107 protein-coding genes, 1 other RNA gene, 1 pseudogene and 1 other annotated feature (1 of these 110 running past the window's edge) are annotated in these 115,343 nt (G+C 51.0%); of the genes and pseudogenes, 43 read left to right on the forward strand and 66 right to left on the reverse strand.

Annotated features, from left to right (window positions below):
* Positions 1 to 153: 153 nt before the first annotated feature.
* Positions 154 to 496, reverse strand: a pseudogene (locus ACJHW7_RS14120) (HigA family addiction module antitoxin).
* 137 nt (positions 497 to 633) lie between these two features.
* Here ACJHW7_RS14120 and ACJHW7_RS14125 point away from each other — a divergent pair.
* Both ACJHW7_RS14125 and ybaK read left to right on the forward strand, forming a co-directional pair.
* Positions 634 to 1,428 (forward strand): TraB/GumN family protein, encoded by a 795-nt coding sequence (locus ACJHW7_RS14125; protein WP_000365132.1) that lies wholly within the window; start codon positions 634 to 636, stop codon positions 1,426 to 1,428.
* A 203-nt stretch (positions 1,429 to 1,631) separates the two neighbouring features.
* Positions 1,632 to 2,111 (forward strand): Cys-tRNA(Pro)/Cys-tRNA(Cys) deacylase YbaK, encoded by a 480-nt coding sequence (gene ybaK / locus ACJHW7_RS14130; RefSeq protein ID WP_000186631.1) that lies wholly within the window; start codon positions 1,632 to 1,634, stop codon positions 2,109 to 2,111.
* Between the two features lie 36 nt (positions 2,112 to 2,147).
* Here the strand turns inward: ybaK and ushA are convergent, their stop codons facing one another.
* Complete coding sequence (gene ushA, locus ACJHW7_RS14135; protein ID WP_000771768.1) at positions 2,148 to 3,800, reverse strand: bifunctional UDP-sugar hydrolase/5'-nucleotidase; 1,653 nt, start codon at positions 3,798 to 3,800, stop codon at positions 2,148 to 2,150.
* A 217-nt stretch (positions 3,801 to 4,017) separates the two neighbouring features.
* On the opposite strand from ushA, the gene fsr reads away from it, so the two are divergent.
* Together fsr and ybaL are read left to right on the forward strand one after the other, a co-directional pair.
* Positions 4,018 to 5,238, forward strand: a complete 1,221-nt coding sequence (gene fsr, locus ACJHW7_RS14140; RefSeq protein WP_001251608.1) for a fosmidomycin MFS transporter — start codon at positions 4,018 to 4,020, stop codon at positions 5,236 to 5,238.
* Positions 5,239 to 5,475: 237 nt separating this feature from the next.
* Positions 5,476 to 7,152: a YbaL family putative K(+) efflux transporter gene (gene ybaL, locus ACJHW7_RS14145; RefSeq protein WP_000546229.1), complete on the forward strand. Its 1,677-nt coding sequence runs from the start codon at positions 5,476 to 5,478 to the stop codon at positions 7,150 to 7,152.
* A gap of 132 nt (positions 7,153 to 7,284) precedes the next feature.
* Here ybaL and gsk read toward each other — a convergent pair whose 3' ends face one another.
* Entirely contained in the window at positions 7,285 to 8,589 is a 1,305-nt protein-coding gene (gene gsk / locus ACJHW7_RS14150) for an inosine/guanosine kinase (protein ID WP_000671574.1), read from the reverse strand.
* A 151-nt stretch (positions 8,590 to 8,740) separates the two neighbouring features.
* Between gsk and aes the strand changes: the two genes are divergently transcribed.
* Positions 8,741 to 9,700 carry an acetyl esterase gene (aes, locus tag ACJHW7_RS14155; RefSeq protein ID WP_000801832.1) on the forward strand — a complete coding sequence of 320 codons (960 nt, stop codon included), beginning with the start codon at positions 8,741 to 8,743 and terminating at the stop codon, positions 9,698 to 9,700.
* Here the strand turns inward: aes and hemH are convergent.
* From hemH to ACJHW7_RS14195, 8 genes are all read right to left on the reverse strand, one after another.
* On the reverse strand, positions 9,697 to 10,659 hold the full coding sequence (hemH, locus tag ACJHW7_RS14160) for a ferrochelatase (RefSeq protein ID WP_001250088.1): 963 nt from the start codon (positions 10,657 to 10,659) through the stop codon (positions 9,697 to 9,699). The two genes, aes and hemH, sit on opposite strands and share 4 nt — an antisense overlap.
* Positions 10,660 to 10,894: 235 nt before the next feature.
* Positions 10,895 to 11,539, reverse strand: coding sequence for an adenylate kinase (gene adk / locus ACJHW7_RS14165; protein ID WP_001220233.1), 645 nt, complete (start codon positions 11,537 to 11,539; stop codon positions 10,895 to 10,897).
* 180 nt (positions 11,540 to 11,719) lie between these two features.
* Positions 11,720 to 13,594: a molecular chaperone HtpG gene (gene htpG / locus ACJHW7_RS14170; RefSeq protein ID WP_000678208.1), complete on the reverse strand. Its 1,875-nt coding sequence runs from the start codon at positions 13,592 to 13,594 to the stop codon at positions 11,720 to 11,722.
* 109 nt (positions 13,595 to 13,703) lie between these two features.
* Entirely contained in the window at positions 13,704 to 14,309 is a 606-nt protein-coding gene (gene recR / locus ACJHW7_RS14175) for a recombination mediator RecR (RefSeq protein WP_001195025.1), read from the reverse strand.
* Positions 14,309 to 14,638, reverse strand: a complete 330-nt coding sequence (locus ACJHW7_RS14180; protein WP_000467098.1) for a YbaB/EbfC family nucleoid-associated protein — start codon at positions 14,636 to 14,638, stop codon at positions 14,309 to 14,311. Before ACJHW7_RS14180 ends, recR begins: the two co-directional genes overlap by 1 nt.
* 52 nt (positions 14,639 to 14,690) lie before the next feature.
* Positions 14,691 to 16,622, reverse strand: a complete 1,932-nt coding sequence (dnaX, locus tag ACJHW7_RS14185) for a DNA polymerase III subunit gamma/tau (RefSeq protein ID WP_000122008.1) — start codon at positions 16,620 to 16,622, stop codon at positions 14,691 to 14,693.
* Positions 15,294 to 15,358 (reverse strand) — a sequence feature (DnaX frameshifting element). (Overlaps the previous gene by 65 nt.)
* Before the next feature lie 128 nt (positions 16,623 to 16,750).
* Complete coding sequence (gene apt / locus ACJHW7_RS14190) at positions 16,751 to 17,302, reverse strand: adenine phosphoribosyltransferase (protein WP_000127356.1); 552 nt, start codon at positions 17,300 to 17,302, stop codon at positions 16,751 to 16,753.
* Positions 17,303 to 17,454: 152 nt separating this feature from the next.
* Positions 17,455 to 17,832 carry a DUF454 family protein gene (locus ACJHW7_RS14195; RefSeq protein ID WP_001188905.1) on the reverse strand — a complete coding sequence of 126 codons (378 nt, stop codon included), beginning with the start codon at positions 17,830 to 17,832 and terminating at the stop codon, positions 17,455 to 17,457.
* A gap of 69 nt (positions 17,833 to 17,901) precedes the next feature.
* Between ACJHW7_RS14195 and priC the strand changes: the two genes are divergently transcribed.
* Both priC and rsmS read left to right on the forward strand, forming a co-directional pair.
* Positions 17,902 to 18,429 (forward strand): primosomal replication protein N'', encoded by a 528-nt coding sequence (priC, locus tag ACJHW7_RS14200; RefSeq protein WP_000844848.1) that lies wholly within the window; start codon positions 17,902 to 17,904, stop codon positions 18,427 to 18,429.
* 13 nt (positions 18,430 to 18,442) lie between these two features.
* On the forward strand, positions 18,443 to 18,604 hold the full coding sequence (gene rsmS, locus ACJHW7_RS14205; RefSeq protein WP_000051146.1) for a pleiotropic regulatory protein RsmS: 162 nt from the start codon (positions 18,443 to 18,445) through the stop codon (positions 18,602 to 18,604).
* A gap of 211 nt (positions 18,605 to 18,815) precedes the next feature.
* Here rsmS and mscK read toward each other — a convergent pair whose 3' ends face one another.
* Both mscK and acrR read right to left on the reverse strand, forming a co-directional pair.
* Positions 18,816 to 22,178: a mechanosensitive channel MscK gene (gene mscK, locus ACJHW7_RS14210; protein WP_410233563.1), complete on the reverse strand. Its 3,363-nt coding sequence runs from the start codon at positions 22,176 to 22,178 to the stop codon at positions 18,816 to 18,818.
* Positions 22,179 to 22,305: 127 nt separating this feature from the next.
* Positions 22,306 to 22,953: a multidrug efflux transporter transcriptional repressor AcrR gene (acrR, locus tag ACJHW7_RS14215; RefSeq protein ID WP_000101737.1), complete on the reverse strand. Its 648-nt coding sequence runs from the start codon at positions 22,951 to 22,953 to the stop codon at positions 22,306 to 22,308.
* A 141-nt stretch (positions 22,954 to 23,094) separates the two neighbouring features.
* Here acrR and acrA point away from each other — a divergent pair, with 141 nt between their 5' ends.
* The 7 genes from acrA (at position 23,095) to pdeB (ending at position 31,646) form a co-directional block, all read left to right on the forward strand.
* The gene (acrA, locus tag ACJHW7_RS14220; protein WP_001295324.1) at positions 23,095 to 24,288 is read left to right on the forward strand and encodes a multidrug efflux RND transporter periplasmic adaptor subunit AcrA; all 1,194 of its coding nucleotides are present in this window, start codon (positions 23,095 to 23,097) and stop codon (positions 24,286 to 24,288) included.
* A gap of 22 nt (positions 24,289 to 24,310) precedes the next feature.
* Complete coding sequence (gene acrB / locus ACJHW7_RS14225) at positions 24,311 to 27,460, forward strand: efflux RND transporter permease AcrB (RefSeq protein WP_001132469.1); 3,150 nt, start codon at positions 24,311 to 24,313, stop codon at positions 27,458 to 27,460.
* A gap of 545 nt (positions 27,461 to 28,005) precedes the next feature.
* Positions 28,006 to 28,380: an Hha toxicity modulator TomB gene (tomB, locus tag ACJHW7_RS14230; protein WP_000344800.1), complete on the forward strand. Its 375-nt coding sequence runs from the start codon at positions 28,006 to 28,008 to the stop codon at positions 28,378 to 28,380.
* Positions 28,381 to 28,405: 25 nt separating this feature from the next.
* Positions 28,406 to 28,624: an HHA domain-containing protein gene (locus ACJHW7_RS14235; RefSeq protein WP_001291435.1), complete on the forward strand. Its 219-nt coding sequence runs from the start codon at positions 28,406 to 28,408 to the stop codon at positions 28,622 to 28,624.
* Positions 28,625 to 28,794: 170 nt separating this feature from the next.
* Positions 28,795 to 29,346 (forward strand): maltose O-acetyltransferase, encoded by a 552-nt coding sequence (maa, locus tag ACJHW7_RS14240; protein WP_000102564.1) that lies wholly within the window; start codon positions 28,795 to 28,797, stop codon positions 29,344 to 29,346.
* A gap of 115 nt (positions 29,347 to 29,461) precedes the next feature.
* On the forward strand, positions 29,462 to 29,932 hold the full coding sequence (locus tag ACJHW7_RS14245; RefSeq protein ID WP_000136192.1) for a YlaC family protein: 471 nt from the start codon (positions 29,462 to 29,464) through the stop codon (positions 29,930 to 29,932).
* Between the two features lie 163 nt (positions 29,933 to 30,095).
* Positions 30,096 to 31,646, forward strand: a complete 1,551-nt coding sequence (gene pdeB, locus ACJHW7_RS14250) for a cyclic-guanylate-specific phosphodiesterase PdeB (RefSeq protein ID WP_001299455.1) — start codon at positions 30,096 to 30,098, stop codon at positions 31,644 to 31,646.
* A 41-nt stretch (positions 31,647 to 31,687) separates the two neighbouring features.
* Here pdeB and ACJHW7_RS14255 read toward each other — a convergent pair whose 3' ends face one another.
* Both ACJHW7_RS14255 and ffs read right to left on the reverse strand, forming a co-directional pair.
* Positions 31,688 to 32,041, reverse strand: a complete 354-nt coding sequence (locus ACJHW7_RS14255) for a DUF1428 domain-containing protein (RefSeq protein ID WP_000878140.1) — start codon at positions 32,039 to 32,041, stop codon at positions 31,688 to 31,690.
* Between the two features lie 119 nt (positions 32,042 to 32,160).
* Positions 32,161 to 32,257, reverse strand: an RNA gene (gene ffs, locus ACJHW7_RS14260) — signal recognition particle sRNA small type.
* A gap of 162 nt (positions 32,258 to 32,419) precedes the next feature.
* Here ffs and ACJHW7_RS14265 point away from each other — a divergent pair.
* A complete protein-coding gene (locus ACJHW7_RS14265; protein WP_000409911.1) occupies positions 32,420 to 32,731 on the forward strand; it encodes an MGMT family protein in 312 nt (103 codons plus the stop codon).
* Positions 32,732 to 32,761: 30 nt separating this feature from the next.
* On the opposite strand, the gene ACJHW7_RS14270 is transcribed toward ACJHW7_RS14265, so the two are convergent.
* Entirely contained in the window at positions 32,762 to 33,334 is a 573-nt protein-coding gene (locus ACJHW7_RS14270; RefSeq protein ID WP_000779826.1) for a YbaY family lipoprotein, read from the reverse strand.
* Between the two features lie 217 nt (positions 33,335 to 33,551).
* Between ACJHW7_RS14270 and tesB the strand changes: the two genes are divergently transcribed.
* Positions 33,552 to 34,412: an acyl-CoA thioesterase II gene (tesB, locus tag ACJHW7_RS14275; RefSeq protein ID WP_000075876.1), complete on the forward strand. Its 861-nt coding sequence runs from the start codon at positions 33,552 to 33,554 to the stop codon at positions 34,410 to 34,412.
* A gap of 48 nt (positions 34,413 to 34,460) precedes the next feature.
* Here the strand turns inward: tesB and amtB are convergent, their stop codons facing one another.
* The 6 genes from amtB to cof form a co-directional block, all read right to left on the reverse strand.
* Positions 34,461 to 35,747, reverse strand: coding sequence for an ammonium transporter AmtB (gene amtB, locus ACJHW7_RS14280; protein WP_000685029.1), 1,287 nt, complete (start codon positions 35,745 to 35,747; stop codon positions 34,461 to 34,463).
* 29 nt (positions 35,748 to 35,776) lie between these two features.
* Positions 35,777 to 36,115 (reverse strand): P-II family nitrogen regulator, encoded by a 339-nt coding sequence (gene glnK / locus ACJHW7_RS14285; protein ID WP_000780338.1) that lies wholly within the window; start codon positions 36,113 to 36,115, stop codon positions 35,777 to 35,779.
* Between the two features lie 180 nt (positions 36,116 to 36,295).
* Positions 36,296 to 38,077 carry a SmdB family multidrug efflux ABC transporter permease/ATP-binding protein gene (locus ACJHW7_RS14290; RefSeq protein WP_001256180.1) on the reverse strand — a complete coding sequence of 594 codons (1,782 nt, stop codon included), beginning with the start codon at positions 38,075 to 38,077 and terminating at the stop codon, positions 36,296 to 36,298.
* Positions 38,070 to 39,842, reverse strand: a complete 1,773-nt coding sequence (locus tag ACJHW7_RS14295; protein WP_001235609.1) for a SmdA family multidrug ABC transporter permease/ATP-binding protein — start codon at positions 39,840 to 39,842, stop codon at positions 38,070 to 38,072. Before ACJHW7_RS14295 ends, ACJHW7_RS14290 begins: the two co-directional genes overlap by 8 nt.
* A gap of 29 nt (positions 39,843 to 39,871) precedes the next feature.
* A complete protein-coding gene (gene decR, locus ACJHW7_RS14300; protein WP_000884589.1) occupies positions 39,872 to 40,330 on the reverse strand; it encodes a DNA-binding transcriptional regulator DecR in 459 nt (152 codons plus the stop codon).
* 152 nt (positions 40,331 to 40,482) lie between these two features.
* The gene (gene cof, locus ACJHW7_RS14305) at positions 40,483 to 41,301 is read right to left on the reverse strand and encodes an HMP-PP phosphatase (RefSeq protein ID WP_000113027.1); all 819 of its coding nucleotides are present in this window, start codon (positions 41,299 to 41,301) and stop codon (positions 40,483 to 40,485) included.
* 99 nt (positions 41,302 to 41,400) lie between these two features.
* Here cof and ACJHW7_RS14310 point away from each other — a divergent pair, with 99 nt between their 5' ends.
* Together ACJHW7_RS14310 and queC are read left to right on the forward strand one after the other, a co-directional pair.
* Positions 41,401 to 43,101 carry an SgrR family transcriptional regulator gene (locus ACJHW7_RS14310; RefSeq protein WP_001238237.1) on the forward strand — a complete coding sequence of 567 codons (1,701 nt, stop codon included), beginning with the start codon at positions 41,401 to 41,403 and terminating at the stop codon, positions 43,099 to 43,101.
* A gap of 64 nt (positions 43,102 to 43,165) precedes the next feature.
* Entirely contained in the window at positions 43,166 to 43,861 is a 696-nt protein-coding gene (gene queC, locus ACJHW7_RS14315) for a 7-cyano-7-deazaguanine synthase QueC (protein WP_000817229.1), read from the forward strand.
* Positions 43,862 to 43,912: 51 nt separating this feature from the next.
* On the opposite strand, the gene fadM is transcribed toward queC, so the two are convergent.
* The 9 genes from fadM to bolA all read right to left on the reverse strand — a co-directional run bounded on the left by fadM (position 43,913) and on the right by bolA (position 54,241).
* Positions 43,913 to 44,311, reverse strand: coding sequence for a long-chain acyl-CoA thioesterase FadM (fadM, locus tag ACJHW7_RS14320; protein WP_001194534.1), 399 nt, complete (start codon positions 44,309 to 44,311; stop codon positions 43,913 to 43,915).
* 93 nt (positions 44,312 to 44,404) lie between these two features.
* On the reverse strand, positions 44,405 to 44,776 hold the full coding sequence (locus ACJHW7_RS14325; RefSeq protein ID WP_000680312.1) for a helix-hairpin-helix domain-containing protein: 372 nt from the start codon (positions 44,774 to 44,776) through the stop codon (positions 44,405 to 44,407).
* 150 nt (positions 44,777 to 44,926) lie between these two features.
* Positions 44,927 to 46,798 carry a peptidylprolyl isomerase gene (ppiD, locus tag ACJHW7_RS14330; RefSeq protein WP_021556563.1) on the reverse strand — a complete coding sequence of 624 codons (1,872 nt, stop codon included), beginning with the start codon at positions 46,796 to 46,798 and terminating at the stop codon, positions 44,927 to 44,929.
* Between the two features lie 191 nt (positions 46,799 to 46,989).
* Positions 46,990 to 47,280, reverse strand: a complete 291-nt coding sequence (hupB, locus tag ACJHW7_RS14335) for a nucleoid-associated protein HU-beta (RefSeq protein ID WP_254892905.1) — start codon at positions 47,278 to 47,280, stop codon at positions 46,990 to 46,992.
* Positions 47,281 to 47,470: 190 nt separating this feature from the next.
* Positions 47,471 to 49,825, reverse strand: a complete 2,355-nt coding sequence (gene lon / locus ACJHW7_RS14340; protein WP_001295325.1) for an endopeptidase La — start codon at positions 49,823 to 49,825, stop codon at positions 47,471 to 47,473.
* Between the two features lie 187 nt (positions 49,826 to 50,012).
* Positions 50,013 to 51,287: an ATP-dependent protease ATP-binding subunit ClpX gene (gene clpX, locus ACJHW7_RS14345; RefSeq protein ID WP_000130305.1), complete on the reverse strand. Its 1,275-nt coding sequence runs from the start codon at positions 51,285 to 51,287 to the stop codon at positions 50,013 to 50,015.
* Positions 51,288 to 51,412: 125 nt separating this feature from the next.
* Positions 51,413 to 52,036 carry an ATP-dependent Clp endopeptidase proteolytic subunit ClpP gene (gene clpP / locus ACJHW7_RS14350; protein ID WP_000122253.1) on the reverse strand — a complete coding sequence of 208 codons (624 nt, stop codon included), beginning with the start codon at positions 52,034 to 52,036 and terminating at the stop codon, positions 51,413 to 51,415.
* 245 nt (positions 52,037 to 52,281) lie between these two features.
* Complete coding sequence (gene tig, locus ACJHW7_RS14355; protein ID WP_001717767.1) at positions 52,282 to 53,580, reverse strand: trigger factor; 1,299 nt, start codon at positions 53,578 to 53,580, stop codon at positions 52,282 to 52,284.
* Between the two features lie 343 nt (positions 53,581 to 53,923).
* Complete coding sequence (gene bolA, locus ACJHW7_RS14360; RefSeq protein WP_000973448.1) at positions 53,924 to 54,241, reverse strand: transcriptional regulator BolA; 318 nt, start codon at positions 54,239 to 54,241, stop codon at positions 53,924 to 53,926.
* 304 nt (positions 54,242 to 54,545) lie between these two features.
* Here bolA and ACJHW7_RS14365 point away from each other — a divergent pair, with 304 nt between their 5' ends.
* The 8 genes from ACJHW7_RS14365 (at position 54,546) to ACJHW7_RS14400 (ending at position 63,412) form a co-directional block, all read left to right on the forward strand.
* Complete coding sequence (locus ACJHW7_RS14365) at positions 54,546 to 55,124, forward strand: lipoprotein (protein ID WP_001295326.1); 579 nt, start codon at positions 54,546 to 54,548, stop codon at positions 55,122 to 55,124.
* 43 nt (positions 55,125 to 55,167) lie between these two features.
* Positions 55,168 to 56,643, forward strand: a complete 1,476-nt coding sequence (gene ampG / locus ACJHW7_RS14370; RefSeq protein WP_001717766.1) for a muropeptide MFS transporter AmpG — start codon at positions 55,168 to 55,170, stop codon at positions 56,641 to 56,643.
* Positions 56,644 to 57,103: 460 nt separating this feature from the next.
* Positions 57,104 to 58,051, forward strand: coding sequence for a cytochrome o ubiquinol oxidase subunit II (gene cyoA / locus ACJHW7_RS14375; RefSeq protein ID WP_001239441.1), 948 nt, complete (start codon positions 57,104 to 57,106; stop codon positions 58,049 to 58,051).
* A gap of 21 nt (positions 58,052 to 58,072) precedes the next feature.
* Positions 58,073 to 60,064, forward strand: a complete 1,992-nt coding sequence (cyoB, locus tag ACJHW7_RS14380) for a cytochrome o ubiquinol oxidase subunit I (RefSeq protein ID WP_000467180.1) — start codon at positions 58,073 to 58,075, stop codon at positions 60,062 to 60,064.
* Positions 60,054 to 60,668 carry a cytochrome o ubiquinol oxidase subunit III gene (locus ACJHW7_RS14385; protein WP_000179819.1) on the forward strand — a complete coding sequence of 205 codons (615 nt, stop codon included), beginning with the start codon at positions 60,054 to 60,056 and terminating at the stop codon, positions 60,666 to 60,668. The genes cyoB and ACJHW7_RS14385 overlap by 11 nt, the downstream gene beginning before the upstream one ends.
* Positions 60,668 to 60,997 carry a cytochrome o ubiquinol oxidase subunit IV gene (locus ACJHW7_RS14390; protein ID WP_000019869.1) on the forward strand — a complete coding sequence of 110 codons (330 nt, stop codon included), beginning with the start codon at positions 60,668 to 60,670 and terminating at the stop codon, positions 60,995 to 60,997. Before ACJHW7_RS14385 ends, ACJHW7_RS14390 begins: the two co-directional genes overlap by 1 nt.
* Before the next feature lie 11 nt (positions 60,998 to 61,008).
* Entirely contained in the window at positions 61,009 to 61,899 is an 891-nt protein-coding gene (gene cyoE / locus ACJHW7_RS14395; RefSeq protein ID WP_000971336.1) for a heme o synthase, read from the forward strand.
* A 148-nt stretch (positions 61,900 to 62,047) separates the two neighbouring features.
* A complete protein-coding gene (locus ACJHW7_RS14400) occupies positions 62,048 to 63,412 on the forward strand; it encodes an MFS transporter (protein WP_021556562.1) in 1,365 nt (454 codons plus the stop codon).
* 127 nt (positions 63,413 to 63,539) lie between these two features.
* On the opposite strand, the gene yajQ is transcribed toward ACJHW7_RS14400, so the two are convergent.
* Positions 63,540 to 64,031: a nucleotide binding protein YajQ gene (gene yajQ, locus ACJHW7_RS14405; protein WP_001138904.1), complete on the reverse strand. Its 492-nt coding sequence runs from the start codon at positions 64,029 to 64,031 to the stop codon at positions 63,540 to 63,542.
* A gap of 167 nt (positions 64,032 to 64,198) precedes the next feature.
* On the opposite strand from yajQ, the gene panE reads away from it, so the two are divergent.
* On the forward strand, positions 64,199 to 65,110 hold the full coding sequence (gene panE, locus ACJHW7_RS14410) for a 2-dehydropantoate 2-reductase (RefSeq protein WP_000705865.1): 912 nt from the start codon (positions 64,199 to 64,201) through the stop codon (positions 65,108 to 65,110).
* A complete protein-coding gene (yajL, locus tag ACJHW7_RS14415) occupies positions 65,073 to 65,663 on the forward strand; it encodes a protein deglycase YajL (RefSeq protein ID WP_001276325.1) in 591 nt (196 codons plus the stop codon). The genes panE and yajL overlap by 38 nt, the downstream gene beginning before the upstream one ends.
* A gap of 53 nt (positions 65,664 to 65,716) precedes the next feature.
* Here yajL and thiI read toward each other — a convergent pair whose 3' ends face one another.
* Entirely contained in the window at positions 65,717 to 67,165 is a 1,449-nt protein-coding gene (gene thiI / locus ACJHW7_RS14420) for a tRNA uracil 4-sulfurtransferase ThiI (protein ID WP_001612508.1), read from the reverse strand.
* Between the two features lie 205 nt (positions 67,166 to 67,370).
* Here thiI and xseB point away from each other — a divergent pair, with 205 nt between their 5' ends.
* From xseB to espY3, 5 genes are all read left to right on the forward strand, one after another.
* Positions 67,371 to 67,613 carry an exodeoxyribonuclease VII small subunit gene (xseB, locus tag ACJHW7_RS14425; protein ID WP_001124935.1) on the forward strand — a complete coding sequence of 81 codons (243 nt, stop codon included), beginning with the start codon at positions 67,371 to 67,373 and terminating at the stop codon, positions 67,611 to 67,613.
* On the forward strand, positions 67,613 to 68,512 hold the full coding sequence (ispA, locus tag ACJHW7_RS14430) for a (2E,6E)-farnesyl diphosphate synthase (protein WP_000347217.1): 900 nt from the start codon (positions 67,613 to 67,615) through the stop codon (positions 68,510 to 68,512). The genes xseB and ispA overlap by 1 nt, the downstream gene beginning before the upstream one ends.
* 24 nt (positions 68,513 to 68,536) lie before the next feature.
* Complete coding sequence (gene dxs, locus ACJHW7_RS14435) at positions 68,537 to 70,399, forward strand: 1-deoxy-D-xylulose-5-phosphate synthase (RefSeq protein WP_000006815.1); 1,863 nt, start codon at positions 68,537 to 68,539, stop codon at positions 70,397 to 70,399.
* A 54-nt stretch (positions 70,400 to 70,453) separates the two neighbouring features.
* Positions 70,454 to 71,428, forward strand: a complete 975-nt coding sequence (gene yajO / locus ACJHW7_RS14440) for a 1-deoxyxylulose-5-phosphate synthase YajO (RefSeq protein WP_001199817.1) — start codon at positions 70,454 to 70,456, stop codon at positions 71,426 to 71,428.
* Between the two features lie 230 nt (positions 71,429 to 71,658).
* A complete protein-coding gene (gene espY3 / locus ACJHW7_RS14445) occupies positions 71,659 to 73,230 on the forward strand; it encodes a T3SS effector pentapeptide repeat protein EspY3 (RefSeq protein WP_021556561.1) in 1,572 nt (523 codons plus the stop codon).
* Between the two features lie 176 nt (positions 73,231 to 73,406).
* On the opposite strand, the gene pgpA is transcribed toward espY3, so the two are convergent.
* From pgpA to nrdR, 6 genes are all read right to left on the reverse strand, one after another.
* Positions 73,407 to 73,922, reverse strand: coding sequence for a phosphatidylglycerophosphatase A (gene pgpA / locus ACJHW7_RS14450; protein ID WP_000154043.1), 516 nt, complete (start codon positions 73,920 to 73,922; stop codon positions 73,407 to 73,409).
* A complete protein-coding gene (gene thiL, locus ACJHW7_RS14455; RefSeq protein ID WP_000742111.1) occupies positions 73,900 to 74,877 on the reverse strand; it encodes a thiamine-phosphate kinase in 978 nt (325 codons plus the stop codon). The genes pgpA and thiL overlap by 23 nt, the downstream gene beginning before the upstream one ends.
* A gap of 77 nt (positions 74,878 to 74,954) precedes the next feature.
* Positions 74,955 to 75,374 (reverse strand): transcription antitermination factor NusB, encoded by a 420-nt coding sequence (gene nusB / locus ACJHW7_RS14460; RefSeq protein WP_000801125.1) that lies wholly within the window; start codon positions 75,372 to 75,374, stop codon positions 74,955 to 74,957.
* Between the two features lie 19 nt (positions 75,375 to 75,393).
* Positions 75,394 to 75,864 (reverse strand): 6,7-dimethyl-8-ribityllumazine synthase, encoded by a 471-nt coding sequence (gene ribE, locus ACJHW7_RS14465; RefSeq protein ID WP_001021161.1) that lies wholly within the window; start codon positions 75,862 to 75,864, stop codon positions 75,394 to 75,396.
* Positions 75,865 to 75,952: 88 nt separating this feature from the next.
* On the reverse strand, positions 75,953 to 77,056 hold the full coding sequence (gene ribD, locus ACJHW7_RS14470) for a bifunctional diaminohydroxyphosphoribosylaminopyrimidine deaminase/5-amino-6-(5-phosphoribosylamino)uracil reductase RibD (RefSeq protein WP_001154827.1): 1,104 nt from the start codon (positions 77,054 to 77,056) through the stop codon (positions 75,953 to 75,955).
* Between the two features lie 3 nt (positions 77,057 to 77,059).
* Positions 77,060 to 77,509, reverse strand: a complete 450-nt coding sequence (gene nrdR, locus ACJHW7_RS14475) for a transcriptional regulator NrdR (protein WP_000543535.1) — start codon at positions 77,507 to 77,509, stop codon at positions 77,060 to 77,062.
* 150 nt (positions 77,510 to 77,659) lie between these two features.
* On the opposite strand from nrdR, the gene ACJHW7_RS14480 reads away from it, so the two are divergent.
* Complete coding sequence (locus ACJHW7_RS14480) at positions 77,660 to 78,199, forward strand: DUF3251 domain-containing protein (protein ID WP_001362411.1); 540 nt, start codon at positions 77,660 to 77,662, stop codon at positions 78,197 to 78,199.
* Positions 78,200 to 78,497: 298 nt separating this feature from the next.
* Positions 78,498 to 79,382 carry a nucleoside-specific channel-forming protein Tsx gene (gene tsx, locus ACJHW7_RS14485; RefSeq protein ID WP_001295328.1) on the forward strand — a complete coding sequence of 295 codons (885 nt, stop codon included), beginning with the start codon at positions 78,498 to 78,500 and terminating at the stop codon, positions 79,380 to 79,382.
* A 37-nt stretch (positions 79,383 to 79,419) separates the two neighbouring features.
* On the opposite strand, the gene yajD is transcribed toward tsx, so the two are convergent.
* From yajD to queA, 6 genes are all read right to left on the reverse strand, one after another.
* Positions 79,420 to 79,767, reverse strand: a complete 348-nt coding sequence (gene yajD, locus ACJHW7_RS14490) for an HNH nuclease YajD (protein WP_000974813.1) — start codon at positions 79,765 to 79,767, stop codon at positions 79,420 to 79,422.
* Positions 79,768 to 79,895: 128 nt separating this feature from the next.
* Positions 79,896 to 80,867 (reverse strand): protein translocase subunit SecF, encoded by a 972-nt coding sequence (gene secF, locus ACJHW7_RS14495; protein ID WP_000046637.1) that lies wholly within the window; start codon positions 80,865 to 80,867, stop codon positions 79,896 to 79,898.
* Positions 80,868 to 80,877: 10 nt separating this feature from the next.
* Positions 80,878 to 82,725: a protein translocase subunit SecD gene (gene secD / locus ACJHW7_RS14500; RefSeq protein WP_000934822.1), complete on the reverse strand. Its 1,848-nt coding sequence runs from the start codon at positions 82,723 to 82,725 to the stop codon at positions 80,878 to 80,880.
* 27 nt (positions 82,726 to 82,752) lie between these two features.
* Positions 82,753 to 83,085, reverse strand: a complete 333-nt coding sequence (gene yajC, locus ACJHW7_RS14505) for a preprotein translocase subunit YajC (protein WP_000007629.1) — start codon at positions 83,083 to 83,085, stop codon at positions 82,753 to 82,755.
* 22 nt (positions 83,086 to 83,107) lie between these two features.
* Positions 83,108 to 84,235 (reverse strand): tRNA guanosine(34) transglycosylase Tgt, encoded by a 1,128-nt coding sequence (tgt, locus tag ACJHW7_RS14510; RefSeq protein ID WP_000667319.1) that lies wholly within the window; start codon positions 84,233 to 84,235, stop codon positions 83,108 to 83,110.
* 54 nt (positions 84,236 to 84,289) lie between these two features.
* A complete protein-coding gene (queA, locus tag ACJHW7_RS14515; RefSeq protein WP_001266503.1) occupies positions 84,290 to 85,360 on the reverse strand; it encodes a tRNA preQ1(34) S-adenosylmethionine ribosyltransferase-isomerase QueA in 1,071 nt (356 codons plus the stop codon).
* Between the two features lie 92 nt (positions 85,361 to 85,452).
* Here queA and acpH point away from each other — a divergent pair, with 92 nt between their 5' ends.
* Entirely contained in the window at positions 85,453 to 86,034 is a 582-nt protein-coding gene (acpH, locus tag ACJHW7_RS14520; protein WP_001009882.1) for an ACP phosphodiesterase, read from the forward strand.
* 20 nt (positions 86,035 to 86,054) lie between these two features.
* Here acpH and ACJHW7_RS14525 read toward each other — a convergent pair whose 3' ends face one another.
* The 6 genes from ACJHW7_RS14525 to phoB all read right to left on the reverse strand — a co-directional run bounded on the left by ACJHW7_RS14525 (position 86,055) and on the right by phoB (position 94,818).
* Entirely contained in the window at positions 86,055 to 87,440 is a 1,386-nt protein-coding gene (locus ACJHW7_RS14525) for a hypothetical protein (protein ID WP_072847825.1), read from the reverse strand.
* A gap of 187 nt (positions 87,441 to 87,627) precedes the next feature.
* A complete protein-coding gene (malZ, locus tag ACJHW7_RS14530; RefSeq protein WP_410233564.1) occupies positions 87,628 to 89,445 on the reverse strand; it encodes a maltodextrin glucosidase in 1,818 nt (605 codons plus the stop codon).
* Positions 89,446 to 89,600: 155 nt separating this feature from the next.
* On the reverse strand, positions 89,601 to 90,974 hold the full coding sequence (gene proY, locus ACJHW7_RS14535) for a proline-specific permease ProY (RefSeq protein WP_001295329.1): 1,374 nt from the start codon (positions 90,972 to 90,974) through the stop codon (positions 89,601 to 89,603).
* Between the two features lie 75 nt (positions 90,975 to 91,049).
* Positions 91,050 to 92,369 carry a branched-chain amino acid transporter carrier protein BrnQ gene (gene brnQ, locus ACJHW7_RS14540; RefSeq protein WP_000149639.1) on the reverse strand — a complete coding sequence of 440 codons (1,320 nt, stop codon included), beginning with the start codon at positions 92,367 to 92,369 and terminating at the stop codon, positions 91,050 to 91,052.
* A gap of 406 nt (positions 92,370 to 92,775) precedes the next feature.
* Positions 92,776 to 94,071 (reverse strand): phosphate regulon sensor histidine kinase PhoR, encoded by a 1,296-nt coding sequence (phoR, locus tag ACJHW7_RS14545; protein WP_021556556.1) that lies wholly within the window; start codon positions 94,069 to 94,071, stop codon positions 92,776 to 92,778.
* Between the two features lie 57 nt (positions 94,072 to 94,128).
* Positions 94,129 to 94,818 (reverse strand): phosphate response regulator transcription factor PhoB, encoded by a 690-nt coding sequence (phoB, locus tag ACJHW7_RS14550; protein ID WP_000113933.1) that lies wholly within the window; start codon positions 94,816 to 94,818, stop codon positions 94,129 to 94,131.
* Between the two features lie 189 nt (positions 94,819 to 95,007).
* Here phoB and sbcD point away from each other — a divergent pair, with 189 nt between their 5' ends.
* The 3 genes from sbcD (at position 95,008) to araJ (ending at position 100,660) form a co-directional block, all read left to right on the forward strand.
* The gene (sbcD, locus tag ACJHW7_RS14555; RefSeq protein WP_001221320.1) at positions 95,008 to 96,210 is read left to right on the forward strand and encodes an exonuclease subunit SbcD; all 1,203 of its coding nucleotides are present in this window, start codon (positions 95,008 to 95,010) and stop codon (positions 96,208 to 96,210) included.
* Positions 96,207 to 99,350 carry an exonuclease subunit SbcC gene (sbcC, locus tag ACJHW7_RS14560; RefSeq protein WP_021556555.1) on the forward strand — a complete coding sequence of 1,048 codons (3,144 nt, stop codon included), beginning with the start codon at positions 96,207 to 96,209 and terminating at the stop codon, positions 99,348 to 99,350. Before sbcD ends, sbcC begins: the two co-directional genes overlap by 4 nt.
* A gap of 125 nt (positions 99,351 to 99,475) precedes the next feature.
* Positions 99,476 to 100,660 carry an MFS transporter AraJ gene (gene araJ / locus ACJHW7_RS14565; RefSeq protein WP_032154063.1) on the forward strand — a complete coding sequence of 395 codons (1,185 nt, stop codon included), beginning with the start codon at positions 99,476 to 99,478 and terminating at the stop codon, positions 100,658 to 100,660.
* Between the two features lie 142 nt (positions 100,661 to 100,802).
* Here araJ and mak read toward each other — a convergent pair whose 3' ends face one another.
* Positions 100,803 to 101,711: a fructokinase gene (gene mak / locus ACJHW7_RS14570; RefSeq protein WP_001219315.1), complete on the reverse strand. Its 909-nt coding sequence runs from the start codon at positions 101,709 to 101,711 to the stop codon at positions 100,803 to 100,805.
* A gap of 124 nt (positions 101,712 to 101,835) precedes the next feature.
* Between mak and rdgC the strand changes: the two genes are divergently transcribed.
* The gene (gene rdgC, locus ACJHW7_RS14575; RefSeq protein ID WP_001298537.1) at positions 101,836 to 102,747 is read left to right on the forward strand and encodes a recombination-associated protein RdgC; all 912 of its coding nucleotides are present in this window, start codon (positions 101,836 to 101,838) and stop codon (positions 102,745 to 102,747) included.
* Between the two features lie 77 nt (positions 102,748 to 102,824).
* On the opposite strand, the gene ACJHW7_RS14580 is transcribed toward rdgC, so the two are convergent.
* The 7 genes from ACJHW7_RS14580 to ACJHW7_RS14610 form a co-directional block, all read right to left on the reverse strand.
* The gene (locus ACJHW7_RS14580; protein WP_000194199.1) at positions 102,825 to 103,280 is read right to left on the reverse strand and encodes a hypothetical protein; all 456 of its coding nucleotides are present in this window, start codon (positions 103,278 to 103,280) and stop codon (positions 102,825 to 102,827) included.
* Positions 103,277 to 105,556, reverse strand: a complete 2,280-nt coding sequence (locus ACJHW7_RS14585; RefSeq protein ID WP_122987900.1) for a DUF2773 domain-containing protein — start codon at positions 105,554 to 105,556, stop codon at positions 103,277 to 103,279. Before ACJHW7_RS14585 ends, ACJHW7_RS14580 begins: the two co-directional genes overlap by 4 nt.
* Positions 105,557 to 105,699: 143 nt before the next feature.
* Entirely contained in the window at positions 105,700 to 105,984 is a 285-nt protein-coding gene (gene ppnP, locus ACJHW7_RS14590) for a pyrimidine/purine nucleoside phosphorylase (RefSeq protein ID WP_000941942.1), read from the reverse strand.
* 71 nt (positions 105,985 to 106,055) lie between these two features.
* Complete coding sequence (locus ACJHW7_RS14595; protein ID WP_001276403.1) at positions 106,056 to 106,733, reverse strand: AroM family protein; 678 nt, start codon at positions 106,731 to 106,733, stop codon at positions 106,056 to 106,058.
* A gap of 257 nt (positions 106,734 to 106,990) precedes the next feature.
* Entirely contained in the window at positions 106,991 to 107,182 is a 192-nt protein-coding gene (gene yaiA, locus ACJHW7_RS14600; protein ID WP_001142439.1) for a protein YaiA, read from the reverse strand.
* 49 nt (positions 107,183 to 107,231) lie between these two features.
* Positions 107,232 to 107,756, reverse strand: a complete 525-nt coding sequence (gene aroL / locus ACJHW7_RS14605) for a shikimate kinase AroL (protein ID WP_021556551.1) — start codon at positions 107,754 to 107,756, stop codon at positions 107,232 to 107,234.
* A 182-nt stretch (positions 107,757 to 107,938) separates the two neighbouring features.
* Positions 107,939 to 108,397 (reverse strand): YaiI/YqxD family protein, encoded by a 459-nt coding sequence (locus tag ACJHW7_RS14610; RefSeq protein WP_000158159.1) that lies wholly within the window; start codon positions 108,395 to 108,397, stop codon positions 107,939 to 107,941.
* A 119-nt stretch (positions 108,398 to 108,516) separates the two neighbouring features.
* Between ACJHW7_RS14610 and proC the strand changes: the two genes are divergently transcribed.
* The gene (proC, locus tag ACJHW7_RS14615; protein WP_001295331.1) at positions 108,517 to 109,326 is read left to right on the forward strand and encodes a pyrroline-5-carboxylate reductase; all 810 of its coding nucleotides are present in this window, start codon (positions 108,517 to 108,519) and stop codon (positions 109,324 to 109,326) included.
* A 16-nt stretch (positions 109,327 to 109,342) separates the two neighbouring features.
* Here the strand turns inward: proC and adrA are convergent, their stop codons facing one another.
* From adrA to ACJHW7_RS14640, 5 genes are all read right to left on the reverse strand, one after another.
* The gene (gene adrA / locus ACJHW7_RS14620; RefSeq protein ID WP_000484048.1) at positions 109,343 to 110,458 is read right to left on the reverse strand and encodes a diguanylate cyclase AdrA; all 1,116 of its coding nucleotides are present in this window, start codon (positions 110,456 to 110,458) and stop codon (positions 109,343 to 109,345) included.
* A 101-nt stretch (positions 110,459 to 110,559) separates the two neighbouring features.
* Positions 110,560 to 110,880, reverse strand: coding sequence for a phosphate starvation-inducible protein PsiF (gene psiF / locus ACJHW7_RS14625; protein WP_001295332.1), 321 nt, complete (start codon positions 110,878 to 110,880; stop codon positions 110,560 to 110,562).
* 118 nt (positions 110,881 to 110,998) lie between these two features.
* On the reverse strand, positions 110,999 to 112,414 hold the full coding sequence (gene phoA / locus ACJHW7_RS14630) for an alkaline phosphatase (protein ID WP_001301493.1): 1,416 nt from the start codon (positions 112,412 to 112,414) through the stop codon (positions 110,999 to 111,001).
* Between the two features lie 100 nt (positions 112,415 to 112,514).
* The gene (gene iraP, locus ACJHW7_RS14635; RefSeq protein ID WP_000792970.1) at positions 112,515 to 112,775 is read right to left on the reverse strand and encodes an anti-adapter protein IraP; all 261 of its coding nucleotides are present in this window, start codon (positions 112,773 to 112,775) and stop codon (positions 112,515 to 112,517) included.
* Positions 112,776 to 112,956: 181 nt separating this feature from the next.
* Entirely contained in the window at positions 112,957 to 113,160 is a 204-nt protein-coding gene (locus ACJHW7_RS14640) for a hypothetical protein (RefSeq protein WP_001300163.1), read from the reverse strand.
* Positions 113,161 to 113,237: 77 nt separating this feature from the next.
* Between ACJHW7_RS14640 and ddlA the strand changes: the two genes are divergently transcribed.
* Positions 113,238 to 114,332 (forward strand): D-alanine--D-alanine ligase, encoded by a 1,095-nt coding sequence (gene ddlA, locus ACJHW7_RS14645; RefSeq protein ID WP_000413677.1) that lies wholly within the window; start codon positions 113,238 to 113,240, stop codon positions 114,330 to 114,332.
* Positions 114,333 to 114,355: 23 nt separating this feature from the next.
* Here the strand turns inward: ddlA and ACJHW7_RS14650 are convergent, their stop codons facing one another.
* A complete protein-coding gene (locus tag ACJHW7_RS14650) occupies positions 114,356 to 114,568 on the reverse strand; it encodes a DUF2754 domain-containing protein (RefSeq protein ID WP_001295334.1) in 213 nt (70 codons plus the stop codon).
* Positions 114,569 to 114,827: 259 nt separating this feature from the next.
* On the opposite strand from ACJHW7_RS14650, the gene ACJHW7_RS14655 reads away from it, so the two are divergent.
* Complete coding sequence (locus tag ACJHW7_RS14655) at positions 114,828 to 115,136, forward strand: YaiY family protein (protein WP_000763151.1); 309 nt, start codon at positions 114,828 to 114,830, stop codon at positions 115,134 to 115,136.
* A gap of 58 nt (positions 115,137 to 115,194) precedes the next feature.
* Here ACJHW7_RS14655 and yaiW read toward each other — a convergent pair whose 3' ends face one another.
* On the reverse strand, positions 115,195 to 115,343 hold the 3' portion of the coding sequence (yaiW, locus tag ACJHW7_RS14660; protein ID WP_021556549.1) for a surface-exposed outer membrane lipoprotein YaiW. The gene runs 946 nt beyond the window's last position; only the last 149 of its 1,095 coding nucleotides appear in the window; the start codon falls outside the window, past its right edge — the gene reads right to left on this strand; the stop codon is at positions 115,195 to 115,197.

Below are 115,343 nucleotides of genomic sequence, written 5' to 3' on the forward strand. Positions count from 1 at the left end.
GATGCAGCGTAAACGCCTTCTCCGGCCTACGGTTCAGGCACAGGTTTGTAGGCCTGATAAGACGCGTAAGCGTCGCATCAGGCAATGGTGCTCGGATGCCGGATGCGGCGTGAACGCCTTATCCGGCCTACGAGATGAAGCGATGTTTTGGCCTTACGCGACCTTTTTTGCACGCTCTTCACGGCGTGCCAAATATTCAGCCACTGTTTCAATCCGTCCCAATTCTTCCTGGGTACGCATGTTGTTTTCAACTTCCCAAAGATCAACTGCCGCCTGGAGGTTTAGCCAAAAATCGACTGTGGTATCAAAAACTTTCGCCAGACGGAATGCCATTTCAGTGGTGAGTTTACGATTATTATTGATCAGTGTACTGACGTTATTACGATGAACATGCAGCAACTCTGCTAACTCATTGATTTTCAAAGCGAGCGGTTCCAGATTATTCATAGAGAAGAATATCTCCGGGTGTCGTCGGTTTTCTTGTTGCCTGTTTCATAGTTTTTAACTGTTGCTTCCCTGTGAATAGCGATACAAGAACATACTGAATCATACAAACACATTAAACAAGTCCCCAACTCCATTTGCGCCATTCCTCCCCGCGCGCTAGCATGATATTTCACAAAGGGAGGTCGTATGGATCTGTTGTACCGGGTAAAAACGCTTTGGGCCGCGCTGCGCGGTAATCATTACTCCTGGCCTGCCATCGATATCACCCTCCCCGGCAATCGCCATTTTCATCTGATTGGCAGTATTCATATGGGTAGCCACGATATGGCTCCCCTGCCCGCCCGTTTGCTCAAAAAGCTCAAAAACGCCGATGCGCTGATCGTCGAGGCGGATGTTTCCACCAGCGATACGCCTTTTGCTAATTTGCCTGCCTGCGAGGCGCTGGAAGAGCGTATTAGCGAGGAGCAATTACAAAATCTGCAGCACATTAGCCAGGTGATGGGCATTTCTCCGTCACTCTTTTCTACCCAACCGCTGTGGCAAATCGCGATGGTTCTTCAGGCGACGCAGGCACAAAAACTGGGGCTGCGGGCAGAATACGGTATCGATTACCAGTTATTGCAGGCGGCGAAGCAACAACATAAACCCGTGATTGAACTGGAAGGGGCTGAAAACCAGATTGCCATGTTGCTCCAGCTCCCTGACAAAGGACTGGCGCTGCTGGACGATACGCTGACCCACTGGCATACCAACGCACGGTTGCTGCAACAAATGATGAGCTGGTGGCTGAATGCGCCGCCGCAAAATAATGAAATAACGCTGCCCAATACGTTCAGTCAGTCGCTGTACGATGTGCTGATGCATCAGCGAAATCTCGCCTGGCGGGATAAATTACGCGCCATGCCGCCGGGGCGATATGTGGTCGCGGTCGGTGCACTACACCTGTATGGAGAAGGGAATTTGCCGCAAATGTTGCGCTAAAAAAATGGCCAATATCGCTATTGGCCCGTCAAAGAGGAATTTCATTTTTTTATTATTATGCCGTCACTTTAAGCGACGGTGTAACTCGATTGTCGCTCAATCTCACCATCCTGCCAATACTCTTAGGCAAGATGACTCTTTTTTTTGGACCGCCATCAGGCGTATGCTTGCTTCGTTTTTTTGTTTAAGGCAGGAAAATTACCATGACACCCGCAGTTAAATTACTCGAAAAAAACAAGATTTCGTTTCAAATCCATACCTACGAGCACGATCCGGCTGAAACCAATTTTGGCGATGAAGTCGTCAAAAAATTAGGTTTGAATCCGGATCAGGTCTACAAAACGCTGCTGGTGGCAGTGAACGGTGATATGAAACATCTGGCAGTGGCCGTTACGCCGGTTGCAGGTCAACTGGATCTTAAAAAAGTAGCAAAAGCGCTGGGTGCCAAGAAAGTTGAGATGGCCGATCCGATGGTCGCGCAGCGTTCGACGGGATACCTGGTTGGGGGGATTAGCCCACTGGGGCAGAAAAAACGTCTGCCAACGATTATCGACGCCCCCGCACAAGAATTTGCCACTATTTATGTTTCCGGCGGCAAGCGCGGACTGGATATCGAACTGGCGGCAGGCGATCTGGCAAAGATCCTCGATGCCAAATTTGCTGATATCGCCCGCCGCGATTAAGCATTGTGCCGGATGCGAACATCCGGCACTTTCGGATTACTGCCAGCTCACCTCACCTTTCGGTTCATAAACACTCACATCCAGCGGCGAGCTTTTCTGGATATACGCTTTCAGCACTTCGGCATCAATAAAGCCGGTATTCACATAGCCCGGTTTGTTATCAAGGCGCGGATAGCCATCACCGCCGGTGGCATTGAAGTTTAATGTCGCCATACGGTAAGTTTTCGCTGGATCGACCGGTTCGCCTTTGATTTTAAGGTCGTTCAGTTTGCCGTCTTTCGACACAAAGCTAACGTTGGCAAATTGCGGGTAGGCACCTGAATCTGGCTTCATCTGCGCGACGGCGGTCAGGTAATCAATCACCTCTTTACCGGTCATGTCGGCATACACCACCACATTGCCGAATGGCTGCACTTTCAGCACGTTTTTATAGCTGATATCGCCTGCTTCGATAGAATCACGAATTCCGCCTCCGCTCATCACCGCAAAGTCGGCACCAGTGCGATCCATTTGTGCTGCCAGAATTAACCGCCCCATATTGGTCTGTACAAAACGCACTTTGTCACGATCGCCTTCCAGACGACCATTGGTTTCGCCTATTTTCACTTCCAGCTGCGCTTTGCCTTTGTTCTGGAACGGTGATAACAGCGAGATCATTTGCTGGTTTTCAGCGATTTCAGGAGTGTAAAGCACGCGCTCGCTTTTCCCGTCTTCCCAGGTCACTTTCTTCTTCAGGTTCACCGGAATCAGCTGGTAGTTAACCATTTTCATTTCGCCATTACGAAACTCAAAATCAGCCCGTCCCACGTATTTGCCCCACTCATGCGCCTGCACAATCCAGATGCCGTTTTGTTGATCTGGTTTGCATGGCGTACCCGGCACGTAATCGACCTGTTTTTTGTTTTCTGCCGCCATGCAGACCGGATCTTGCGAGTGACCACCGACGATCATCGCCAGCGATCCGGCAGGCAGCGCGCGTGCCATCTCCACATCGCCCGGTGCGTTAGAGCCGTGCTCACCATTATCGTAATGCCCCATATGGGTCGCCGCGATAATAATGTCTGGCTTTTCTGTCTGTTGCAGCTCCTGAATCACCAGCTTCGCTTCATCGGCGGGCTTACGAAATTCGACATCAGTGAAGTATTCCGGGTTACCAATTTTTGCTGTGTCATCGGTTGTCAGCCCAATGACGGCAATTTTCAGATCCTGACGCTTAAACAGCGCCCACGGTTTAAACAGGCGCTCGCCAGTACTTTTCTGGTAGATATTCGCGGAAAGCAACGGGAACTTGGCCCACTTTTCCTGCTGGCGTAATACGGTGAGCGGATTATCAAATTCATGATTACCGATCGCCATCGCGTCATAGCCCACCAGATTCATACCGCGAAAATCAGGTTCGGCATCCTGTAAGTCAGACTCGGGCACGCCAGTGTTAATGTCGCCACCGGAAAGTAGCAGCACGCTACCGCCTTCAGCCGCAACCTCTTTGCGGATACCATCCACCAGCGTTTTTTGCGCCGCCAGACCATATTCGCCATATTCATTGCGCCAAAAATGCCCATGATGATCATTGGTATGCAGAACTGTAATTTTGTAGGTTTTATCCTGCTCATACGCCAGAGCAGTTTCACTCGCCAGTGTAAATGTGGTTAACAGCGCTAACGCCACGCCCCGCTGCAATAATTTCATACTTCTCTCCCTGACCTGATTTCAACGTGTTGAAAAATAGTATGACGCGACATCATAGACAAGTCTGCGTCCGGTGAAGATAAATCTGCATCCAGATTAGAAATTCTGTATTCGGCGTTGAGACTTCCTTCAGGCGACGCATACAGGTATGTTAGTCGGGTAATAATCACAAATAAGATCATTCTTTACATCGCAACCCTGAAAAAGTGACTTTCCTATGGCAATGAGTGAACAACCCCAGCCTGTGGCGGGCGCGGCTGCGTCAACGACCAAGGCCCGAACATCGTTTGGTATTTTAGGTGCTATCAGCCTCTCACATCTGCTGAACGACATGATCCAATCGCTGATTCTGGCGATTTATCCGCTGCTTCAGTCAGAATTTTCTCTGACATTTATGCAGATTGGCATGATAACCCTCACCTTCCAGCTCGCCTCTTCGCTACTGCAACCAGTGGTCGGCTACTGGACCGATAAATATCCGATGCCGTGGTCGTTGCCAATTGGCATGTGCTTTACCTTAAGTGGTCTGGTGCTGCTTGCGCTGGCGGGCAGTTTTGGCGCAGTTCTGCTGGCGGCGGCGCTGGTCGGTACCGGTTCATCGGTCTTTCATCCGGAATCTTCTCGCGTAGCCCGTATGGCTTCCGGCGGGCGGCATGGCCTGGCGCAATCTATCTTTCAGGTCGGCGGCAACTTTGGCAGTTCCCTGGGACCCTTGCTGGCGGCGGTGATTATCGCGCCTTATGGCAAAGGCAACGTTGCCTGGTTTGTGCTTGCGGCACTGCTGGCGATCGTGGTGTTGGCGCAAATCAGCCGTTGGTACTCGGCACAGCACCGAATGAATAAAGGAAAACCCAAAGCGACGATTATCAATCCACTGCCGCGCAACAAAGTGGTACTGGCGGTCAGCATTCTGTTAATCCTCATTTTCTCGAAATATTTCTATATGGCGAGCATCAGCAGCTATTACACCTTTTATCTGATGCAAAAATTTGGATTATCTATCCAGAATGCTCAGCTTCATCTGTTTGCCTTCCTGTTTGCCGTTGCGGCAGGTACGGTGATCGGCGGGCCTGTAGGGGATAAAATTGGGCGGAAATATGTGATTTGGGGCTCTATCCTCGGCGTTGCGCCGTTTACGCTGATTTTACCCTACGCCAGCCTGCACTGGACGGGGGTTTTAACGGTGATTATTGGATTTATCCTCGCTTCGGCATTCTCTGCCATTCTGGTTTACGCTCAGGAGCTGCTTCCGGGACGTATCGGTATGGTTTCTGGACTCTTTTTCGGTTTTGCTTTTGGTATGGGAGGTCTGGGAGCGGCAGTTCTGGGGCTTATCGCCGATCACACCAGTATCGAGTTAGTCTATAAAATCTGTGCTTTCCTGCCACTATTGGGGATGTTGACCATATTCCTGCCTGATAACCGGCATAAAGACTGATTTCATTGCAGCCAAAGGCAAACTTTGGCTGCATCGTTTTACAGTCGCCATAAGCCTTTCCTCTGTTAAACCGCCTTCTGTTTTCCGATCCGTGCTTTTTTTGCAGCTAATTCCATTTTTCTGCAAAATTCAATAATTATTCATGAACATCATCAATGAAATTGTCATAAACTATTACCTGTAATTTTGGTTTTCCCGGCCAAAAATGGACAATAACCACCAGGAAAAGGAGACGGAATGCATCACGCCACCCCGCTTATCACCACCATTGTTGGCGGCCTTGTGCTCGCCTTTATCCTCGGCATGCTGGCCAATAAACTACGTATTTCTCCTCTGGTGGGATATCTGTTAGCGGGTGTGCTGGCAGGACCATTCACTCCGGGCTTTGTTGCCGATACCAAGCTTGCGCCGGAACTGGCTGAACTGGGCGTCATTCTGTTGATGTTTGGCGTCGGTTTGCACTTTTCGCTGAAGGATTTGATGGCGGTAAAGGCCATCGCCATTCCCGGTGCGATCGCCCAGATAGCCGTGGCGACGCTGCTGGGTATGGCGCTCTCTGCCGTGCTGGGCTGGTCGTTAATGACCGGTATCGTGTTCGGTTTATGTCTTTCCACCGCCAGTACCGTGGTGTTACTGCGCGCACTTGAAGAACGGCAATTAATTGACAGTCAGCGTGGGCAAATCGCCATCGGTTGGTTGATTGTGGAAGACCTGGTAATGGTTCTGACGCTGGTGTTGCTGCCCGCAGTGGCAGGAATGATGGAACAGGGCGATGTGGGCTTTGCCACTCTTGCAGTCGATATGGGGATCACCATCGGCAAAGTGATCGCATTTATCGCCATTATGATGCTGGTAGGTCGCCGTCTGGTGCCGTGGATTATGGCACGCAGCGCGGCAACCGGTTCTCGCGAGCTGTTTACCCTGTCGGTGCTGGCGCTGGCGTTAGGGATTGCCTTTGGTGCGGTGGAGCTGTTTGATGTCTCCTTTGCACTCGGTGCGTTCTTTGCCGGGATGGTACTGAACGAGTCTGAACTGAGTCACCGTGCCGCCCACGATACGCTGCCATTGCGCGACGCGTTTGCGGTGCTGTTTTTTGTCTCCGTCGGGATGTTGTTTGATCCGTTAATTCTGATTCAGCAACCGCTGGCAGTGCTGGCGACGCTGGCGATTATTCTGTTTGGTAAGTCGTTAGCCGCATTTTTCCTGGTGCGACTGTTTGGTCACTCCCAACGTACGGCATTAACCATCGCCGCCAGCCTGGCGCAGATTGGTGAGTTCGCGTTTATCCTGGCGGGACTGGGAATGGCATTGAATTTACTGCCGCAGGCCGGACAAAACCTGGTACTGGCAGGGGCGATCCTGTCGATTATGCTCAACCCGGTACTGTTCGCACTACTGGAGAAATATCTGGCGAAGACCGAAACGCTGGAAGAGCAGACGCTGGAAGAGGCAATCGAAGAAGAGAAACAGATCCCAGTGGATATTTGCAACCATGCGCTATTGGTGGGTTACGGTCGTGTAGGCAGCCTGCTGGGGGAGAAATTGCTCGCCTCTGATATTCCGCTGGTGGTGATTGAGACGTCACGAACCCGTGTTGATGAGCTGCGAGAGCGTGGGGTCCGCGCTGTATTGGGCAATGCAGCGAACGAAGAAATTATGCAACTGGCGCATCTGGAATGTGCAAAATGGCTGATCCTGACGATCCCCAACGGTTATGAAGCGGGTGAGATTGTGGCGTCTGCCCGCGCGAAAAACCCGGATATTGAGATTATCGCCCGCGCCCATTATGACGATGAAGTGACGTATATCACCGAACGTGGCGCGAATCAGGTAGTGATGGGTGAACGTGAAATTGCCCGTACTATGCTGGAACTGCTGGAAACGCCACCGGCGGGTGAAGTGGTGACGGGGTAAACGGTGGTTGCCGGATGTAAAATATGAAAAATATGTAGGCATGATAAGACGCGCCAGCGTCGCATCGGGCATCGAGAGCCAAATGCCAGATGCGGCGTGAACGCCTTATCTGGCCTACGAACCGACGATAACTTAACGATCCCAGTAAGACTCTTCCAGGCTGTCTTCACGCTCCGGCAAGCCGCGCGTTAAACGAGGTGAATGCTGGTTCAGTACCTGATAGCTCACACGGTTAGCATATTTACACACCTGCGCTAACGATGAATAAGTTAACCAGGTGAATTTATGTTTGCTGGAGTTTGGTACGTTGCTACGATGGTAGCTGTTGGCGGTAATGTCATGCAGCAACGCTGCCAATGCGCCATCCCCCGCTCCATTAGTGTTCATGATTTTTTCCGGCCCGCCCATGTACGGCGCAATGTGCGAATATACACGCAGCGGATTCTGGCAATCCTTGTGGCGCATGGCGCGGCTAAACTCATACTGGTTGAATTCCGCTATAGCGCCCGGCAGCAGCGGATGCTGGGTTTTACGTTTCGCTTCGTCTTCGGTAAAGCCCGCCATATACAAGCCGATTGGCCCGGCGGTGCACAGCACCAGATCTACCCAGTCCAGCGCCTTGTCAGATGCCAACAACGGATCGCTTTCTCCGGTCAACGCTTCGGCTTCATCTTCGTTCATCGCAAGGATAGAAACGTGGTCTTTGAGGAATTGCTGCCACCACTGCGGATTCTCGGCAATGACAAACTTGGTGCCCAGCGTCAGCACCACCGGTACGTTATATTTCTTCGCGTACTCAATGGCTTTCATGGTTGCTTCCGGCATGGGTTCACCCGGTTTGCAACGCACCAGATAAGAGGTGAGAACCAGTGCCGAGGCTCCGGCAATCACATCTTCCGGAATGCTTTCAGCCCGCAGCTGGTTCATGTGGCCTGGACTGATAGCAAAGGTACGTTCCCCGGACTCGCCAATCAGCGTAAAGCAACGACCAATCGGGCCATCCACGCCTTGTAGATAGTTAAGATCGGTACGGCTGGAAGTGTTACACAGGTAACGATAGGCATAACTGCCAATTTCAATATTGCTGCACATGACGCCCAGCAGCACCGAACGGTCGTCCGCGAGCACCGAGTAGTTGTGCATGGTGTTACCAATGGTGCCACCCGCAAACTGATGGGTAATCAGGTTTTTCTGTTTTAGCTCCTGATAAAGCGCTTCGGCTACGTCATCCTCAATCACCAGTGAATGCCCGGCGCTTAATCCATAACGCTCAATGAATTCATCATCCACTTTCGCTTCAATATCGACCAGCGTCTGGTCAATACCTACGACCCAGGCGGCGCTGGTTTCGTTTTCTGGCTGGAATTGCTGAAGCAGCGGATCGCGTGCATTTACAGGGAAGTAATGTTTGGATTTACGTTTACCGGGAAATTTCATGGTTGTTTTTACGGGTGGTTAACTGAGCGGCGAATGTTAACACAATCTGACGGGAGCGCGCGAGACGCAGCCAGTTTCAATATCAGCAGGCGGGATCGCATTTTCATGGCAGTGGTTCCTTACAATGACGTAATTTGAAAGGAGTTTTTGTATGAAGCCGGAAAACAAACTACCTGTTCTGGACCTTATTTCTGCTGAAATGAAGACCGTTGTGAATACTCTTCAGCCGGATTTACCGTCCTGGCCCGCAACGGGAACGATTGCTGAGCAACGACAGTATTACACGCTTGAGCGCCGATTCTGGAATGCGGGCGCTCCAGAAATGGCAACCAGAGCTTACATGGTTCCAACAAAATATGGGCAGGTGGAAACACGTCTCTTTTGTCCGCAGCCAGATAGCCCGGCGACGCTATTTTATTTGCATGGAGGCGGTTTTATTCTCGGCAATCTCGATACCCACGATCGCATCATGCGCCTGCTGGCAAGCTACAGCCAATGTACGGTGATTGGTATTGATTACCCCCTTTCACCTGAAGCGCGTTTTCCGCAAGCGATAGAGGAAATTGTGGCTGCTTGTTGTTATTTCCACCAGCAGGCGGAGGATTATCAAATCAATATGTCCCGCATTGGCTTTGCCGGTGATTCCGCAGGTGCCATGCTGGCGCTCGCCAGTGCGTTGTGGTTGCGTGATAAACAGATCGATTGCGGTAAAATTGCGGGTGTTTTGCTGTGGTATGGGCTTTACGGATTACGGGATTCCGTGACTCGTCGTCTGTTGGGCGGTGTCTGGGATGGCTTAACGCAACAGGATTTGCAGATGTATGAAGAGGCGTATTTAAGCAACGACGCGGACCGCGAGTCACCGTATTACTGTCTGTTTAATAATGATCTCACTCGCGAAGTTCCGCCCTGTTTTATTGCCGGGGCGGAGTTCGATCCGCTGCTGGATGACAGCCGTCTGCTTTACCAGACGTTAGCGGCGCATCAGCAGCCCTGTGAGTTCAAACTCTACCCAGGTACGCTGCATGCCTTTTTGCATTATTCACGAATGATGAAAACCGCCGACGAGGCTCTTCGCGACGGCGCTCAGTTCTTTACCGCTCAGCTTTAGCGATACGCGGCAACAAGATTAGCCATCATTTCGATATGTTCCGGCGTGGCATTAAGCGCTGGAATATATTCATATTTTTTCCCGCCGGCACCGAGGAAGACCTCACGGTTTTGCTCGGCAATCTCTTCCAGCGTCTCCAGACAATCCGCAGCAAAGCCCGGGCACATCACCTGTATATGACCTACGCCTTTTTCTCCGAGCATTTTCAGCGTTTCGTCGGTATAAGGCATCAGCCAGGGTTCCCGGCCAAAGCGCGACTGAAAGGTCATCATCACTTTTTCCGGTGCCATCCCCAGTGCGGAAGCCAGTTCGCGAGTCGTTGTGCGGCAACGTTGCGGGTAATCATCGCCTTCATCTGCATAACGCTGGGGAATGCCATGATAAGAGAGCAGCAGCAGATCCGGTTCGCCATGTTTGGCAAAAGAAGCGCGTACGCTGTTCGCCAGTGCATTAATGTAATCGTGGTTATCGGCGTAATCACGAATAAACGATATCCCCGGAATGCTACGTTTGCGCGCCAGAATGCGTGCCAGTTCATCCCATACCGCACCGACCGTAGAACAGGAGAATTGCGGATAAAGCGGCAGCACCACAATATGATCTACATGCTCTGCCAGGAGTTCATCGACGGCGCTTTCCAGTGATGGCGAGCCGTAGCTCATGCCCAGCGCTACGGGCGTATCCGGTAAACGTTGTGCCAACGCCTGCTGTTGCTGGCGGCTGTAAACCATCAGCGGCGAGCCGTCTTCCATCCAGACCGAGGCGTACAGCTTCGCCACACGCGGCGAGCGCAGCGGCAAAATCACGCCGCGCAGCAACGGCCACCATAACAACCGTGAGGTATCAACCACGCGTCTGTCGCTTAAAAATTGTTTCAGATAGCGTTTTACCGCTTCAGGTGTGGGGGCATCGGGCGTACCCAGGTTTGCCAGCAGGATACCGGTTTTAGTCTGACGCATTACCGCCTCTTATCGATTCAACTTGTTGATAATTGTAGCGGAAAAGTGAGGAAGAAGAACTAATTGCTGTGAGAGGTCAAATCAGAAAAAGGAATAGCGCAGATTGAGGTTTTTGTAAAAGGCCGAATGAATATCCGGCCTGAGATTGCTGATAAGTTTGCTTGTGCGGGCCTGTTCCCCTCACCCTAACCCTCTCCCCGAGGGGGCGAGGGGACTGTCCGTGCGCGCTTTCGAATTAGCCGAGGATTTTTTCCAGATCAGCGCGAACTTCAGCAACCGGCTTGGTGCCGTCAACTTTCGCGTATTTGGTGTTACCCGCTTCCGCTTCTTTGGAGTAGTAGCCGATCAGCGGTGCAGTCATCTGATGGTATTCAACCAGACGTTTACGCACGGTTTCTTCCTGATCGTCTTTACGGGTAGTCAGTTCTTCACCGGTAACGTCGTCTTTGCCTTCTACTTTCGGCGGATTGAATTTAACGTGATAAACACGACCAGACGGCGCATGAACGCGGCGGCCTACGATACGATCAACAATCAGTTCGTCCGGTACGTCGAATTCCAGAACGTAATCAACATTGATGCCCGCTTCTTTCATCGCGTCTGCCTGCGGAATGGTACGCGGGAAGCCGTCCAACAGGAAACCATTACGGCAGTCTTCCTGAGCAATGCGCTCTTTAACCAGCGCGATCACCAGTTCGTCGGTGACCAGTTTGCCAGCATCCATAATGTCTTTTGCTTGTTTACCCAGCTCGGAGCCAGATTTGACCGCAGCACGCAGCATATCGCCAGTGGAGATTTGCGGAATACCATATTTCTCCATGATGAACTGAGCCTGAGTCCCTTTCCCCGCGCCCGGAGCGCCAAGCAGAATGATACGCATTGCGAAAATCCCCTTAAAATGTGTCGAATTTTTTGAAAAAGCGATAAACGATACCACCAACAGGCGATTGCCTCAAGAAAGGCACCTGAGGCTGAAACGGTTAATGGCGAGATAATTTGCGGAAAGTGCAGATGATGAAAAGAAAAATGCCGGATGACACAAAGGTCATCCGGCATGACATCAGGAAACCAGCAGCTGGTTCATACGACGAATAAACAGGTTCGGATCTTCCAGCGTGCCGCGTTCTGCCAGCAGCGCCTGATCCAGCAGCAGTTCTACCCACTCGCTGAACTTCGCTTCATCTTCAGTATCTGCCGCACGTTTCACCAGTACGTGATCCGGGTTCAGTTCGAAGATGTATTTCACTTCTGGCACTTTCTGGCCCGCCGCAGCGAACAGTTTCGCCATCTGAGTGCTCATTTCGTCCGCGTCGGTCGAAACGATCGCTGGCGTATCGGTCAGACGGTGAGTCAGACGGACATCTTTCACGCGCTCGCCGAGCAGGGCTTTCACACGGTCGATGAACGGAGTCAGTGCTTTCTCCGCTTCTTTCGCGCTCTCATCAACTTCGTCAGCCAGTTTTTCCAGCGACTCGTCAACTTTAGACACCGACTGGAACGGTTTACCGTCGAACTCAGTCAGATAGTTCATCATCCACTCATCGATGCGGTCGGAAAGCAGCAGAACTTCGATGCCTTTCTTACGCAGCAGTTCCAGGTGTGGGCTGCTCTTCGCTGCCGCATAGCTGTCTGCAGTGATGTAGTAGATTTTCTCCTGCCCTTCTTTCATGCGGGAAACGTAGTCTTCCAGAGACACGGTCTGCGCAGAAGAATCGGTATAAGTAGAAGCAAAACGCAGCAGTTTGGCGATCGCTTCCTGGTTAGCGAAATCTTCCGCCGGACCTTCTTTCAGTACCAGGCCAAACTGTTGCCAGAAGGTCTGGTATTTTTCCGCGTCGTCTTTCGCCAGTTTTTCCAGCATTTGCAGCACACGCTTGGTCAGCGCATTGCGCAGGTTACGCGTTACCGTGCTGTCCTGGAGGATTTCACGGGAAACGTTCAGCGGCAGATCGCTGGAGTCAATCAGACCACGCACGAAGCGCAGATAGTTCGGCATGAACTGTTCTGCGTCGTCCATGATGAACACACGCTGGACGTACAGTTTCAGGCCGTGTTTATGATCACGGTTCCACATATCCCACGGAGCCTGGGACGGGATGTACAGCAGGCTGGTGTACTCCTGCTTACCTTCAACGCGGTTGTGGCTCCAGGTCAGCGGATCATTAAAGTCGTGGGCGATGTGTTTGTAGAACTCTTTGTACTCTTCATCGGTGATTTCCGACTTGTTACGAGTCCACAGCGCCTGCGCTTTGTTGATTTTCTCCCAGGAGATAACGGTTTCGCCGTCTTTCTCTTCGCGTTTTTCGATCTCTACCGGCAGCGCGATATGGTCGGAGTATTTGCTGATGATGGAACGCACGCGCCAGTCATCGAGGAACTCGTCTTCGCCTTCACGCAGATGCAGGGTGATTTCAGTACCACGATCTTCTTTGGTGATGTCGGCAACGGTATATTCACCTTCGCCAGCCGATTCCCAGAAGACGCCGTTTTCTGGTTTTTCGCCTGCCGCGCGAGTACGCACGGTCACTTTGTCGGCCACGATAAACGCAGAGTAGAAACCAACACCAAACTGACCGATCAGCTGGCTGTCTTTCGCCTGGTCAGAACCCAGGGATTCGAGGAATGATTTGGTACCGGATTTAGCGATAGTCCCCAGATGGTCAATCACTTCGTCGCGGGTCATCCCCACGCCGTTATCGGAGATGGTCAGCGTGCGCTTGTCTTTATCGAAAGAGACACGAACGCGCAGTTCGCCATCACCTTCGTACAGGTCCGGGTTAGATAGCGCACGGAAACGCAGCTTGTCCGCCGCATCGGAGGCGTTAGAGATAAGCTCACGCAGGAAGATTTCTTTATTGGAATAGAGAGAATGGATCATCAGGTGCAGAAGCTGTTTCACTTCTGACTGAAAACCACGAGTTTCTTGTCCTTTCATGTAGGTCTACCTCAATAATGCCATTTTAAGGTTAAAAACAGGATGAGGGAGAGATGGGGACAAGGGAGAATAATTTCAAGCGAGAGCAGGTGATCCTGCTCTCGTTTGCTTAAAAACGAATCTTATGACGCCCGGCAAGGGAGTGTGACAGCGTGGTGCCATCGACCATTTCCAGTTCGCCGCCAACCGGTACGCCATGAGCGATTCGGCTGGCTTCCACGTCATATTGCGCGCAAAGCTCGGCAATGTAGTTAGCGGTAGCTTCACCTTCAACCGTGGGATTGGTGGCGAGGATCACTTCAGTGATTTTTTCCTCTGCCAGACGCTGTTCCAGACGATCAAGGCCGATATCATCCGGACCGATGCCGTCCAGCGGTGACAGGTGCCCCATCAACACAAAATAACGGCCTGAAAACTGCCCCGTCTGCTCAATGGCGTAGATGTCCGCCGGACTCTCCACCACACAGATTTGACCGTTTTCCTGACGACGCGGATTCGAACAGATGTTACAGACTTCCTGTTCGGTGAAAGTGCGGCAATCGGCGCAGTGGCCGATTTCCGACATCGCCCGGGTGAGCGCCTGCGCCAGACGCATCCCGCCGCTACGATCGCGCTGAAGCAGCGTGAACGCCATACGCTGCGCCGACTTCGGGCCAACGCCCGGCAGACAGCGCAGTGCTTCCATAAGCTGTGTTAACAGCGGGCTGGTTTGCATCAGAACGGCATCTTAAAGCCAGGCGGCAGCTGCATTCCGGAGGATACAGAGGCCATTTTTTCTTTCTGCGTTTCTTCAATACGACGTGCTGCGTCGTTGAATGCTGCAGCCACCAGGTCTTCCAGCATCTCTTTGTCGTCTTCCAGCAGGCTCGGGTCGATCTCTACGCGACGGCAGTTGTGTGCACCGTTGATGGTCACTTTTACCAGACCTGCGCCAGATTCGCCGGTGACTTCCAGCTGCGCGATCTCTTCCTGCATTTTCTGCATTTTTTCTTGCATCTGCTGGGCTTGCTTCATCAGGTTACCCAGACCGCCTTTACCAAACATAGGTTTCTCTCTCAATCACGTTAAGGATGACGAACGTAAGCTGTGCTTACGATCAAATGGGGCGGATACTTTCTTCATCCAGCTCCGCATCGAAGAACCGACGCAGGGTCTGAATATTATTATCCGCAATAATGGACTCGCGCGCCTGCGCAAGTTTTTCTTCGTATATCGCCTGACGCCACTCCAGCGGCGTACGCACCGCGGGATTATCATCTTCAACGATAGTCAGTTCAACCGTTGAACCTTTTAACGTGCTCAACGCTTCAGCCAGTTTTTGCTGTGCACCGCGGTTGTTCAAATGCCGCTGAGAGGAGCGCAAATGCAGACATACTGCGTTGTCGCTCTCCTCTTTCCAGGCATTTAAGGCCACCTGTTCGACCAGTTTTGGTAGCGAAAGTTGACTCACCTGTGCCGCCCACGCGTCGCGCTCAATGGCTTCTGCCGCCAGCTTCGCCGCCAGTTCCGGCGTTTTTTCATGTTCCAGCGCTTTTTTCAGCGCCTTCGGCGTGGCGACCACTTCTTTTTGCTGCATCACTGGAGTGGTAGCCTTCCAGCGATACGCTTCTTTTTTGGCTGGCGCTTTTTCCAGCGCCGATGGCACCGGACGCGCCTGAACGCGATCGGTGACCGAAGCCAGTCTTTCCAGCGCAGCGTTATTCACCGGCCGCGCGCGGGTAGCGGCTGCCGGTTCACTCTTTTTTGCTTTGGTTGCTCCCTGCACGCGCTGCAACTGCTGGCGCGCCGCCAGCACCTGGCTGGTGGTTTCCGGGAGCGGTACAGTCGGTGCCTGCTGCGGCGCTGATTGCGGTTGCGGCGGCACCTGGGTTGGCGTCATTACTGCCGTTGGCGCGACGGGCGCAAAGGACTGGCGTGGCACTTCTGGCTCAGGCAGAGGCATACGTGGATGGAACGCCAGCGCGCGCAGCAGCGTCATCTCAACGCCCATGCGGCGGTCCGGCGCATACGGTAATTCTTTGCGACCAATCAACAGCGTCTGATAGTAAAGCTGAATATCCGTCGGCGGTATGGTGCGCGCCAGTTCACGCATCCGCAGCTCAATGGCGGCCATGTCGTTGCCAAGTGCAGCAGGCGAAAGTTGTACCATCGCAATACGATGCAACAGGCCGAGCATTTCCACCAGCAACGCTTCCCACTCGATACCACGGGCAGCGGCTTCATTAATCAGCGCCATTACGCGCTCGCCGTTGGCCTCGACCATCGCTTCAACCAGCGACAGCGCCTGATCGTCGTCAAGCGTACCCAGCATCGCACTGACTGCCTGGGTTGAAACCTGGCCGTCACCGCTGGCAATCGCCTGGTCGGTCAGACTTAAGGCATCTCGCAGGCTGCCTTCAGCGGCGCGCGCCAGCAATTGCAACGCCCGCGGCTCGTGAGCGATATGTTCTTCGTTGAGGATGTGCTCAAGTTGATGGCGAATTTGCTCGACATCCAGCGCCTTGAGATGAAATTGCAAACAGCGCGACAAAATCGTCACCGGCAATTTCTGTGGATCGGTCGTCGCCAGCAGAAACTTAACGTGCTCCGGCGGCTCTTCAAGGGTTTTTAACAGTGCGTTAAAGCTGTGGCGCGACAGCATATGCACTTCGTCGATCAGATAAACTTTGAAACGACCACGCGCCGGAGCGTACTGGACGTTATCCAGCAGGTCGCGGGTATCTTCAACTTTGGTGCGCGAGGCGGCGTCGATTTCAATCAGATCGACAAAGCGCCCCTGCTCGATTTCACGACAGTTATCGCACACGCCGCACGGCGTCGCGGTAATGCCGGTTTCGCAGTTTAGCCCCTTCGCCAGCAGTCGGGCGATAGAGGTTTTTCCGACGCCACGGGTACCGGAAAAAAGATAAGCATGATGAATACGCCCTAACGACAAGCCGTTCGCCAGTGCGGTCAGCACATGTTCCTGGCCGACGACGTCAGCAAAGGTTTGTGGGCGCCATTTTCGGGCTAAGACCTGATAACTCATTGGCAGGCTCTGAAACGCTGGAAGGTGGATTCACGAAGGGGTAATGCTAACACAGCCCCGTCAGAACGGCGAGGCTGAATGCACATCTTGTGCTGTCCGTAGCGTGGGCAGCACAAGACTGGCGATAATTAATGGCCCGGGAACGGGACAAGGCTGTAGCTGGTAATGCCCTGTTTTTCGAGACGCTGTTCGCCGCCGAGATCGAACAGGTTGATAATGAACGCAGCGTCAGCCACTTCACCACCCAGACGACGGATCAGTTTAACGGTCGCTTCGATAGTGCCGCCGGTTGCCAGCAGATCGTCCACCACCAGAACTTTGTCGCCCGGTTTGATGGCATCAACGTGGATCTCCAGCTGATCGGTGCCGTATTCCAGGTCGTAAGTTTCACTGATGGTTTCACGCGGCAGTTTGCCCGGTTTACGGACCGGTACAAAGCCAACGCCCAGACCCAGAGCTACCGGAGCGCCAAACAAGAAGCCACGCGCTTCGGTGCCGACAACTTTGGTAATGCCCGCATTTTTGTAACGCTCAACCAGCAAGTCGATGCTGAGAGCGTAAGCTTTCGGGTCTTCCAGTAAGCTGGTGACATCGCGGAAAAGAATGCCGGGTTTTGGGTAGTCCTGAATGCTTTTGATGCTATTTTTGAGATACTCAAGCTGCTGTGCAGTCGCGGTCATAAGTGTATGCCTGCTTGTTACGGTGGTACTCACGGCGCGTTTTAAACGTATCAAAAGTAACAGTTGTTTAACCTTTGACCGCCTGCGCCTGTGCTCGAAAACGCCAGAATGTACTGGCTGTACGCAATAATTGCAACTGCGATTGTTGTGCTTCAGTGCTTTTCTTGCTTTTCATCAATCACCGGAATTCGCCACATATAGAAAAGCAAACAGGCGAGAATTACCAGCAACATGATGCGCACCCATGGCATCTGGACGAACCACAGAGAAATGGCAAACGTGAGCAAAATAAGCAAAATCGCCCGCGGTTTGACGCCGCGCGGCATCGCATGATGTTTCTGCCAGAAACGTAGATAGCTGCCAAACCATGAGCGGTACAGCAACCAGGCGTGAAAGCGCGGGGAAGAACGGGCAAAGCACCAGGCCGCCAGCAGGATAAACGGCGTCGTCGGTAATACCGGTAATACCACGCCCAGCGTACCCAGCACTACCGCCAGCCAGCCAATGATGATTAAAATGATTCGTTGCATATTGAGTGTTGTCAGCTTACAGAGTGGCTACTTTAGCATAACAATTATCATTTTCATTGAGGTCTTATCGTGAAAACCGCCCTGCTGCTGGAAAAACTGGAAGGACAGCTCGCTACGCTGCGTCAGCGTTGTGCCCCGGTAGCGCAATTTGCCACGCTAAGTGCCCGTTTTGACAGACACCTTTTTCAAACCCGTGCGACAACACTGCAGGCTTGTCTCGATGAGGCGGGCGATAATCTGGCTGCGCTTCGTCATGCAGTTGAGCAGCAACAGCTGCCGCAAGTGGCCTGGCTGGCGGAACATCTGGCGGCACAACTGGAAGCCATCGCGCGTGAAGCCTCCGCCTGGTCATTGCGCGAGTGGGACAGTGCGCCACCGAAAATTGCCCGCTGGCAGCGTAAACGTATTCAGCATCAGGATTTTGAGCGGCGGCTACGTGAGATGGTTGCCGAACGCAGAGCCCGCCTGGCGCGGGTGACCGATCTCGTGGAACAGCAAACGCTGCATCGTGAAGTGGAAGCCTATGAAGCGCGCCTGGCACGCTGCCGCCATGCGCTGGAAAAAATCGAAAACAGGCTAGCGCGCTTAACCCGCTAGCAATGGAGAGAGTATGTCACTGGAAAATGCCCCTGACGATGTCAAACTGGCTGTCGATTTGATTGTGCTGCTGGAAGAAAATCAGATCCCAGCCCGCACCGTGCTGCGCGCGCTGGATATTGTAAAACGCGATTATGAAAAGAAATTAACGCGCGATGATGAGGCGGAAAAGTGAGAAATAAATGGGGCCGCTAAATGTCCCCTAAGATTGTGGGCAAACGCAAAACTGCCTGATGCGCTACGCTTATCAGGCCTACACCGCTCCTGCAATACATTGAATTCTTGCGGTTTCGTAGGCCGGATAAGGCGGTCACGCCGCATCCGGCATGAACAACGCGCACTTTGTCAGTAATCTCGGGGCAACTAAATGTCGCCCCCTTTGGTTATTACCCTACCGCTGGCGTCGGGTCATCGCCTTTGTAGTCGCGTTTGACTTCCGTCACCTCATCGCCCTTCTCGTTGTGCAGATGCACTTCAAGCTGGTTAAAGGCAATGTTGATGTCGTTTTCACGGCACAGCTGATCGATAGTACGGTTCAGCTCATCGACAGTACGACTACGGTCACGCAGTTCACGCACATACAGACGCAGCTCATGATCCAACGTGCTGGCACCAAACGCCGTAAAGAAGACTTCCGGCATTGGTTCGTGCATCACCCTTGGGTGCTCAGTCGCCGCCTTCAGTAACACTTTACGCACTTTTTCCAGATCGGAGCCATAGGCCACGCCGAGACGGATCACCAGACGCGTAGTAGTGTCAGTCAACGACCAGTTGATCAGACGCTCGGTAACAAACGCTTTGTTCGGGATGATCACTTCTTTGCGATCGAAATCGGTAATCGTTGTCGCACGAATACGGATCTTACTTACCGTCCCCGAGAAGCTACCAATGGTTACCGTATCGCCAATACGCACCGGACGTTCGAACAGAATGATCAAACCGGAGACGAAGTTACCGAAAATTTCTTGTAAACCAAAACCAAGACCTACGGATAATGCTGCGGCCAGCCACTGGAGTTTATCCCAAGAGACGCCCAGCGATCCGAACACCGTCATCGCACCAACGGCAATAATGATGTAGTTAAGGATGGTAGTAATGGCATACGACGCGCCCTGACGCATATTCAGTCGCGAGAGCACCAGCACTTCCAGTAAACCAGGCAGGTTGCGAATCAACGCCCAGGCCACCATTGAGGCGATAATCGCAAACAACAGACTGCCCATGGTGACGTTTTTCACCACCGCAGCGCCAGCTTCAGTGCCGTTGTAATGCCAGAGCGTGATGCTGTCGAGATAGCTGAACACGGTGATCAAATCGGACCAAATTGCCCAGAACATGACACCGAACAGCGCAAACATCAGCAACATGGTAATACGCAGCGTCTGCTGGTTAACTTGCTCCAGTGCAATGGTGGGTTCTTCCGGCGGTTCGGCACCTTCTGCGCCCTCTTTCACCAGATTCTGCCGACGCGCCAGCGCACGACGCCAGGCGATACGCCGCGCCGCTACGCTTAAGCCGCGCAATACCGTCTGGTAGAGCAAGTTCCAGATGATCACCAGATAAACGGTTTCAATCCAACGCCCGGAGAGGCGCAGCGTGGTGTAGAAATAACCCGTGGCAGTCAGCACCATCAATGCAATCGGGATAATCGACAGCACGGTAATGGTGACCAGTCGCATGGTGTGCGACTCTTTATCACGCCAGCTTTCGCGGCACATTGGCCATACCAGGAAGGCAATCAGCAGCAGGTTGAAGAAAATCATCGCCTGCCCCAGCACATCATCCATCAGATGCAGCGGGGAAAGTTCTGCCACCACAGACCAGAAATGGATAGGCAGCAACGCGAGACTGATGCGGACAATTTGCCGACGCCAGTGGCTGGTCTGCTGCTCCGGCATGCCGAAGTGACGCACGGCAACGCCATTTTTCTCCAGTACCTTCCAGCACAGGCCAAACACCATCCAGAAAATCGCCAGTTTTTTACTGAACGACCATAGCAGTTCGCTGATGTTGAGCTGCATGGTCAACAGAATCAGGCCAACCGCGAGAATAATCAGGCACACCGGCAGCGCGCGGATCAGGTCGATAAGGATCGCTTTTGGTGTGTTGAGCTGGCTATCGTTACGCAGGGAACCCACAGCGGAAGCCAGTTTCTGTTGATACGCTTTCAGCCAGCCCAGACGCCAGTGGATCAGCCCGGCAATCAACAGCAGCGGCAAACCAGCGAGGAAAGCGATAAAAACGGCAGGCCAGGCTTTTTCCCAGTTCACCGTGATTTTCATCGACTTAAATTCATCTTTCAGGCTTTGCGGGAACGCTTTGATCCAGTCCCAGTCCATTGGACGGTTACTGTTCACCCAAAAGATTTGCTGAGTCAGGATGGATTTCAGGTTTTTCGATACGCTCATTAACTGCTGCTGGTTGATTTGCAGGTTAATGGCCATCATCAGCTGGTTACCCAACTGTTTGTTGAGTTGATCCAGCAATTCGCGACGCATATCAACCACTTGCAATAACGCATCGTGAACTTCGCTGTTGACTTCGTTGGTGTGACCTTCTTCCAGTTTGTTGACGAACGCATCGCTCTGGAAGAGTGCATCACGCTGCTGGTTAACTTCAAACTGTTCGAGACGCAAATCCGCGATGCGGTTGGTCATGTTTTCCAGTTCATCCGCCGAGGGCAGCGTTTGTTGTTGCTGGTAAAGGATACGAGACAACAGCAGGCTGCCCTTCAGGACGGCAATCTGCTCTTTAATATTGCGTTCCGATTGCAGCGCCCGCTCCAGCCAGTTTTTGACTTTAATGTTTTGCTGCATCAACTGATTACCGTTTTCAGTCGCGGTAATCAGACGCTGACTTAACTGCTGGTTAATTTCCAGTTCCTGTTTCACCAGCGGATTAGCCTGAATACGCGCGGCTTCATCCGGGGAGACGGCTTCCTGCGCCGTTTTTTCAGTTAAAGTCAGGCGCTTGCTGTTTACCGCTTCTTGCAACAGCTGCAACTGGTGCTCCAGACGGGCGCTGTTCGCCGTCACGTAATCACGTTGCTTTTGCAAGGTATCCTGCAAGACGGTGTTCCCTTCCAGGCTTTTACGCTGCTGGTCAATCTCCGCATTCAGCAACGCCTGCTGAGCCTGCATTAACACTTTCTGGCTGGGACGTAAGGCAGTCTCGCCGACATCAGTCCCATCCAGACGACTGCGAATTTGTTGCAGCTGCTGCGAAGCGTTATACATCGCATTTTGCACGCGTTCGGGCTGCGTCTGTAACGAAACCAGCTGGCTGTTATAAGACGCCAGATCGTTTTGTGCGTTTTGCAAATCGTCCAGCGCCTGGGCAACGCGAGTTTCCAGCTGGCGCAACGAAAGCGTACTCAGAATTTTGCGCGTTTCTTCGTCGTTATCGACATCGCTAAGTGCTGTTAACGCCGCGGTCGCCTGGCGCATTTTTTCCGGCGCTTCAGCGACTTTTTGCCGTAGCTGAACTGTCTCTTCTTTTATGCGATCGATTTTATCGAGGGTGGCTAATGTATCTGTCAGATCCTGCTGCACCAGTTTGTCCTGAGCAGAAAGATCTTTTTGTTTATTTAGTGAGTCAAGTTGCGCCTGCAGGTCCGCTTTTGTCGGCAGATCACCATTCGATGACGCCCGCGCAAACGCCGTGTTCTGGCATAACAAGACAAAAACAAAAGCAATAAATGCTGAAAAAACAAAATGCCGTGATCGTTTGTAATACTGGAACATAGTCATGATGAATGAAGGTTTCTGAACCTGAAGAACGACCTGAAAAAGTCAAACCGCAAGAATATCACGACGCAGTGAACCAGAATAGCAACGACGAAAATGTCCAGGAAAAATCCTGGAGTCAGATTCAGGGTTATTCGTTAGTGGCAGGATTACGAAGCGTGGGGCACAGGAGATACATCTCCAGTAAGATGGCGACGTAATCGCGGGCTTCTTTTTTAAGATCAAAAGATTGCGGGGCAAAGAGCCAGTTTTCCATCAGGCCGGAAATATAGCCGCGCATAATAATTGCTGCCCGACGCGTCATTAAATCCGCAGGCAACATTTTCGCTTCAATACAATGTTTTAACGTTTGTTCTATACGGTCATAACTTTCCAGACAGAGATTACGTTGTGCCTGTTGCACAACAGCCATTTCTCCGACAAATTCGCATTTGTGGAATATAATCTCCATCAATAATCGACGTCGTTCTTCTGTCACCGTGGATTCAAGAACATGAATTAATATCTCTCTTAATACTGAGAGTGGATCGCCAGGGAATTTTGCCTGATACTCAAGCTCTAGTTCACCAATATTGGATTCTGACAGTTCCCAGATCTCACTGAACAAATCCGACTTGTCTTTAAAATGCCAGTAGATTGCACCGCGCGTAACGCCAGCTGCTTTTGCAATCTCGCCCAGCGAGGTGGATGATACCCCCTGCTGTGAGAAAAGACGTAGAGCCACATCGAGGATGTGTTGGCGCGTTTCTTGCGCTTCTTGTTTGGTTTTTCGTGCCATATGTTCGTGAATTTACAGGCGTTAGATTTACATACATTTGTGAATGTATGTACCATAGCACGACGATAATATAAACGCAGCAATGGGTTTATTAACTTTTGACCATTGACCAATTTGAAATCGGACACTCGAGGTTTACATATGAACAAAAACAGAGGGTTTACGCCTCTGGCGGTCGTTCTGATGCTCTCAGGCAGCTTAGCCCTAACAGGATGTGACGACAAACAGGCCCAACAAGGTGGCCAGCAGATGCCCGCCGTTGGCGTAGTAACAGTCAAAACTGAACCTCTGCAGATCACAACCGAGCTTCCGGGTCGCACCAGTGCCTACCGGATCGCAGAAGTTCGTCCTCAAGTTAGCGGGATTATCCTGAAGCGTAATTTCAAAGAAGGTAGCGACATCGAAGCAGGTGTCTCTCTCTATCAGATTGATCCTGCGACCTATCAGGCGACATACGACAGTGCGAAAGGTGATCTGGCGAAAGCCCAGGCTGCAGCCAATATCGCGCAATTGACGGTGAATCGTTATCAGAAACTGCTCGGTACTCAGTACATCAGTAAGCAAGAGTACGATCAGGCTCTGGCTGATGCGCAACAGGCGAATGCTGCGGTAACTGCGGCGAAAGCTGCCGTTGAAACTGCGCGGATCAATCTGGCTTACACCAAAGTCACCTCTCCGATTAGCGGTCGCATTGGTAAGTCGAACGTGACGGAAGGCGCATTGGTACAGAACGGTCAGGCGACTGCGCTGGCAACCGTGCAGCAACTTGATCCGATCTACGTTGATGTGACCCAGTCCAGCAACGACTTCCTGCGCCTGAAACAGGAACTGGCGAATGGCACGCTGAAACAAGAGAACGGCAAAGCCAAAGTGTCGCTGATCACCAGTGACGGCATTAAGTTCCCGCAGGACGGTACGCTGGAATTCTCTGACGTTACCGTTGATCAGACCACTGGGTCTATCACCCTACGCGCTATCTTCCCGAACCCGGATCACACTCTGCTGCCGGGTATGTTCGTGCGCGCACGTCTGGAAGAAGGGCTTAATCCAAACGCTATTTTAGTCCCGCAACAGGGCGTAACCCGTACGCCGCGTGGTGATGCCACCGTACTGGTAGTTGGCGCGGATGACAAAGTGGAAACCCGTCCGATCGTTGCAAGCCAGGCTATTGGCGATAAGTGGCTGGTGACAGAAGGTCTGAAAGCAGGCGATCGCGTAGTAATAAGTGGGCTGCAGAAAGTGCGTCCTGGTGTCCAGGTAAAAGCACAAGAAGTTACCGCTGATAATAACCAGCAAGCCGCAAGCGGTGCTCAGCCTGAACAGTCCAAGTCTTAACTTAAACAGGAGCCGTTAAGACATGCCTAATTTCTTTATCGATCGCCCGATTTTTGCGTGGGTGATCGCCATTATCATCATGTTGGCAGGGGGGCTGGCGATCCTCAAACTGCCGGTGGCGCAATATCCTACGATTGCACCGCCGGCAGTAACGATCTCCGCCTCCTACCCCGGCGCTGATGCGAAAACAGTGCAGGACACGGTGACACAGGTTATCGAACAGAATATGAACGGTATCGATAACCTGATGTACATGTCCTCTAACAGTGACTCCACGGGTACCGTGCAGATCACCCTGACCTTTGAGTCTGGTACTGATGCGGATATCGCGCAGGTTCAGGTGCAGAACAAACTGCAGCTGGCGATGCCGTTGCTGCCGCAAGAAGTTCAGCAGCAAGGGGTGAGCGTTGAGAAATCATCCAGCAGCTTCCTGATGGTTGTCGGCGTTATCAACACCGATGGCACCATGACGCAGGAGGATATCTCTGACTACGTAGCGGCGAATATGAAAGATGCCATCAGCCGTACGTCGGGCGTGGGTGATGTTCAGTTGTTCGGTTCACAGTACGCGATGCGTATCTGGATGAACCCGAATGAGCTGAACAAATTCCAGCTAACGCCGGTTGATGTCATTACCGCCATCAAAGCGCAGAACGCCCAGGTTGCGGCGGGTCAGCTCGGTGGTACGCCGCCGGTGAAAGGCCAACAGCTTAACGCCTCTATTATTGCTCAGACGCGTCTGACCTCTACTGAAGAGTTCGGCAAAATCCTGCTGAAAGTGAATCAAGATGGTTCCCGCGTACTGCTGCGTGATGTGGCGAAGATTGAGCTGGGTGGTGAGAACTACGACATCATCGCAGAGTTTAACGGCCAACCGGCTTCCGGTCTGGGGATCAAGCTGGCGACCGGTGCAAACGCGCTGGATACCGCTGCGGCAATCCGTGCTGAACTGGCGAAGATGGAACCGTTCTTCCCGTCGGGTCTGAAAATTGTTTACCCGTACGACACCACGCCGTTCGTGAAAATCTCTATTCACGAAGTGGTTAAAACGCTGGTCGAAGCGATCATCCTCGTGTTCCTGGTTATGTATCTGTTCCTGCAGAACTTCCGCGCGACGTTGATTCCGACCATTGCCGTACCGGTGGTATTGCTCGGGACCTTTGCCGTCCTTGCCGCCTTTGGCTTCTCGATAAACACGCTAACAATGTTCGGGATGGTGCTCGCTATCGGCTTGTTGGTGGATGACGCTATCGTTGTGGTAGAAAACGTGGAGCGTGTTATGGCGGAAGAAGGTTTGCCGCCAAAAGAAGCTACCCGTAAGTCGATGGGGCAGATTCAGGGCGCTCTGGTCGGTATCGCGATGGTACTGTCGGCGGTATTCGTACCGATGGCCTTCTTTGGCGGTTCTACTGGTGCTATCTATCGTCAGTTCTCTATTACCATTGTTTCAGCAATGGCGCTGTCGGTACTGGTAGCGTTGATCCTGACTCCGGCTCTTTGTGCCACCATGCTGAAACCGATTGCCAAAGGCGATCACGGGGAAGGTAAAAAAGGCTTCTTCGGCTGGTTTAACCGCATGTTCGAGAAGAGCACGCACCACTACACCGACAGCGTAGGCGGTATTCTGCGCAGTACGGGGCGTTACCTGGTGCTGTATCTGATCATCGTGGTCGGCATGGCCTATCTGTTCGTGCGTCTGCCAAGCTCCTTCTTGCCAGATGAGGACCAGGGCGTATTTATGACCATGGTTCAGCTGCCAGCAGGTGCAACGCAGGAACGTACGCAGAAAGTGCTCAATGAGGTAACGCATTACTATCTGACCAAAGAAAAGAACAACGTTGAGTCGGTGTTCGCCGTTAACGGCTTCGGCTTTGCGGGACGTGGTCAGAATACCGGTATTGCGTTCGTTTCCTTGAAGGACTGGGCCGATCGTCCGGGCGAAGAAAACAAAGTTGAAGCGATTACCATGCGTGCAACACGCGCTTTCTCGCAAATCAAAGATGCGATGGTTTTCGCCTTTAACCTGCCCGCAATCGTGGAACTGGGTACTGCAACCGGCTTTGACTTTGAGCTGATTGACCAGGCTGGCCTTGGTCACGAAAAACTGACTCAGGCGCGTAACCAGTTGCTTGCAGAAGCAGCGAAGCACCCTGATATGTTGACCAGCGTACGTCCAAACGGTCTGGAAGATACCCCGCAGTTTAAGATTGATATCGACCAGGAAAAAGCGCAGGCGCTGGGTGTTTCTATCAATGACATTAACACCACTCTGGGCGCTGCATGGGGCGGTAGCTATGTGAACGACTTTATCGACCGCGGTCGTGTGAAGAAAGTTTACGTCATGTCAGAAGCGAAATACCGTATGCTGCCGGATGATATCGGCGACTGGTATGTTCGTGCTGCTGATGGTCAGATGGTGCCGTTCTCGGCATTCTCCTCTTCTCGTTGGGAGTACGGTTCGCCGCGTCTGGAACGTTACAATGGCCTGCCATCCATGGAAATCTTAGGCCAGGCGGCACCGGGTAAAAGTACCGGTGAAGCAATGGAGCTGATGGAACAACTGGCGAGCAAACTGCCTACCGGTGTTGGCTATGACTGGACGGGGATGTCCTATCAGGAACGCCTCTCCGGCAACCAGGCACCTTCACTGTACGCGATTTCGTTGATTGTCGTATTCCTGTGTCTGGCGGCGCTGTACGAGAGCTGGTCGATTCCGTTCTCCGTTATGCTGGTCGTTCCGCTGGGGGTTATCGGTGCGTTGCTGGCTGCCACCTTCCGTGGCCTGACCAATGACGTTTACTTCCAGGTAGGCCTGCTCACAACCATTGGGTTGTCGGCGAAGAACGCGATACTTATCGTCGAATTCGCCAAAGACTTGATGGATAAAGAAGGTAAAGGTCTGATTGAAGCGACGCTTGATGCAGTGCGGATGCGTTTACGTCCGATCCTGATGACCTCGCTGGCGTTTATCCTCGGCGTTATGCCGCTGGTTATCAGTACTGGTGCTGGTTCCGGCGCGCAGAACGCAGTAGGTACCGGTGTAATGGGCGGGATGGTGACCGCAACGGTACTGGCAATCTTCTTCGTTCCGGTATTCTTTGTGGTGGTTCGCCGCCGCTTTAGCCGCAAGAATGAAGATATCGAGCACAGCCATACTGTCGATCATCATTGATACAACGTGTAATCACTAAGGCCGCGCAAGCGGCCTTTTTTATGCATAACCTACGAACATTAAGGAGTAATTGAACCACCAACTCAGGATCTCATACGAAAACCAGTATTAACCACGTATAAAATTCATAAAAAATACTGATTGTTAGTTAATTTATATTAAGTAGCGCTAATAGATTTAATAATCCATAATCATTTAGAGGCTATTCTTAATTATTTGCGGTAATTCTTTATTCATTCCTCGGTTATTACGTCATATTCAGAGCAATCCTGGTATTAGTGTCACCAATTTCATCTGGCGATAATCCTGAAATGTTATGAACAGTTCGAGCAAACTGCTTTTACCTGCTGCGGGTTAGTGCTAGTATGAAAAAGTGAGTCCTGTCCCGATTCCTTCCTAATTGTAATTTTTCGTAATAATGCGATGAAAACCTGCAAAGAGTGGCTTATAGTTAAGCTAACAAACGAGAGGGCAAGTCCAGGTCAGTAAGTTTTTTCCATCCCGAAAGGTGTCCGTTAGTTCAACCGCTAAGAAGGGGACGCGTTATGGATGAATACTCACCCAAAAGACATGATATCGCACAGCTTAAGTTTCTCTGTGAAACCCTGTATCATGACTGTCTTGCAAACCTTGAAGAAAGCAATCATGGCTGGGTTAACGACCCAACCTCGGCGATCAACCTCCAGTTGAATGAACTGATTGAGCATATTGCGACCTTCGCACTTAATTACAAAATTAAGTATAATGAAGACAATAAGCTCATTGAGCAGATCGACGAATATCTGGATGACACCTTTATGTTGTTCAGCAGTTATGGTATTAATATGCAGGATCTTCAGAAATGGCGGAAGTCAGGTAATCGACTATTCCGTTGTTTTGTCAATGCGACGAAAGAGAATCCTGCGAGTTTATCTTGTTAGAATTATTACAACCATGGGTAGAAGTATGTCCGAAAAACCTTTAACGAAAACCGATTATTTAATGCGTTTACGTCGTTGCCAGACAATTGACACGCTGGAGCGTGTTATCGAGAAAAATAAATACGAATTATCAGATAATGAACTGGCGGTATTTTACTCAGCCGCAGATCACCGCCTCGCCGAATTGACCATGAATAAACTATACGACAAGATCCCTTCCTCAGTATGGAAATTTATTCGCTAATAAATAATTCGCTTTCGGAGCTATAACCGGCTGTTTATTAAGAATTTTATACTTTTCACCATGAAGACATACCCTATGTGATCTTTATCACACAGATGTAATGGGAACGTTCTCTTCACTGACTTTTCGTCTTACTGTGTTGCCGCATTTTCAGCAACCGGAGGTCAGTAATGAGCACAGAAAAAGAAAAGATGATTGCTGGTGAGTTGTATCGCTCGGCAGATGAGACGTTATCTCGCGATCGCCTGCGCGCTCGTCAGCTTATTCACCGATACAATCATTCCCTGGCGGAAGAGCACACATTACGCCAGCAAATTCTCGCTGATCTATTCGGTCAGGTGACAGAGGCTTATATTGAGCCAACGTTTCGCTGTGACTATGGCTATAACATTTTTCTCGGTAATAATTTTTTCGCCAACTTCGATTGCGTGATGCTTGATGTCTGCCCTATTCGCATCGGTGATAACTGTATGTTGGCACCAGGCGTTCATATCTACACGGCAACACATCCCATCGACCCTGTAGCACGTAATAGCGGTGCTGAACTGGGGAAACCCGTCACCATCGGTAATAACGTCTGGATTGGCGGACGCGCGGTCATTAACCCTGGTGTGACCATTGGTGATAACGTCGTGGTAGCCTCAGGTGCAGTTGTCACAAAAGATGTCCCGGACAACGTTGTCGTGGGCGGTAATCCAGCCAGAATAATTAAAAAATTGTAATCGGTTTTTCGCAACTGTTATGCAAAATTGTGGTAGATCTGTTACTTCCCCTCTACTATTCCCACGTTAAAATAGGGTGTTCCCTGGAAAGTTGCAGATACCACGAAGGCAAACGATGACCGAAATACAACGCCTGCTGACCGAAACGATTGAGTCTCTGAATACCCGCGAAAAACGCGACAACAAACCCCGCTTTAGTATCAGTTTTATCCGTAAACATCCGGGGCTGTTTATCGGTATGTACGTTGCTTTTTTTGCCACCCTGGCGGTGATGTTGCAGTCCGAAACGCTGTCAGGCTCTGTCTGGCTACTGGTTGTATTATTTATCCTGCTTAATGGTTTCTTCTTTTTCGATGTCTACCCACGCTACCGCTATGAAGATATCGACGTGCTGGATTTCCGCGTTTGCTATAACGGCGAATGGTACAACACGCGCTTTGTACCTGCCGCGCTGGTTGAAGCCATCTTGAACTCTCCGCGTGTCGCGGATGTTCATAAGGAACAACTGCAAAAAATGATCGTCCGTAAAGGTGAACTGTCTTTTTACGATATTTTTACCCTCGCTCGCGCCGAATCAACATCTTAAGTTAGGGTTACATACCAGGCGTAAAGCTCTGCGCCTGGTCAAATGACAATGATCGTTTCCACCCATCACTTCATGAAATACCAGCTCTACCTCCTTATCTCCTGCCAGCCTTTTTCCACAATCAGATATACTTTCCCTACACTGTGTTAATAAGGATATGCTGGTGAGAACACGACATCTGGTCGGCCTTATTTCGGGAGTACTGATTCTTTCAGTATTGCTGCCTGTCGGCTTAAGCATCTGGCTGGCCCATCAGCAGGTAGAAACATCGTTTATTGAAGAGCTGGATACCTATTCCTCCCGCGTCGCTATTCGGGCCAATAAGGTGGCGACACAAGGGAAAGATGCGCTGCAAGAGCTGGAAAGATGGCAAGGCGCTGCCTGTAGCGAAGCCCATCTCATGGAAATGCGTCGGGTATCTTACAGTTATCGCTATATTCAGGAAGTGGTTTATATCGATAACAACGTTCCCCAGTGTTCGTCTCTGGAGCATGAAAGTCCGCCCGATACCTTCCCCGAGCCAGGTAAAATTTCGAAAGATGGTTATCGTGTCTGGTTAACATCGCATAACGATTTAGGCATTATCCGTTACATGGTCGCCATGGGAACGGCACATTATGTCGTCATGATCGACCCCGCTTCCTTTATTGATGTCATTCCCTATAGCTCATGGCAAATTGATGCCGCCATTATTGGCAATGCCCATAACGTTGTCATAACCAGCAGCGATGAAATTGCTCAGGGAATTATTACCAGGCTACAAAAAACACCCGGTGAGCATATCGAAAATAATGGAATCATTTACGATATCCTGCCCTTCCCGGAGATGAATATTTCGATCATCACCTGGGCTTCAACGAAAATGTTGCAGAAAGGCTGGCATCGGCAAGTCTTTATTTGGTTACCGCTCGGGTTGGTGATTGGCCTGCTGGCAGCGATGTTTGTGCTGCGTATTTTGCGCCGTATCCAGTCACCGCATCATCGGCTGCAGGATGCTATCGAAAATCGTGATATTTGCGTGCACTATCAGCCGATTGTCTCCTTAGCCAATGGCAAAATTGTCGGTGCTGAGGCACTGGCGCGCTGGCCGCAGACAGACGGTAGTTGGTTGTCACCAGATAGTTTTATTCCGCTGGCACAGCAAACGGGCCTTTCTGAGCCATTGACGCTACTGATTATAAGAAGCGTCTTTGAAGATATGGGCGACTGGCTGCGTCAGCATCCACAGCAGCATATTTCGATCAATCTTGAATCCACCGTGCTCACCTCGGAAAAAATCCCGCAATTGCTGCGTGAAATGATCAATCACTATCAGGTTAATCCCAGACAGATCGCGCTTGAACTCACTGAACGCGAGTTTGCCGATCCGAAAACCAGCGCCCCGATAATTTCTCGCTACCGGGAGGCGGGCCATGAAATTTATCTTGATGATTTTGGTACGGGATATTCAAGTTTAAGTTATTTACAGGATCTGGATGTCGACATTCTGAAGATCGATAAATCTTTCGTTGATGCGCTGGAATATAAAAATGTCACGCCGCATATCATCGAAATGGCAAAAACACTGAAACTGAAAATGGTAGCGGAGGGAATCGAAACCAGTAAACAAGAAGAGTGGCTACGCCAGCATGGCGTGCACTACGGTCAGGGCTGGCTCTACAGCAAGGCATTACCGAAAGAAGATTTCTTACGCTGGGCCGAGCAACATTTGTGAATTTTTGGGCTGACGGCACGCCGCACAGCCCGTCACGCTACCTATTCGTCGATGATTGACTCGAATCCGCCATAGATCATTCGCTTGCCGTCAAACGGCATGGACTCGCCGAACTCTTTCATCCGTGGGTCCGACATCATCTTTTGATTAGCAGCGTCGCGGACCTCTTTTGAAGGGTATTCAATCCAGCTAAAGACAACCTCTTCATTCTCTTCCGCTTTCACCGCCATACGAAAATCGGTCACTTTGCCATCCGGTACATCGCTGGCCCAGCATTCGACAATACGAAGCGCGCCAAACTCTTTAAACAATGGCGCAGCCTTAGCGGCCATTTCCCGATAGGCATCCTTTTTATCGGCAGGAACGGCAACCACAAAACCATCAACATACTTCATCAGACATACCTCCGAAGCGTACTGCGCAGCCAGACAATTCTTGCGACGTCAGTTGTGGTTAAAGTTTAGCCATGTTGGTTTTTTTTGACGAAACGGTGGGAGGCAGAAATGGGTGGGGGCCCTGCCAGCTACATCCCGGCACACGCGTCATCTGCCTTGGCTGCTTCCTTCCGGACCTGACCTGGTAAACAGAGTAGCGTTGCGGGAGAACCAACAGAGCCCCCATTGAGAGCGTTGAGAACCAACGCGCAGGCGCATTATCACTGCTGCCCCGGCTAATTGCAACCCATCGCGTGCCAGATGCTGGTTTCTTGCGCAATGCGACTTCACTCGGGCGTTTTTCCAGATTATGCTGAAAAATTACCTCAGGAAGAAAAGATGGAAAAAGAAGATTCATTTCCCCAACGCGTCTGGCAAATCGTCGCCGCTATTCCCGAAGGCTATGTCACCACTTACGGTGATGTGGCGAAACTGGCGGGATCGCCCCGCGCCGCGCGCCAGGTGGGCGGTGTGTTAAAGCGTCTCCCTGAAGGCAGCACCTTACCCTGGCACCGGGTGGTTAATCGCCACGGCACAATTTCGCTAACCGGACCGGATTTACAGCGTCAGCGACAGGCATTACTGGCAGAAGGTGTGATGGTATCGGGAAGCGGGCAAATCGACTTGCAGCGTTATCGCTGGAACTACTAACCCTCTCCGGGCGGAGAGGGTTAACGTCGCTTAATATTGCGTAGGAGCTGGAACTGCCGAAGACGGATTCACCTGAGTTGGTGAAGTCGAAGGTACGGTAGTCGTTGCACCACCGCTGGCCTGAACCGGCACGGCGGTTTGCTGCACCGGCACCAATGTCAGGTCGGCTTTAGTTCCGCCCTTGTTGATCACCGGCTGAACGGTATCGGTAATAAATACCAGTTTGTCATTCACGGTAATCGCCGCACTCAACAGAATACGCGCGTTCGGCTGAACATCTGCCGGATTAAATGGCAGAACAAAGCTGAATGGTGACTGTTTACCTTCGGTACGCACCGCTTTCTGCGCCAGCACTTTTGACGGTGCATCGGCTAACGACGCGTCAGAAAGTGTCACGGTCAGCACAGCATCAGGCGGCAGTGCGACTTTCTGCCGGATCCAGACGGTACCGGAGACATTCGGTTGCTGGATAGCAGGTTGTTGTGTTGCTGAAATAGACGTATTTGCAGCCGGGGCTGGCGTCTGAATATCCGCGCTTTTATCTGCGCAAGCCGCCAACGCAATCGCAACCGCTAAACCACTGGCCATGTGCACGAGTTTCATTCATTTCTCCTTATTATCAATGCACCAGCGGGCTAACTTTCCTCGCCGGAAGAGTGGTTAACAAAATAGTAACGTCAATAAGTGTGGCACACATCACGCATTTCTGCCTGTAATTAGCCCGTAATTCAGATTATTGCACCCATCGGACCAGTGGCAAATTTGCGTTATACTCAACTCACTTTGGCTTGCTGCGGCAGCTTTGTTACTGGAGAGTTATATGAGTCAGGCGCTCAAAAATTTACTGACATTGTTAAATCTGGAAAAAATTGAGGAAGGACTCTTTCGCGGCCAGAGTGAAGATTTAGGTTTACGCCAGGTGTTTGGCGGCCAGGTCGTGGGTCAGGCCTTGTATGCTGCAAAAGAGACCGTCCCGGAAGAGCGGCTGGTACATTCGTTTCACAGCTACTTTCTTCGCCCAGGCGATAGTAAGAAACCGATTATTTATGATGTCGAAACGCTGCGTGACGGTAACAGCTTCAGCGCCCGCCGGGTTGCTGCTATTCAAAACGGCAAACCGATTTTTTATATGACGGCCTCTTTCCAGGCACCAGAAGCGGGTTTCGAACATCAAAAAACAATGCCGTCCGCGCCAGCGCCTGATGGCCTGCCTTCGGAAACGCAAATCGCCCAATCGCTGGCGCACCTGCTGCCGCCAGTGCTTAAAGATAAATTCATCTGCGATCGTCCGCTGGAAGTCCGTCCGGTGGAGTTTCATAACCCACTGAAAGGTCACGTCGCAGAACCACATCGTCAGGTGTGGATCCGCGCAAATGGTAGCGTGCCGGATGACCTGCGCGTTCATCAGTATCTGCTCGGTTACGCTTCTGATCTTAACTTCCTGCCGGTAGCTCTACAGCCGCACGGCATCGGTTTTCTCGAACCGGGGATTCAGATTGCCACCATTGACCATTCCATGTGGTTCCATCGCCCGTTTAATTTGAATGAATGGCTGCTGTATAGCGTGGAGAGCACCTCGGCGTCCAGCGCACGTGGCTTTGTGCGCGGTGAGTTTTATACCCAGGACGGCGTACTGGTTGCCTCGACCGTTCAGGAAGGGGTGATGCGTAATCACAATTAAAAAAATAGCCGGAGGTGAAAACCGTCCGGCTGTTTTTTGCAGTGCTTGTTACGCGTTATAGGCATTCTCGCCGTGACTGTTGACATCCAGCCCTTCTCGCTCCTGCTCTTCCGGTACACGCAGACCAACCGTCAGATCCGCCAGTTTGTAGCCAATAAATGCCACCACACCGGACCAGACGATCGTAATGGCGATGCTTTCCAGCTGTACCAGCAACTGATGGCCCATCGTCACGCCTTCAGCGAAGCCCACGCCACCCAGCGAACTGGCGGCAAAAATCCCAGTCATGATACAGCCGACAATGCCACAAACGCCGTGCACACCGAAGACATCGCAGGGATCATCCACCCGCAGCAAGCGTTTGAGCATAGTAACGCCCCACAAGCCCGCCAGACCAGCTACCACGCCGATAATCAACGCGCCGCCAACCCCAATGTAGCCACACGCTGGCGTCACGCCGACCAGACCGGCAATCGCGCCAGAACACGCTCCCAGCAGAGAAGGCTTACCACGCAGCGCCCATTCACCGAAGATCCAGCCAAGAATTGCCGCCGCCGTTGCGACCACAGTATTCACAAATGCCAGTGCCGCGATTTCATTCGCCGTGCCCGCTGACCCGGCGTTAAAGCCAAACCAACCAATATAGAGAATGGCAGTACCGGTGAAGACCATCGGCAGGTTGTGCGGTTTAAACGCCTCTTTACCGAAGCCCACGCGTTTTCCTATCAGATACGCGCCCACCAGACCGGCGATTGCGGCGTTAATGTGCACCACTGTGCCACCCGCGAAATCCAGCGCACCGTGAGAAGCCAGCAAACCACCGCCCCAGACCATATGCGCAATTGGAATGTAAGAGAGCGTCAGCCATACCACCACGAAAATCAACACAGCTGAGAAGCGGATTCGTTCCGCCAGCGCCCCAACTATCAAGCCTACGGTAATGCAGGCAAACGATCCCTGAAACGCTACGTGGATATACTGATAAATGCTGCCCATCACCGCCGTCAGTTCGATGTTTTTCAGCATCAGCCAGTTAATGTTGCCGAAGAAGTTGTTGCCCTCACCAAACGCCAGCGAGTAACCGTAAACCACCCAGAGAATACAGACCAGTGCGAATGTCACCGTCACCTGCGTCAGCATCGACAGAACGTTTTTGCCGCGAATCAACCCACCGTAAAACAGGGCAATCCCCGGAATAGTCATAAACAGCACCAGAGCAGTACAAATCATCATAAACGCATTGTCGGCTTTATCGGCCACCGCAGGTGCAGCCATTACCAGTCCCGGCAGCATCGCCAGTGAAGCAAGCCCAGTTTTTATCGTCGCTATCTTCATTTTTCGTTCCTGTTGCTGTGTGCCAGAGATTACAGCGCCGCTTCGTCGGCTTCGCCGGTACGAATACGAATGACGCGTTGCAATTCAGCGACGAAGATTTTGCCGTCGCCAATTTTTCCGGTGTAAGCCGCCTTACTGACGATATCGATCACTTCATCGAGTTGGTCATCAGCAATTGCCACATCAATTTTTACTTTTGGCAGGAAGTTGACGCTGTATTCCGCCCCCCGGTACAGCTCGGCATGCCCTTTCTGACGCCCGAAACCTTTCACTTCGGTGACGGTCAGGCCCTGAATACCAATGGAAGATAACGCTTCACGAACGTCTTCCAGCTTGAATGGTTTGATTATCACGGTCACCAGCTTCATAGATCCCCTCCGGTCAGAATTCGGTAATGGTTCTGCTACACGAAGAAGGTATTGCAAGCGGTGTGCCAGAAATGAAAAACGAGAAAGAGAGCAGGAAGTTAAGAAGATTGAAAATGAAAACGCACTATGACAGTGCACAGTGCGTTACATTTTTGCACCAACGATGAAATATTGCGCTATTCAGGCGCTCAATGATTCTTCTTCACGCACGCTGGCTGCCAGCTCTTCGCCCGCAAGTTGCAGTTGATACATCTGCCAGTAGCGTCCCTGGGCCGCCAGCAGTTGCTGGTGAGTGCCCTGCTCCACGGCTTGCCCACGATGAAGCACCAGAATGGTGTCGGCATCAACAATGGTCGATAAGCGGTGAGCAATCACCACCAGCGTGGTATGTTCACGCACAGCCGCCAGAGCATGTTGAATCGCCTGTTCAGTACCGGAGTCAATGCTGGCGGTTGCCTCATCAAGGATCAGGATTTGCGGCGTCTCCACCAACACGCGTGCCAGTGCCAGCAGTTGCTTTTGCCCGACGGAGAGATTATTCCCCTGCTCGCCCAGCGGCGTATAAATACCATCACTCATGCTGCGCGCCAGCTCCGCCAGTTGCACGGTTTCCAGCGCCTGCCAGACGCGTTCTTCGGAGATATCACGCCCCAGCGTCACGTTGGCGAGGAAGGTATCCGCCAGCACCACCGGATCTTGCTGCACCATTGCCACGCCCTGGCGCAGCGCGCTGTGACTTAGCGAACTTAATGGACGACCATCAAGGCGAATCTCACCTTCCGTTAGCGGGTAATAGCCCATCAATAAACTGGCGAGGGTGCTTTTGCCACTGCCGGTATGCCCGACCAGTGCCACAAAGTTACGCGAAGGCACAGAGAGATTAATGTTCTTTAGCACCAGATTGTCATCGCGATAAGCAAATGACACGTTATCGACTTCGATGGTGCCACTCTGTAACGGGCGCTCATCATTGCCATATTGCTGGCGCGGTCCGTCCATCAGTTCAAACACGCGCTCACCAGCAACAACAGCCTGTTGCAGCATCGCCTGTTGCGTGGTCAGTTCGATTAATGGTTCGTTAAGTCGCCCAAGATAGCTGATAAACGCATACAGCACGCCCACTTCAATGGTGCCGCTAGCGGAGAAGCCAAACAGCATCAACAAGCCACAAAGAATGAGCGATGAAAACAGACTCAGCAGCGGACGCAGCAGAAAACCGTCGAGGCGCAGGGTTTGCATCCTGGCCATATAGTGTGAACGACTGGCCTCCCCCATACGTTCGCCAAATCGCGCCTGCTGACGGAACTGCTGGATAACGCTCATGCCATTGATGATTTCGTTAAAGCCGTCGTTGATATCCGCTAGATAGGCGCGCACACGACGGACAATCGGCGTGCTGTAACGCTGGTATATCACCATTACCACCAGCACCACCGGGAAAATCATTATCGCCACCAGCGCCATTCGCCAGTCGAGGCTGAACATCGCCACCAGCATCGCGCCCACCAGTGCGGCGCTACGCAGGACAGTTGCCACTACGGTAACGTAGAGATCGCGGATCACTTCAGTGTCATTAGTGACGCGGGAAATCACCTGCCCGACGGGTTGGGTATCAAACTCGCTTAATGGCTGGCGCAATGCGGCATCCATCACGTCGGTACGCAACTGTTGCACTACGCCTACTGCCGCCCGATTAAACAGCAGCGACTGCGCGTAATGTAGCCCGGCGGCAAACAGTTGTAGCCCAACATACGCCGCCGCCAGCCCTGCAACCATTTTCAACGGCAGGTTATTTTTCGCTACCATATTGTCGATAAAATAGCTGATAAGCAGCGGCCCACTGACTTCTGCCGCTGCCGCAACCCACATCATCAGGACCGCAATCCCCAGCGGTTTCCGCCACGGCGAACCGTACGCTAACAGACGCTTGAGAGTCGGCCACAGTTGGCTAAAACTACGCATCGACGGCCTCCTCGCGAATTTCCGGAACGTCGTCGAGCGCCGCCTCCAGTTGTTGATAGCGATACATATCGCGATACCAGCCGCTTTGTTGCGCCAGCTCATCATGATTGCCACGCTGGGCGATATGTCCGTGCTGCATCACAATAATTTCACTGGCTTCCGTCAGTGCCGAAAGGCGATGGGCACTGATGATTACCGTTCTTCCCTGTCCCCACTGACGCAGGTTATGCAGGATCTGGTGCTCTGTGCGTCCGTCCACCGCCGAAAGCGCATCATCAAGGATGAGGATTTCCGCGTTGACTAATAACGCTCGAGCAATGGAGATACGCTGTTTTTGCCCACCGGAAAGCATCACGCCGCGCTCGCCCACTTCTGTATCGTAACCTTGCGGCAGACGCAAAATATCGTCATGTACGCTGGCTAACCGCGCTACGTGTTCAATCTCTTGCTGGGTGGCATTCGGGCAACCCAGCGCGATGTTATTCGCCACGGTGTCAGAAAAAAGGAATGGCGTCTGGCTGACCACCGCCAGGCGGCTACGCCAGCTATCGAGTTGTAACTTCGTCAGAGGAATATCATGAAAGCGAATATCCCCCTCGCTGACGTCGAAATGACGCTGAATGAGCGACAACAGGGTACTTTTGCCGGAACCAGTCGGCCCGCAAATACCCAGCATCTGACCGGGTTTCAGGGCGAAATTGACGTTTTCCAGCGCAGGATGGTCAGTCTGCGGATACGTGAACTGGTGAATATTTACATCCAGTTCGCCACGCCCTTCCGGCACGGGTTCGCTACCATCGTTCACCACCGGCGCTTCCGCCAGCATCGCGCGAATACGGCTGTACGCAGCACTACCACGTTCCACAATGTTAAACATCCATGCCAGCGCCAGCATTGGCCAAATCATCAGACCTAAATACATCATAAAACTGGTGAGCTGGCCCAGCGTTAAACTGCCCTGCACCACCATCCAACTACCGCCGCCAATCGCCAGCAAGTTCGCCATACCAATCGCGATATAGATGGTCGGGTCGAAACGAGCATCAATACGCGCCACCCGCATGTTTTTTTTGCCGGTATCTTCGGCATCCGCGGCAAATAACGCCGACTGGCGATCTTCCAGACCAAAGGCTTTGATCATGCGAATACTGGTGAGGCTTTCCTGGGTGCGGTCATTAAGACTAGAAAACGCCGCCTGTGCCAGCTTAAAGCGTTCATGCAAGGCATCGCCGTTGCGCTTAATCATGATCGCCATCACTGGCATCGGTAACAGGGCAAATAAGGTCAACTGCCAGCTAATTTGCGTAGACATCATAATCAACACAGCGCAGCCCATTACCAGTGAATCCACCAGCGTCAGCACCCCTTCTCCGGCGGCAAACACGACGCGATCGACGTCATTAGTCGCACGAGCCATGAGGTCACCCGTGCGATGACGCAGGTAAAACTCAGGATGCTGCCGGCTTAGCTGACGGTAATAATCTTCACGCAGTTCAACAGCCAGTTGATAAGACGCACCAAACAGCAATACGCGCCAGACGTAACGCAGGAGATAAACCACAACGGCAATCAGCACCATGGTGGCGATCCACATCAGGATCTGCCCGGTAGTAAAGTGTTGTTCTGTCACGCCATCGACAACAATACCAACCACTTTTGGCGGAACCAGTTGCAGCATCGCGATAATGACAAGCAAGGCGACAGCCCCGAGATAGCGACGCCATTCCCGACGGAAATACCAGCTTAATTGAGCAAATAATCGCACGCGTTGTGTCCTGACCTGATTCTGGATATTTATTCGATGGGTAAAGAAGTGGTGTATTTAATCTGTTCCATCGCGAAGCTGGAAGTGACGTCCGACAGCCCCGGCACGCTGTTTACCAGACGCTTATAAAACTCGTCGTAGCGTTTCATGTCGGCAACCTGGACGCGCATCAGATAATCGTATTCACCAGCCATGCGCCAGAACCCCAGCACTTCTGGCATTTCGGTAACCACCGTGACAAAGCGGCAATACCATTCGCTGCTGTGATGTTGCGTTTTTATCAGCACAAAGGCGGTCAGGCCGAGGCCTATTTTTTCCGGATCCAGCAGGGCGACTTTGCCGATAAGGATACCGTCGTCCTCCAGCCGTTTCAGGCGCTTCCAGCAGGGGGTGGTTGTCAGATTAACGGCTTCAGCCAGTGCCTGCAAAGAGAGGGTGCAATCCTGCTGTAGTAAGGCCAGCAGCTTACGGTCAATTTTATCTAACATAGCCCTTCCACAGAGAATTTTTTTCTCTTTTAATTCTATTTTAAAGGTGAAATCGCGACAATTTATTCTGTGCGGTTTAAACACCATGGCACAAAATGACAAACTCAACGCAAAAAAAACCGGGCAATTGCCCGGTGCTGGAAGGGATCTCGTTATTCGGGGGAATAAGGTAGATGTGGATAGTCCAACCAGTGCGTCAAATAGTGAGAGACAGCCTGATTTCGGCAATGTCCAATCACCGGTAAATGCGGGAGCTCCGCGCGCAGTTGCGGCATCGCATTGCCCATAATAAATCCGCTACCGACGCTGCCTAACATTTCGCGATCGTTCATCGCATCACCAAAGGCCATGCAATCGCGCAACGATAAACCTAAATGTTGGGTCAGCACCGTCAATGCAGCGCCTTTATTGCAGCCCACCGGCAGCACTTCGAGGCAATCCGTGGCGGAAAAACACAAATGTGCACGCTCGCCTAATGCTTCGTATAGCTGGATCTGCAAGCGTGTAAGATCGTCGTGATCGCCACAGAAGCAGATCTTGGTGACGCTGCCGAGTGGCATTTTTTTGACATCGATTATCTGATAACGAAAACCGCTATAGACAAATGCCTGCAACAACGCAGGGATCTCTTTCCCGGTAAACCAACCGTCGTCATTGAAGATATGCATGCTGGCTCGGGTATCCCATTGCTGATACAGCACCAGCTCCGCGACATCCGCAGGTAAATCATCACGATGTAAAAGTTCACCTTCCAGAGAATGCACGCGCGTTCCGTTGCCGGTAATCAAATATGCATCCAGCGATAGCGCCCCGAGAATATGCTGCATCTCCAGCGCATGACGCCCCGTGGCAAAAGTGAGGGTAATGTCGCGTTCACGCAGTCGCGCCAAAGTAGAGAGGGTTTTCTCACCTAAATGATGGTCAGGCATCAATAAAGTGCCATCCATATCAAATGCTGCCAGACGAGCCATTTCTTTCTCCACTCTGTGACACGGTTAATGGTGATTGAGTATCACCTGATATATACGGAAGTAATAGTGAATAGTTAAATAATATTGTTCCGGGTTTATATGCGATTGCTCAACCGTCTTAACCAGTATCAACGTCTGTGGCAACCTTCAGCCGGAAAGCCGCAAACCGTCACCGTCAGCGAACTGGCCGAACGCTGTTTTTGCAGCGAACGCCATGTTCGTACGCTGTTGCGTCAGGCACAGGAGGCGGGATGGCTGGAGTGGCAGGCGCAGTCAGGACGCGGAAAGCGCGGACAATTACGCTTTCTGGTCACGCCGGAATCGCTACGCAATGCGATGATGGAACAGGCACTGGAAACCGGAAAGCAGCAAGATGTGCTGGAGCTGGCGCAACTGGCCCCAGGTGAGCTGCGCACTCTGTTACAGCCGTTTATGGGCGGACAATGGCAAAACGATACACCCACGTTGCGTATTCCCTACTATCGCCCGCTCGAACCGCTACAACCAGGCTTTTTGCCCGGCCGTGCCGAGCAGCATCTCGCCGGGCAGATATTTTCCGGCCTGACCCGCTTCGATAATAATACTCAGCGCCCGATTGGCGATTTAGCGCATCACTGGGAAACCTCTACTGACGGGTTACGCTGGGACTTTTATCTTCGTTCAACCCTACACTGGCATAACGGCGATGCAGTAAAAGCCTCACACTTACACCAGCGATTATTGATGCTGTTACAACTGCCAGCACTGGATCAATTATTTATTAGCGTGAAGCGTATTGAAGTCACCCATCCGCAGTGTCTGACCTTCTTTTTACATCGCCCCGATTACTGGCTTGCGCACCGGCTGGCGAGCTATTGCAGCCATCTGGCGCATCCGCAATTCCCACTGATCGGCACGGGTCCTTTTCGCTTAACACAATTCACAGCGGAACTGGTGCGCCTGGAAAGCCATGATTATTACCATTTACGTCATCCACTGCTTAAAGCGGTTGAGTACTGGATAACTCCGCCGCTTTTCGAAAAAGATTTGGGAACCAGCTGTCGGCATCCCGTGCAAATCACCATCGGCAAACCGGAGGAGCTGCAACGGGTCAGCCAGGTCAGTAGTGGCATCAGTTTAGGTTTTTGCTATTTAACGTTGCGCAAAAGTCCCCGACTCTCCCTCTGGCAGGCGCGAAAAGTGATCTCCATTATTCATCAATCCGGTTTATTACAAACGTTAGAAGTAGGAGAAAACCTGATCACCGCCAGTCATGCATTACTGCCAGGCTGGACTATTCCGCAATGGCAAGTACCGGATGAAGTCAAACTACCGAAAACCTTGACGCTGGTTTATCACCTACCGATAGAACTTCATACCATGGCAGAACGCCTACAGGCGACACTGGCAGCGGAAGGCTGTGAACTTACAATTATTTTTCATAACGCAAAAAACTGGGACGACACGACCCTATTGGCACACGCAGACCTCATGATGGGCGACAGATTAATTGGCGAAGCACCGGAATATACTCTGGAGCAATGGCTACGTTGCGATCCACTATGGCCACATGTTTTCGACGCTCCAGCATATGCACATCTGCAATCGACGCTGGACGCGGTGCAAGTAATGCCTGATGAGGAAAACCGATTTAATGCCCTGAAAGCGGTTTTTAGCCAGTTAATGGCAGACGCGACGCTGACGCCGCTGTTCAACTATCACTATCGCATTAGTGCCCCTCCCGGCGTGAACGGTGTGCGACTGACACCGCGCGGCTGGTTTGAATTTACCGAAGCCTGGCTTCCCGCGCCGTCGCAATGAATAGCTGGTCCGGGTTAATCGCAGGCGTTACCATAACGCTTTTATTGTTCAAGCAGGATTATCTATGAAACGTGCTGTCGTTGTGTTCAGTGGAGGCCAGGATTCCACCACCTGTCTGGTGCAGGCATTACAACAATATGATGAAGTCCATTGCGTGACGTTCGATTACGGTCAGCGACATCGCGCAGAAATCGACGTGGCACGCGAACTGGCGCTGAAACTGGGAGCACGCGCGCATAAGGTTCTTGATGTAACGCTGCTCAACGAGCTGGCGGTCAGCAGCCTGACACGTGACAGCATTCCGGTGCCTGATTATGAACCTGAAGCCGATGGCATCCCGAATACGTTTGTCCCAGGGCGTAATATTTTGTTCCTGACGCTGGCGGCAATATATGCGTATCAGGTAAAAGCAGAAGCCGTAATTACCGGCGTCTGTGAAACGGATTTCTCCGGCTACCCGGATTGCCGCGATGAGTTTGTGAAAGCACTAAACCATGCCGTCAGTTTGGGCATGGCGAAAGATATTCGTTTTGAAACGCCGCTGATGTGGATTGATAAAGCGGAAACCTGGGCGCTGGCAGATTATTACGGCAAACTGGATTTAGTCCGTAACGAAACGTTGACCTGCTATAACGGCATTAAAGGCGACGGTTGCGGTCATTGTGCGGCATGTAATTTACGCGCCAACGGTTTGAATCATTATCTGGCCGATAAACCGACGGTGATGGCAGCGATGAAGCAGAAAACCGGGTTGAGGTAATTATTCCGGGTGTCGCCGGATGCGGCTTGAGCATCCGGCACCACAAAACGTTTACTTAACCATCTGCTCCAGCTTTTCGCGCAATTCCCCTTCCAGAGCTAATGCTTTCTGCGTTTTAAGATCAATACAAACAAACGTAATAAGCGCATCCGCTACCACCTGCCCTTCCGGCTCCAGTGTAATGACCTGGCTTAAGATGCCGCTTTTACCGTTTAATTGCTGCAACTGACTGGTAATAGTTAACAGGTCGCTTAATACCGCTGGGCGACGATAGTTAATATTGATATTGACCACGACGAAGGCGATGTTATGGGCCGTCATCCACTGAAAACTGTCGCTATTTTCCAACCCATCCCAGCGGGCTTCTTCGAGAAATTCAAGGTAGCGGGCGTTGTTGACGTGCTGGTAAACGTCGAGATGATATCCACGAACTTTGATTTGTGTTTGCATAGCGCAATAACCTTACGTTGTTGTTATAAGTACAGAGGTCATAACTGGTATGACCTCTTCAGTCTGGCAAAAAATTGCCACTATGCAAATTAATTACAGGGTTAATACCGCCAGATTACGTTCCACCAGCGAATTGCCCATCCCCGGCACCTGCTTTAGATCCTCCACCGTTTTAAACGGACCGTACTCTTCGCGATAACTGACAATCGCCTGCGCTTTCTTCAGGCCAACGCCATTCATCGCGCGGGCTAGCTCTTCCGCGCTGGCATTATTAATGCTGACCCGGGTGCCTTCTTCGTCACTAGCTTTCGCCGGTACTGCTGCTTTACTTTGTGCTGCAGGAGCTTCCGCTTTGGTTTCTACCGCCGTCGGTTTCGCCACAGAAGCTGCCGCCAGCGCGCTATGAGACATTCCGGCACAGGCCAGGGACAGGGTAATGAGCAGTGCTTTAATTCCGTGTTTCATACTGTTTTCTCCTTGTTTGTTAACAGTGGAATCACCTTAACGGCAGTGAAAACAGTAAACAAATGGCAATGTTCAGAAATGGAAAAGGCCGCGAAAGCGACCTTTTCTTGTTACAGCTGCAAAGCATTTTTTTGCGAGGCGGCTTCAGGATTATTGCTGTTCCAGCGCATCGCCAATTTTGATTTTCGCCTCTTTACGCAGGTTACTCATCAGAGCTTCAAATACGATTTGTGCATTGTTCTGGGTGATACCCTGCACCATCGCTTTTTTCTGATCTTCCGGCATTGAACCTTGTTTCACTTCATCCAGCGCCAGCAGAACCACATTACCTTGCATATCGGTCGCCATACCGTAGCTCGGTTTGTCTTTCGCTGGCAGTGGCAGTGCAAACGCCGCCTGGCTAATCGGGTCACGACCGGAACGGCTTAAGGTTTTCGGCTCGCCAAATTTCAGACCGGCAGCCTGCATAGCTTCCGCACCTTTGCCGGCTTTCAAATCAACCAGCAGTTTTTCAGCATCCACTTTCGCCTGTTGTTCAGCTTTGTTGTGCTGAACCAGTGCCTTAACTTGTTCCTGAACATCTGCCAACGGTTTCACCGCTTCCGGTTTGTGCTCGCTGATGCGCAGCACGAATGCGCGGTCGCCGTCTACGGTGATGATGTCAGAGTTGATGCCCGGCGCGCCGTTTTCACCTACCAGACCGCCGTTAAAGATAGCGTCGGCAACCGGCTTGAAGTTCAACTCTTCCGGCAGGTTATCTTTGCTGAACCAACCCGTCTGAGTGGCTTTAACGCCGGCAGCTTGCTCTGCACCGGCCAGAGACTCGGTGTCGTTGCTTGCCGCATCGCTAATTTTCTGCTGCAGCGCGTAGTACGCATCGAGGGCTTTTTCGTGTTTCACTTTCGCCGCGACATCGTCACGCACTTCGTCTAACGACTTCACTTTCGCTGGCTGAATGTCGTCCAGACGTACAATCAGGAAACCGACCGAAGATTTGATGACACCAGACAGTTGGCCTTTCTCTTTCAGACCAGCATTTTTCAGTTCGTCCGGGATAGTGGCATCTTCTAACCAACCCATATCGCCGCCGTTACGAGCAGAGATAATATCGGCAGATTTTTCTTTGGCTAATGCAGCAAAATCACCGCCTTTATTCAGCTCATCAAGTACCGCTTTCGCTTCATCTTCAGTTTTGGTCTGGATGATGCTGTAGCGGGTACGCTGCGGCTGGGTGAATTGATCCTGATGCTGATCGTAGTAGCTCTGGATATCCGCATCGCTAACCGGTTGCTGCATCGTTGCGGCATCCAGCTTGATGTAACTCACGCGGAATTGTTCCGGCGTCATGAAATTGTTTTTGTTTTGTTCGTAGTAGCTGGCAATTTCCTGTTCGGTCACAGGCTGCTTCGCCGCCAGCGCGTTAACATCGATAGTCGCTTCACGCACCAAGCGTTGTTGAGCGACCAGTGCCGCCAGCTCGTCGGTTTCACCTTTCAGCATAAAATCGGTACCAGCAACGCCGTTAATCAGCTGTTGGGTAGTGAGCTGGTTACGCAGCGCCTGGGCGTACTGATCGGCGGTCATCCCCATCTGGTTGAGGATACCGTTATAGCGGCTGTTATCAAATTTGCCGTCAACCTGGAAGGCTGGGGTCGCGAAAATCGCCTGTTTAACCTGCTCATCGCTGATACCCAGTTTCAGCTCACGTGCGTACTGATCCAGCAGCGCCTCGTCGATCAGACGATTCAGCACCTGTTGACGCAGGGTTTTCATATAGCCTTCGTTCGCTGCCAGCTCGGAGTATTGATCGCCCAGCTGTTGCTGCATGCGATTACGCTCGCTGTTGAAGGCATTCTCGAATTGCCCACGGCTGATTTCCTGGTCATTCACTTTTGCGGCGTAGTTATTGCCTCCGCCAATCAGGTAACCACTCACGCCGGTCAATATGAACGACACGATAATGATACCGAAAATAATCTTGAGCACGAGACTGTTTGCAGCCGTGCGTAAGCTGTCCATCATGGTGTAACAACACTCCGCTGTAGATGACTGTGTACCTCACGCAACGTATCGATGCGCGCAAAGGCCTATTGTGACAAGAAACGGGGGCAATTGTCAGCCCACAAGACACAGAAAGTCACCGAATACAAATAAAAAAGGCACATCAGTAGATGCGCCCTTGAACTTCGTCACATCCCCACTGGGGACAACGCTTAGTTTACCGCGTCTTTCAGTGCTTTACCTGCACGGAAGCTCGGTACTTTAGCGGCAGCGATGGTGATCTCTTTACCGGTCTGCGGGTTGCGGCCAGTACGGGCAGCACGCTCTTTAACGGCAAAAGTACCAAAACCTACCAGTGCTACATCATCCCCTTCTTTCAGAGATTCAGTTACGGAAGCAATAATAGCATCTAACGCACGGCCAGCCGCAGCTTTAGAGATATCAGCCCCTGCAGCAATCTTGTCGATCAATTGAGATTTATTCACTCTTCTCTTCCTCTTTATAATTTATATCGCACTTGAATCCTTCAAGGTACGAACGCGCAGCAGTTATATCAGGCCAGCCATCCCCTTACAACACCCCTTAATAAGGGCAAGCCCGATCCGCCATCTAACTTAGCGAGACAAAAAAAGGCTGGCAAGCCCGAATTAGCCTGCCAGCCCTGTTTTTATTAGTGCATTTTGCGCGAGGTCACTATTTTGCAGTCACAACCTGCATGCCAGACGGTTCATTTTGCAGCGCCAGAGTCAGAACTTCCTCAATGCGCTTCACAGGATGAATGTCCAGATCGGCAATTACGTTGTCAGGAATCTCTTCCAGATCGCGTTTATTTTCGAACGGAATTAACACTGTTTTAATCCCGCCGCGATGCGCTGCCAGTAGTTTTTCTTTCAAACCACCGATCGGCAGTACCTGACCACGCAGAGTGATCTCACCGGTCATTGCCACATCGGCACGAACCGGGTTACCGGTCAGGCAAGAAACCAGCGCGGTGCACATAGCAATACCAGCACTCGGACCATCTTTCGGCGTCGCACCTTCCGGTACGTGGACGTGGATGTCACGTTTTTCGTAAAAATCAGGGTTGATCCCCAGTTTTTCCGCACGCGCACGAACCACCGTTAACGCCGCCTGAATAGACTCCTGCATCACTTCGCCGAGCGAACCGGTATAGGTCAGTTTGCCTTTACCCGGAACACATGCGGTTTCAATGGTCAGCAAGTCACCGCCCACTTCCGTCCACGCCAGACCGGTTACCTGACCGACACGGTTTTCGTTATCAGCGCGACCATAGTCGAAACGCTGAACACCGAGGTAGTCATGCAGGTTATCGCCGTTAATTTCGATATGTTTTAATGACTTATCGAGCAGTAACTGCTTAACCGCTTTGCGGCACAGTTTGGAGATTTCACGCTCCAGACCACGCACGCCCGCCTCACGGGTGTAGTAACGAATAATGCCGATAATGGCGCTATCGTCGACGGTCAGCTCACCTTTTTTCAGTGCATTACGTTCAATCTGCTTCGGCAGCAGGTGACGTTTGGCGATGTTCAGTTTTTCATCTTCGGTATAACCGGAGAGGCGAATCACTTCCATACGATCCAGCAGCGGTGCCGGAATGTTCATGGAGTTCGACGTCGCGACAAACATCACGTCGCTGAGATCGTAATCCACTTCCAGGTAGTGGTCGCTGAACGCTACGTTCTGCTCTGGATCCAGCACTTCAAGCAGTGCAGAGGCCGGATCGCCTCGCATGTCAGAAGACATTTTGTCGATCTCATCGAGCAGGAACAGCGGGTTTTTCACGCCCACTTTCGCCATTTTCTGGATCAGTTTACCCGGCATAGAACCGATGTAAGTACGGCGGTGACCACGGATTTCCGCTTCATCACGCACGCCGCCCAGCGCCATACGGACATATTTACGCCCGGTGGCTTTGGCAATGGACTGACCAAGAGAGGTTTTACCTACCCCCGGCGGCCCTACCAGGCAGAGGATCGGTCCCTTGATTTTGTTGACACGGCTTTGAACCGCAAGGTACTCAAGGATGCGATCTTTCACGCGCTCCAGACCATAATGGTCGGTATCAAGGATTTCCTGCGCCTGACGCAGGTCTTTTTTGACCTTGCTACGCGCATTCCACGGCACCTGTACCATCCAGTCGATATAACCACGCACTACGGTCGCTTCTGCCGACATCGGAGACATCATTTTCAGCTTCTGCAACTCTGCTTCCGCTTTCTCTTTTGCCTCTTTCGGCATCTTCGCCGCGTCGATTTTGCGCTTCAGGGCTTCGTTTTCGTCCGGCGCGTCGTCCATTTCACCGAGTTCTTTCTGAATAGCTTTCATTTGCTCGTTCAGATAGTACTCACGCTGGGATTTCTCCATCTGCTTTTTAACGCGGTTGCGAATGCGTTTCTCAACCTGCAGCAGATCGATTTCCGATTCCATCATTGCCATCAGATATTCCAGACGTTCGTTAACGTCGGACATCTCCAGAACGGACTGTTTATCAGCCAGTTTCAGCGGCATATGTGCAGCAATGGTATCCGCCAGACGCGCCGGATCGTCGATGCTATTCAGCGACGTCAGCACTTCTGGTGGGATTTTTTTGTTCAGCTTGATGTAGCCTTCGAACTGGCTGATTGCAGTACGCACCAGCACTTCCTGTTCTCGCTCATCAATAGTCGGCGACTCCAGATACTCCGCCTTCGCAGAAAAGTGTTCGCCATTGTCAGAGAGCGCAGAAATACGCGCGCGCTGTAACCCCTCGACCAGCACTTTGACGGTGCCGTCAGGCAGTTTCAGCATCTGCAATATAGAGGCCACGGTCCCGACGGTGAAAAGATCGTTTACACCCGGCTCATCCGTTGAAGCTTCTTTCTGCGCGACCAGCATAATTTTTTTATCATGGTCCATCGCCGCTTCCAGACAACGGATAGATTTTTCCCGCCCGACAAATAAGGGGATGACCATGTGCGGATAAACCACCACATCGCGCAGCGGCAATACGGGGATTTCAATGCGTTCAGAACGCTCAGGATTCATAGAGCTCTCTCTTAGTTTAATTTCCGCCAGGTAATCAGATGACACGACTGTGCTTCACGCCATCTATTAACATGTACGTCAGTATATGGGGATGTTTCCCCCACATTCAACGCCGAGAATAGAGGAAAAATTAAAGGGGAGATAAAATCCCCCCTTTTTGGTTAACTAATTGTATGGGAATGGTTAATTATTCACCAGATGCCTGTTGCGCTTCCGGCTTGCCATAAATCAGCAACGGTTTGCTTTGACCATCAATTACCGACTCGTCGATAACCACTTTTTCGACATCTTCCATGGACGGCAGATCGTACATGGTATCGAGCAGTGCGGCTTCTACGATGGAACGCAGGCCACGGGCACCGGTTTTACGCGCCATCGCTTTCTTAGCGATAGCATCCAGCGCCTCGTCACGGAATTCCAGATCCACGCCTTCCAGATTAAACAGCGCCTGATACTGCTTGGTCAGGGCGTTTTTCGGCTCTTTGAGGATCTGAATCAGAGCTTCTTCGCTCAGTTCATTCAACGTTGCGACAACCGGCAGACGACCAATAAACTCAGGGATAAGACCAAACTTGATCAGATCTTCCGGTTCAACCTGCGCCAGCAGCTCGCCTTCGCTTGCTTTGTCGGACTTCGCTTTTACCGTCGCGCCAAAACCAATGCCGGAGCCGGTTTCTACACGATGGGAAATCACTTTATCCAGACCGGCAAACGCACCGCCACAAATAAACAGGATCTTAGAGGTATCAACCTGCAAGAATTCCTGCTGCGGATGTTTACGCCCACCTTGCGGTGGAACAGCAGCTACCGTACCTTCGATCAGTTTCAACAGTGCCTGCTGTACGCCTTCACCGGAAACGTCACGGGTAATAGACGGGTTGTCTGACTTACGAGAAATCTTGTCGATTTCATCGATGTAGACAATCCCGCGCTGCGCTTTCTGTACGTCGTAATCGCACTTCTGCAACAGCTTCTGAATGATGTTTTCAACGTCTTCGCCCACATAACCGGCTTCGGTCAGCGTGGTTGCGTCGGCCATGGTGAACGGGACGTCCAGCAGGCGCGCCAGCGTTTCAGCCAGCAGCGTTTTACCGGAACCAGTCGGACCGATCAGCAGAATGTTACTTTTGCCCAACTCGACACCATTGCTGGTATCGCCGTTGCGCAGACGTTTGTAATGGTTGTATACCGCGACCGCCAGCACTTTTTTCGCCTGTTCCTGGCCGATAACGTAATCGTCCAGGTGGTTACGAATTTCATGCGGCGTCGGTAGCGCACTGCGTTCACGATGCGGTGCAACTTCTTTAATCTCTTCGCGAATGATGTCGTTACATAAATCAACACATTCGTCGCAGATATACACGGATGGACCGGCAATCAGCTTGCGCACTTCATGCTGGCTTTTGCCGCAAAAAGAGCAATACAGCAATTTGCCTGAGCCATCTTTGCGTTTATCTGTCATGGGTCAAAACCTCTTCTTTGTACTTTGTGCCGCACACGACGACGCAAATGCCATTCTCAGGCGCAAGCCGCTTACAGCGTTGTGCCGCCCTGGATAAGTATAGCGGCACAGTTGCGCCTCTGGCATCAATTACGATGGGTCAGAATCGAATCGACCAGACCGTATTCCACCGCTTCAGGGGCGGAAAGGAAGCGATCGCGCTCGGTATCACGTTCAATCTGTTCTAATGATTGACCCGTATGAAGCGCCATAAGTTCATTCATACGCCCTTTAACTTTCAGAATTTCACGGGCATGAATTTCGATATCGGTCGCCTGGCCCTGGTAGCCGCCCAACGGTTGGTGAATCATCACGCGCGAATTCGGCAGGCAAAAACGTTTACCTTTTGCCCCTGCGGTCAGCAAGAAAGCGCCCATCGAGGCCGCCTGGCCCATACAGATGGTGCTGACATCAGGCTTGATAAACTGCATGGTGTCATAGATAGACATCCCGGCAGTAATCACCCCGCCTGGAGAGTTAATGTACAGATAGATATCTTTTTCTGGGTTTTCTGCTTCCAGGAACAGCATCTGCGCCACAATCAGGTTAGCCATGTGGTCTTCAACCTGGCCAGTTAGAAAAATGACGCGTTCCTTAAGTAGACGAGAATAGATATCAAAAGAGCGCTCACCTCGTGAGGTCTGTTCAATGACCATCGGCACCAGCGCCATATGGGGTGCAAAGTTATCTCGTTCGCCGCTGTATGACATTTCCGTCTCCTGGATAAAATTGAAAAAACCTGCTGTACCGATTGTAACCTTATGGACGGATTATCAGCTAGTCCCTGTGTTATGGGTACGGCATCACCATATTTCAAGCATAACAATCTTTTGTTGTTACGCTAACACCGAAAGAGGCTTTTCGCACGGTTCCATGCAAAATTCATGACAAAAAAAAGCCCACCACCTGGCGGTGACGGGCCTTTGTGCGAATTTAGCGCGTTATGCTGCGTAAATTACGCCTGCTGGTTCATCAGCTCGTTGAAAGTGGTTTCTTTTTCAGTCACTTTCGCTTTCGCCAGTACAGCTTCAACAGCCTGTTCTTCCAGAGCAACATTGCGCATGTTGTCCATCAGTTCTTTGTTTTTGCTGTAGAACTCGATAACTTCTTTCGGATCTTCGTACGCAGAAGCCATCTCTTCGATCAGGCCTTTCACGCGCTCTTCGTCAGCGTTCAGCTCGTTGGTGCGGATAACTTCGCCCAGCAGCAGGCCAACAACTACGCGGCGTTTAGCCTGTTCTTCGAACAGTTCGCGCGGCAGTTCCAGAGCTTGTTTTTCGTTGCCACCGAAACGCTGTGCAGCCTGACGACGCAGAACGTCGATTTCGCTGTCAATCAGCGCAGCCGGTACGTCGATGTCGTTAGCTTTTACCAGACCTTCGATCGCCTGAGACTTAACGCGGTTACGGATGGCGCTCTTCAGCTCGCGCTCCATGTTTTTACGCACTTCAGCGCGCAGACCTTCTACGGAACCATCTTCAACGCCGAAACGTTTGATGAATTCTGCAGTCAGTTCCGGCAGTTCACGCTCTTCAACTTTCTTCAGGTTGATAGCGAATTTCGCTGCTTTACCTTTCAGGTTTTCTGCGTGGTATTCTTCCGGGAAGGTCACGTCGATGGTGAACTCTTCGCCAGCTTTGTGGCCTTTGATACCGTCTTCAAAGCCCGGGATCATACGACCCTGGCCCATCGCCAGTACGAAATCAGACGCTTTACCGCCTTCGAACTCTTCGCCGTCTACAGAACCGGTGAAGTCGATGGTTACGCGGTCTTCTGCTTCAACAGCGCCGTCTTTTTCTTTCCAGGTCGCCTGCTGTTTACGCAGAGTATCCAGCATGCCGTCAACGTCAGCGTCGGTCACTTCAACGATCGGTTTTTCAACTTCGATCGCTTCCAGACCCTGCAGTTCAACTTCCGGATAAACTTCAAACTCTACAGAGTAGGTGAAGTCTTCACCCAGCTTGTATTCGCCCGGAACATAAGTCGGTGCGCCAGCCGGATTGATTTTTTCTTTAATGATGGCGTCAATGAAGTTACGGCTCATCAGGTCACCCAGAACGTCCTGGCGTACAGACGCGCCATAACGCTGAGCAACGATATTCATTGGCACTTTGCCTTTGCGGAAGCCGTCAATACGTACTTTTTTCGCAACGTTGACCAGCTCGCTTTTAACAGCGGTCTCGATGCTGTCAGCAGCGATAGTAATCGTTACACGGCGGCCAAGGCCTTGAGTGGTTTCAACTGAAACTTGCATCTTGTTACCTCAAAAAATCACAGTGCTCGGTCAACTCTTACCCCGCAAGCACAGGTTGTTGGCTTCGCGGAACCGGGATGTTCTTATAATCAATCACATTCCCTGTTACCAGAATCATCCCGAAAGCATTCAAATAGGACGCGGCATTATAGCGGCATCACTTTTATGAGTCGAGAACGGTTATTGCGCGCTGTCGCGTATTTTTTCACAATTCCCGGGCAATTTTCGTCTGAATGCTGGGCAAAAAGCGCAAAATCCAGACAAAACAAAACGGCCCGCAGGCCGTTTTTCATAAAATCTTTAGCAACATACTGGAAAAGCGCCGACAGTTGCAAATGCGTTTTTACGCGATGCTTCCTGCTCCACGACAGGGAGGAGAGGCAAAGACGGTGTCCTGCAACCCTTCCCACTCCTTAATAGTGTAAGTATGCAGAGCCAGCGCATGAACGGTAGTAGAGAGTTCCTCCGCTAAAGTACTGTAAATCATTCGATGACGATTCAGAAAACGTTCACCCGTAAAACGATCGCTGACCAGCACAACTTTAAAATGGCTTTCAGAGCCGGCTGGGACATTGTGACGATAGCTTTCATCCACTACTTCGAGGAATACGGGTTGGAACGCCGCCCTTAATTTTTCTTCTATCCGCTCACGTATCATCATGAAATATCTCCTCCGACAACGCTGAGATGTCATCCATCCCTTTAAATACTAGCCGCTTTTACCGTTTCCATTGCAGCTTAACAACAAATATTTAGGTTTCGTCCTGGTTTTTCCGTCAAGCGTATGAAGTTTACTGATTTAAAGATTGAAACACAGGCCTCGCATCAGTGTTTCTTTTGCCAGGGGCGATTATTTCGTCAACATGATGAATTTACATGCCTTACCCACTTCCCCTCGCCGTTGGCAATGTTATGATGGCGGGAATTTTTACCAAACACGCTTAAGAGTCTCTGAGAGCCCGAACATGTTCAAAAAAATCCTCTTCCCGTTAGTTGCTCTGTTTATGCTTGCAGGATGCGCAAAACCGCCAACAACTATTGAAGTTTCCCCGACGATTACACTGCCACAGCAGGATCCAAGCCTGATGGGCGTCACCGTAAGCATTAATGGTGCCGATCAGCGTACCGATCAGGCGCTGGCAAAAGTCACCCGCGATAATCAAATCGTTACCCTGACCGCCTCCCGCGATCTGCGTTTCCTGCTGCAAGAAGTGCTGGAAAAACAGATGACCGCGCGTGGTTACATGGTTGGTCCGAATGGCCCGGTTAATCTGCAAATCATCGTTAGCCAACTGTATGCTGACGTGTCCCAGGGCAACGTGCGCTACAACATCGCTACCAAAGCGGATATCGCCATCATCGCTACCGCGCAGAATGGCAACAAAATGACCAAAAACTATCGTGCCAGCTACAACGTTGAAGGTGCGTTCCAGGCCTCCAACAAAAATATCGCCGATGCGGTTAACAGTGTGCTGACCGATACCATCGCTGATATGTCTCAGGACACCAGCATTCACGAATTCATCAAGCAGAACGCGCGTTAATTTCTGCCCTCTGGCCCGGTGCAAGCCGGGCCTGTAGACGCCCATGTCCAGTCAATATTTACGTATTTTTCAACAGCCGCGTTCAGCCATATTGCTGATCCTGGGTTTTGCTTCCGGGCTACCGCTCGCCCTGACATCCGGCACCTTACAGGCCTGGATGACGGTCGAGAATATTGATCTCAAAACCATTGGTTTCTTCTCTCTGGTAGGCCAGGCTTACGTTTTTAAATTCCTCTGGTCACCGCTGATGGACCGCTACACGCCCCCATTTTTTGGGCGGCGGCGCGGTTGGCTGCTCGCCACGCAAATCCTGTTATTAGTCGCCATTGCGGCGATGGGTTTTCTCGAACCTGGCACCCAACTCCGCTGGATGGCGGCACTGGCGGTGGTGATCGCTTTTTGCTCGGCCTCCCAGGATATTGTCTTCGATGCGTGGAAAACCGATGTGCTCCCGGCAGAAGAACGTGGTGCGGGCGCGGCAATCAGCGTGCTGGGTTACCGTTTAGGGATGCTGGTTTCCGGCGGCTTAGCCCTGTGGCTGGCAGATAAATGGCTGGGCTGGCAGGGCATGTACTGGTTGATGGCGGCGCTGTTGATCCCCTGCATTATCGCGACGCTGCTTGCACCAGAACCAACCGACACTATTCCTGTGCCCAAAACGCTGGAACAAGCGGTTGTTGCCCCCCTGCGAGATTTCTTTGGCCGAAATAATGCGTGGCTGATTCTGCTGTTAATCGTTCTGTACAAGCTGGGCGATGCTTTCGCCATGAGCCTGACAACCACCTTTTTGATTCGCGGCGTCGGATTTGATGCCGGCGAAGTGGGTGTAGTTAACAAAACGCTCGGTCTGCTGGCGACCATCGTCGGCGCATTGTTCGGCGGAATTTTGATGCAGCGCCTGTCATTGTTCCGTGCGCTCATGATTTTCGGTATTTTACAAGGCGCGTCCAACGCAGGTTACTGGCTGCTTTCCGTGACTGATAAGCATCTCTACAGCATGGGCGCGGCCGTCTTTTTCGAAAACCTGTGTGGTGGGATGGGTACATCGGCGTTTGTAGCGCTGTTAATGACTTTGTGTAATAAGTCATTTTCCGCCACCCAGTTTGCTCTACTCTCGGCGCTTTCTGCTGTAGGACGGGTTTATGTAGGACCAGTAGCTGGTTGGTTTGTGGAAGCTCACGGCTGGCCGACGTTCTATCTGTTCTCTGTTGCCGCCGCCATACCAGGACTTATTCTGCTGCTGGTCTGCAGACAGACGCTGGAGTACACGCGGGTCAATGACAATTTTATCCCACGTACCGAGTATCCATCAGGTTATGCCTTCGCCATGTGGACACTGGCGGCGGGCGTCAGCCTGTTGGCCGTGTGGTTACTGCTGTTGACGATGGACGCGCTGGATTTGACGCACTTCTCTTTCCTGCCTGCTCTGCTGGAAGTCGGGGTTTTAGTCGCCCTTTCTGGCGTCGTGCTTGGTGGTTTGCTGGATTATCTGGCGCTACGAAAAACGCATCTGACGTAATCTGTAAATATTATTTAGCTGTAGTAATCACTCGCCGTAATTATTACGGCTAAATAAACATCAGTATCGCTTAATAATATTTGTTCTTTTGTGCGGCTTAGCGTTTGGAAATTATTGACGCAATTTATGAATTCTATTTTTTCTTACACGATTCAGCTAATGAGTCTTTATTTTCCCCCCACCCAATTGTCACCATAATGATAATTATTTGTTAAACAATTGTTTTATTCCAGATTGGTTATACCAATTGCCCGTCCAAACTCCTTCTGCACTCCCCTTTCGTTATAACGCCCTTTTGCAACAGCTTCTTAAAATCAACTTGATATGTTTTGCAACATATGTGACCTGACAGCCAAATCCAAGTAACAGGAATTTAATCATGTTTACAGTAATGTAACCTTCCCGTAAAATGCCCACACACTTTAAACGCCACCAGATCCCGTGGAATTGAGGTCGTTAAATGAGACTCAGGAAATACAATAAAAGTTTGGGATGGTTGTCATTATTTGCAGGCACTGTATTGCTCAGTGGCTGTAATTCTGCGCTGTTAGATCCCAAAGGACAGATTGGTCTGGAGCAACGTTCACTGATACTGACGGCATTTGGCCTGATGTTGATTGTCGTTATTCCCGCAATCTTGATGGCTGTTGGTTTCGCCTGGAAGTATCGTGCGAGCAATAAAGATGCTAAGTACAGCCCGAACTGGTCACACTCCAATAAAGTGGAAGCTGTGGTCTGGACGGTACCTATCTTAATCATCATCTTCCTTGCGGTACTGACCTGGAAAACCACTCACGCTCTTGAGCCTAGCAAGCCGCTGGCACACGACGAGAAGCCCATTACCATCGAAGTGGTTTCCATGGACTGGAAATGGTTCTTCATCTACCCGGAACAGGGCATTGCTACCGTGAATGAAATCGCTTTCCCGGCGAACACTCCGGTGTACTTCAAAGTGACCTCCAACTCCGTGATGAACTCCTTCTTCATTCCGCGTCTGGGTAGCCAGATTTATGCCATGGCCGGTATGCAGACTCGCCTGCATCTGATCGCCAACGAACCCGGTACTTATGACGGTATCTCCGCCAGCTACAGCGGGCCGGGCTTCTCAGGCATGAAGTTCAAAGCTATTGCAACACCGGATCGCGCCGAATTCGACCAATGGGTCGCAAAAGCGAAACAGTCGCCGAACACCATGTCTGACATGGCTGCGTTCGAAAAACTGGCCGCGCCTAGCGAATACAACCAGGTGGAATATTTCTCCAACGTGAAACCAGACTTGTTTGCCGATGTAATTAACAAGTTTATGGCTCACGGTAAGAGCATGGACATGACCCAGCCAGAAGGTGAGCACAGCGCACACGAAGGTATGGAAGGCATGGACATGAGCCACGCGGAATCCGCCCATTAAAGGGGTTGAGGAAGAATAAAGATGTTCGGAAAATTATCACTTGATGCAGTCCCGTTCCATGAACCTATCGTCATGGTTACGATCGCTGGCATTATTTTGGGAGGTCTGGCGCTCGTTGGCCTGATCACTTACTTCGGTAAGTGGACCTACCTGTGGAAAGAGTGGCTGACCTCCGTCGACCATAAACGCCTCGGTATCATGTATATCATCGTGGCGATTGTGATGTTGCTGCGTGGTTTTGCTGACGCCATTATGATGCGTAGCCAGCAGGCTCTTGCCTCGGCGGGCGAAGCGGGCTTCCTGCCACCTCACCACTACGATCAGATCTTCACCGCGCACGGCGTGATTATGATCTTCTTCGTGGCGATGCCTTTCGTTATCGGTCTGATGAACCTGGTGGTTCCGCTGCAGATCGGCGCGCGTGACGTTGCGTTCCCGTTCCTCAACAACTTAAGCTTCTGGTTTACTGTTGTTGGTGTGATTCTGGTTAACGTTTCTCTCGGCGTGGGCGAATTTGCGCAGACCGGCTGGCTGGCCTATCCACCGCTATCGGGAATAGAGTACAGTCCGGGAGTCGGTGTCGATTACTGGATATGGAGTCTCCAGCTATCCGGTATAGGTACGACGCTTACCGGTATCAACTTCTTCGTTACCATTCTGAAGATGCGCGCACCGGGCATGACCATGTTCAAGATGCCAGTATTTACCTGGGCATCACTGTGCGCGAACGTACTGATTATTGCTTCCTTCCCAATTCTGACGGTTACCGTCGCGTTGTTGACCCTGGATCGCTATCTGGGCACCCATTTCTTTACCAACGATATGGGTGGCAACATGATGATGTACATCAACCTGATTTGGGCCTGGGGCCACCCGGAAGTTTACATCCTGATCCTGCCTGTTTTCGGTGTGTTCTCCGAAATTGCGGCAACCTTCTCGCGTAAACGTCTGTTTGGTTATACCTCGCTGGTATGGGCAACCGTCTGTATCACCGTGCTGTCGTTCATCGTTTGGCTGCACCACTTCTTTACGATGGGTGCGGGCGCGAACGTAAACGCCTTCTTTGGTATCACCACAATGATTATCGCCATCCCGACCGGGGTGAAGATCTTCAACTGGCTGTTCACCATGTATCAGGGCCGCATCGTGTTCCATTCTGCGATGCTGTGGACCATCGGTTTTATCGTCACTTTCTCGGTGGGCGGGATGACTGGCGTGCTGCTGGCAGTACCGGGCGCGGACTTCGTTCTGCATAACAGCCTGTTCCTGATTGCGCACTTCCATAACGTTATCATCGGCGGCGTGGTCTTCGGCTGCTTCGCAGGGATGACCTACTGGTGGCCTAAAGCGTTCGGTTTCAAACTGAATGAAACCTGGGGTAAACGCGCGTTCTGGTTCTGGATCATCGGCTTCTTCGTTGCCTTTATGCCGCTGTATGCGCTGGGCTTCATGGGCATGACCCGTCGTTTGAGCCAGCAGATTGACCCGCAGTTCCACACCATGCTGATGATTGCAGCTAGCGGTGCAGTACTGATTGCGCTGGGTATTCTCTGCCTCGTTATTCAGATGTACGTTTCTATTCGCGACCGCGACCAGAACCGTGACCTGACTGGCGACCCGTGGGGTGGTCGTACGCTGGAGTGGGCAACCTCTTCCCCGCCTCCGTTCTATAACTTTGCCGTTGTGCCGCACGTTCACGAACGTGATGCATTCTGGGAAATGAAAGAGAAAGGCGAAGCGTATAAAAAGCCTGACCACTATGAAGAAATTCATATGCCGAAAAACAGCGGTGCAGGTATCGTCATTGCGGCTTTCTCCACCATCTTCGGTTTCGCCATGATCTGGCATATCTGGTGGCTGGCGATTGTTGGCTTCGCAGGCATGATCATCACCTGGATCGTGAAAAGCTTCGACGAGGACGTGGATTACTACGTGCCGGTGGCAGAAATCGAAAAACTGGAAAACCAGCATTTCGATGAGATTACTAAGGCAGGGCTGAAAAATGGCAACTGATACTTTGACGCACGCGACTGCCCACGCGCACGAACACGGGCACCACGATGCAGGCGGAACCAAAATCTTCGGATTTTGGATCTACCTGATGAGCGACTGCATTCTGTTCTCTATCTTGTTTGCTACCTATGCCGTTCTGGTGAACGGCACCGCAGGCGGCCCGACAGGTAAGGACATTTTCGAACTGCCGTTCGTTCTGGTTGAAACTTTCTTGCTGTTGTTCAGCTCCATCACCTACGGCATGGCGGCTATCGCCATGTACAAAAACAACAAAAGCCAGGTTATCTCCTGGCTGGCGTTGACCTGGTTGTTTGGCGCCGGATTTATCGGGATGGAAATCTACGAATTCCATCACCTGATTGTTAACGGCATGGGTCCGGATCGCAGCGGCTTCCTGTCAGCGTTCTTTGCGCTGGTCGGCACGCACGGTCTGCACGTCACTTCCGGTCTTATCTGGATGGCGGTGCTGATGGTACAAATCGCTCGTCGCGGCCTGACCAGCACTAACCGTACCCGCATCATGTGCCTGAGCCTGTTCTGGCACTTCCTGGATGTGGTTTGGATCTGTGTGTTCACTGTTGTTTATCTGATGGGGGCGATGTAATGAGTCATTCTACCGATCACAGCGGCGCGTCCCATGGCAGCGTAAAAACCTACATGACAGGCTTTATCCTGTCGATCATTCTGACGGTGATTCCGTTCTGGATGGTGATGACAGGGGCTGCCTCTCCGGCCGTAATTCTGGGAACAATCCTGGCAATGGCAGTGGTACAGGTTCTGGTGCATCTGGTGTGCTTCCTGCACATGAATACCAAATCAGATGAAGGCTGGAACATGACGGCGTTTGTCTTCACCGTGCTAATCATCGCTATCCTGGTTGTAGGCTCCATCTGGATTATGTGGAACCTCAACTACAACATGATGATGCACTAAGAGCGGCGGTTATGATGTTTAAGCAATACCTGCAAGTAACGAAACCAGGCATCATCTTTGGCAACCTGATCTCGGTGATTGGGGGATTCCTGCTGGCCTCAAAGGGCAGCATTGATTATCCCCTGTTTATCTACACGCTGGTTGGGGTGTCACTGGTTGTGGCGTCGGGTTGTGTGTTTAACAACTACATCGACAGGGATATCGACAGAAAGATGGAAAGGACGAAGAATCGGGTGCTGGTTAAAGGCCTGATCTCTCCTGCTGTCTCGCTGGTGTACGCCACCTTGCTGGGTATTGCTGGCTTTATGCTGCTGTGGTTTGGCGCGAATCCGCTGGCCTGCTGGCTGGGGGTGATGGGCTTTGTGGTTTATGTCGGCGTTTATAGCCTGTACATGAAACGCCACTCAGTCTACGGCACATTGATTGGTTCGCTCTCCGGCGCTGCGCCGCCGGTGATTGGCTACTGTGCAGTAACCGGCGAGTTCGATAGCGGCGCAGCGATCCTGCTGGCTATCTTCAGCCTGTGGCAGATGCCTCACTCCTATGCCATCGCCATTTTCCGCTTTAAGGATTACCAGGCGGCAAACATTCCGGTATTGCCAGTGGTAAAAGGCATTTCGGTGGCGAAGAATCACATCACGCTGTATATCATCGCCTTTGCCGTTGCCACGCTGATGCTCTCTCTTGGCGGTTACGCTGGGTATAAATATCTGGTGGTCGCCGCGGCGGTTAGCGTCTGGTGGTTAGGTATGGCCCTGCGCGGTTATAAAGTTGCTGATGACAGAATCTGGGCGCGCAAGCTGTTCGGCTTCTCTATCATCGCCATCACTGCCCTCTCGGTGATGATGTCCGTTGATTTTATGGTGCCGGACTCGCATACGCTGCTGGCTGCTGTGTGGTAACACAACCTCTCAGTTAAAAAGGTGCTACGGCACCTTTTTTCTTAGCATTAGAAACATATCCCTCTCGAAATATTTACTAAAAAATCCGCATGTTTACCCCATTCGTTTGCCGCTTTACACTAGTCGCGAATTTAAAACAGAGGTGGTAATGAACGATTATAAAATGACGCCAGGTGAGCGGCGCGCGACCTGGGGTTTAGGGACCGTATTCTCGTTGCGCATGCTGGGCATGTTCATGGTTCTGCCGGTTCTGACCACGTACGGCATGGCTCTGCAAGGTGCCAACGAAGCATTAATCGGTATTGCCATTGGTATTTATGGTCTGACTCAGGCCGTTTTTCAGATTCCGTTTGGCCTGCTTTCCGACCGCATTGGTCGCAAACCATTAATTGTCGGTGGGCTGGCAGTGTTTGCCGCCGGTAGCGTTATCGCTGCGCTTTCTGACTCCATCTGGGGAATTATTCTGGGCCGGGCGCTACAAGGCTCCGGTGCGATTGCCGCTGCCGTTATGGCGCTGCTTTCCGATCTCACGCGCGAACAAAACCGCACCAAAGCAATGGCGTTTATCGGCGTGAGCTTTGGCATTACCTTTGCCATTGCGATGGTGCTGGGCCCGATCATCACTCACAAACTTGGGCTGCACGCGCTGTTCTGGATGATCGCTATTCTGGCAACAACCGGCATTGCGTTGACCATTTGGGTTGTACCCAACAGTAGCACTCACGTACTTAATCGTGAGTCCGGAATGGTGAAAGGCAGTTTCAGTAAAGTGCTGGCGGAACCGCGGCTGCTAAAACTCAACTTTGGCATTATGTGTCTGCATATTTTGTTAATGTCGACGTTTGTTGCCCTGCCAGGGCAACTGGCTGATGCGGGGTTCCCGGCGGCTGAACACTGGAAGGTCTATCTGGCGACAATGCTAATCGCCTTTGGCTCGGTCGTGCCTTTCATTATCTACGCTGAAGTTAAGCGCAAAATGAAGCAAGTCTTTGTCTTCTGCGTCGGGTTGATCGTGGTTGCGGAAATTGTGTTGTGGAACGCGCAAACGCAGTTCTGGCAACTGGTGGTCGGCGTGCAGCTTTTCTTTGTGGCGTTTAATTTGATGGAAGCCCTCCTGCCCTCACTTATCAGTAAAGAGTCGCCAGCAGGTTACAAAGGTACGGCGATGGGTGTTTACTCCACCAGCCAGTTTCTTGGCGTGGCGATTGGCGGTTCGCTGGGCGGCTGGATTGACGGCATGTTTGACGGTCAGGGGGTATTTCTCGCTGGCGCAATGCTGGCCGCAGTGTGGCTGGCAGTCGCCAGTACCATGAAAGAACCGCCGTATGTCAGCAGTTTGCGCATTGAAATCCCGGCGAACATTGCCGCAAACGAAGCGTTAAAAGTGCGTTTGCTGGAAACTGAAGGCGTCAAAGAAGTGTTGATTGCAGAAGAAGAGCATTCAGCTTATGTGAAAATCGACAGCAAAGTGACGAATCGCTTTGAGGTTGAACAGGCAATTCGCCAGGCATAAAAGCGAGGCGAAATTGCCTGCTGCGCTACGCTTATCAGGCCTACTAAGTTCCTGATTTACAAACCTTTGTAGGCCGAACCAAGCGTTCATGCCGCATCTGACATGAACAAAGCGCAGGTTGTCGCGATTAATCGCGGAAGTTTTTGAACTGGAACGGCTGACCCAGATCGCCACCGCGCACCATCGCCATGACAGCCTGCAAATCATCACGAGATTTGCCAGTCACGCGGATCTCATCGCCCTGAATTTGCGCCTGCACTTTCAGTTTGCTGTCTTTGATCATCTTGACGATTTTTTTCTGAGTGGCGCTCTCAATGCCCTGTTTCAGTTTCGCTTCCACAAACCAGGTTTTACCGCTATGAACGATATTTTCCGGTACATCCAGTGAACTGCCTTCAATGCCGCGCTTCAGCAGCTTGGCACGCAGAATATCCAGCAACTGATTGACCTGGAAGTCGGACTCGCTCAACACTTTGATGGTTTTGCTGGCGTCGTTCAGCTCAAATGAGGCTTCAACGTTACGGAAGTCAAAACGGGACTCCACTTCGCGGCTCGCGTTATCGACCGCGTTACGTGCTTCCTGAAGATCAACTTCAGAGACAATATCGAAAGATGGCATCTTTTCCTCTCCCTTCATTTTTGATGCGAAGCATAATACCTGCAAAGTTAAATAACCAACAGTCCTGCACCAGGACGTATCCCTTAATTGTGCATAGTCGCAACAGCATGCACAATTAAGGGATAGCCTTATTGAACACCCGGAGTGGTTGCGGGTGAGGAGGAACAATGAAAATTACCGTATTGGGATGCGGTGCCTTAGGGCAATTATGGCTTACAGCACTTTGTAAACAGGGTCATGAAGTTCAGGGCTGGCTGCGCGTACCGCAACCTTATTGTAGTGTGAATCTGGTTGAGACAGATGGTTCGATATTTAACGAATCGCTGACCGCCAACGATCCCGATTTTCTTGCCACCAGCGATCTGCTCCTGGTGACGCTGAAAGCATGGCAGGTTTCCGATGCCGTCAAAAGCCTCGCGTCCACACTGCCTGTAACTACGCCAATACTGTTAATTCACAACGGCATGGGCACCATCGAAGAATTGCAAAACATTCAGCAGCCATTACTGATGGGCACCACCACCCATGCCGCCCGCCGCGACGGCAATGTCATTATTCATGTGGCAAACGGTATCACGCATATTGGTCCAGCACGGCAACAGGACGGCGATTACAGTTATCTGGCGGATATTTTGCAAACCGTGTTGCCTGACGTTGCCTGGCATAACAATATTCGCGCCGAGCTGTGGCGCAAGCTGGCAGTCAACTGTGTGATTAATCCACTGACTGCCATCTGGAATTGCCCGAACGGTGAATTACGTCATCATCCGCAAGAAATTATGCAAATATGCGAAGAAGTCGCGGCAGTGATCGAACGCGAAGGGCATCATACTTCAGCGGAAGATTTGCGTGATTACGTGATGCAGGTGATTGATGCCACAGCGGAAAATATCTCGTCGATGTTGCAGGATATCCGCGCGCTGCGCCACACCGAAATCGACTATATCAATGGTTTTCTCTTACGCCGCGCCCGCGCGCATGGGATTGCCGTACCGGAAAACACCCGCCTGTTTGAAATGGTAAAAAGAAAGGAGAGTGAATATGAGCGCATCGGCACTGGTTTGCCTCGCCCCTGGTAGTGAAGAGACTGAAGCCGTCACCACGATCGACCTCTTGGTTCGCGGCGGTATCAAAGTCACCACTGCCAGCGTCGACAGCGATGGCAACCTGGCAATTACCTGCTCGCGCGGCGTGAAGCTGCTGGCGGATGCGCCGCTGGTCGAAGTGGCTGATGGCGAATATGACGTGATCGTGCTGCCTGGTGGCATTAAAGGCACGGAGTGTTTTCGCGATAGCACTCTGCTGGTTGAAACCGTTAAACAGTTCCACCGTTCCGGGCGTATCGTCGCGGCTATTTGCGCCGCGCCAGCCACCGTGCTGGTGCCGCACGATATCTTTCCGATTGGCAATATGACCGGCTTCCCGACGCTGAAAGACAAAATTCCCGCCGAACAATGGCAGGACAAGCGCGTCGTCTGGGATGCGCGGGTAAAATTGCTGACCAGCCAGGGGCCGGGTACAGCTATCGACTTTGGTCTGAAAATTATCGACCTGTTGGTTGGGCGTGAAAAAGCCCATGAAGTGGCATCACAACTGGTGATGGCGGCAGGGATTTATAATTATTACGAGTAGTGTCGGATGCGGCAAACGTCGCATCTGACCAGATGCGACGTAAAAACCACAAATTACGGGCGATATACCTTCACATTGTTAAAGCCCTGCTCGCGCAGATAGAGCGCCTGCAGACGGCTCATCACCCCGCGCTCACACCACAGCAGCCAGGTTCTGTTCTGGTCGAGATCGCCAAATTTGGTGCTCAGTTTATAGAACGGCAGAGAAACCACATCAATCCCTTCGACTTTCAGTGGCTTATCTTCCTGTTCATCGACAGAACGGATATCGAGAATGACGTCATTCGGGCCGAAGTCATTGACGGTTTCCACTTCCACCACTTCCTGCTCGGTCTGCTGGGCGATTTCGCGGATATCAACGTTATTCGCTTCTTCAACCACTTTATCGAGAATGCTGAAGTCGAATTTCTCTTCTTCCGCTTCAATCTTCGACTTAACCGCTTTCACCGTCGGGCTTTTGGAGATAACACCGCAATATTCCGGCATCGTGCGAGCAAAGTCTTCGGTGCCAATCTGGCGAGCCAGGTTGATGATGTGCTCTTTGTCGTAAGAGATCAGCGGACGCAGGATCAACGTATCGGAGACATTATCAATTAAACGCAGATTGGTCAGGGTCTGGCTGGACACCTGGCCCAGTGCTTCGCCGGTGACCAGCGCCTGTACGCCGTAACGTTCAGCCACTTTAGACGCGGCACGCACCATCATACGTTTGAGGATAACGCCCATCTGACCGTCGTCGATTTTCTCGAGAATTTCCCCGACGACCGGCTCGAAATTAATAGCGACAAAACGCACGCGGTGGGAGCTGCCAAAGCGGTTCCACAGATAATGCGCCACCTGGCGAACGCCGATTTCATGCGCCGCGCCGCCGAGGTTAAAGAAGCAGTAATGCACGCGGCAGCCGCGACGCATCAACATATAGCTGGATACACCGGAGTCGAAACCGCCGGAAATGAGCGACAGTACATCTTCCTGGGTGCCGATCGGGAAACCGCCAATACCTTCGTAGCGGCCTTTAATCAGCAGGAGACGATCGTCTTCCACTTCCAGATGGACAGTCACATCCGGATTGGTCAGCTTCACGCGCGCGGATTCAATATGCTGATTTAAACCGCCGCCGACATAACGTTCCACATCAATCGAGCTAAAATCATGTTTGCCACGGCGCTTCACGCGTACGCAGAAGGTTTTGCCTTCCAGCTGATCGCGATACTGAACCAACGCTTTCTCGAAAATATCGTGCATGTCGGTAAACGGCACGTCTTCGACTTCGAGAATATGGTGGATACCCGGAATACGGGTCAGGGCGTCGCGAATAGTCAGACGCTGGCTTTCATCTTTCGCGCGAACTTCGATGTTATCCCAGTGGCGGACGACAGCGAGCGTCTCATCATAGTGCTTTAAAACGTTACGAATGTTCCCGGTAAGGATTTTTATAAAGCGCAAGCGCACAGATTGGCTTTTGATGGTGATTTCCGGGAACAATTTAATGATAAACTTCATGGCGGCAATGGTTCGTTGGCAAGCCTTAAGCGACTTGTATAGGGAAAAATACAGCAGCCCACACCTGCGGCTGCATCCAGGCGCGGAAGTATACCACTAACATCGCTTTGCTGCGCACATCACCTTACCATTGCGCGTTATTTGCTATTTGCCCTGAGTCCGTTACCATGACGGGGCGAAAAATATTGAGAGTCAGACATTCATTATGCCGAAGAAAAATGAGGCGCCCGCCAGCTTTGAAAAGGCGCTGAGCGAGCTGGAACAGATTGTAACCCGTCTGGAAAGTGGCGACCTGCCGCTGGAAGAGGCGCTGAACGAGTTCGAACGCGGCGTGCAGCTGGCACGTCAGGGGCAGGCCAAATTACAACAAGCCGAACAGCGCGTACAAATTCTGCTGTCTGACAATGAAGACGCCTCTCTAACCCCTTTTACACCGGACAATGAGTAATGGACTTTCCGCAGCAACTCGAAGCCTGCGTTAAGCAGGCCAACCAGGCGCTGAGCCGTTTTATCGCCCCACTGCCCTTTCAGAACACTCCCGTGGTCGAAACCATGCAGTATGGCGCATTATTAGGTGGTAAGCGCCTGCGACCTTTCCTGGTTTATGCCACCGGTCATATGTTCGGCGTTAGCACAAACACGCTGGACGCACCCGCTGCCGCCGTTGAGTGTATCCACGCTTACTCATTAATTCATGATGATTTACCGGCGATGGATGATGACGATCTGCGTCGCGGTTTGCCGACCTGCCATGTGAAGTTTGGCGAAGCGAACGCGATTCTCGCTGGCGACGCTTTACAAACGCTGGCGTTCTCGATTTTAAGCGATGCCGATATGCCAGAAGTGTCGGATCGCGACAGAATTTCGATGATTTCTGAACTGGCGAGCGCCAGCGGTATTGCCGGAATGTGCGGTGGTCAGGCGTTGGATTTAGACGCGGAAGGCAAACACGTACCTCTGGACGCGCTTGAGCGTATTCATCGTCATAAAACTGGCGCATTGATTCGCGCCGCCGTTCGCCTTGGTGCATTAAGCGCCGGAGATAAAGGACGTCGTGCTCTGCCAGTACTTGACAAGTACGCAGAGAGCATCGGCCTTGCCTTCCAGGTTCAGGATGACATCCTGGATGTGGTGGGAGATACTGCAACGTTGGGAAAACGCCAGGGTGCCGACCAGCAACTTGGTAAAAGTACCTACCCTGCACTTCTGGGTCTTGAGCAAGCCCGGAAGAAAGCCCGGGATCTGATCGACGATGCCCGCCAGTCGCTGAAACAACTGGCTGAACAATCACTCGATACCTCGGCACTGGAAGCGCTAGCGGACTACATCATCCAGCGTAATAAATAAACAATAAGTATTAATAGGCCCCTGATGAGTTTTGATATTGCCAAATACCCGACCCTGGCACTGGTCGACTCCACCCAGGAGTTACGACTGTTGCCGAAAGAGAGTTTACCGAAACTCTGCGACGAACTGCGCCGCTATTTACTCGACAGCGTGAGCCGTTCCAGCGGGCACTTCGCCTCCGGGCTGGGCACGGTCGAGCTGACCGTGGCGCTGCACTACGTCTATAACACCCCGTTTGACCAATTGATTTGGGATGTGGGGCATCAGGCTTATCCGCATAAAATTTTGACCGGACGCCGCGACAAAATCGGCACCATCCGTCAGAAAGGCGGTCTGCACCCGTTCCCGTGGCGCGGCGAAAGCGAATATGACGTATTAAGCGTCGGGCATTCATCAACCTCCATCAGTGCCGGAATTGGTATTGCGGTTGCTGCCGAGAAAGAAGGCAAAAATCGCCGTACCGTCTGTGTCATTGGCGACGGCGCGATTACCGCTGGCATGGCGTTTGAAGCGATGAATCACGCGGGCGATATACGTCCTGATATGCTGGTGGTTCTCAACGACAATGAAATGTCGATTTCCGAAAATGTTGGCGCGCTCAATAACCATCTGGCACAGCTGCTTTCCGGTAAGCTTTACTCTTCACTGCGCGAAGGCGGGAAAAAAGTTTTCTCTGGCGTTCCGCCAATTAAAGAGCTGCTCAAACGTACCGAAGAACATATTAAAGGCATGGTAGTGCCTGGCACGTTGTTTGAAGAGCTGGGCTTTAACTACATCGGCCCGGTGGACGGTCACGATGTGCTGGGGCTTATCACCACGCTGAAGAACATGCGCGACCTGAAAGGTCCGCAGTTTCTGCATATCATGACCAAAAAAGGTCGTGGTTATGAACCGGCAGAAAAAGACCCAATCACCTTCCACGCCGTGCCTAAATTTGATCCCTCCAGCGGTTGTTTGCCGAAAAGTAGCGGCGGTTTGCCGAGCTATTCAAAAATCTTTGGCGACTGGTTGTGCGAAACGGCAGCGAAAGACAACAAGCTGATGGCGATTACTCCGGCGATGCGTGAAGGTTCCGGTATGGTCGAGTTTTCACGCAAATTCCCGGATCGCTATTTTGATGTAGCGATTGCCGAGCAACACGCAGTGACCTTTGCTGCGGGTCTGGCCATTGGTGGGTACAAACCCATTGTCGCGATTTACTCCACTTTCCTGCAACGCGCCTATGATCAGGTGCTGCATGACGTGGCAATTCAAAAGCTTCCGGTCCTGTTTGCCATCGACCGCGCGGGCATTGTTGGTGCTGACGGTCAAACCCACCAGGGCGCTTTTGATCTCTCTTACCTGCGCTGCATACCGGAAATGGTCATTATGACCCCGAGCGATGAAAACGAATGTCGCCAGATGCTCTATACCGGCTATCACTATAACGATGGCCCGTCAGCGGTGCGCTACCCGCGCGGCAACGCGGTTGGCGTGGAACTGACGCCGCTGGAAAAACTACCAATTGGCAAAGGCATTGTGAAGCGTCGTGGCGAGAAACTGGCGATCCTTAACTTTGGTACGCTGATGCCAGAAGCGGCGAAAGTCGCCGAATCGCTGAACGCTACGCTGGTCGATATGCGTTTTGTGAAACCGCTTGATGAAGCGTTAATTCTGGAAATGGCCGCCAGCCATGAAGCGCTGGTCACCGTAGAAGAAAACGCCATTATGGGCGGCGCAGGTAGCGGAGTGAACGAAGTGCTGATGGCCCATCGTAAACCAGTACCCGTGCTGAACATTGGTCTGCCGGACTTCTTTATTCCGCAAGGAACTCAGGAAGAAATGCGCGCCGAACTCGGCCTCGATGCCGCCGGTATGGAAGCCAAAATCAAGGCCTGGCTGGCATAATCCCTACTCCACTCCTGCTATGCTTAAGAAATTATTCATGGCAGGAGTGGCAGCATGCAATACAACCCCTTAGGAAAAACCGACCTTCGCGTTTCCCGACTTTGCCTCGGCTGTATGACCTTTGGCGAGCCTGATCGTGGTAATCACGCATGGACACTGCCGGAAGAAAGCAGCCGTCCCATAATTAAACGCGCGCTGGAAGGCGGCATAAATTTCTTTGACACCGCCAATAGCTATTCCGATGGCAGCAGCGAAGAGATCGTCGGTCGCGCACTGCGGGATTTCGCCCGTCGTGAAGACGTGGTCGTTGCCACCAAAGTATTCCATCGCGTTGGTGATTTACCGGAAGGATTATCCCGTGCGCAAATATTGCGCTCTATCGACGACAGCCTGCGCCGTCTCGGCATGGATTATGTCGATATCCTGCAAATTCATCGCTGGGATTACAACACGCCGATCGAAGAGACGCTGGAAGCCCTCAACGACGTGGTAAAAGCCGGGAAAGCGCGTTATATCGGCGCGTCATCAATGCACGCCTCACAGTTTGCTCAGGCCCTGAAGCTACAAAAACAGCACGGCTGGGCGCAGTTTGTCAGTATGCAGGATCACTACAATCTGATTTATCGTGAAGAAGAGCGCGAAATGCTGCCGCTGTGTTATCAGGAAGGCGTAGCGGTGATTCCATGGAGCCCGCTGGCACGGGGGCGACTGACTCGTCCGTGGGGAGAAACTACCGCACGACTGGTGTCTGATGAGGTGGGGAAAAATCTCTATAAAGAAAGCGATGAAAATGACGCGCAAATTGCGGAGCGGTTAACGGGCGTCAGTGAAGAACTCGGTGCAACACGAGCACAAGTTGCGCTGGCCTGGTTGTTGAGTAAACCGGGCATTGCCGCACCGATTATCGGTACATCGCGGGAAGAACAGCTTGATGAGCTGCTGAACGCGGTGGATATCACTTTGAAGCCAGAACAGATTGCCGAACTGGAAACGCCGTATAAACCGCATCCGGTCGTAGGATTTAAGTAAATTTCGCTTTTCACCCATTTTATCTGCTGAATTCCCCATCGTCTGCGATGATGGGGACAAGGTACGTCCCATCACCTTCTGTAACCATAATCCACCTCTGCAAGAGAAATTCTTCGTGAATGAGTTTGCAGCTATTCATCGTCTTCATCCCTTTGAGCGATTTTTGATAGTTTCTCCAGGTAATATCCCCTAAAACTGTCTTATTTAGTCAACGTAAGAGGATTACAATCATGATGAAAACCATCACCAAACAACCGATCCTGTTTACTGATGTACCGGTTGCAGATTTAAGAAACTCAATGAAGCACGATTTAAATCAAAATCTTATTGAAAGGCTATGGAACAAAATTCGTGATTTTTTTCTGGACAGTGATAAACAAAAGGCATTTAAATCGATTCATAAATACATCAATACATTGTCAGTTCTAAATTATAATTCAGCGTTAACTCCAGATCCCAATTTTAATATAGATGCATCGTCAGATTTAGACTCATATTTAAACCTGAAATTTGATAACCTCTCGCCCAAACAAAAGCAGACCACGCTTTGTTGTTTCTGGAATAAAATTGCATCCTCATTGCCAGAGCCATACAACAGCACCATCAAACATAACATTATTTTTTATAAAGTCGGAGAAAATCTGATGATGCGTGGAACTATCTCTATTGTTAACGAGGTAGTAAAGACTTATTCACTCCCAATAGAAAAGGATGACAATGGATATTACGATTTCAGCGGTCTATATCTAGCACACAGCAATATTTCCGGTAAAGATCCCAATAAAGATCCCGCTATAGATTTCGGTATAGATCTGGGAAACTGTAACTGCTCAAATGTCAACTTCGAACATACTTATTTTGATAGCGTCAAGTTTACAAATACGAATTGTACAAATGCGAATTTTAACAGTTGTAGATTTATCAAATGCGATCTAACAAATATGAATTGCACTGGCGCAATTCTTGATAATGCGGTGATATATGGTAAAGAAAAAGAACCTGAGATGCAATATCCAGAAGCAGATCAAATAATACAAAGGATAACTTATCAGAAATCACATGGGAATGAAACGAAAGGGATGATTCTAACTAACTGCTCCTGTGTTAAAACCACTTTCAATTGGGCAGATTTATCAGAAAGTGATTGCCAAAATGTGGACTTTAGCGAGGCTAATCTTTCAAACACTATTCTTCCTGACATCGTCAGGATGAAAGGCACGAAACTTTACCGTACCGACCTTTTTAATCCGATATTAAAAACAGAAGCAGAATCAACAGAAGAAAAAGACATTAGCCCATTAGCAAAAATTATTCTTGACTATATTGAATCAGATAAAAACCCTGAGTCATTAAACTTTGAAGAAAAATCAACAGTTATTAAAATAAAACAAGATATCTATAATTTTATTTTCTACAATCAGCATTTAAAGAAAATATTCAATCGCGCAATGAATCTTCAAGGAAAAATAAGCAGGAAAAAGTATAATGAATTTTTTAAATATATACAAGCAGAAGCCAAACAATATTTCAAAGACCAGTATAAACTAACAAAAAATGATTATTTGAAGAAAGTACCTTTAACTGCACAATTAATTGCAAAATACAAAATGGATGATCAATTGGACCAACTTTTGGTTACCCGTGAAATTCAAGATGAAATAAAATCAAAGATTCAAGACAAAATAGATGAACTTTCTAAAAATTTATTCAACACTATGACCGAAACCATTGAGAATAATTTTGATGATATTTTTCGTCAACAGTCAGAGAATATGAGCAATTATTATGAGTTCGTCGACTGACGATATTTCAGTGTCATTGATTATGAGTGACAAAGATACACCTTGAAATATCGCCGCATAGTATATTCGGTGATGTCGGGTTTTACTTTAACAGAGTGCCCCAAAATTGGGGCACTGTTCATTTATAAATCAAACCGGGTGGTCTGGAATCGCCTACACCTCCCGGTCAATGGCATTTAAAGAATACCCAGCGGCCAGTGATGACCGATAAAGTACAGGATGCCTGCGGAAATCACCCCGGCGACAATATCATCGATCATGATCCCCATGCCGCCATGTACATTGCGATCAAACCAGCGGATCGGCCACGGCTTCCACATATCCAGAATACGGAAAATCACAAACCCGGCGGCAACCCACTGCCAGTCATTGGTCGGCAGCGCCATGAGCGTGATCCACATACCAATAAATTCGTCCCAGACAATGCTGCCGTGATCGTGCACGCCCATGTCTTTCGCCGTTTGATGACAAAGATAGACGCCGATACAGATCCCCAGCATCACCACCAGCGAATAGAGCTGCCAGGGTAAAAAGGTCATTAGATACCAGAACGGAATCGCTGCCAGCGAACCCATCGTCCCAGGAACGATCGGGCTTAATCCACTTCCGAATCCGACAGCAAGCAGATGCCACGGATTACTCATCTTCAGGCGACTTTTCGCGACATCTTTATGGCGTGGCAAAATGGTCATATCCTTTCCAGTCTAACGTGACAGGTTCGCCGTCACGAATAAAACAAAGCCCTTCGATATCGGCGGTCATTTGCCCGATACAGGTAAACGGTACGCCCAGATGTCCGAGAGCCACATCCAGCGCGCCACGGTTCAGTTCCGGCACCGTGAAACACAACTCGTAATCTTCACCGCCAGAGAGCGCCCAGCGCAGCGCCTGTTCCGGTACAACATGGCGAGAAAGCGCATCAGAAAACGGCAGCAATGCCAGGTCAATACGTGCGCCACAGTCGCTGGCTTTCACGATATGCCCGAGATCGGAAATCAGACCGTCAGAGAGATCGATAGCTGAATTTGCCAGATCGCGCAGTGCCTGCCCCTGTAAAATACGCGGCGATGGACGGAGATGACGTTTGATCAAGTAGTCCGCATCTTTAGCATCGGCAACCTGCAAACGGTTTTGCAAAATCGCCAGCCCGGCGGCGCTATCGCCCGGTGTACCGGTCACATAGATCCAGTCACCCGGTTTCGCCCCAGAGCGCGTTAAGGCTCGTCCCATCGGAACAAAGCCGTGGATACCCAACGTCATTGATAATGGCCCACGCGTGGTATCGCCGCCAATGAGTTGCATATCGTAATAATTGAGAAGATCAAACAAACTGTCGCTGAAGGACTCAAGCCACGCTTCGTCTACGTCCGGTAAGGTTAATGCCAGCGTCAGCCAGGCCGGATCGGCCCCCATCGCTGCCAGATCGCTTAGGTTCACCGCCAGTGCTTTATAAGCCAGATCAGCAGGATCGATATCAGGGAGGAAATGGTTGCCCGCCACCAGCGTATCAGTGCTGATCGCCAGGGTCTGTTTCTCGGGGATATTGAGAAGAGCGCAATCGTCGCCGATGCCCAGTTCGACATCAAGACGAGAACTTCTTACACGGTCAAAATAACGGGCAATCAGGGAGAACTCGCCACATGCCATACGTTATGCCTCAGCAGGTAAAAAAGAAAAGGCCGGCGATCATGGAACGGTCTTCCGTGAATCTACCGGCCTGGATATTACTTTTTGTTAGGGCGAATCACAGGTGCTGCTTTATCGAGGACGCCGTTGACGAACTTATGGCTGTCTTCTGCGCCGAACGATTTCGCCAGTTCGATCGCTTCGTTAATGGCCACTTTGTATGGCACATCGCTACGTTTAGACAGTTCGTACAGCGCAATGCGCAGTACTGCTTTTTCTACCTGTCCCAGTTCTTCCAGCAGGCGGGACAGGTATGGCTTCATCAGTCCGTCGAGGTATGCGGTATTAGTCGCCACCCCGGCCAGCAGCTCACGGAAGTACAGGACGTCAACGTCTTTTACATCCTGTTCAGCCAGGAACTGGTATTCAACATCAGCGATGTCGTTCTGGGACAACTGCCAGGAGTAGAGCGCCTGGACGGCACACTCACGAGCGCGGCGACGAGCAGCAGGTTTCACGGATTTCCCCTTACTAATTTCAGGCCTTGATGGCTTTCAATACATTAATCATTTCAAGCGCGGTCAGTGCAGCTTCTGCACCTTTGTTGCCAGCTTTGGTGCCAGCACGTTCGATCGCTTGTTCAATGCTTTCAGTGGTCAGAACCCCAAAAGCAACCGGAATTTCGCTGTCCTGGGCAACATGCGCCAGGCCGTTGCTTGCACCACCAGCGACATATTCAAAATGGGCAGTGCCACCACGAATAACCGTACCCAGCGCAATCACCGCGTCGTATTTACCGGTTTTAGCCAGTGCACCCGCCGCCAGCGGCAGCTCATAGGCACCAGGCACCCAAACAACGGTAATGTTTTCATCTTTTACCTGACCGATACGTTTCAGTGCATCAATTGCACCTTCCAGCAGGCTGTCATTGATAAAGTTGTTGAAACGCGCGATGGTGATGGCGACGCGAGCGTCCGGGGTAGCAACGTTAGCTTCAATAATGTTCATTTTCTTCCTTCGGGTTCGAGTATGGCCCCGCAGGGGGGCGGATTTTAGCATAATATTTCGTGCGCTGCTTCCCTTTCGAGCCGGGAGATCATGCACCCACTAAATGCAGGCAAACATCCGGGCCTACATGACGTATCTCTTTGAATTTAAATTGGGGGGCGTCAGCTAATTTCTCAAGCCCTGGCAGTGTGCATAATCCACGGGCGTCGCTGCCTAATAGTTTAGGTGCGATATAGACAATCAGCTCATCGACTAAACCCGCCTGCAGCAATGCGCCAGCGAGCGTTGGCCCCGCTTCCACCCAGATGCTGTTAATCTGCTGTTTACCCAGTTGCATCATCAGTACAACCAGATCCAGATGACCTTTATGCTCTGGAATCAGCAAGGTACGCACCGTTTCCGGCCACTCACGAGAATCTTCCTGCGTACGCGCGAACCAGGTTTCGCCGGGCTGCTGCACAATGTGATGTTCCGGCGTCACGCGATTTTGGCTATCAATCACAATACGTACCGGCTGACGGAGATTTTGTTGCGGATAGAGCGCCTGAGTTTGTTCATCCAGTTCAGACCAACGCACCGTTAAGGCAGGATCATCCGCCAGCACCGTAGCGCTGCTGGTTAAAATGGCATGACTTTGTGCGCGCAGTCGTTGTACGTCGCGCCGCGCCTGAGGCGAAGTGATCCACTGGCTTTCGCCGCTCGCCATCGCCGTGCGGCCATCAAGCGATGCGCCAAGTTTTAACTGAATATAAGGAAAGCCGGTGCGCATCCGCTTGAGAAAGCCTTTATTCAATTGCTCGGCTTCACTCATCATCAGGCCGTGGCTGACGTCAATGCCAGCCTGTTGCAGACGGTAAAGTCCACGCCCAGCGACCTGCGGGTTCGGGTCCTGCATCGCAGCGACCACGCGCGCTACGCCAGCGGCGATGAGTGCGTCACAGCACGGTGGCGTACGACCATGATGGCTACAGGGTTCGAGTGTGACATAGGCGGTCGCACCTTTGGCTTTTTCACCCGCCATACGCAACGCGTGTACTTCGGCATGTGGTTCACCCGCTCGTTGGTGGTAACCTTCACCGACAATTTCGCCATCTTTGACAATGACGCACCCGACATTCGGGTTGGGGTGGGTGGTAAAACGTCCTCGTTGCGCCAGCTTTAGCGCCCGCGCCATGTAATACTCTTCCTGCACGGCTTAGTCCTCCAGGCGCGCGATCTCTTCGCCAAATTCTTTGATATCTTCGAAACTGCGGTAGACAGAGGCAAAACGGATATAGGCGACTTTATCGAGCTTTTTCAATTGCTCCATCACCAGATTGCCAATCATCTTGCTCGGCACTTCGCGCTCACCGGTGGCGCGCAGCTGCGATTTAATATGATTGATTGCCATTTCGACGTCATCGGAACTCACCGGACGTTTTTCCAGCGCCCGCAGCATTCCGCTACGTAATTTTTCTTCATTAAACGGTTCACGCACGTCGTTGCTTTTTACAACACGCGGCATAACCAGCTCCGCCACTTCAAAGGTGGTGAAACGTTCATTACACACCAGACACTGCCGACGGCGGCGTACGGATGAACCCTCGCCCACGAGACGAGAGTCAATTACCTTAGTGTCCACGGCGAAACAGAATGGGCAATGCATACGGCGTCCTGACCAGGTGGTTAACAGAAATCTATTTTACCCTGAACTGACGATACAACAAAGGCGCAACGCTTTTGAGATAAAGGATCGATGCTTTCGCTGCTTTTACCCTCTACCATTAGGCTAATTGCGACGAGAAAGGGACGACCTATGAATACTAACGTTTTTCGACTGCTCCTGCTGGGAAGCCTGTTCAGCCTTAGCGCCTGTGTGCAGCAAAGCGAAGTGCGACAGATGAAACACAGCGTCAGCACGCTGAACCAGGAGATGACGCAACTCAATCAAGAAACAGTCAAAATCACTCAGCAAAACAGGCTGAATGCAAAATCCAGCAGTGGGGTTTACCTTCTGCCTGGAGCGAAAACACCGGCAAGACTGGAAAGCCAGATCGGTACTTTACGTATGTCGCTGGTGAATATTACGCCTGATACAGATGGCACCACCCTGACGCTACGTATTCAGGGCGAGTCGAATGATCCCTTGCCCGCATTCAGCGGAACTGTTGAATATGGGCAAATTCAGGGAACAATAGACAACTTTCAGGAAATCAATGTGCAGAATCAATTGATTAATGCCCCTGCCAGCGTCCTCGCCCCCAGCGATGTTGATATTCCGTTACAGTTAAAGGGGATTTCTGTGGATCAGTTAGACTTTGTACGTATCCACGACATTCAACCTGTTATGCAGTAAACGTATTGCGGGGCAATTTTGTGCGTCCCGCAACATCTTTCCCCGTCATTTTGTTACTCCGCTTACATCACCCAGATTGATAGTAAAAGTTTGCAACAAGGGTGAAAGTCAGTACAATCCCTGCCCGAATGTGTGTAAACGTGAACGCAATCGATTACGTAAATGATAGAACTGTGAAACGAAACATATTTTTGTGAGCAATGATTTTTATAATAGGCTCCTCTGTATACGAAATATTTAGAAACGCAATTTGCGCCTTTTTCACTCCCGCAAGGGATTTTCAAACAGTGGCATACATATGAAAAAAACATTACTGGCAGCCGGTGCGGTACTGGCGCTCTCTTCGTCTTTTACTGTCAACGCAGCTGAAAACGACAAACCGCAGTATCTTTCCGACTGGTGGCACCAGAGCGTTAACGTTGTCGGAAGCTATCACACCCGTTTCGGACCGCAGATCCGCAACGATACCTACCTTGAGTACGAAGCATTCGCTAAAAAAGACTGGTTCGACTTCTATGGTTATGCGGATGCGCCGGTATTCTTCGGCGGTAACTCCGATGCAAAAGGTATCTGGAACCACGGTTCTCCGCTGTTTATGGAAATCGAACCACGTTTCTCCATCGACAAGCTGACCAATACTGACCTTAGCTTCGGTCCGTTCAAAGAGTGGTACTTCGCGAACAACTACATTTACGACATGGGTCGTAATAAAGATGGTCGCCAGAGCACCTGGTACATGGGTCTGGGTACCGATATCGACACTGGCCTGCCGATGAGCCTGTCCATGAACGTCTATGCGAAATACCAGTGGCAGAACTATGGCGCAGCGAACGAAAACGAGTGGGACGGTTACCGTTTCAAAATTAAATACTTTGTGCCGATTACCGATCTGTGGGGCGGTCAGCTGAGCTACATCGGCTTTACCAACTTCGACTGGGGTTCCGATTTAGGGGATGACAGCGGTAACGCAATCAACGGTATTAAGACCCGTACTAATAACTCTATCGCTTCCAGCCATATTCTGGCTCTGAACTACGATCACTGGCACTACTCTGTCGTAGCTCGTTACTGGCACGACGGTGGTCAGTGGAACGACGATGCAGAACTGAACTTCGGCAACGGCAACTTCAACGTTCGCTCTACCGGCTGGGGTGGTTACCTGGTAGTAGGTTACAACTTCTAATTGTGAGAATGCCGGATTTCATATCCGGCATTTTTAATCACTTCTTCTTGTTCATCATCGCTTTCAGGTCAGCGAATGGGTTGTACTTCGCTTCACCGACATCTTTCTGCGCATCTTCCCCTGCGATAACGGTCGTACCATACTGATCCGCTTCGGTATATTTCGAATGCTCATGATCGTGGCAATAGAGACAAAGCAATTCCCAGTTACTGCCATCTTCCGGGTTATTGGTATGGTCGTGATCAATGTGGTGAACAGTAAGTTCACGCAGGTTGGAATAGACAAACTCGCGGGAACAGCGACCGCAGACCCACGGATAGATTTTTAATGCTTTTTCGCGATAGCCGCTTTCTAACCGCGCATAGTTTTTTGGGATGATAGCCATGAAAAGTTACCTGGATGAAATGTAGGGTTACGCGCAGTTTCCCAAGATGCGGGGATTTTCGCAATCTCCATACATCAAAAAAAATCCCGATCTTCTGACCGGGATTTTCAACATCAACGGGAACTTGATTACGGCAGAATTGACGGCTGATCCGCCCCTTCTTTTTCCACTTTCTGCTGCAACATGTGTTCGCGCTTCATACCCAGTTTCAGAGCCAACGCAGATGCCACATAGATGGAAGATGCAGTACCGATGGAAACACCGATAAGCATGGTCAGCGAGAAGCCTTCCAGTACCGGACCACCGAAGAGATACAGCATCAGGATAACCATCAAGGTAGTACCGGATGTGATCAAGGTACGGTGCAGCGTCTGGGTCAAGGACACGTTAAAGATTTCGTAAGGCGTACCGCGACGGATCTTGCGGAAGTTTTCACGAATTCGGTCCGATACCACGATACTGTCGTTAAGCGAGTAACCGATAACCGACATCAACGATGCCACAATGGTCAGGTCAATCTCGATATGGAATAACGACAAAATACCCAGCGTAATGATAACGTCGTGCGCCAGCGCAATAACCACCCCTGCCGCCAGTCGCCACTCAAAGCGGAAACCTACGTACACGAGGATAGACAGCAGCGCTGCCATCAACGCCATCGCACCGGTTTGCGCAAGGTCTGCCCCCACGCTCGGACCGACGAACTCAATACGCTTCACTGCTGCATTCTGATTGGTGGATTCGTTAATCACCTTCAGAACCTGGCTGCCCAGCACCTGACCGCCGGTTTCGCCTTCAGCAGGCGGCATACGGACCATGATGTCGTGGCTGCTACCAAAGTTTTGCAGCATCGGCTCTTCAAAACCGGCTTTTTGCAATGCATCACGCATTACGTCAATTTCAGCCGGTTTTTCGAGCGTAATTTCGATAACCGTACCACCGGTGAAATCCAGCCCCCAGTTAAAGCCGCGCACGCCCATAATAACGATAGCAGCGATTAACAGCAGACCAGAGATGCCAAAAGCCCAGTAGTCCCAGCGCATAAAGTCATAGACTTTACGGCCGTGGTTTAGTTGTTCAACAGTATATTCCTGTGCCACATCGCACTCCTCAGATTGACAGCTTCTTGACGCGCTTGCCGCCATATAGCAGGTTTACGATGGCACGCGTACCGACAATCGCGGTAAACATCGACGTCGCCACACCGATACCGGTAGTAATCGCGAACCCTTTAATTGCCCCGGTACCCACTGCGTACAGGATGATGACTTTAATCAGCGTGGTGATGTTCGCATCGAAGATAGAACTGAATGCGCCACGATAACCTTCATCAATTGCCTGTTGAACAGTACGTCCGTTGCTCAACTCTTCTTTAATACGTTCGTTGATCAGTACGTTCGCATCGACCGCTACCGCAAGGGTTAAGACGATACCCGCGATACCTGGCATACTCAGTGTTGCGCCTGGCAACAGTGACATAATACCGACGATCAAGATCAAGTTGGCAATCAGAGCACTGGTCGCAATCAGACCAAACTTCTTATAGAAGATGATCATGAACAGAATAGAAACCAGCAGACCGGCAAGGCAAGCCTCCAGCCCCTGCTCAATGTTCTGCATACCCAGGGTCGGGCCAATTGTACGTTCTTCAACAATCTGAATCGGCGCGATCAACGCACCGGCACGCAGCAGCAGTGACAGCTGACGGGCTTCGTTCGGGTTGTTGATGCCGGTGATACGGAAGCTGTTACCCAGACGAGACTGGATGTTGGCGATGTTAATCACCTCTTCCTGTTTCACCAGAACCGCACGACCATTTGCATCTTTCTTACCGCTGTCTTTGTACTCCACAAACAGGGTTGCCATCGGTTTGCCGATGTTGTCCTTGGTGAAGTTAGACATAATGTTGCCACCAGCGCTATCGAGCGAGATGTTAACCTGCGGCTGGTTGTATTCGTCCTGGCTGGAAGTGGAGTCGGTGATATGGTCACCGGTAAGAATTACGCGTTTGTACAGCACAACCGGCTGACCTTCGCGGGTCTGTTTCACTTCAGAGTCGCCCGGTACGCGACCGGATGCCGCAGCGGCCTGATCAACGTTGGTGTTTACCAGACGGAATTCCAGCGTTGCCGTCGCACCCAGAATCTCTTTCGCACGCGCAGTGTCCTGAATACCTGGCAGTTCAACAACGATACGGTCAGCACCCTGACGCTGAACCACCGGCTCCGCCACGCCAAGTTGGTTTACACGGTTACGCAGGATATTGATGTTCTGCTGCACCGCATATTCACGCGCTTCACTCAGACGAGCATCGCTCATTACCGCACGCAGCTGATTGCTGCCCTGGCTACTAATCACCAGGTCCGGATGGCGCTTGCTCAGATACGCAATGGCTTCATCACGAGCTTTAGCATCGCGGAAAGTGATGCTCAGGCCGTAGTTGTTTTCTTTACGAACGGTGGTATACGGGATGCCTTTTTCGCGCAGGTCGCTGCGCAGGCTATCGATATTTTGTTCCTGGAGTTTGCCAAGCGCGGTGTCCATATCCACTTCCATCAGGAAGTGAACGCCGCCACGCAGGTCAAGGCCGAGCTTCATCGGCTCAGCGTGAATAGCTGCCAGCCAGCGCGGCGTTGCCGGGGCAAGGTTAAGCGCCACGACGTATTTGTCACCCATAACGCCCATTAATGCTTCACGAGCGCGCAGCTGGGTGTCAGTGGAGTCGAAGCGCGCAAGAATAGCGCCCTCTTCCAGTGCCACAGACTTAGCAGTTATTTTTTCTTCTTGTAACGTTTTCTGGACCTGGATCAGCGTTTGCTCACTGGCGGCGACTCCGCGCGCACCAGTGATCTGAACAGCCGGATCCTCACCAAACAGGTTGGGAAGCGCATACAGCAGACCGATGACAATCACCACGATCAGCATGACGTACTTCCACAAAGGATAACGGTTTAACACGGCAATTCCCTTAGGGAAAAATTTTAATTACAGCGCCTTCATGGTGCCTTTCGGCAGGACGGCAGCTACGAAGTCACGTTTAATAACTACTTCAGTGGTGTCATTCAGCGCGATAGCAATGTAGCCGTTTTCCGCTACTTTGGTTACGCGACCAACCAGGCCCCCGTTCGTCAGAACTTCATCACCTTTGGCAATGGAGTCCATCAGCTTTTTGTGTTCTTTGGTGCGCTTCTGCTGTGGACGCAGGATCATGAAATAGAAAATCAGACCGAATACCACCAGCATCAAAATCAAAGACATCGGGCTACCTTGCGCCGGTGCACCCGTTGCCGCTACCGCATCAGAAATAAAAAAGCTCATTAAATTTCCCTCATTATTAATATTAATCAACGTTCAAAGGTGGTACTTCTCGCCCCTGACGCTGGTAAAAATCAGTTACGAAGCTCTCTAATTTACCCTCTTCAATAGCCTTGCGTAAACCCGCCATCAAACGCTGGTAGTAACGAAGGTTATGAATGGTATTGAGTCGCGCGCCTAATATTTCGTTGCAACGGTCGAGATGATGCAAGTAAGCGCGTGAATAATTGCGACAGGTGTAGCAATCACACTCAGGATCGAGTGGGCCAGTATCGCTCTTATACTTCGCATTGCGGATTTTCACCACGCCATCGGTCACGAACAAATGACCATTTCGGGCGTTGCGGGTTGGCATTACGCAGTCAAACATATCGATACCACGACGTACGCCTTCAACCAGGTCTTCTGGTTTACCAACGCCCATCAGGTAACGCGGTTTGTCTGCCGGAATTTGCGGGCATACATGCTCCAGAATGCGGTGCATATCTGCTTTCGGCTCACCCACAGCCAGACCGCCGACAGCGTAGCCATCAAAACCGATATCTACCAGACCTTTAACAGAAATATCACGTAAATCTTCGTAAACGCTGCCCTGAATGATACCAAACAGCGCATTTTTGTTTCCGAGACTGTCAAAACGCTCACGGCTACGCTTCGCCCAACGCAGAGACATCTCCATGGAGCGTTTTGCGTAATCCCAGTCAGCAGGATACGGCGTACACTCATCAAAGATCATGACGATATCCGAACCAAGATCGTACTGAATCTCCATCGACTTTTCCGGGTCGAGGAAAATCGGGTCGCCGTTGATCGGGTTACGGAAGTGCACGCCCTGTTCGGTGATTTTACGAATATCGCCAAGGCTGAAGACCTGGAAGCCGCCGGAGTCGGTGAGGATCGGTCCCTTCCACTGCATAAAATCGTGCAGATCGCCGTGCAGTTTCATGATTTCCTGGCCCGGGCGCAGCCACAGGTGGAAGGTGTTGCCGAGGATAATTTGCGCGCCAGTGGCTTCAACTTCTTCCGGCGTCATCCCTTTTACGGTACCGTAGGTGCCAACAGGCATAAAACAAGGCGTTTCCACTACGCCACGATCAAAGACCAGGCGGCCACGGCGTGCGCGACCGTCGGTGGTGTCCAGTTCAAATTTCATTTTTTCTCCACTACGTCAGAAAAACAGTCCAACGTTTAAACCAGCGCCGCGGAATTACTCCCCGACGCGCTCATTAATTGCCTGCGGATTGTACGTGATAAACATCGCATCACCGTAACTAAAAAAGCGATATTTCTCTTCTACCGCCGCTTTATAGGCATTCATGGTGTGTTGATAACCGGCAAAGGCCGAAACCAGCATAATCAGCGTCGATTCCGGAAGGTGGAAGTTTGTCACCAGCGCATCGACCACTTTGTACTGGAAGCCCGGATAGATAAAGATTTGGGTATCGTCAAAGAACGGTTCGATGAGATCGTTTTTCGCCGCCTGAGCCGCGCTTTCCAGCGAACGTACTGAGGTGGTGCCAACCGCAATCACCCGGTTACCGCGCGCTTTCGCCGCCAGTACCGCGTCTACCACATCCTGCGGTACTTCAGCGTATTCCGAGTGCATGATGTGATCTTCAATGGTGTCGACGCGTACCGGCTGGAAGGTGCCCGCACCAACGTGCAGGGTGACGAACGCCATCTCCACGCCTTTGGCGCGTAATTTTTCCAGCAAAGGTTCGTCAAAATGCAGACCAGCGGTCGGGGCTGCAACCGCGCCCGGTTTTTCGCTATAAACGGTTTGATAAAGTTCGCGGTCAGCGTCTTCGTCCGGACGGTCGATATACGGCGGCAGCGGCATATGGCCGATGCTGTTGAGAATATCCAGCACCGAACGCTCATCATTAAATTCGACTTCAAACAGTGCGCCGTGGCGCGCGGTCATTGTTGCGTTAATACTTTCGTCATCGCCCAGCAGCAGTTCTGCGCCAGGTTTTGGCGCTTTCGAGGCGCGAATATGCGCAAGAATGCGTTTGTCGTCGAGCATCCGTTCAACCAGCACTTCAATCTTGCCGCCGCTGGCTTTACGCCCAAACAGGCGCGCCGGGATCACCCGGGTATTATTAAAAACCAGAAGATCGCCGGGGTTGAGCTTATCGAGTAAATCGGTGAAAGTACCGTGCGTCAGCGCGCCCGTCGGCCCGTCCAGCGACAGTAAACGACAGCTACTGCGTTCAGGCATCGGATAGTGGGCAATCAGGGATTCGGGCAATTCAAAGGAGAAATCGGTAACGCGCATGACACTGACTCAGACTAAAATAAGAGGCGGGTAGTCTAGTGCCGGGGCGCTCTCCCTGCAACCTTTACCCCCCTTTGGATAGAATATAATCGATGAATTTTTTAGCTCACCTGCATTTAGCCCATCTCGCGGAAAGCTCGCTTTCCGGCAATTTGCTGGCTGATTTCGTACGCGGAAATCCTGAAGAAAGTTTTCCGCCCGACGTCGTGGCTGGCATTCATATGCATCGACGTATCGACGTATTGACTGACAATCTGCCGGAAGTCCGCGAAGCACGGGAGTGGTTTCGTAGTGAAACTCGCCGCGTTGCGCCTATTACGCTGGATGTCATGTGGGATCACTTTCTTTCCCGTCACTGGTCGCAGCTGTCGCCGGACTTTCCGCTACAGGAATTTGTTTGTTATGCCCGCGAGCAAGTGATGACAATTTTGCCGGACTCACCGCCACGCTTTATCAACCTGAACAACTACTTATGGTCAGAGCAGTGGCTGGTGCGCTATCGCGATATGGATTTCATCCAGAACGTGTTAAACGGCATGGCAAGCCGTCGCCCACGTCTGGATGCCCTGCGTGACTCCTGGTACGATTTAGACGCCCATTATGCCGCCCTCGAAACCCGCTTCTGGCAGTTTTATCCACGGATGATGGCGCAGGCGTCACGCAAGGCGCTCTGAAACTTCAAACTCCGGCGTCACTATTTTTTAGCATTCGCATCCAGCGGGGCGGCATAACAACGGTAAGAAAAACATTCGCTGGAATGATTGGCGATATCTTTAAAGTTGCTTTCAGCAACCCCCTCGAACATGAGTACCGTTCTGGACAACTTTCCGTTTTCATTTATATGTGGAAAATCAAATTGGCTACTGAATCGCCATACATCTGTCTTTTCTGGCTCGCTCTTCACAGAGATATGTCGATGGAGGACCCCTCCTGTAAACGTGCGCCAGAACAATTGTTGATCAAAATCTTGTAATTTCTCAGAGTTGGATCCTATTTGCTCTATTAAATCTGCATACCGCGGACTGCCATCACGAGAAATATTATGCAACTCCTGACAAAAAGCATCAAACAAACAATCCATGTGAGCACTTTGGAAAAAGGGTCTTAATATGATTTGTTGCTCATCGCTGTAATCCAGGAGCAGGGCATGGATTACTTCCTCTGGTAGTTCAAATCCCTGATCAGTGGTATAATTTTTTTCTCGCATGCATTTTACATGAATAATATCAGCTAGATGCCTCCGGGTTTTTAATTCTAAACTAACACCATTGATATCAACCGGAGTGTTAGCCAGATCTCTCTGCGCGTCTTTCAAATTTAACTCATAGAGTTTGGGCAGTTTATCTGCAGATACGTATCCGGATGAAGAAATCTGGTGTGTACGCAGGGGCGGCTGTTCACAAAGCATCGAGGTTATATCGTCTTTAAACTCTTTTACATTAAACTTCTCGGCATTAACCTTCCCTGTTATAAACCCCGCTTTGGCAATTTTCTTCTCTAATTGTTTTGTACGTTTAGAATAATAAGCGTTGTTATCATAAAACTTTTCAAGAAGGGCCCACTCCTCAAGTTGCCTTATGTGATTTTTCAACTGTTGATGATCTATTTTATATTCATGTGTACTAGAATCATTTTGGTTGCAGGAGTTACAGATTTTTAAGCATAATTTTCCATCAGATTTATTATCTATGGTATCAGTGAAAATATAGGACACTTCAATATTCTGCCCGTTCTTATCAGTCATCTCATATGACCATTGCCCCGTTCGTTTCGCATTCTTAATGAGTTCGATGGACTCTGCAGGACAACCATGAAGAATGGGCAGAATTTTATCAGGATACTTAATGAGTAAAATTATTATATTTACAACTTTTGAAAAGAAATTTTTGCTATTTTTTATTTCATCGATTTTTTCCGCTGAAATGTTTACTAAGTTTTCATTTCCGCAAATGAAAAGCGATTTGCCATGGGTGCTTTTTTTAAATTGTTCTTCTGTTTTAGAAAAGACATCCTCCTTAAAAGGTGGCAACTTAGAACCAGTAATAAACGGTTTTAATAAATTCGAATTTGAAATTGTCATATCTTTGCTCCACTACAGGGTTATCCTGGAGCATGTTGTACATAACATCATGGGCAAACAATACCAAAAATCGCTCATATCGATCGGGACAAATATTTAACAAATTCAGCCCTGACATTGAGCAGCTTTTTTGCGCTGCGTAGTGTCAGGGCTGGTGACTAACGACGTAACAAATAAAACAGATGCTTTAGTTCATCCACACCGTAGCCGAAATGGCAGGCAAAGCCAGAATCCCGTCTGTCAGTTGCCCATGGCCTTCTTTGCGTTGCCATTGCACGACATTAAGAAACGGTGACGCGGGGAGCACCACTTCACAGGCCTCGCCACGGTTGATTGCCACCAGTACACGCTGCTGATTTAGCACGCGGACAAATACCACCACGTTATCTTCCGCATACAGTACCTGACAGCCGCCACGACGCAGCGCCTGACTTTTCTTACGCAGCACAATCATTCGCTGGTACAGCGCGAATAACGCCGTATCCTGCTTTTCCACCTGCCAGGGGAACGGTTTACGGCAAAACGGATCGTTTTTACCCTCCAGTCCCACTTCATCACCGTAATAAATGCACGGTACACCAGGCCAGGTGAACAGCCAGACCACCGCCAGGGGCAGGCGCGCAACCTCCCGACCGAGCAGCGTTTTAAATCGCGCAGTATCGTGGCTGTCGAGCTGATTAAACATACGTAATTGCTGTTGATGAGAAAGCCCTGCGCGGTAATTATCCATCCAGGCCATACAGGTTTGAGCGTCAATTTGCTGCGGATCGTAAGAGATGTCGGTATTGGCAAGAAATCCCCACAACGGGAATGTGAAGCCGCGATAGTTCATGGCGGCATCTTCCACATCGGCCTGTAACCATTGCCGTGCATCGCCAAAATGCTCTCCAACTATATACGCTTCCGGCTGGGTTTCTTTCGCCGCTTCGGTGATCCCGGCTACGTGCTGCAAATTATTGCGCGCCCCACCCGCTTCCCCCAGCATATGCACCACATCCAGCCGCCAGCCGTCCATATTCCACGGCGCTTTCAGCCAGTGGCGGACGATACTGTCTTCCCCACGATAAATTTCATTCACCAGACTTTCCGACTGATAATCCAGCTTCGGCAAGCTGGCATAGCCCAGCCAGTCGAGCGCCGTGCCATCATCACTAAACGAGTACCAGTCGCGCCAGGGCGATTCGGGGTTGTGACAAGCCCCCCCCGTGCCACGATTATGCCTGTCAAACCAGGCATGGGAATCGCCACTGTGGTTAAACACGCCGTCCAGCACCAGCCGCATTCCCAGCTGCTGCGTATTGTGTCGCAAACGCAGCAACGCCCCATCACCGCCAAACTGCGGATCGACATGGCGATAATCCTCGGTATCGTATTTATGTACGCTGGGAGCTTTAAACACCGGATTGAGATACAACGCCGTCACGCCAAGTTTTTTCAGATACGGCAGTTTTTCGCTTATCCCGTCCAGATCGCCGCCATAGAACGTTGATCCGCCCGCCTGCGCCGTGACCGGTTTATCCCAGTCACGCAATATGATCTCTTGTCCGGCTGCGTGATGGTAATAGACATGATCCTGTTCAGCTTCACGAGGAAGACTACGGGCGAAACGATCAGGGAAGATCTGATAAAAAATCTGATCCGCAGCCCATTGTGAACCGATATCCGGTACATCGATGGCAAACTGCTCCAGTCGTGCCGGCGGCATTCGGCTGAAGCCTTGCGGTGTAAACCAACGCTGGCGATCGTGCCAAAGCAATTTGAAACTATAACGCCGCCGGGGTTGTCCGCTGGAGAGATCGATCGCCGCCCGCCATGCCGTGACGCCTGGCTGCGGCTGACTGCGCTGCTTATGCATCGGTACTGACATTTCTTCGTTATCGTGTTCTGTACGCAGCATAATGCGCTGCGGTGGGTCTTCGCCCGTCAGCCACAGTGTAATGAGCAGTTGATCTTTGCTTTGTTTAACAAATGGGGGCACCGGCAGGTGCCATGCATTTAACATCATAATTCCCCTGTGATGAAAATCTGATCACCTTGCCATAGCCTAATGCAGGATCACTCATCATCTGAAGGATATTTGGGGGAGGAGGACGGGGGCGGATAACTTTCGGAATAGCCGGATCAGGATTTCCTCCTGAACCGGCTTACAGAACGCAAGTATTACTGGTTTTCAGCCAGCTGACGATCGTGGCGGCGTTTAAACATCCAGCCAATCAACAGCACAACAATCCACGCGAAACCGACATACAGCGAGATACGCGTATCCGGGTGATAACCAATCAACCCGATAATAAAGAGCAGGAAAATCAGCCCGCCGATGGTCGTTGCTACCCCACCCGGCACTTTAAATTTCAGCGCCTTAACTTCTTCTGGCGGCAAACGGCGACGGAAGGCGATTTGCGACAGCAGGATCATAATCCACACCCATACCGTGGCGAAGGTTGCCAGCGAAGCGATCACCAGGAAGACGTTTTCCGGCATGATGTAGTTCAGATACACCGCAAACAGCAGCGCGGTAGTCATCACCAGCACCGTAACCCACGGAATACCGCGACGCGACGTTTTGCTGAAAATTTTCGGTGCGCTGCCCTGCTCTGCCATACCGTGGAGCATACGGCCTACGCCAAATACGTCACTGTTAATTGCCGACAGCGAAGCAGTCAGCACAACAAAGTTAAGAATGCTGGCGGCAAAGGTAATGCCCATATGCTGGAACGTCAGCACGAACGGGCTACCGGCAGTGCCAACCTGATTCCACGGGTAGATAGACATAATGACGAACAGTGTACCAACATAGAACACCAGAATACGCATCGGCACGGAGTTAATCGCACGCGGAATAGATTTCTCAGGATCTTTCGCTTCACCGGCGGTAATCCCGATAATTTCGATCCCACCGTAAGCAAACATCACCATTTGCAACGACATTACCATGCCAAGCCAGCCGTTACTGAAGAAGCCGCCGTTGCTCCACAGGTTATGAATACCGGTCGGTTGCCCGCCGTTGCCAATCCCCCAGATGATGATGCCGAAACCGGCGACAATCATGATGATGATGGTGGCGACTTTAAAGAACGAGAACCAGAATTCCAGCTCACCGAATACCTTCACGCTCATCAGGTTTACGGCGCAAATGATCAGCACCACGCTCAGTACCCAAATCCAGTGCGGCACCGTCGGGAACCAGACACCCATATAGATACCAAAAGCGGTCACATCGGCGATGGCGACAATAAGGATTTCAAAGCAGTAGGTCCAGCCGGTAATGTAACCTGCCAGCGGGCCGAGGTTTTCCTGCGCATAACGCGAGAAAGAGCTGGCGGCCGGGTTATGTACCGACATTTCCCCCAGCGCACGCATAATGATATACGCCGCGATACCACCGATAATATAGGCCAACAACACGCTCGGACCGGCCATTTTGATGGCGTCTGCCGAACCGTAAAACAGCCCGGTGCCAATTGCTGAACCCAGTGCCATAAAGCGTATGTGGCGGGTACTTAGCCCACGCTTTAGCTTGTTCTTACTTTCCATCAATTCCTAACCCATCAACACAATAAAAAACCACGGGGCATCGCAGCCCCGTGGTTAAAACAAATGTTCAGTGATTTAGTGAGCGCTGGAGGTCACCTGACGACCTGCCGCGCGATCCCAGATAATGGCCAGAACCACCATCACCACTGTTGGCATTAACCACGCCAGACCTTGTTCGGCCAGCGGTAAACGCTGCGCCCAGGACGGTAAGATATCGCTGAATGCAGATGCTTTGATCCCGTCGAGAATACCAAAAAGCAGGCTGATAAACATCGGCGGAGCAATCACGCGGGACGAATTATGCCACCATGAGCGTGTAAAACTTAATACAACCAGTGCGATACACGGCGGATAAATAGCGGTCAGCACCGGTACGGAGATCTGGATCAGCTGGCTTAAGCCGAGGTTAGAAACCACCATCGAGAAGCCGCCGAGGATAAACACCAGCGTACGATAAGAGAGCGGTACGTACTGGGCAAAGAATTCTGCACAAGCACAGGTCAGGCCAACTGCCGTTACCAGGCAGGCGATGAAGATTAACGCCGCCAGCAGGAAGCTACCGCCGCCGCCAAAGGTGTGCTGAACGTAAGCATGCAGAATAGCAGCGCCGTTTGCAGACTGATCGACCAGCGACGCGCTGTCTGAACCCAGACGGAACAGCGCCAGGTACAGCAGAGTCAGACCAACACCCGCCATCAGGCCAGCCCAGACGGTATAACGGGTCAGCAGACGCGCTTCGGTAACGCCACGAGAACGCGCCGCGTTAACAATAACGATACCAAACACCATTGCGCCCAGCGTATCCATGGTCAGATAGCCGTTAACGAAGCCGTTAGAAAACGCAGCGTTTTGATAAGCCTCAGTCGCCGTGCTGATAGAACCCGCCGGCCAGACAATCGCGGCAACAGACAGGATGACCAGCGCGATAATTTTCAGCGGCGCAAGGAAGTTGCCCACGGTATCCAGCAGCTTGCCCGGATAGAGCGAAACCAGAATAACGATAGCGAAATAGACCAGGCTGTAGATAAACAGCGGCAGCGCGGAATCACCCGTCAGCGGCGCAATCCCCACTTCAAAGGAAACGGTAGCTGTACGCGGCGTAGCGAAAAGCGGCCCCACCGCCAGGTAACAAACCGTTGCCAGCAGTACGCCAGCGACTTTACCGATTGGCGTGCTGAGGCTGTCAACACCGCCGCCAACTTTTGCCAGCGCCACTACCGTTAATACCGGCAGACCAACGGCAGTAATAAGGAAGCCGAATGCCGCAGTCCAGACGTGTTCGCCTGCCTGTAAGCCGACCATTGGAGGAAAAATAATGTTACCTGCGCCGACGAACAACGCAAATGTCATAAAGCCCAGAGCGATGATATCGCGCGATCTTAATTGATGGGTCATAAATCATACTGCCTGTGGATGTGGTGTTGTAACGTTAAATTTTTGTGCCAATCCCTGGGGATGATACAGCGGTATATTTAAACAATTTTAGCGGGAAATACTCCCAACCAGGCGCGGCGAAGAATAGTTTTTCGATTTACCGCGTTAATGCAGTCAGTATGACAGCACCTGAAGCGCAATTTAAACGCTTATAACGTTTTAAAGCAAGGAGGGATCTAAAAACCAGAGGTATATAGCGATAAGAAATCACCAACCAGTATAAAACACTATTTCCGTGAAAAAGACATGGCTAATCATGCGAACAAAAAATCACCAACCGTTGTAAAATCTAACGCCCGTATTTTGACTGCAAAGAAAATAAGCCAGCATCGGCTGGCTTATGGCAATAAAAGATGACAAAGGCGGATTAATCGCTGTTTTTGGCAATTAAACGTTCCGGGATAACAAAACTGAAACGTGTTCCTTTTCCTACTGTACTCTCAATATTCAGGCGACTTTCGTGATGATTCACCGCATGTTTCACGATCGCTAACCCTAATCCGCTACCGCCGGTTTGCCGGGAACGCGCTTTATCAACGCGATAAAAACGCTCGGTCAGGCGCGGAATATGCTCCGGTGCAATGCCCGGTCCGTTATCTTCAACGCTAAATTCGGCACCGTGCGGCACTCGCTGCCAGCGTACGGTGATATGCGTGCCTTCTGGAGTATGATTCACGGCGTTATAGACTAGGTTCGAAATCGCACTGCGTAGCTGATCTTCGTTGCCAGACACCTTGAGGCCGTTATCTATCTCAAAGGTAAATATCTGTTTTTTCTGACTCAGAGTCTGAGCCTCACGCTCAACAACGCGCAGCATCATCGGCACATCAACCTTTTCATTGAGCAAATGCGTCGGTGCGGCTTCTATTTTCGACAGCGTCAGCAATTGCTTCACCAACCCTTCCATCCGCTGGGTCTGCTCGCGCATGGTGTGCAACGCTTTTTCGCGTACCGCGCCTTCCAGCGGCTGCTCATCCATCATCTCCAGGTAACCCTGTAACACGGTCAATGGCGTGCGTAACTCATGGCTTACGTTGGCGAAAAAGTTGCGCCGCGCCCCTTCCAGTTGATGCATTTGCGTGACATCACGCGCCACCATCAGCAACTGTTTGTGGGTATAAGGCATGACGCGAATTTCCAGATGCCGCCCGGTGTTGAGCACCAGATTGAGCGGGCGAGAAAAATCACGCGTTTTCAGATATTGCGTAAACTCCGGGTAACGCAGCAGGTTAAGGATGTTCTGCCCGTTATCTTCCGGCCAGCGCAAACCAAGAATCTGTTGCGCCAGACCGTTGCACCAGAAAATACCGCCTTCTTCCGTGGTCAGCACCACCGCGTCGGGCAGCGACTCCGCGCCGCTACGAAAGCGTTTAATCAGATTACCCAGCTCGCGGCGGCGTTTTTTATTTCGCAGCTGCATCTGGTGTAAGCCGTATAGTAGCGGTTCCCAGCTACCACGCCCCGGTGGCGGGGTCATACTACGATCCACCCACAGCCACCATGAAAGGCGCAATAAATTCCAGAAATGCCAGATAAGCAGTCCCGTTACCGATGCCAGCAAAAACCAGGGCAGGTAACCAAAAAATGCACCCAGGATGAAAGCCGGGAGGCAGCAAAGTAGCAGCTCCAGCACCAGCCTTTTCCACGACAGCCGTTCCAGCACGTAAGATACTCCAGTTAAGAAATCATAAGCCCTGCTCTGCGTCCGATGAGCAAGGCGTTAAAAGCGGGTTGAAAAACGATATCCTGTACCGCGCACGGTCTGCACCATGCGGTCATGCCCGCCGGGCTCCAGTGCTTTACGCAGGCGACGAATGTGGACATCGACCGTGCGGTCTTCCACATACACGTTAGTTCCCCAGACGTGGTTTAACAGCTGCTCGCGGCTGTACACGCGCTCAGGATGCGTCATAAAAAAGTGCAGCAGTTTAAATTCTGTCGGCCCCATCTCCAGCGGCTCTTCGCCCGCCATCACCCGGTGAGATGTCGGGTCGAGACTTAATCCCTGCATCTCAATCACCTCTTCCACCGCCATTGGCGAAATACGGCGCATTACCGCTTTGATTCGCGCCACCAGCTCCTTCGGCGAAAACGGCTTGGTGATATAGTCATCCGCGCCGGTTTCAAGGCCGCGCACGCGATCTTCTTCTTCCCCTCTGGCGGTCAACATCACCACTGGAATATCCCGGGTCATCGACTCGCGCTTGAGGTGTTTGATGAACTGGATACCGGAGCCGCCAGGTAACATCCAGTCAAGGAGAATTAAATCCGGCCAGGGTTCATTCAGTTGATTCACAGCACTGTCATAATCTTCCGCTTCGACCGGCTGAAAGCCATTTTGTTCGAGCACGAAGCAGACCATTTCGCGAATTGGAGCTTCATCTTCTACGACCAGAATACGTCTCGCCATGATTTGCCCTGTTGTAATAAATAGGTTGCGATCATTAATGCGACGTCATTATGCGTCAGATTTATGACAGATTTATGAAAAGCTCGTCGCACATATCTTCAGGTTATTGATTTCCGTGGCGCAGAAAAAAGCAAATGGCACATCTGTTTGGGTATAATCGCGCCCATGCTTTTTCGCCAGGGAACCGTTATGCGCATCCTTCACACCTCAGACTGGCATCTCGGCCAGAACTTCTACAGTAAAAGCCGCGAAGCTGAACATCAGGCTTTTCTTGACTGGCTGCTGGAGACAGCACAAACCCATCAGGTGGATGCGATTATTGTTGCTGGTGATGTTTTCGATACCGGCTCGCCGCCCAGTTACGCCCGCACGTTATACAACCGTTTTGTTGTCAATTTACAGCAAACTGGCTGTCATCTGGTGGTACTGGCAGGAAACCATGACTCGGTCGCCACGCTGAATGAATCGCGCGATATCATGGCGTTCCTCAATACGACCGTGGTCGCCAGCGCCGGACATGCGCCGCAAATCTTGCCTCGTCGCGACGGGACGCCAGGCGCCGTGCTGTGCCCCATTCCGTTTTTACGTCCGCGTGACATTATTACCAGCCAGGCGGGGCTTAACGGTATTGAAAAACAGCAGCATTTACTGGCAGCGATTACCGATTATTACCAACAACACTATGCCGATGCCTGCAAACTGCGCGGCGATCAGCCTCTGCCCATCATCGCCACGGGACATTTAACGACCGTGGGGGCCAGTAAAAGTGACGCCGTGCGTGACATTTATATTGGCACGCTGGACGCGTTTCCGGCACAAAACTTTCCACCAGCCGACTACATCGCGCTCGGGCATATTCACCGCGCACAGATTATTGGCGGCATGGAACATGTTCGCTATTGCGGCTCCCCCATTCCACTGAGTTTTGATGAATGCGGAAAGAGTAAATATGTCCATCTGGTGACATTTTCAAACGGCAAATTAGAGAGCGTGGAAAACCTGAACGTACCGGTAACGCAACCCATGGCGGTTCTGAAAGGCGATCTGGCGTCGATTACCGCACAGCTGGAACAGTGGCGCGATGTATCACAGGAGCCGCCTGTCTGGCTGGATATCGAAATCACTACTGATGAGTATCTGCATGATATTCAGCGCAAAATCCAGGCATTAACCGAATCATTGCCTGTTGAAGTATTGCTGGTACGCCGGAGTCGTGAACAGCGCGAGCGTGTGTTAGCCAGCCAACAGCGTGAAACCCTCAGCGAACTCAGCGTCGAAGAGGTGTTCAATCGCCGTCTGGCACTGGAAGAACTGGAGGAATCGCAGCAGCAACGTCTGCAGCATCTTTTCACCACGACGTTGCATACCCTCGCCGGAGAACACGAAGCATGAAAATTCTCAGCCTGCGCCTGAAAAACCTGAACTCATTAAAAGGCGAATGGAAGATTGATTTCACCCGCGAGCCGTTCGCCAGCAACGGGCTGTTTGCCATTACCGGCCCAACCGGTGCGGGGAAAACCACCCTGCTGGACGCCATTTGTCTGGCGCTGTATCACGAAACTCCACGCCTCTCTAACGTTTCACAATCGCAAAATGATCTCATGACCCGCGATACCGCCGAATGTCTGGCGGAGGTGGAGTTTGAAGTGAAAGGTGAAGCGTATCGCGCGTTCTGGAGCCAGAATCGGGCGCGTAACCAGCCGGACGGTAATTTGCAGGTGCCACGCGTAGAGCTGGCGCGCTGCGCCGACGGCAAAATTCTCGCCGACAAAGTGAAAGATAAGCTGGAACTGACGGCGACGTTAACCGGACTGGATTACGGGCGCTTCACCCGTTCGATGCTGCTTTCGCAGGGGCAATTTGCTGCCTTCCTGAATGCCAAACCCAAAGAACGCGCGGAATTGCTCGAGGAGTTAACCGGCACTGAAATCTACGGGCAAATCTCGGCGATGGTTTTTGAGCAGCACAAATCGGCCCGCACTGAGCTGGAGAAGCTGCAAGCGCAGGCCAGCGGCGTCGCGTTGCTCACGCCGGAACAAGTGCAATCGCTGACAGCGAGTTTGCAGGTACTTACTGACGAAGAAAAACAGTTACTTACCGCGCAGCAGCAAGAACAACAATCACTAAACTGGTTAACGCGTCTGGACGAATTGCAGCAAGAAGCCAGCCGCCGTCAGCAGGCCTTGCAACAGGCGTTAGCCGAAGAAGAAAAAGCGCAACCTCAACTGGCGGCGCTCAGTCTGGCACAACCGGCACGAAATCTTCGTCCGCACTGGGAACGCATCGCAGAACACAGCGCGGCGCTGGCGCATACTCGCCAGCAGATTGAAGAAGTAAATACTCGCTTACAGAGCACAATGGCGCTTCGCGCGAGCATTCGCCACCACGCGGCGAAGCAGTCAGCAGAATTACAGCAGCAGCAACAAAGCCTGAATACCTGGTTACAGGAACACGACCGCTTCCGTCAGTGGAACAACGAACTGGCGGGTTGGCGTGCGCAGTTCTCCCAACAAACCAGCGATCGCGAGCATCTGCGGCAATGGCAGCAACAGTTAACCCATGCTGAGCAAAAACTTAATACGCTTGCGGCGATCACGTTGACGTTAACCGCCGGTGAAGTTGCTAGCGCCCTGGCGCAACATGCCGAGCAACGCACGCTGCGTCAGCGCCTGGTCGCGCTGCATGGGCAGATTGTTCCCCAACAAAAACGTCTGGCGCAGTTAATGGTCACTATCCAGAATGTCACTCTGGAACAGACGCAACGTAATGCTGCACTTAACGAAATGCGCCAGCGTTATAAAGAAAAGACGCAGCAACTTGCCGATGTCAAAACCATTTGCGAGCAGGAAGCGCGCATCAAAACGCTGGAAGCTCAACGTGCACAGTTACAGGCGGGTCAGCCTTGCCCACTTTGTGGTTCCACCAGCCACCCGGCGGTCGAGGCGTATCAGGCGCTGGAGCCTGGTGTTAATCAGTCTCGATTACTGGCGCTGGAAAACGAAGTTAAAAAGCTCGGTGAAGAAGGTGCGACGCTACGTGGGCAACTGGACGCCTTAACAAAGCAGCTTCAGCGCGATGAAAACGAAGCGCAAAGCCTCCGACAAGATGAGCAAGCACTTACTCAACAATGGCAAGCCGTCACGGCCAGCCTCAATATCACGTTGCAGCCACAGGACGATATTCAACCGTGGCTGGATGCACAAGATGAGCACGAACGCCAGCTGCGGTTACTCAGCCAACGACATGAATTACAAGGGCAGATTGCCGCGCATAATCAGCAAATTATCCAGTATCAACAGCAAATTGAACAACGCCAGCAGCAGCTCTTAACGGCATTGGCGGGTTATGCACTGACAGTGCCACAGGAAGATGAAGAAGAGAGCTGGTTGGCGACACGTCAGCAAGAAGCGCAGAGCTGGCAGCAACACCAGAACGAATTAACCGCGCTGCAAAACCGTATTCAGCAGCTGACGCCGATTCTGGAAACGTTGCCGCAAAGTGATGAACTCCCGCACTGCGAAGAAACTGTGGTATTGGAAAACTGGCGGCAGGTACATGAACAATGTCTCGCATTACACAGCCAGCAGCAGACGTTACAGCAACAGGATGTTCTGGCGGCGCAAAGTCTGCAAAAAGCCCAGGCGCAGTTTGACACCGCGCTACAGGCCAGCGTCTTTGACGATCAGCAGGCGTTCCTTGCGGCGCTAGTGGATGAACAAACACTAACGCAGCTGGAACAGCTCAAGCAGAATCTGGAAAACCAGCGCCGTCAGGCGCAAACGCTGGTCACTCAGACAGCAGAAACGCTGGCACAGCATCAGCAACACCGACCTGGCGGGTTGGCTCTCACTGTGACGGTGGAGCAGATTCAGCAAGAGTTAGCGCAAACTCACCAAAAATTGCGTGAGAACACCACGAGTCAAGGCGAGATTCGCCAGCAGCTGAAGCAGGATGCAGATAACCGTCAGCAACAACAAACCTTAATGCAGCAAATTGCTCAAATGACGCAGCAGGTTGAGGACTGGGGATATCTGAATTCGCTAATAGGTTCCAAAGAGGGCGATAAATTCCGCAAATTTGCCCAGGGGCTGACGCTGGATAATTTAGTCCATCTCGCTAATCAGCAACTTACCCGGCTGCACGGGCGCTATCTGTTACAGCGCAAAGCCAGCGAGGCGCTGGAAGTCGAGGTTGTTGATACCTGGCAGGCAGATGCGGTACGCGATACCCGTACCCTTTCCGGCGGCGAAAGTTTCCTCGTCAGTCTGGCGCTGGCACTGGCGCTTTCAGATCTGGTCAGCCATAAAACACGTATTGACTCGCTGTTCCTTGATGAAGGTTTTGGCACGCTGGATAGCGAAACGCTGGATACCGCCCTTGATGCGCTGGATGCCCTGAACGCCAGTGGCAAAACCATCGGTGTGATTAGCCACGTAGAAGCGATGAAAGAGCGTATTCCGGTGCAGATCAAAGTGAAAAAGATCAATGGACTGGGCTACAGCAAACTGGAAAGTACGTTTGCAGTGAAATAACTATTCAGCAGGATAATGAATACAGAGGGGCGAATTATCTCTTGGCCTTGCTGGTCGTTATCCTGCAAGCTATCACTTTATTGGCTACGGTGATTGGTAGCCGTTCTGGTGGTTGTGATGGTGGTATGAAAAAAGTCATTTTATCTTTGGCTCTGGGCACGTTTGGTTTGGGGATGGCCGAATTTGGCATTATGGGCGTGCTCACGGAGCTGGCGCATAACGTAGGAATTTCGATTCCTGCTGCCGGGCATATGATCTCGTATTATGCGCTGGGGGTGGTGGTCGGTGCGCCAATAATCGCACTCTTTTCCAGCCGCTACTCACTCAAACATATCTTGTTGTTTCTGGTGGCGTTGTGCGTCATTGGCAACGCCATGTTCACGCTCTCTTCGTCTTACCTGATGCTTGCCATTGGTCGCCTGGTTTCCGGCTTTCCGCATGGCGCATTTTTTGGCGTCGGAGCGATCGTGTTATCAAAAATTATCAAACCCGGAAAAGTCACCGCCGCCGTGGCGGGGATGGTTTCCGGGATGACAGTCGCCAATTTGCTGGGCATTCCGCTGGGAACGTATTTAAGTCAGGAATTTAGCTGGCGTTACACCTTTTTATTGATCGCTGTTTTTAATATTGCGGTGATGGCATCGGTCTATTTTTGGGTGCCGGATATTCGCGACGAGGCGAAAGGAAAGCTGCGCGAACAATTTCACTTTTTGCGCAGCCCGGCCCCGTGGTTAATTTTCGCCGCCACCATGTTTGGCAACGCAGGTGTGTTTGCCTGGTTCAGCTACGTAAAGCCATACATGATGTTTATTTCCGGTTTTTCGGAAACGGCGATGACCTTTATTATGATGTTAGTTGGGCTAGGGATGGTGCTGGGGAATATGCTAAGTGGCAGGATTTCAGGACGTTATTCACCACTGCGCATTGCGGCAGTGACTGACTTTATAATTGTACTGGCACTGCTGATGCTCTTTTTCTGCGGCGGCATGAAAATAACGTCGCTTATTTTTGCTTTTATTTGTTGCGCGGGATTATTTGCCCTTTCAGCACCTCTACAAATATTGTTACTGCAAAACGCCAAAGGCGGAGAGTTATTAGGTGCTGCAGGTGGGCAAATAGCCTTTAACCTCGGTAGCGCCGTCGGCGCATATTGCGGTGGTATGATGCTGACGCTGGGGCTGACATATAATTACGTGGCGCTGCCTGCCGCCCTGCTTTCGTTTGCTGCTATGTCGTCATTGCTGCTGTATGGTCGCTATAAGCGCCAGCAAGCGGCGGATACTCCGGTGCTGGCGAAACCTCTGGGGTAGATTGCAGTCACGGAGCACGTTGCTTATTGCCGGATGCGGCGTGAACGCCTTATCCGCCCTACGCGGTTCTGGCACATTTTGTAGGCCTGATAAGACGCGGCAAGCGTCGCATCAGGCATGATGCGCCAATTGCCTGGGTTTTTTACTCTTGTGGCCATAACCACGCAGCGCCGCGCACGCCGCTGGAATCACCATGCTTCGCCTTACGCACCGGCGTTTCACATTCGCCGCCGAAGACAAATTGTTTAATCAACTGCGGAACCGTTTGATATAAACGGTCTACATTGCTCATCCCGCCTCCCAGGACAATCACATCCGGATCGAGAATATTCACGACATGTGCCAGCGATTTTGCCAGCCGCAGCTCGTAGCGACGCAATGCCAGTTCCGCTACCGGATCGCTTTCTTCAACCAGGCGGATAATTTCACTGCCTTTCAGCGCATGTCCGCTCAAACGACGATAATCCGTCGCGAATCCCGTGCCCGAAATAAAGGTTTCAATACAACCTTGTTTACCGCAATAACAAGGGACTTCCTCGCGATAACGCAGTTCGTCTTCGTCCATCCACGGTAGCGGATTGTGTCCCCACTCACCTGCCGTGCCATTGCCGCCGATATGCGCCCGCCCATTGAATGCCACGCCCGCGCCGCATCCCGTGCCGATAATCACGGCAAATACCGTCTGCGCTCCCGCTGCCGCGCCATCTACCGCTTCTGAAACCGCCAGACAGTTGGCGTCATTTGCCAGCCGCACTTCCCGCTGCAACCTCGCGCTTAAGTCTTTATCGAATGGCTGACCGTTGAGCCAGGTTGAATTGGCATTCTTCACCACACCGGTGTAAGGAGAAATTGAGCCAGGAATGCCCATACCTACCGTTCCGCGCTGCCCCGTCGCCTGCTCCGCCATATCAACCAACGTGGCGATCGTTTCAATAGTCTGCCGGTAATCATCACGCGGCGTGGGCAGACGATGGCGGTACAACTGCTCCCCTGCATCGCCCAGTGCAATCACTTCAGTTTTGGTGCCGCCTAAATCGATACCTATACGCACGGTACTCTCCTTATTTTTTTCAATATCAATAGCGTAGAGACGGACAACCGGATTGGCAATGCAAGGCCGCCGACAATTCGTTATCATGCCCGCTAAATTTAACGACAAGGCCGTGGAAATTATCATGCTGTGGTTCAAAAATTTAATGGTTTACCGTCTTAGCCGCGAGATTTCGCTGCGTGCAGAAGAGATGGAAAAACAGCTAGCCTCGATGGCATTTACCCCATGCGGCAGCCAGGACATGGCGAAGATGGGCTGGGTTCCTCCGATGGGATCGCACAGCGATGCGTTAACGCACGTTGCCAATGGTCAAATTGTTATCTGCGCACGCAAAGAAGAAAAAATCCTCCCGTCTCCGGTGATTAAACAGGCGCTGGAAGCGAAAATCGCCAAACTGGAAGCGGAACAGGCGCGTAAGCTGAAGAAAACCGAAAAAGATTCGCTGAAAGACGAAGTGCTGCACTCTCTGCTGCCGCGTGCTTTCAGCCGTTTTAGCCAGACAATGATGTGGATCGACACGGTTAACGGTTTGATTATGGTGGACTGCGCCAGTGCCAAAAAAGCGGAAGATACGCTGGCACTGCTGCGTAAAAGCCTGGGGTCGTTACCGGTTGTACCATTGAGCATGGAAAACCCGATTGAACTGACGCTGACCGAATGGGTACGTTCCGGTAGTGCGGCACAGGGCTTCCAGCTGCTTGATGAAGCCGAGCTGAAATCGTTGCTGGAAGATGGCGGCGTGATCCGCGCGAAGAAACAAGATCTGACCAGCGAAGAGATCACCAATCACATTGAAGCCGGAAAAGTGGTGACTAAACTGGCGCTCGACTGGCAGCAGCGCATTCAGTTTGTGATGTGCGACGATGGTTCGCTCAAGCGTCTGAAGTTCTGCGACGAGCTGCGCGATCAAAACGAAGATATCGACCGTGAAGATTTCGCCCAGCGTTTTGATGCCGATTTCATCCTGATGACTGGTGAACTGGCAGCGTTAATTCAAAACCTGATTGAAGGATTAGGTGGCGAAGCACAACGTTAATTGCTGATTTACCTTTAATGCCGGATGCGACGCCTGCCGCGTCTTATCCGGCGTACGAAGCCACACCAGGCATATAATTATTCGCTACGGCGGGCAATAATTTTTAGCGCAGCAATATTATGCGTTTTACGCCGTAACTGATCTAATCGCCTCATCCCTATTCGCCTGTCAGCAGCACGCAGAATATTCACTAACCCCCATTTATCGCTGGTAAATTGTTTTGTTAACAGCTCCGCTTTTGGGGTGTCAATATATTCACGCAATAAATCAGAAATTGAACAAATATCCGTCAGGTAAGGATACCAGCAAGTTTCACCGTGAAAATTACGCACTCCACCGTTACCTGCAATAAAGTCTTTCGGGTAATCCCAGATCACGTTTTTATCCAACGTGATCCAATAACGCGGTAAATCGGTGCTTCCACCATTTTGGCTGCGCATGGGATAACGGGTACAGTGAATTTGCAGGTTGATCGTTGGCGTCAGTAAGTCATAGATCTCCCGCTGTAACTTGCTCCATGGACGTTGTGTCATTGTTTTTCCTCAAGCCGGTGACGCGCTTCACTGCGAATTTTCCGCGTTGCCCCGGTTTTCACTAAATCCCGTAACTGCGAAAGATCGGGTTTATCGACAAATAAAAGTAATGATGGATCCTCTTTTAGCCACACCGTTTTCACATCGGCAGCCAGCTGTGGATTATTAATAGCCAGCGACCGATCCTGAGACTCACTCAATGTCGTTAACAACGACGCCGGGGTATGTGCGTTGCGTAATGCCGTTTGGCGCAAATGATCATTGCGACTTTGCAGCAATGCACGCCACCATTCATCATCTGATTTATCTTTTATCGTCGCCAGTTCCGCAAAAATATCGCTATCCTCATGGTTCCAGCGGTGTAATCCTCTTTCACTTTGTCTACGGGTGCTATTTTTCATACTGACAACAGCCAGCGCCCAGTCAGAGTTGAAGCGATACTGTTGATCGAGTTTGTTGATAATTCCGGAAGATAAATCTTTATTATCAAATAATTGGTTACGCATTCGATAGCGGTATTCAGCGGGTAAATCAACCAGTAAATCAATGGCATTATTTAACATCTCTTCGTCAACAACACCATTATCAATCAGCGCCAGCTGTACTTCGTAGGCTTGCTCTTGATCTTCTTGCCGTTTGCTCATCATTAAATTTAATGTGCGTTGCCATAACTGTTTCTTATATTCCAGCGGCAATAATTTATCGCGTGCCAGCTCATCCCAGACGGTGGGAACATCATGCTGAGTCAATAGATAACTAATCACGTCCTTCGATGTCAGATAACGCGCACCTTCGCGCAAATTGTGCACATCTTCTTTTGCCAGAGACAGTTGACGCATCTCCGGCAACGCTATCAATAACGCCTTTACGATATTTTTATTTTCTTTATTATCCAGATACATTTGTTCTGCGATACGTTCAATATCCTCTGTACGCAGGGTTGCTGACAGTTGGGTAATTTTTAATTCAGTAAGCGTCCGGGCTAATGCTTCACGAACTTTCAGTGATTTATCTTTACTCAACATCACTGCTTGTTGTGCGGTTAAATCTGCTCCGGTAATTCTTTCACGTAACTCCGGGTCTTCGTTATTTATCAACTCATCGGCCACTGCAGTCGGAACCAGCCAGGCGTAATCGTAATGGCTGAGTAATGTCTTGCGTACACTGAGAAAGGGGCTATGACTTAACGACGCAACAATATCTGGAGAAAGATTATCCTGTCTGGCCTGCTCCAGCTGTACGCTCTCGACGGGTACAGACATTAATTTTTTATTCACATCGGCGGAAATATTACTGTTTTTAACCAGCCCTCTGGCAACAGCCTCATCTTTAATTAATTCATCGGTAAGCAAATGCATCTGTTGAGCGGGCCAGGACTGCGCCATCGATTCACGCGTCTGGTCATCGGGGTGCTGTAACAGTTGCAGCATAACGGCGGGTGATAAACTCTCTGTATGAGTCAGAAAACGTGCCACCAGTGGATCTTGATGCTTTATTTTATTCGCTGGGAAATTATCGAGTTTCCCCGTTTCAATCCATTTTAATTTCTCATTAATTTCAGGAGCGGCTTTATCTCGAAAAAGCGGTAAACCCTGAACGATGTTGTCTGCGACGCTATCATAGTCAGGATACGCATTGGAAATGTTATCGGTTTCGATTTCAGTGTGATCATAAAGATCGGCAGTCACCAGTGAATAGGCTTTTTGAATATTCTCATCCCAGTTATATCCTTCACCGCTTTCATCTTCATTGATATAAAACTCAGCTTTGATGACCTCAAATTGCGTTGCTTTATCGGAAACAATAATGCCTCGCGCGCTAATTCCCTTCATCACTTCAAAGTTGTGATCATTGTAATCAGCATAAACTAAACCTTTCGCTGTCATCTGTCCTTTGACATACGCGAAATCATGATTAATAAAGTTATCGACAATAACATTACCTAATACAATCAGATGACCATTACCTGACAGATAATCATCATAATCGCCGGAAATCGTTAAATTACCGTTCACCACCAGTTTATTTTGATTGCTGAAGTTAGCGGGTAATGATAGGTTACCATTATGATAATACCAGCGGATATTATCTTTTAGCATATAAGCAGCTTCCATACTATCGTCGGTTGCCGCTTTAACCACGTTGCGCTCATCTGCCGTCATAAGATGAAAGTCAGAGGTGATAAGGTCCTCGCTACTGATCCACTCTGTGGCACATGCATTGCCAGTCATAAAAAATAAGACCATACAGATGACCAATATATTAATTCTATTCATAATCTTCAATGATATTTATATCAACCTTGATGAATTATGAATATATCGGAAATTGAAAAAATCGCAGCAAAGGAAATATTATTATGGGTTAAAGAGAGGATATTTCAGAAAAATGCCCTCCCGTTCAAGGGGAAGGCGAGGAATTACAGATAGCGGCACAGATAAGAGGTGGGTTCGGCAACTTGCAGATGAAACTCACTGTGACCGGGAACATTAAACACCGAACCGGCTTCATACACTTGCCAGTCGGTCGCGTCAGGCAGTAACACATTCAGCGCGCCACTGATTACCGTCATCTCTTCCGGCTCAGCGGTGCTGAAGGTGTATTCGCCTTCAACCATAACACCCACGCTGGCGCGACCAGTGCTGCTGCTGGAAAAGCCGATCGATTTCACTTTGCCGGAAAAGTACTCATTACTTTGAAGCATAAACTGGCCCTGTCTGGTAGTTGAACATCTACTTCACTATAGGGGCCAGAGGCGCTGGCTGTCACGCAAAATTACACCAGTAATTCCGCAGCCAACCGTGCAATCAATACGTTAGAGAGCAAGACAGGAACATCGAGCTGTTTTTGCAGTAAATCGCGATGACGCTGGTTAAATCCCAAACAATCCAGCATGATGACATCTGCGCCTTTCGCCAGTAATTCTTTCCCGGCATCAATGATTTTTTGTTCTGAATCATGAATGGGGTTACCCAATGAAAATACCGGCGGTTTCTGCAAAATTTGCCATTTTTGCGCCTGAACGGTCAGCAACTCCTCAACCGGTACGATAACCCCCACCTGATGATCTTCAACAATAGAGGAAACCAGCGGTGGCAATATCCGCGACGGCTCAAGAAAGATCGTATTACGCGCAGTCATACTACTAATGTTTGCCGTACTCATTAATATAATGACGTCGTAGCCCTGATTATCGAGCACTTCAACCACACCTTGCAGGTCACGCTCTACTTTGCGACGCGAAACATGGGCCAGATGGTTGTCATTTAATAATGTGAGAATTGTGTCTTCGCCTGCTTCTGGCGCGTACTCCGCCATCACTTCTTCGCGGCTTAACTTCCCCAGCAGGCTATGATGGGAAATATTATCTTCGTCAATGTATTCTGTCAGGAGCGGCAAAACTTCCTGCATAGGTACAATGCCGATGGTCAGGATCGCCAACGACGCACTCATTGTTCTTCCACCTTACTTTTATTTCGTCGTTAATTACCGGGCAAGTGTTAAGCACCACTGCTGACACTTACTTGTGCTACAAATGACAAAAAGCGTAGCAGCAGACGTGCACGGCATAATGTAAAGATTCCAAATGATTCCAGTAATGGATTGTTATTGTTTAATATTCTAATTATTTGAAAAACATGAATTATGAAAAATGTGACGCAGATCCCTTGTAGTGGCACTCAGAATCCCTTCCGAGCAGTCTGATGCGGTCACTCTTTGTCAGGGTCCTCATAGCGTTTTTTCGCATCCATCGCTTCCTGAGCGGTAGGATGTTCACTGATCAACGAGTCTGGTTTAGGATGATCGGCTCTGAGTTGGTACCAGGTTACCGTCTGTCCTGGCTTTCCTTTTTCAATCGTCACTATATATGCTTCACGAGGATAAGGCGGTTTCGTTGGCATCGTTCTTCCTTATTTCACGGGATGAACGTTAAGTATAGGCGCTCGAAAATCAACAATTGATCGTCTGTGCCAGGGCGCCGCGAATTTCAGAAATCACCTGGCTGGGTTCGTTTGTTGCGTCGATGATAATATGCGCAACTTCGCGATATAGCGCATCGCGTTCTTCCAGCACTTCCTGAACTTCTTCGCTCAGCGGCTTTCCCGTTAAGGTTGGCCGTAAATCTTCTTCCGGTGCAGCTTGCAGTCGGTTAACCAGGACTGATACTGGCGCACACAAATAAACCACGATCCCGTTATTTTGCATAAAGTGACGATTAAATTCCGTCAGAATAATGCCGCCGCCTGTAGCGATAACGGTGGATGGCGCAGTTACCGCTTCCAGCGCCGCCGTTTCTCTGGCGCGAAATCCCGCCCACTCTTCCCTTTCGACGATCTCCGCGACCGTCATATTGAGCTGTGATTGCAACCACTGATCGGTATCGACAAACCGACGGTTAAGCGAATCGGCAAGGGCCATTCCGACCGTTGTTTTACCACAGCCCCGAGGCCCGATCAGAAAAAGAGGTTGTGTCATCGTGGGTTTTCCCCAATAGGTCGCAATGCGGCGAAAGCCGGTGTCATGAGAATAGCCATCATACCATCAAACTAGTACAATTTCGATTGTAAAGAAAAAATTCCACTTAAAGTGAAAATCTCAATACATCCCTTACTATACCAATAAATATTCAAGAATGAAGTGTAAATAATAAATTACATTTAGCCACGACTACGTTGCACTTCCAGCCACCACTTCTCCAGCTCCGCGGCAAAGGCCTGGCGGTCACGTTGTGAAAGGCTATCTGGTCCGCCGGTCTGGATCCCACTGGCACGTAAGGTATCCATAAAATCGCGCATCGTCAGGCGCTCACGAATGGTCGCTGGTGTGTAACGTTCACCGCGCGGATTAAGCGCCGCAGCGCCTTTCTCGATGGCTTCAGCAGCCAAAGGTATATCTGCGGTGATCACCAAATCGCCCGCTTCACACTGCCGGACAATTTCGTTATCGGCAACGTCGAAACCTGCCGCGACGCGCAGCGTACGAATAAATCGCGATGGCGGCACGCGTAAACTCTGGTTTGCTACCAGTACCAGCGGCATCTGCATACGTTCCGCCGCGCGATACAAAATCTCTTTAATTACATTGGGACACGCGTCGGCATCCACCCAAATTGTCATAAAGTCATCCTTTGTTGGGTAATCCTCTATTGTGTCGCGCTTTTGCCTTCCGGCATAGTTCTGTTTATGCTTCTGCCAGCGATTATCAAAACAATGAATTTCACGGCAGGAGTGAGGCAATGGAAAAGAAAATCGGTTTTATTGGCTGCGGCAATATGGGAAAAGCCATTCTCGGCGGTCTGATTGCCAGCGGTCAGGTGCTTCCAGGGCAAATCTGGGTATACACCCCCTCCCCGGATAAAGTCGCCGCCCTGCATGACCAGTTCGGCATCAACGCCGCAGAATCGGCACAAGAAGTGGCGCAAATCGCCGACATCATTTTTGCTGCCGTTAAACCTGGCATCATGATTAAAGTGCTTAGCGAAATCACCTCCAGCCTTAATAAAGACTCTCTGGTCGTTTCTATTGCTGCAGGTGTCACGCTCGACCAGCTTGCCCGCGCGCTGGGCCATGACCGGAAAATTATCCGCGCCATGCCGAACACTCCCGCGCTGGTTAATGCCGGGATGACCTCGGTAACGCCAAACGCGCTGGTAACCCCAGAAGATACCGCTGATGTGCTGAATATTTTCCGCTGCTTTGGCGAAGCGGAAGTCATTGCTGAGCCGATGATCCACCCAGTGGTGGGTGTGAGCGGTTCTTCGCCAGCCTATGTCTTTATGTTTATCGAAGCGATGGCCGACGCCGCCGTGCTGGGCGGGATGCCACGCGCGCAGGCCTACAAATTTGCCGCCCAGGCGGTAATGGGTTCCGCAAAAATGGTGCTGGAAACGGGAGAACATCCGGGGGCACTGAAAGATATGGTCTGCTCACCGGGAGGCACCACCATTGAAGCGGTACGCGTACTGGAAGAGAAAGGCTTCCGTGCTGCAGTGATCGAAGCGATGACGAAGTGTATGGAAAAATCAGAAAAACTCAGCAAATCCTGATAACTTTCGCCGGACGTCAGGCCGCCACTTCGGTGCGGTTACGTCCGGCTTTCTTTGCTTTGTAGAGCGCCAAATCTGCCGATTTCAACCACTCACGATAGTGACTCATTTGTGGGTTCAGCGGCGCAACCCCCACACTAATCCGTAAAGTTACCTGTGGCGTATTCGGCAAGCGTAATGTGTTTAGCCCTTCATGCACCCGTAACATGGCGGTAATGGCGCTCTCAGCTGGCGTACCGGACATGATTACCGCAAACTCATCGCCGCCAAACCGACCAATCACATCGCTACCGCGCAGGGTAATTTGTAACTGTCGGGTAAGCGCCACAATCGCTTCATCGCCCACATCATGGCCCCAGGTATCGTTGATGCTCTTGAAATGGTCGATATCGATAATCAGTAACGTTGCATCGCGATTATGCCGCCGACAGTTATCAAATTCATTGCGTAACATAGTTTCCCAATGACGTCGGTTATACACGCCCGTCATGCCGTCGCGGGTACTCATGACCTGCAACCTGCGTTTATGTTCCGCCAGTTTGGTTGCCGTCTGGTAGCTGACCCAACCAAACAGCAGAGGGTAAATGACGATAATGGGAAGGGAGAGCCACCATTCCAGCGGCGCACTATTGAACGACACGGTAATGCCCGTCAGCTCGAGGGTGACAAGGCAGGAAACCACCATCAACACCAGACCCGCGACAAACAGACGGGGGCCGCCTGCCCCCATCAAATTCAGACACATAATCATCAACATCGCGGTGGAAGGCAGCACGTTTACGCCCATTACGCCTACCCACATTCCCGCTAATACTGCATCGGTTTTTAAGTTGTAAATTTCCCGGCTAAGCGGATCGACGGCCCTGCTCGCTATCTGCCAGGCTAAATGCGGCCAGACGAACGCCCAGCCGACCAACACCAGCCACCACCAGCCCGGCGGCGGGTGTGAAACCAGCGTTGAAGCAATCGGTAAGAACATGCCAGCCAGGCCAACCGCACGGGGTAGTCTGACGCGACGGGCGAAGCGCAGCCCGGACCGCTGATGTTCGTTTTGAGGAGTTAAAGGAGGTTCCTCCCCGTGCGCCGCCGCTTTTTTGAAAAAGTTTTCATCATTCATTATTTTTGGGAACATTCAGAAACAATTTTCCCAAATTATAGAGACGGGGCTAAAGGCAGAAGTATGAAATTTCGGGTGAGCCATTTTAGTAGCTCACCCGTTAGCACTATCAGGTATCAGGCGGCTTTCTTGAGGCAGGCGCTCATAAACTTATTACGATCATCACCTTTCAGTGATTGTTGCGTTGCTTGATTATTACATTCGCGCATCTTTTGCTGCTGTGGCGTCAAACTTTTTTCACCAGGCGCAGACTTGCTGTTCTTCAGGCAATCACTCATGTAGGTCTTACGAGCATCCCCTTTCAACGCCTGTGCCGTCGCCTGCTGATTACAGGAGGTCATACGCTGTTGTTGTGGGGTTAAGGTTCTCTCGGCAGCGCCGACGGTGGTTAAAAAAACCAGACCGAAAAGCAAGGTAACCAGTAATGTAATTTTCATAGCACCATCCCTCTTCATGTTTTAACCATGAGCGTATGCGCCCGTGATCTGCCATTAAGTCTGGTTGCTAACAGCAAAAAAACCACCCGGCAGCGAAAATTCACTGCCGGGAGCGGTTTTATTTCAGCCCCAGAGCGGCTTTCATGGTGTAGAAGAGATCGGTCTGGTCGGTCAGTCCAACGACATTGGCGGCATGCGGGCCATACGCCGCAATACGCAACTGACTGCCGGTATGTTCTTGTGAATCCTCTTCGGAGTTCCCGTAACTCATCACCATCACTGCGCCATCTTTGGTATTTAGCGCCTGGGTGAGGCCCGGAGCTTTGGTATCCGGCGCAACAATCTGGCTGGCGTGGGCGTGATCAGCGGTGACTATGACCAGCGTGTTACCATCCTTTTTGGCGAATTCCAGCGCCCGTTGTACGGCTTCATCGAGATCGACCGTCTCGCCAATTTGCCCACAAGGATTCGCAGCATGATCCTGTTTATCGATTGACGCACCTTCAACTTGCAGGAAAAAGCCTTTCTCATTTTTACTCAACAATTCAATGGCTTTGTCGGTCATCTGTGCCAGGGTCGGTACACTGTCATTACGTTGCGGATTAGGCGTACAGGTGACTGCGGGCTTATCGATATTACCGTGGTACGTTGCTTTCGGTCCTAGCCAGCGCACTGGCATATTGCCGTCAGCAAACAGGCCAAGCAGGGGTTTTTGCTGATTCGCTTCCGTCACCGAATTCAGTGAGGCAGCATCGCTCACCAACTGATAACCACGCGCCTGTGCCTGTTCACGCAGCGTTTTTCCCTGCCATTCACCAGCGGTTGCCGTTTCAGCAAAGGTTTTTGCGCCGCCGCCAAGCGTAACGTCGGCACGAGCGTTAAGCAGCTGTTCGGTAATCGATCCTTTTCCGCCTTTTTCCAGAGCGTTACCCGGACATTTTTCACTGGTCGCGCTCGGACCGTAGCATTTGCGCGAGGTCACATGTGCCACCAGCGCGGCGGGCGTGGCATCCTGCAACTCTGCGGTAGAAACGTTACCGGTCGCCAGACCTGCGGCTTTTGCCATTTCCAGAATCGTTGGGTGATCTTTTTCGTGAATATCGACGCCCAGCGCGCCGTTATAGGTTTTGACACCGGTTGACCAGGCGGTTGCTGATGCAGCCGAGTCGGTGACGTAGTCCGGTTTGCCGGTTTTTTTATTCAGCGCATAGTGAGTGTATTGCCCGGTAAGCGGTAAGGCATCGATACCTTTAAAAAAGCCGCCCGCACCTTCGGCATAATTACGTGCGGCAGTAATTTCCGAATCCCCCATCCCATCGCCAATCAGCAAAATAATATTTTTTGCAGGTTTATCGCTAAGAGAATCACGCAGAGCGGCGGTCTGATCAGCCGTTAAGCGGCGAGCACCGCCGGGTGCAGTAATATCGCCCTGAGCAGCCCGGTTTTCCAGAACAGGCATTTCTGGTGTCCGGGCTTTTGTCACAGGGGTAAACAGTAACGGTAAGAGTGCCAGTGCAATAGTGCTTTGTTTCACTTTATTTTCTCCATGTACAAATACATTAAAAAATAAAAACAAAGCGACTATAAGTCTCGGCCGTGACAACTTTATGACAGCTGTTGAAAAGATTAACTTTTTACTGACGAGGATGCTTCAATAACTTCTTTACGTAATCGCGCAGCAGCTCCGTATCGTCGTCAGGAATGCTGGCATCGGGCTTTACCTCGTACAGCGCCCCCTCTACCTGATCAATCAACCGCTGTTGGTCATTTTGCGCCATATTGCGAAGCATTGCAGTGACGATAATCTCCAAAGCTTCTACCTGCGCACACAGTTCTTTCGACTCTTCTTCTTTTTGGGCAAGCTTAAATAACAACTCAGCAATGAGATTTTTCATGTCTGTATTTCCTTATCCAAAGTATGGAGAAGTTAACATTATGTTTCACAACTTCATAGTGTCTGGAAGTATTATTTTTATGACAAAGGAAATACTTTGCGCAAATATTTTTTGTTTGATTACCAGCGAAACGTTTCTCTTATTTAAATAATTACCCACACAAAATATAGGCTTTTAATTATCAACCTTTATTATAAATAAAAGTTATGAAATATATTCTCTTCGTTAACTTATAATTAAGAGAAAAAAACTCACCGCATGGCCATTTAAGCCAGGAATAAATTAGCTTCCCGTTCATCATTTTTGTGATCTTGCGCACATCTTTGAGATAACGCACTTTCTTCACCAGTACGTTGCACGCTTTGTCAGCAGAAGATTGCAACAATCTTTCAGAAGGCCGCGAATCCCCCGTTTTGTCGTGGTAATGTATGCACTTTGTGTTAGACGGGATAGGTTTTTAAGATGGAAAAACTGCGGGTAGGAATCGTTTTTGGTGGTAAATCAGCGGAACATGAAGTGTCTCTGCAATCGGCAAAAAACATTGTCGATGCCATTGATAAAAGTCGCTTCGACGTTGTGCTGCTGGGCATTGATAAACAAGGGCAATGGCACGTCAGCGATGCCAGCAATTATCTGCTAAATGCAGACGATCCTGCCCATATTGCGTTGCGCCCTTCGGCGACCAGCCTCGCCCAGGTGCCAGGTAAACATGAGCATCAGCTTATCGACGCGCAAAACGGTCAGCCGTTGCCGACGGTGGATGTCATTTTCCCGATTGTCCACGGTACGCTGGGCGAAGATGGTTCCTTGCAGGGAATGCTGCGGGTCGCCAATTTACCGTTTGTAGGTTCTGATGTTCTGGCTTCAGCAGCCTGTATGGATAAAGATGTCACCAAACGTCTGCTACGCGATGCCGGGCTGAACATTGCGCCATTTATTACCCTGACGCGCGCTAATCGTCACAACATCAGTTTTGCCGAAGTGGAGTCTAAACTGGGGTTACCACTGTTTGTAAAACCGGCTAATCAGGGCTCTTCTGTTGGTGTCAGCAAAGTAACCAGTGAAGAACAGTACGCAATTGCCGTCGATCTGGCGTTCGAGTTCGATCATAAAGTGATCGTTGAGCAAGGGATCAAAGGTCGTGAGATCGAATGCGCAGTTCTGGGCAACGACAATCCGCAAGCCAGCACCTGTGGCGAGATCGTACTCACCAGCGATTTCTATGCCTACGACACCAAGTACATTGACGAAGATGGCGCGAAAGTGGTAGTTCCGGCAGCCATTGCGCCAGAAATCAACGATAAGATCCGGGCGATTGCCGTTCAGGCTTATCAGACGTTGGGATGCGCAGGCATGGCGCGTGTAGACGTGTTTTTAACCCCAGAGAACGAAGTGGTGATCAACGAGATCAACACACTGCCTGGCTTCACCAACATCAGTATGTATCCGAAGCTGTGGCAAGCCAGCGGTCTGGGTTACACCGATCTGATCACACGTTTGATTGAGCTGGCGCTGGAGCGTCACGCTGCGGATAACGCATTGAAAACCACAATGTAATATTTTAACGCCCGATAATATTCTTATTGGGCGTTTTCAGTTTCTTCATCGCGACGACGAATAATCAACCCCGCCAGCCAGAAACTAATCACCCACGTCACCAGACCGACGGCATAGGTCTGCCAACCTTTTGCTTCAAATCCCAGTAACCCCACCACGCCATTAAGAATGAATATAAGGCCAATGGCGAACGCATAGTAGTGCCAGTCACGGCGGATTTTTACAGGCAGATTCATGGCAGCTCCGTTAACGAAAAACAACATCCTTGCATATTCTGCAACAACCGTCTGTGGTGTAGACAACATTTTCGCAATTGTTAATGAATTTAACTTAAAGTTGCTATTTTGTGACTCGCAACGAAGATTCACGCTTCGGGAATATTCCCAACATCAATTTACCATGATTCTGATATTGACAATCTAAATGACCTGTCAGACTTGCCATAAGCCGCTGGTATCACACCAGAAGAGAAGCAGATGACTTCCGGAGGTTTTTATGGCTGATTTCACCCTGTCAAAATCGCTGTTTAGCGGAAAATATCGCAATGCCTCTTCAACGCCTGGCAACATTGCCTATGCGTTGTTTGTGCTGTTTTGCTTTTGGGCTGGGGCGCAATTGCTGAACCTGTTAGTGCATGCGCCCGGCGTCTATGAGCGTTTAATGCAGGTCCAGGAAACAGGTCGCCCACGGGTGGAAATTGGTTTAGGTGTCGGCACCATTTTCGGGCTGATCCCGTTTTTAGTAGGCTGCCTCATTTTTGCAGTGGTGGCGCTATGGCTGCACTGGCGACATCGCCGCCAGTAAGATTTACGTTGCCAGATACGGCCTAAAACGCCTTATCTGGCATGACATTCCTGTTTGATCACTGTTTCATACAACGCGCCCGCCGTTCGTCTACGCGCTTCGCAAACCAGGCCGTAGTCAGGTTGCGGGTGATTTTCGGGCTTTCCAGTTGAATGCCAGGCAACATTTCGCGGGGGAGTGATTTACCCGTTTTCGCTTCGGCAAGTT

The sequence above is a fragment of the Escherichia sp. WS1152 genome (assembly GCF_046487665.1).
GTDB classification, from domain to species: Bacteria; Pseudomonadota; Gammaproteobacteria; order Enterobacterales; family Enterobacteriaceae; genus Escherichia; species Escherichia coli.

Excerpts from the sequence above, each read along its gene's own strand:
- gsk (WP_000671574.1), bottom strand. The coding sequence starts at position 8,589 with ATGAAATTTCCCGGTAAACGTAAATCCAAACATTACTTCCCTGTAAAT.
- cyoA (WP_001239441.1), top strand. The coding sequence starts at position 57,104 with ATGAGACTCAGGAAATACAATAAAAGTTTGGGATGGTTGTCATTATTT.
- ACJHW7_RS14265 (WP_000409911.1), top strand. The coding sequence starts at position 32,420 with ATGGAAAAAGAAGATTCATTTCCCCAACGCGTCTGGCAAATCGTCGCC.
- yajQ (WP_001138904.1), bottom strand. The coding sequence starts at position 64,031 with ATGCCATCTTTCGATATTGTCTCTGAAGTTGATCTTCAGGAAGCACGT.
- fsr (WP_001251608.1), top strand. The coding sequence starts at position 4,018 with ATGGCAATGAGTGAACAACCCCAGCCTGTGGCGGGCGCGGCTGCGTCA.
- araJ (WP_032154063.1), top strand. The coding sequence starts at position 99,476 with ATGAAAAAAGTCATTTTATCTTTGGCTCTGGGCACGTTTGGTTTGGGG.
- ACJHW7_RS14585 (WP_122987900.1), bottom strand. The coding sequence starts at position 105,556 with ATGAATAGAATTAATATATTGGTCATCTGTATGGTCTTATTTTTTATG.
- decR (WP_000884589.1), bottom strand. The coding sequence starts at position 40,330 with ATGTTAGATAAAATTGACCGTAAGCTGCTGGCCTTACTACAGCAGGAT.
- cyoE (WP_000971336.1), top strand. The coding sequence starts at position 61,009 with ATGATGTTTAAGCAATACCTGCAAGTAACGAAACCAGGCATCATCTTT.
- ACJHW7_RS14180 (WP_000467098.1), bottom strand. The coding sequence starts at position 14,638 with ATGTTTGGTAAAGGCGGTCTGGGTAACCTGATGAAGCAAGCCCAGCAG.
- yajD (WP_000974813.1), bottom strand. The coding sequence starts at position 79,767 with ATGGCTATCATCCCAAAAAACTATGCGCGGTTAGAAAGCGGCTATCGC.
- tesB (WP_000075876.1), top strand. The coding sequence starts at position 33,552 with ATGAGTCAGGCGCTCAAAAATTTACTGACATTGTTAAATCTGGAAAAA.
- ampG (WP_001717766.1), top strand. The coding sequence starts at position 55,168 with ATGTCCAGTCAATATTTACGTATTTTTCAACAGCCGCGTTCAGCCATA.
- queC (WP_000817229.1), top strand. The coding sequence starts at position 43,166 with ATGAAACGTGCTGTCGTTGTGTTCAGTGGAGGCCAGGATTCCACCACC.
- ACJHW7_RS14125 (WP_000365132.1), top strand. The coding sequence starts at position 634 with ATGGATCTGTTGTACCGGGTAAAAACGCTTTGGGCCGCGCTGCGCGGT.
- panE (WP_000705865.1), top strand. The coding sequence starts at position 64,199 with ATGAAAATTACCGTATTGGGATGCGGTGCCTTAGGGCAATTATGGCTT.
- bolA (WP_000973448.1), bottom strand. The coding sequence starts at position 54,241 with ATGATGATACGTGAGCGGATAGAAGAAAAATTAAGGGCGGCGTTCCAA.
- ispA (WP_000347217.1), top strand. The coding sequence starts at position 67,613 with ATGGACTTTCCGCAGCAACTCGAAGCCTGCGTTAAGCAGGCCAACCAG.
- rdgC (WP_001298537.1), top strand. The coding sequence starts at position 101,836 with ATGCTGTGGTTCAAAAATTTAATGGTTTACCGTCTTAGCCGCGAGATT.
- yaiA (WP_001142439.1), bottom strand. The coding sequence starts at position 107,182 with ATGCCAACGAAACCGCCTTATCCTCGTGAAGCATATATAGTGACGATT.
- htpG (WP_000678208.1), bottom strand. The coding sequence starts at position 13,594 with ATGAAAGGACAAGAAACTCGTGGTTTTCAGTCAGAAGTGAAACAGCTT.
- thiL (WP_000742111.1), bottom strand. The coding sequence starts at position 74,877 with ATGGCATGTGGCGAGTTCTCCCTGATTGCCCGTTATTTTGACCGTGTA.
- nrdR (WP_000543535.1), bottom strand. The coding sequence starts at position 77,509 with ATGCATTGCCCATTCTGTTTCGCCGTGGACACTAAGGTAATTGACTCT.
- clpP (WP_000122253.1), bottom strand. The coding sequence starts at position 52,036 with ATGTCATACAGCGGCGAACGAGATAACTTTGCACCCCATATGGCGCTG.
- ddlA (WP_000413677.1), top strand. The coding sequence starts at position 113,238 with ATGGAAAAACTGCGGGTAGGAATCGTTTTTGGTGGTAAATCAGCGGAA.
- adrA (WP_000484048.1), bottom strand. The coding sequence starts at position 110,458 with ATGTTCCCAAAAATAATGAATGATGAAAACTTTTTCAAAAAAGCGGCG.
- aes (WP_000801832.1), top strand. The coding sequence starts at position 8,741 with ATGAAGCCGGAAAACAAACTACCTGTTCTGGACCTTATTTCTGCTGAA.
- proY (WP_001295329.1), bottom strand. The coding sequence starts at position 90,974 with ATGGAAAGTAAGAACAAGCTAAAGCGTGGGCTAAGTACCCGCCACATA.
- acrA (WP_001295324.1), top strand. The coding sequence starts at position 23,095 with ATGAACAAAAACAGAGGGTTTACGCCTCTGGCGGTCGTTCTGATGCTC.
- tsx (WP_001295328.1), top strand. The coding sequence starts at position 78,498 with ATGAAAAAAACATTACTGGCAGCCGGTGCGGTACTGGCGCTCTCTTCG.
- ybaK (WP_000186631.1), top strand. The coding sequence starts at position 1,632 with ATGACACCCGCAGTTAAATTACTCGAAAAAAACAAGATTTCGTTTCAA.
- acrR (WP_000101737.1), bottom strand. The coding sequence starts at position 22,953 with ATGGCACGAAAAACCAAACAAGAAGCGCAAGAAACGCGCCAACACATC.
- lon (WP_001295325.1), bottom strand. The coding sequence starts at position 49,825 with ATGAATCCTGAGCGTTCTGAACGCATTGAAATCCCCGTATTGCCGCTG.
- ACJHW7_RS14525 (WP_072847825.1), bottom strand. The coding sequence starts at position 87,440 with ATGACAATTTCAAATTCGAATTTATTAAAACCGTTTATTACTGGTTCT.
- queA (WP_001266503.1), bottom strand. The coding sequence starts at position 85,360 with ATGCGCGTTACCGATTTCTCCTTTGAATTGCCCGAATCCCTGATTGCC.
- acrB (WP_001132469.1), top strand. The coding sequence starts at position 24,311 with ATGCCTAATTTCTTTATCGATCGCCCGATTTTTGCGTGGGTGATCGCC.
- ppnP (WP_000941942.1), bottom strand. The coding sequence starts at position 105,984 with ATGCTTCAAAGTAATGAGTACTTTTCCGGCAAAGTGAAATCGATCGGC.
- ACJHW7_RS14325 (WP_000680312.1), bottom strand. The coding sequence starts at position 44,776 with ATGAAACACGGAATTAAAGCACTGCTCATTACCCTGTCCCTGGCCTGT.
- ACJHW7_RS14310 (WP_001238237.1), top strand. The coding sequence starts at position 41,401 with ATGCGATTGCTCAACCGTCTTAACCAGTATCAACGTCTGTGGCAACCT.
- ppiD (WP_021556563.1), bottom strand. The coding sequence starts at position 46,798 with ATGATGGACAGCTTACGCACGGCTGCAAACAGTCTCGTGCTCAAGATT.
- maa (WP_000102564.1), top strand. The coding sequence starts at position 28,795 with ATGAGCACAGAAAAAGAAAAGATGATTGCTGGTGAGTTGTATCGCTCG.
- malZ (WP_410233564.1), bottom strand. The coding sequence starts at position 89,445 with ATGATGTTAAATGCATGGCACCTGCCGGTGCCCCCATTTGTTAAACAA.
- recR (WP_001195025.1), bottom strand. The coding sequence starts at position 14,309 with ATGCAAACCAGCCCGCTGTTAACACAGCTTATGGAAGCACTGCGCTGT.
- tig (WP_001717767.1), bottom strand. The coding sequence starts at position 53,580 with ATGCAAGTTTCAGTTGAAACCACTCAAGGCCTTGGCCGCCGTGTAACG.
- psiF (WP_001295332.1), bottom strand. The coding sequence starts at position 110,880 with ATGAAAATTACATTACTGGTTACCTTGCTTTTCGGTCTGGTTTTTTTA.
- yajL (WP_001276325.1), top strand. The coding sequence starts at position 65,073 with ATGAGCGCATCGGCACTGGTTTGCCTCGCCCCTGGTAGTGAAGAGACT.
- ushA (WP_000771768.1), bottom strand. The coding sequence starts at position 3,800 with ATGAAATTATTGCAGCGGGGCGTGGCGTTAGCGCTGTTAACCACATTT.
- ACJHW7_RS14365 (WP_001295326.1), top strand. The coding sequence starts at position 54,546 with ATGTTCAAAAAAATCCTCTTCCCGTTAGTTGCTCTGTTTATGCTTGCA.
- ACJHW7_RS14290 (WP_001256180.1), bottom strand. The coding sequence starts at position 38,077 with ATGCGTAGTTTTAGCCAACTGTGGCCGACTCTCAAGCGTCTGTTAGCG.
- tomB (WP_000344800.1), top strand. The coding sequence starts at position 28,006 with ATGGATGAATACTCACCCAAAAGACATGATATCGCACAGCTTAAGTTT.
- tgt (WP_000667319.1), bottom strand. The coding sequence starts at position 84,235 with ATGAAATTTGAACTGGACACCACCGACGGTCGCGCACGCCGTGGCCGC.
- apt (WP_000127356.1), bottom strand. The coding sequence starts at position 17,302 with ATGACCGCGACTGCACAGCAGCTTGAGTATCTCAAAAATAGCATCAAA.
- dnaX (WP_000122008.1), bottom strand. The coding sequence starts at position 16,622 with ATGAGTTATCAGGTCTTAGCCCGAAAATGGCGCCCACAAACCTTTGCT.
- ybaL (WP_000546229.1), top strand. The coding sequence starts at position 5,476 with ATGCATCACGCCACCCCGCTTATCACCACCATTGTTGGCGGCCTTGTG.
- acpH (WP_001009882.1), top strand. The coding sequence starts at position 85,453 with ATGAATTTTTTAGCTCACCTGCATTTAGCCCATCTCGCGGAAAGCTCG.
- yajO (WP_001199817.1), top strand. The coding sequence starts at position 70,454 with ATGCAATACAACCCCTTAGGAAAAACCGACCTTCGCGTTTCCCGACTT.
- yajC (WP_000007629.1), bottom strand. The coding sequence starts at position 83,085 with ATGAGCTTTTTTATTTCTGATGCGGTAGCGGCAACGGGTGCACCGGCG.
- espY3 (WP_021556561.1), top strand. The coding sequence starts at position 71,659 with ATGATGAAAACCATCACCAAACAACCGATCCTGTTTACTGATGTACCG.
- hemH (WP_001250088.1), bottom strand. The coding sequence starts at position 10,659 with ATGCGTCAGACTAAAACCGGTATCCTGCTGGCAAACCTGGGTACGCCC.
- mscK (WP_410233563.1), bottom strand. The coding sequence starts at position 22,178 with ATGACTATGTTCCAGTATTACAAACGATCACGGCATTTTGTTTTTTCA.
- phoB (WP_000113933.1), bottom strand. The coding sequence starts at position 94,818 with ATGGCGAGACGTATTCTGGTCGTAGAAGATGAAGCTCCAATTCGCGAA.
- adk (WP_001220233.1), bottom strand. The coding sequence starts at position 11,539 with ATGCGTATCATTCTGCTTGGCGCTCCGGGCGCGGGGAAAGGGACTCAG.
- ACJHW7_RS14270 (WP_000779826.1), bottom strand. The coding sequence starts at position 33,334 with ATGAAACTCGTGCACATGGCCAGTGGTTTAGCGGTTGCGATTGCGTTG.
- glnK (WP_000780338.1), bottom strand. The coding sequence starts at position 36,115 with ATGAAGCTGGTGACCGTGATAATCAAACCATTCAAGCTGGAAGACGTT.
- ACJHW7_RS14480 (WP_001362411.1), top strand. The coding sequence starts at position 77,660 with ATGAATACTAACGTTTTTCGACTGCTCCTGCTGGGAAGCCTGTTCAGC.
- thiI (WP_001612508.1), bottom strand. The coding sequence starts at position 67,165 with ATGAAGTTTATCATTAAATTGTTCCCGGAAATCACCATCAAAAGCCAA.
- sbcC (WP_021556555.1), top strand. The coding sequence starts at position 96,207 with ATGAAAATTCTCAGCCTGCGCCTGAAAAACCTGAACTCATTAAAAGGC.
- ACJHW7_RS14235 (WP_001291435.1), top strand. The coding sequence starts at position 28,406 with ATGTCCGAAAAACCTTTAACGAAAACCGATTATTTAATGCGTTTACGT.
- ACJHW7_RS14580 (WP_000194199.1), bottom strand. The coding sequence starts at position 103,280 with ATGACACAACGTCCATGGAGCAAGTTACAGCGGGAGATCTATGACTTA.
- dxs (WP_000006815.1), top strand. The coding sequence starts at position 68,537 with ATGAGTTTTGATATTGCCAAATACCCGACCCTGGCACTGGTCGACTCC.
- ACJHW7_RS14385 (WP_000179819.1), top strand. The coding sequence starts at position 60,054 with ATGGCAACTGATACTTTGACGCACGCGACTGCCCACGCGCACGAACAC.
- ACJHW7_RS14595 (WP_001276403.1), bottom strand. The coding sequence starts at position 106,733 with ATGAGTGCGTCGTTGGCGATCCTGACCATCGGCATTGTACCTATGCAG.
- iraP (WP_000792970.1), bottom strand. The coding sequence starts at position 112,775 with ATGAAAAATCTCATTGCTGAGTTGTTATTTAAGCTTGCCCAAAAAGAA.
- clpX (WP_000130305.1), bottom strand. The coding sequence starts at position 51,287 with ATGACAGATAAACGCAAAGATGGCTCAGGCAAATTGCTGTATTGCTCT.
- cyoB (WP_000467180.1), top strand. The coding sequence starts at position 58,073 with ATGTTCGGAAAATTATCACTTGATGCAGTCCCGTTCCATGAACCTATC.
- ACJHW7_RS14655 (WP_000763151.1), top strand. The coding sequence starts at position 114,828 with ATGGCTGATTTCACCCTGTCAAAATCGCTGTTTAGCGGAAAATATCGC.
- ACJHW7_RS14195 (WP_001188905.1), bottom strand. The coding sequence starts at position 17,832 with ATGCAACGAATCATTTTAATCATCATTGGCTGGCTGGCGGTAGTGCTG.
- ACJHW7_RS14400 (WP_021556562.1), top strand. The coding sequence starts at position 62,048 with ATGAACGATTATAAAATGACGCCAGGTGAGCGGCGCGCGACCTGGGGT.
- rsmS (WP_000051146.1), top strand. The coding sequence starts at position 18,443 with ATGTCACTGGAAAATGCCCCTGACGATGTCAAACTGGCTGTCGATTTG.
- ACJHW7_RS14245 (WP_000136192.1), top strand. The coding sequence starts at position 29,462 with ATGACCGAAATACAACGCCTGCTGACCGAAACGATTGAGTCTCTGAAT.
- aroL (WP_021556551.1), bottom strand. The coding sequence starts at position 107,756 with ATGACACAACCTCTTTTTCTGATCGGGCCTCGGGGCTGTGGTAAAACA.
- ACJHW7_RS14255 (WP_000878140.1), bottom strand. The coding sequence starts at position 32,041 with ATGAAGTATGTTGATGGTTTTGTGGTTGCCGTTCCTGCCGATAAAAAG.
- fadM (WP_001194534.1), bottom strand. The coding sequence starts at position 44,311 with ATGCAAACACAAATCAAAGTTCGTGGATATCATCTCGACGTTTACCAG.
- proC (WP_001295331.1), top strand. The coding sequence starts at position 108,517 with ATGGAAAAGAAAATCGGTTTTATTGGCTGCGGCAATATGGGAAAAGCC.
- amtB (WP_000685029.1), bottom strand. The coding sequence starts at position 35,747 with ATGAAGATAGCGACGATAAAAACTGGGCTTGCTTCACTGGCGATGCTG.
- ACJHW7_RS14610 (WP_000158159.1), bottom strand. The coding sequence starts at position 108,397 with ATGACAATTTGGGTGGATGCCGACGCGTGTCCCAATGTAATTAAAGAG.
- sbcD (WP_001221320.1), top strand. The coding sequence starts at position 95,008 with ATGCGCATCCTTCACACCTCAGACTGGCATCTCGGCCAGAACTTCTAC.
- pgpA (WP_000154043.1), bottom strand. The coding sequence starts at position 73,922 with ATGACCATTTTGCCACGCCATAAAGATGTCGCGAAAAGTCGCCTGAAG.
- ribE (WP_001021161.1), bottom strand. The coding sequence starts at position 75,864 with ATGAACATTATTGAAGCTAACGTTGCTACCCCGGACGCTCGCGTCGCC.
- cof (WP_000113027.1), bottom strand. The coding sequence starts at position 41,301 with ATGGCTCGTCTGGCAGCATTTGATATGGATGGCACTTTATTGATGCCT.
- ACJHW7_RS14650 (WP_001295334.1), bottom strand. The coding sequence starts at position 114,568 with ATGAATCTGCCTGTAAAAATCCGCCGTGACTGGCACTACTATGCGTTC.
- brnQ (WP_000149639.1), bottom strand. The coding sequence starts at position 92,369 with ATGACCCATCAATTAAGATCGCGCGATATCATCGCTCTGGGCTTTATG.
- ACJHW7_RS14390 (WP_000019869.1), top strand. The coding sequence starts at position 60,668 with ATGAGTCATTCTACCGATCACAGCGGCGCGTCCCATGGCAGCGTAAAA.
- xseB (WP_001124935.1), top strand. The coding sequence starts at position 67,371 with ATGCCGAAGAAAAATGAGGCGCCCGCCAGCTTTGAAAAGGCGCTGAGC.